The 113,591-nt window shown below is 65.3% G+C and carries 106 protein-coding genes and 2 pseudogenes (1 of these 108 only partly in view); 61 read left to right on the forward strand and 47 right to left on the reverse strand.

Features of this window, described 5'->3' with window-relative positions:
* Positions 1-121: 121 nt before the first annotated feature.
* Positions 122-1,168 carry a uroporphyrinogen decarboxylase gene (hemE, locus tag IC762_RS08220; RefSeq protein ID WP_195788314.1) on the reverse strand — a complete coding sequence of 349 codons (1,047 nt, stop codon included), beginning with the start codon at positions 1,166-1,168 and terminating at the stop codon, positions 122-124.
* 122 nt (positions 1,169-1,290) lie between these two features.
* Here hemE and IC762_RS08225 point away from each other — a divergent pair, with 122 nt between their 5' ends.
* Both IC762_RS08225 and IC762_RS35570 read left to right on the forward strand, forming a co-directional pair.
* Positions 1,291-1,509, forward strand: coding sequence for a hypothetical protein (locus IC762_RS08225; protein ID WP_195788315.1), 219 nt, complete (start codon positions 1,291-1,293; stop codon positions 1,507-1,509).
* Positions 1,510-1,513: 4 nt separating this feature from the next.
* On the forward strand, positions 1,514-1,648 hold the full coding sequence (locus IC762_RS35570; protein ID WP_283816353.1) for a hypothetical protein: 135 nt from the start codon (positions 1,514-1,516) through the stop codon (positions 1,646-1,648).
* Between the two features lie 26 nt (positions 1,649-1,674).
* Here the strand turns inward: IC762_RS35570 and IC762_RS08230 are convergent, their stop codons facing one another.
* The 3 genes from IC762_RS08230 to IC762_RS08240 form a co-directional block, all read right to left on the reverse strand.
* Complete coding sequence (locus IC762_RS08230) at positions 1,675-1,965, reverse strand: PilZ domain-containing protein (RefSeq protein WP_246801474.1); 291 nt, start codon at positions 1,963-1,965, stop codon at positions 1,675-1,677.
* Between the two features lie 72 nt (positions 1,966-2,037).
* Positions 2,038-3,708, reverse strand: a complete 1,671-nt coding sequence (locus tag IC762_RS08235; RefSeq protein ID WP_195788316.1) for a pilus assembly protein TadG-related protein — start codon at positions 3,706-3,708, stop codon at positions 2,038-2,040.
* A gap of 1 nt (position 3,709) precedes the next feature.
* The gene (locus IC762_RS08240) at positions 3,710-4,123 is read right to left on the reverse strand and encodes a TadE/TadG family type IV pilus assembly protein (RefSeq protein ID WP_195788317.1); all 414 of its coding nucleotides are present in this window, start codon (positions 4,121-4,123) and stop codon (positions 3,710-3,712) included.
* 405 nt (positions 4,124-4,528) lie between these two features.
* Here IC762_RS08240 and IC762_RS35215 point away from each other — a divergent pair.
* Both IC762_RS35215 and IC762_RS35220 read left to right on the forward strand, forming a co-directional pair.
* A pseudogene (locus IC762_RS35215) lies at positions 4,529-4,678 on the forward strand (helix-turn-helix domain-containing protein); the annotation flags it as partial.
* Positions 4,679-4,864: 186 nt separating this feature from the next.
* Complete coding sequence (locus tag IC762_RS35220; RefSeq protein WP_246801623.1) at positions 4,865-5,416, forward strand: LysR substrate-binding domain-containing protein; 552 nt, start codon at positions 4,865-4,867, stop codon at positions 5,414-5,416.
* Positions 5,417-5,479: 63 nt separating this feature from the next.
* On the opposite strand, the gene IC762_RS08250 is transcribed toward IC762_RS35220, so the two are convergent.
* Positions 5,480-5,695 carry a SlyX family protein gene (locus IC762_RS08250; protein ID WP_195788318.1) on the reverse strand — a complete coding sequence of 72 codons (216 nt, stop codon included), beginning with the start codon at positions 5,693-5,695 and terminating at the stop codon, positions 5,480-5,482.
* Complete coding sequence (locus IC762_RS08255) at positions 5,688-6,440, reverse strand: rhodanese-related sulfurtransferase (RefSeq protein WP_195788319.1); 753 nt, start codon at positions 6,438-6,440, stop codon at positions 5,688-5,690. Before IC762_RS08255 ends, IC762_RS08250 begins: the two co-directional genes overlap by 8 nt.
* 169 nt (positions 6,441-6,609) lie before the next feature.
* On the opposite strand from IC762_RS08255, the gene ggt reads away from it, so the two are divergent.
* The 4 genes from ggt (at position 6,610) to IC762_RS08275 (ending at position 11,067) form a co-directional block, all read left to right on the forward strand.
* On the forward strand, positions 6,610-8,196 hold the full coding sequence (ggt, locus tag IC762_RS08260) for a gamma-glutamyltransferase (protein ID WP_195788320.1): 1,587 nt from the start codon (positions 6,610-6,612) through the stop codon (positions 8,194-8,196).
* A 123-nt stretch (positions 8,197-8,319) separates the two neighbouring features.
* Positions 8,320-9,528 (forward strand): NAD(P)/FAD-dependent oxidoreductase, encoded by a 1,209-nt coding sequence (locus IC762_RS08265; protein ID WP_246801476.1) that lies wholly within the window; start codon positions 8,320-8,322, stop codon positions 9,526-9,528.
* A 63-nt stretch (positions 9,529-9,591) separates the two neighbouring features.
* Positions 9,592-10,050, forward strand: coding sequence for an FKBP-type peptidyl-prolyl cis-trans isomerase (locus tag IC762_RS08270; protein WP_195788321.1), 459 nt, complete (start codon positions 9,592-9,594; stop codon positions 10,048-10,050).
* A gap of 27 nt (positions 10,051-10,077) precedes the next feature.
* Complete coding sequence (locus IC762_RS08275; RefSeq protein WP_195788322.1) at positions 10,078-11,067, forward strand: D-2-hydroxyacid dehydrogenase family protein; 990 nt, start codon at positions 10,078-10,080, stop codon at positions 11,065-11,067.
* 67 nt (positions 11,068-11,134) lie between these two features.
* Here the strand turns inward: IC762_RS08275 and IC762_RS08280 are convergent, their stop codons facing one another.
* Positions 11,135-11,350: a CsbD family protein gene (locus tag IC762_RS08280; RefSeq protein ID WP_195788323.1), complete on the reverse strand. Its 216-nt coding sequence runs from the start codon at positions 11,348-11,350 to the stop codon at positions 11,135-11,137.
* 137 nt (positions 11,351-11,487) lie between these two features.
* On the opposite strand from IC762_RS08280, the gene IC762_RS08285 reads away from it, so the two are divergent.
* Together IC762_RS08285 and IC762_RS08290 are read left to right on the forward strand one after the other, a co-directional pair.
* Positions 11,488-12,012 carry a cupin domain-containing protein gene (locus IC762_RS08285; protein WP_195788324.1) on the forward strand — a complete coding sequence of 175 codons (525 nt, stop codon included), beginning with the start codon at positions 11,488-11,490 and terminating at the stop codon, positions 12,010-12,012.
* A gap of 108 nt (positions 12,013-12,120) precedes the next feature.
* Positions 12,121-12,858, forward strand: coding sequence for an enoyl-CoA hydratase/isomerase family protein (locus tag IC762_RS08290; RefSeq protein ID WP_195788325.1), 738 nt, complete (start codon positions 12,121-12,123; stop codon positions 12,856-12,858).
* 135 nt (positions 12,859-12,993) lie between these two features.
* Here IC762_RS08290 and IC762_RS08295 read toward each other — a convergent pair whose 3' ends face one another.
* Entirely contained in the window at positions 12,994-14,520 is a 1,527-nt protein-coding gene (locus IC762_RS08295) for an amidohydrolase family protein (protein WP_195788326.1), read from the reverse strand.
* 229 nt (positions 14,521-14,749) lie between these two features.
* Between IC762_RS08295 and IC762_RS08300 the strand changes: the two genes are divergently transcribed.
* The 3 genes from IC762_RS08300 to IC762_RS08310 all read left to right on the forward strand — a co-directional run bounded on the left by IC762_RS08300 (position 14,750) and on the right by IC762_RS08310 (position 16,815).
* Positions 14,750-15,766 carry an alpha/beta hydrolase gene (locus IC762_RS08300; RefSeq protein WP_195788327.1) on the forward strand — a complete coding sequence of 339 codons (1,017 nt, stop codon included), beginning with the start codon at positions 14,750-14,752 and terminating at the stop codon, positions 15,764-15,766.
* A 107-nt stretch (positions 15,767-15,873) separates the two neighbouring features.
* On the forward strand, positions 15,874-16,299 hold the full coding sequence (locus IC762_RS08305) for a VOC family protein (protein WP_195790048.1): 426 nt from the start codon (positions 15,874-15,876) through the stop codon (positions 16,297-16,299).
* A gap of 30 nt (positions 16,300-16,329) precedes the next feature.
* Positions 16,330-16,815: a VOC family protein gene (locus IC762_RS08310; RefSeq protein WP_195788328.1), complete on the forward strand. Its 486-nt coding sequence runs from the start codon at positions 16,330-16,332 to the stop codon at positions 16,813-16,815.
* Positions 16,816-16,887: 72 nt separating this feature from the next.
* Here IC762_RS08310 and IC762_RS08315 read toward each other — a convergent pair whose 3' ends face one another.
* Positions 16,888-18,117: a hypothetical protein gene (locus IC762_RS08315; RefSeq protein ID WP_433995880.1), complete on the reverse strand. Its 1,230-nt coding sequence runs from the start codon at positions 18,115-18,117 to the stop codon at positions 16,888-16,890.
* A complete protein-coding gene (locus IC762_RS08320) occupies positions 18,105-18,713 on the reverse strand; it encodes a FecR family protein (RefSeq protein ID WP_246801625.1) in 609 nt (202 codons plus the stop codon). The genes IC762_RS08315 and IC762_RS08320 overlap by 13 nt, the downstream gene beginning before the upstream one ends.
* 397 nt (positions 18,714-19,110) lie before the next feature.
* Between IC762_RS08320 and IC762_RS08325 the strand changes: the two genes are divergently transcribed.
* A complete protein-coding gene (locus IC762_RS08325; RefSeq protein ID WP_433995881.1) occupies positions 19,111-20,370 on the forward strand; it encodes a phospholipid carrier-dependent glycosyltransferase in 1,260 nt (419 codons plus the stop codon).
* Between the two features lie 40 nt (positions 20,371-20,410).
* Here the strand turns inward: IC762_RS08325 and IC762_RS08330 are convergent, their stop codons facing one another.
* Positions 20,411-21,046: an OmpA family protein gene (locus IC762_RS08330; protein WP_195788332.1), complete on the reverse strand. Its 636-nt coding sequence runs from the start codon at positions 21,044-21,046 to the stop codon at positions 20,411-20,413.
* A gap of 152 nt (positions 21,047-21,198) precedes the next feature.
* Here IC762_RS08330 and IC762_RS08335 point away from each other — a divergent pair, with 152 nt between their 5' ends.
* The 21 genes from IC762_RS08335 (at position 21,199) to IC762_RS08435 (ending at position 47,074) form a co-directional block, all read left to right on the forward strand.
* Positions 21,199-22,362, forward strand: coding sequence for a winged helix-turn-helix domain-containing protein (locus IC762_RS08335; protein ID WP_195788333.1), 1,164 nt, complete (start codon positions 21,199-21,201; stop codon positions 22,360-22,362).
* A gap of 358 nt (positions 22,363-22,720) precedes the next feature.
* The gene (locus tag IC762_RS08340; RefSeq protein ID WP_195788334.1) at positions 22,721-23,827 is read left to right on the forward strand and encodes an efflux RND transporter periplasmic adaptor subunit; all 1,107 of its coding nucleotides are present in this window, start codon (positions 22,721-22,723) and stop codon (positions 23,825-23,827) included.
* A gap of 36 nt (positions 23,828-23,863) precedes the next feature.
* A complete protein-coding gene (locus IC762_RS08345) occupies positions 23,864-27,004 on the forward strand; it encodes an efflux RND transporter permease subunit (RefSeq protein WP_195788335.1) in 3,141 nt (1,046 codons plus the stop codon).
* Between the two features lie 21 nt (positions 27,005-27,025).
* Positions 27,026-27,634 carry a TetR/AcrR family transcriptional regulator gene (locus tag IC762_RS08350; protein WP_195790049.1) on the forward strand — a complete coding sequence of 203 codons (609 nt, stop codon included), beginning with the start codon at positions 27,026-27,028 and terminating at the stop codon, positions 27,632-27,634.
* Positions 27,635-27,764: 130 nt separating this feature from the next.
* Complete coding sequence (locus IC762_RS08355; RefSeq protein ID WP_195788336.1) at positions 27,765-28,388, forward strand: flavin reductase family protein; 624 nt, start codon at positions 27,765-27,767, stop codon at positions 28,386-28,388.
* A gap of 159 nt (positions 28,389-28,547) precedes the next feature.
* Complete coding sequence (locus IC762_RS08360; RefSeq protein WP_195788337.1) at positions 28,548-29,771, forward strand: SMP-30/gluconolactonase/LRE family protein; 1,224 nt, start codon at positions 28,548-28,550, stop codon at positions 29,769-29,771.
* Between the two features lie 332 nt (positions 29,772-30,103).
* A complete protein-coding gene (locus IC762_RS08365; protein ID WP_195788338.1) occupies positions 30,104-32,371 on the forward strand; it encodes an acyl-CoA dehydrogenase in 2,268 nt (755 codons plus the stop codon).
* Positions 32,371-33,654, forward strand: a complete 1,284-nt coding sequence (locus IC762_RS08370) for an acetyl-CoA C-acetyltransferase (RefSeq protein ID WP_195788339.1) — start codon at positions 32,371-32,373, stop codon at positions 33,652-33,654. Before IC762_RS08365 ends, IC762_RS08370 begins: the two co-directional genes overlap by 1 nt.
* Before the next feature lie 2 nt (positions 33,655-33,656).
* A complete protein-coding gene (locus IC762_RS08375) occupies positions 33,657-35,753 on the forward strand; it encodes a 3-hydroxyacyl-CoA dehydrogenase NAD-binding domain-containing protein (protein WP_195788340.1) in 2,097 nt (698 codons plus the stop codon).
* An 11-nt stretch (positions 35,754-35,764) separates the two neighbouring features.
* Complete coding sequence (locus tag IC762_RS08380; RefSeq protein ID WP_433995900.1) at positions 35,765-36,226, forward strand: acyl-CoA thioesterase; 462 nt, start codon at positions 35,765-35,767, stop codon at positions 36,224-36,226.
* Between the two features lie 119 nt (positions 36,227-36,345).
* Positions 36,346-36,540 carry a hypothetical protein gene (locus IC762_RS08385; protein WP_195788341.1) on the forward strand — a complete coding sequence of 65 codons (195 nt, stop codon included), beginning with the start codon at positions 36,346-36,348 and terminating at the stop codon, positions 36,538-36,540.
* 84 nt (positions 36,541-36,624) lie between these two features.
* A complete protein-coding gene (locus tag IC762_RS08390; protein WP_195788342.1) occupies positions 36,625-37,299 on the forward strand; it encodes an HAD family hydrolase in 675 nt (224 codons plus the stop codon).
* Positions 37,300-37,400: 101 nt separating this feature from the next.
* Entirely contained in the window at positions 37,401-38,231 is an 831-nt protein-coding gene (locus tag IC762_RS08395) for a DeoR/GlpR family DNA-binding transcription regulator (RefSeq protein WP_195788343.1), read from the forward strand.
* 248 nt (positions 38,232-38,479) lie between these two features.
* Positions 38,480-40,081, forward strand: a complete 1,602-nt coding sequence (gene glpD, locus IC762_RS08400) for a glycerol-3-phosphate dehydrogenase (protein ID WP_195788344.1) — start codon at positions 38,480-38,482, stop codon at positions 40,079-40,081.
* Positions 40,078-41,166 carry an ABC transporter ATP-binding protein gene (locus IC762_RS08405; protein WP_195788345.1) on the forward strand — a complete coding sequence of 363 codons (1,089 nt, stop codon included), beginning with the start codon at positions 40,078-40,080 and terminating at the stop codon, positions 41,164-41,166. Before glpD ends, IC762_RS08405 begins: the two co-directional genes overlap by 4 nt.
* 12 nt (positions 41,167-41,178) lie before the next feature.
* Positions 41,179-42,264, forward strand: a complete 1,086-nt coding sequence (locus tag IC762_RS08410) for an ABC transporter ATP-binding protein (protein ID WP_195788346.1) — start codon at positions 41,179-41,181, stop codon at positions 42,262-42,264.
* Positions 42,264-43,169 (forward strand): carbohydrate ABC transporter permease, encoded by a 906-nt coding sequence (locus IC762_RS08415; protein WP_195788347.1) that lies wholly within the window; start codon positions 42,264-42,266, stop codon positions 43,167-43,169. The genes IC762_RS08410 and IC762_RS08415 overlap by 1 nt, the downstream gene beginning before the upstream one ends.
* Positions 43,166-43,975 (forward strand): carbohydrate ABC transporter permease, encoded by an 810-nt coding sequence (locus IC762_RS08420; protein WP_195788348.1) that lies wholly within the window; start codon positions 43,166-43,168, stop codon positions 43,973-43,975. Before IC762_RS08415 ends, IC762_RS08420 begins: the two co-directional genes overlap by 4 nt.
* 11 nt (positions 43,976-43,986) lie before the next feature.
* Positions 43,987-44,316, forward strand: coding sequence for a DUF2160 domain-containing protein (locus IC762_RS08425; protein ID WP_195788349.1), 330 nt, complete (start codon positions 43,987-43,989; stop codon positions 44,314-44,316).
* A 117-nt stretch (positions 44,317-44,433) separates the two neighbouring features.
* Positions 44,434-46,179, forward strand: coding sequence for an ABC transporter substrate-binding protein (locus IC762_RS08430; RefSeq protein ID WP_195790051.1), 1,746 nt, complete (start codon positions 44,434-44,436; stop codon positions 46,177-46,179).
* Between the two features lie 184 nt (positions 46,180-46,363).
* Positions 46,364-47,074 carry a hypothetical protein gene (locus IC762_RS08435; RefSeq protein WP_195788350.1) on the forward strand — a complete coding sequence of 237 codons (711 nt, stop codon included), beginning with the start codon at positions 46,364-46,366 and terminating at the stop codon, positions 47,072-47,074.
* Here IC762_RS08435 and IC762_RS08440 read toward each other — a convergent pair.
* On the reverse strand, positions 47,063-47,875 hold the full coding sequence (locus tag IC762_RS08440; protein WP_195788351.1) for a tetratricopeptide repeat protein: 813 nt from the start codon (positions 47,873-47,875) through the stop codon (positions 47,063-47,065). The two genes, IC762_RS08435 and IC762_RS08440, sit on opposite strands and share 12 nt — an antisense overlap.
* Positions 47,876-48,083: 208 nt before the next feature.
* On the opposite strand from IC762_RS08440, the gene IC762_RS08445 reads away from it, so the two are divergent.
* The 6 genes from IC762_RS08445 to IC762_RS08470 are packed head-to-tail and all read left to right on the forward strand — an operon-like array spanning position 48,084 to position 55,377.
* Positions 48,084-49,562 carry an FAD-binding oxidoreductase gene (locus IC762_RS08445; protein WP_195788352.1) on the forward strand — a complete coding sequence of 493 codons (1,479 nt, stop codon included), beginning with the start codon at positions 48,084-48,086 and terminating at the stop codon, positions 49,560-49,562.
* On the forward strand, positions 49,559-50,638 hold the full coding sequence (locus IC762_RS08450; protein ID WP_246801478.1) for an ABC transporter substrate-binding protein: 1,080 nt from the start codon (positions 49,559-49,561) through the stop codon (positions 50,636-50,638). Before IC762_RS08445 ends, IC762_RS08450 begins: the two co-directional genes overlap by 4 nt.
* A gap of 15 nt (positions 50,639-50,653) precedes the next feature.
* Positions 50,654-51,748: an ABC transporter ATP-binding protein gene (locus IC762_RS08455; protein WP_195788353.1), complete on the forward strand. Its 1,095-nt coding sequence runs from the start codon at positions 50,654-50,656 to the stop codon at positions 51,746-51,748.
* A 1-nt stretch (position 51,749) separates the two neighbouring features.
* Positions 51,750-53,525 carry an ABC transporter permease subunit gene (locus IC762_RS08460; RefSeq protein ID WP_246801479.1) on the forward strand — a complete coding sequence of 592 codons (1,776 nt, stop codon included), beginning with the start codon at positions 51,750-51,752 and terminating at the stop codon, positions 53,523-53,525.
* Between the two features lie 31 nt (positions 53,526-53,556).
* Complete coding sequence (gene dapA, locus IC762_RS08465; protein WP_195788354.1) at positions 53,557-54,462, forward strand: 4-hydroxy-tetrahydrodipicolinate synthase; 906 nt, start codon at positions 53,557-53,559, stop codon at positions 54,460-54,462.
* A gap of 45 nt (positions 54,463-54,507) precedes the next feature.
* Positions 54,508-55,377, forward strand: a complete 870-nt coding sequence (locus IC762_RS08470; RefSeq protein ID WP_210338427.1) for an IclR family transcriptional regulator — start codon at positions 54,508-54,510, stop codon at positions 55,375-55,377.
* 149 nt (positions 55,378-55,526) lie between these two features.
* Here IC762_RS08470 and IC762_RS08475 read toward each other — a convergent pair whose 3' ends face one another.
* The 4 genes from IC762_RS08475 to IC762_RS08490 all read right to left on the reverse strand — a co-directional run bounded on the left by IC762_RS08475 (position 55,527) and on the right by IC762_RS08490 (position 59,865).
* Complete coding sequence (locus IC762_RS08475) at positions 55,527-56,627, reverse strand: alkene reductase (RefSeq protein WP_195788355.1); 1,101 nt, start codon at positions 56,625-56,627, stop codon at positions 55,527-55,529.
* An 87-nt stretch (positions 56,628-56,714) separates the two neighbouring features.
* Positions 56,715-57,575, reverse strand: coding sequence for an SDR family NAD(P)-dependent oxidoreductase (locus tag IC762_RS08480; RefSeq protein ID WP_195788356.1), 861 nt, complete (start codon positions 57,573-57,575; stop codon positions 56,715-56,717).
* A 108-nt stretch (positions 57,576-57,683) separates the two neighbouring features.
* Positions 57,684-58,187 carry a DUF1993 domain-containing protein gene (locus tag IC762_RS08485; RefSeq protein WP_195788357.1) on the reverse strand — a complete coding sequence of 168 codons (504 nt, stop codon included), beginning with the start codon at positions 58,185-58,187 and terminating at the stop codon, positions 57,684-57,686.
* A gap of 364 nt (positions 58,188-58,551) precedes the next feature.
* A complete protein-coding gene (locus IC762_RS08490) occupies positions 58,552-59,865 on the reverse strand; it encodes a lytic murein transglycosylase (protein WP_246801480.1) in 1,314 nt (437 codons plus the stop codon).
* 204 nt (positions 59,866-60,069) lie between these two features.
* Here IC762_RS08490 and IC762_RS08495 point away from each other — a divergent pair, with 204 nt between their 5' ends.
* Entirely contained in the window at positions 60,070-61,719 is a 1,650-nt protein-coding gene (locus IC762_RS08495) for an ATP-binding protein (protein ID WP_195788358.1), read from the forward strand.
* 127 nt (positions 61,720-61,846) lie between these two features.
* Here IC762_RS08495 and IC762_RS08500 read toward each other — a convergent pair whose 3' ends face one another.
* From IC762_RS08500 to IC762_RS08515, 4 genes are all read right to left on the reverse strand, one after another.
* On the reverse strand, positions 61,847-63,520 hold the full coding sequence (locus IC762_RS08500) for a carbamoyltransferase family protein (protein WP_246801481.1): 1,674 nt from the start codon (positions 63,518-63,520) through the stop codon (positions 61,847-61,849).
* 235 nt (positions 63,521-63,755) lie between these two features.
* Positions 63,756-64,706 carry an aldo/keto reductase gene (locus tag IC762_RS08505; RefSeq protein ID WP_195788360.1) on the reverse strand — a complete coding sequence of 317 codons (951 nt, stop codon included), beginning with the start codon at positions 64,704-64,706 and terminating at the stop codon, positions 63,756-63,758.
* A 211-nt stretch (positions 64,707-64,917) separates the two neighbouring features.
* On the reverse strand, positions 64,918-65,121 hold the full coding sequence (locus tag IC762_RS08510) for a hypothetical protein (RefSeq protein ID WP_195788361.1): 204 nt from the start codon (positions 65,119-65,121) through the stop codon (positions 64,918-64,920).
* Positions 65,114-66,094, reverse strand: a complete 981-nt coding sequence (locus IC762_RS08515; protein ID WP_195788362.1) for an SPFH domain-containing protein — start codon at positions 66,092-66,094, stop codon at positions 65,114-65,116. Before IC762_RS08515 ends, IC762_RS08510 begins: the two co-directional genes overlap by 8 nt.
* Positions 66,095-66,281: 187 nt before the next feature.
* Here IC762_RS08515 and IC762_RS08520 point away from each other — a divergent pair, with 187 nt between their 5' ends.
* Complete coding sequence (locus tag IC762_RS08520) at positions 66,282-66,776, forward strand: hypothetical protein (protein WP_246801483.1); 495 nt, start codon at positions 66,282-66,284, stop codon at positions 66,774-66,776.
* Between the two features lie 22 nt (positions 66,777-66,798).
* Here IC762_RS08520 and IC762_RS08525 read toward each other — a convergent pair whose 3' ends face one another.
* Positions 66,799-67,308 (reverse strand): hypothetical protein, encoded by a 510-nt coding sequence (locus IC762_RS08525; RefSeq protein ID WP_195788363.1) that lies wholly within the window; start codon positions 67,306-67,308, stop codon positions 66,799-66,801.
* Positions 67,305-67,901 (reverse strand): hypothetical protein, encoded by a 597-nt coding sequence (locus tag IC762_RS08530; protein ID WP_195788364.1) that lies wholly within the window; start codon positions 67,899-67,901, stop codon positions 67,305-67,307. The genes IC762_RS08525 and IC762_RS08530 overlap by 4 nt, the downstream gene beginning before the upstream one ends.
* Before the next feature lie 1,010 nt (positions 67,902-68,911).
* Here IC762_RS08530 and IC762_RS08535 point away from each other — a divergent pair.
* A complete protein-coding gene (locus tag IC762_RS08535) occupies positions 68,912-69,169 on the forward strand; it encodes an iron oxidase (protein WP_195788365.1) in 258 nt (85 codons plus the stop codon).
* Positions 69,170-69,285: 116 nt separating this feature from the next.
* Here the strand turns inward: IC762_RS08535 and IC762_RS08540 are convergent, their stop codons facing one another.
* A complete protein-coding gene (locus tag IC762_RS08540) occupies positions 69,286-70,728 on the reverse strand; it encodes a helix-turn-helix domain-containing protein (protein WP_195788366.1) in 1,443 nt (480 codons plus the stop codon).
* A 430-nt stretch (positions 70,729-71,158) separates the two neighbouring features.
* Between IC762_RS08540 and IC762_RS08545 the strand changes: the two genes are divergently transcribed.
* From IC762_RS08545 to IC762_RS08560, 4 genes are all read left to right on the forward strand, one after another.
* A complete protein-coding gene (locus tag IC762_RS08545; RefSeq protein ID WP_195788367.1) occupies positions 71,159-72,796 on the forward strand; it encodes an isocitrate lyase in 1,638 nt (545 codons plus the stop codon).
* A gap of 46 nt (positions 72,797-72,842) precedes the next feature.
* Positions 72,843-73,052, forward strand: coding sequence for a DUF4170 domain-containing protein (locus IC762_RS08550; RefSeq protein WP_108522535.1), 210 nt, complete (start codon positions 72,843-72,845; stop codon positions 73,050-73,052).
* A gap of 208 nt (positions 73,053-73,260) precedes the next feature.
* Positions 73,261-73,845, forward strand: a complete 585-nt coding sequence (locus tag IC762_RS08555) for a hypothetical protein (protein WP_195788368.1) — start codon at positions 73,261-73,263, stop codon at positions 73,843-73,845.
* Between the two features lie 23 nt (positions 73,846-73,868).
* On the forward strand, positions 73,869-74,657 hold the full coding sequence (locus tag IC762_RS08560) for a glycine-rich domain-containing protein (RefSeq protein WP_195788369.1): 789 nt from the start codon (positions 73,869-73,871) through the stop codon (positions 74,655-74,657).
* Here IC762_RS08560 and IC762_RS08565 read toward each other — a convergent pair.
* The gene (locus IC762_RS08565) at positions 74,654-75,541 is read right to left on the reverse strand and encodes a metallophosphoesterase family protein (RefSeq protein ID WP_195788370.1); all 888 of its coding nucleotides are present in this window, start codon (positions 75,539-75,541) and stop codon (positions 74,654-74,656) included. The two genes, IC762_RS08560 and IC762_RS08565, sit on opposite strands and share 4 nt — an antisense overlap.
* A gap of 146 nt (positions 75,542-75,687) precedes the next feature.
* Between IC762_RS08565 and IC762_RS08570 the strand changes: the two genes are divergently transcribed.
* The 3 genes from IC762_RS08570 to IC762_RS08580 all read left to right on the forward strand — a co-directional run bounded on the left by IC762_RS08570 (position 75,688) and on the right by IC762_RS08580 (position 77,202).
* Positions 75,688-76,176, forward strand: a complete 489-nt coding sequence (locus IC762_RS08570; RefSeq protein ID WP_246801484.1) for an NUDIX domain-containing protein — start codon at positions 75,688-75,690, stop codon at positions 76,174-76,176.
* A gap of 83 nt (positions 76,177-76,259) precedes the next feature.
* A complete protein-coding gene (locus IC762_RS08575; RefSeq protein ID WP_195788372.1) occupies positions 76,260-76,772 on the forward strand; it encodes a GNAT family N-acetyltransferase in 513 nt (170 codons plus the stop codon).
* A gap of 112 nt (positions 76,773-76,884) precedes the next feature.
* Positions 76,885-77,202: an EthD family reductase gene (locus IC762_RS08580; protein ID WP_195788373.1), complete on the forward strand. Its 318-nt coding sequence runs from the start codon at positions 76,885-76,887 to the stop codon at positions 77,200-77,202.
* Positions 77,203-77,271: 69 nt separating this feature from the next.
* Here the strand turns inward: IC762_RS08580 and IC762_RS08585 are convergent, their stop codons facing one another.
* From IC762_RS08585 to IC762_RS08610, 6 genes are all read right to left on the reverse strand, one after another.
* Positions 77,272-79,539 (reverse strand): TonB-dependent receptor, encoded by a 2,268-nt coding sequence (locus IC762_RS08585; protein WP_246801485.1) that lies wholly within the window; start codon positions 79,537-79,539, stop codon positions 77,272-77,274.
* 147 nt (positions 79,540-79,686) lie between these two features.
* Positions 79,687-80,109, reverse strand: coding sequence for a DUF2946 family protein (locus tag IC762_RS08590; RefSeq protein ID WP_195788374.1), 423 nt, complete (start codon positions 80,107-80,109; stop codon positions 79,687-79,689).
* Positions 80,110-80,290: 181 nt separating this feature from the next.
* Positions 80,291-82,354, reverse strand: coding sequence for a hypothetical protein (locus IC762_RS08595; protein ID WP_195788375.1), 2,064 nt, complete (start codon positions 82,352-82,354; stop codon positions 80,291-80,293).
* Positions 82,355-82,358: 4 nt separating this feature from the next.
* Positions 82,359-85,205 (reverse strand): DUF4159 domain-containing protein, encoded by a 2,847-nt coding sequence (locus tag IC762_RS08600; RefSeq protein ID WP_195790058.1) that lies wholly within the window; start codon positions 85,203-85,205, stop codon positions 82,359-82,361.
* Positions 85,205-86,143, reverse strand: coding sequence for a DUF58 domain-containing protein (locus IC762_RS08605; protein ID WP_195788376.1), 939 nt, complete (start codon positions 86,141-86,143; stop codon positions 85,205-85,207). The genes IC762_RS08600 and IC762_RS08605 overlap by 1 nt, the downstream gene beginning before the upstream one ends.
* Positions 86,143-87,147, reverse strand: coding sequence for an AAA family ATPase (locus IC762_RS08610; RefSeq protein WP_195788377.1), 1,005 nt, complete (start codon positions 87,145-87,147; stop codon positions 86,143-86,145). The genes IC762_RS08605 and IC762_RS08610 overlap by 1 nt, the downstream gene beginning before the upstream one ends.
* A 244-nt stretch (positions 87,148-87,391) precedes the next feature.
* On the opposite strand from IC762_RS08610, the gene IC762_RS08615 reads away from it, so the two are divergent.
* Genes IC762_RS08615 through IC762_RS08630 form a run of 4 tightly spaced genes read left to right on the forward strand, consistent with a single transcriptional unit; the run spans position 87,392 to position 90,229 of the window.
* Positions 87,392-88,048, forward strand: a complete 657-nt coding sequence (locus IC762_RS08615) for a DUF1285 domain-containing protein (protein ID WP_246801486.1) — start codon at positions 87,392-87,394, stop codon at positions 88,046-88,048.
* The gene (locus tag IC762_RS08620) at positions 88,045-88,716 is read left to right on the forward strand and encodes a CoA pyrophosphatase (protein ID WP_195788378.1); all 672 of its coding nucleotides are present in this window, start codon (positions 88,045-88,047) and stop codon (positions 88,714-88,716) included. The genes IC762_RS08615 and IC762_RS08620 overlap by 4 nt, the downstream gene beginning before the upstream one ends.
* Positions 88,713-88,976, forward strand: coding sequence for a DUF6111 family protein (locus tag IC762_RS08625; protein WP_195788379.1), 264 nt, complete (start codon positions 88,713-88,715; stop codon positions 88,974-88,976). The genes IC762_RS08620 and IC762_RS08625 overlap by 4 nt, the downstream gene beginning before the upstream one ends.
* Complete coding sequence (locus IC762_RS08630; protein ID WP_195788380.1) at positions 88,973-90,229, forward strand: CCA tRNA nucleotidyltransferase; 1,257 nt, start codon at positions 88,973-88,975, stop codon at positions 90,227-90,229. The genes IC762_RS08625 and IC762_RS08630 overlap by 4 nt, the downstream gene beginning before the upstream one ends.
* Positions 90,230-90,307: 78 nt before the next feature.
* On the opposite strand, the gene IC762_RS08635 is transcribed toward IC762_RS08630, so the two are convergent.
* The 6 genes from IC762_RS08635 to IC762_RS08660 all read right to left on the reverse strand — a co-directional run bounded on the left by IC762_RS08635 (position 90,308) and on the right by IC762_RS08660 (position 93,843).
* Positions 90,308-90,586 (reverse strand): DUF2158 domain-containing protein, encoded by a 279-nt coding sequence (locus tag IC762_RS08635; RefSeq protein ID WP_195788381.1) that lies wholly within the window; start codon positions 90,584-90,586, stop codon positions 90,308-90,310.
* Between the two features lie 116 nt (positions 90,587-90,702).
* Complete coding sequence (locus tag IC762_RS08640; protein ID WP_195788382.1) at positions 90,703-91,443, reverse strand: HAD family hydrolase; 741 nt, start codon at positions 91,441-91,443, stop codon at positions 90,703-90,705.
* Positions 91,434-92,309 (reverse strand): oxygen-dependent coproporphyrinogen oxidase, encoded by an 876-nt coding sequence (gene hemF / locus IC762_RS08645; RefSeq protein WP_195788383.1) that lies wholly within the window; start codon positions 92,307-92,309, stop codon positions 91,434-91,436. The genes IC762_RS08640 and hemF overlap by 10 nt, the downstream gene beginning before the upstream one ends.
* 23 nt (positions 92,310-92,332) lie before the next feature.
* Positions 92,333-92,698 carry a 6-pyruvoyl trahydropterin synthase family protein gene (locus tag IC762_RS08650; protein WP_195788384.1) on the reverse strand — a complete coding sequence of 122 codons (366 nt, stop codon included), beginning with the start codon at positions 92,696-92,698 and terminating at the stop codon, positions 92,333-92,335.
* 33 nt (positions 92,699-92,731) lie between these two features.
* On the reverse strand, positions 92,732-93,364 hold the full coding sequence (gene queE / locus IC762_RS08655; protein WP_195788385.1) for a 7-carboxy-7-deazaguanine synthase: 633 nt from the start codon (positions 93,362-93,364) through the stop codon (positions 92,732-92,734).
* On the reverse strand, positions 93,361-93,843 hold the full coding sequence (locus IC762_RS08660; RefSeq protein WP_195788386.1) for a tRNA (cytidine(34)-2'-O)-methyltransferase: 483 nt from the start codon (positions 93,841-93,843) through the stop codon (positions 93,361-93,363). Before IC762_RS08660 ends, queE begins: the two co-directional genes overlap by 4 nt.
* Before the next feature lie 276 nt (positions 93,844-94,119).
* On the opposite strand from IC762_RS08660, the gene petA reads away from it, so the two are divergent.
* The 3 genes from petA to IC762_RS08675 all read left to right on the forward strand — a co-directional run bounded on the left by petA (position 94,120) and on the right by IC762_RS08675 (position 97,634).
* Positions 94,120-94,650 (forward strand): ubiquinol-cytochrome c reductase iron-sulfur subunit, encoded by a 531-nt coding sequence (gene petA, locus IC762_RS08665; protein WP_195788387.1) that lies wholly within the window; start codon positions 94,120-94,122, stop codon positions 94,648-94,650.
* A 59-nt stretch (positions 94,651-94,709) separates the two neighbouring features.
* On the forward strand, positions 94,710-96,779 hold the full coding sequence (locus IC762_RS08670) for a cytochrome c1 (protein ID WP_195788388.1): 2,070 nt from the start codon (positions 94,710-94,712) through the stop codon (positions 96,777-96,779).
* A gap of 180 nt (positions 96,780-96,959) precedes the next feature.
* The gene (locus IC762_RS08675) at positions 96,960-97,634 is read left to right on the forward strand and encodes a dienelactone hydrolase family protein (protein ID WP_195788389.1); all 675 of its coding nucleotides are present in this window, start codon (positions 96,960-96,962) and stop codon (positions 97,632-97,634) included.
* A 148-nt stretch (positions 97,635-97,782) separates the two neighbouring features.
* Here the strand turns inward: IC762_RS08675 and IC762_RS08680 are convergent, their stop codons facing one another.
* A complete protein-coding gene (locus tag IC762_RS08680) occupies positions 97,783-98,781 on the reverse strand; it encodes a VOC family protein (RefSeq protein ID WP_195788390.1) in 999 nt (332 codons plus the stop codon).
* Between the two features lie 329 nt (positions 98,782-99,110).
* On the opposite strand from IC762_RS08680, the gene IC762_RS08685 reads away from it, so the two are divergent.
* Entirely contained in the window at positions 99,111-101,276 is a 2,166-nt protein-coding gene (locus IC762_RS08685) for an anthranilate synthase component I (RefSeq protein ID WP_195788391.1), read from the forward strand.
* A 14-nt stretch (positions 101,277-101,290) separates the two neighbouring features.
* Positions 101,291-101,830, forward strand: a complete 540-nt coding sequence (locus IC762_RS08690) for an adenine phosphoribosyltransferase (protein ID WP_195788392.1) — start codon at positions 101,291-101,293, stop codon at positions 101,828-101,830.
* Positions 101,831-101,972: 142 nt separating this feature from the next.
* On the opposite strand, the gene IC762_RS08695 is transcribed toward IC762_RS08690, so the two are convergent.
* From IC762_RS08695 to IC762_RS08740, 10 genes and pseudogenes are all read right to left on the reverse strand, one after another.
* A complete protein-coding gene (locus tag IC762_RS08695) occupies positions 101,973-102,641 on the reverse strand; it encodes a hypothetical protein (RefSeq protein ID WP_195788393.1) in 669 nt (222 codons plus the stop codon).
* An 80-nt stretch (positions 102,642-102,721) separates the two neighbouring features.
* Positions 102,722-103,465, reverse strand: coding sequence for a hypothetical protein (locus tag IC762_RS08700; protein WP_195788394.1), 744 nt, complete (start codon positions 103,463-103,465; stop codon positions 102,722-102,724).
* Between the two features lie 166 nt (positions 103,466-103,631).
* Positions 103,632-104,843 carry a M48 family metallopeptidase gene (locus tag IC762_RS08705; protein ID WP_195788395.1) on the reverse strand — a complete coding sequence of 404 codons (1,212 nt, stop codon included), beginning with the start codon at positions 104,841-104,843 and terminating at the stop codon, positions 103,632-103,634.
* A gap of 25 nt (positions 104,844-104,868) precedes the next feature.
* A complete protein-coding gene (locus tag IC762_RS08710; RefSeq protein WP_195788396.1) occupies positions 104,869-105,429 on the reverse strand; it encodes a LemA family protein in 561 nt (186 codons plus the stop codon).
* 250 nt (positions 105,430-105,679) lie between these two features.
* A complete protein-coding gene (locus IC762_RS08715; RefSeq protein ID WP_195788397.1) occupies positions 105,680-106,645 on the reverse strand; it encodes a small ribosomal subunit Rsm22 family protein in 966 nt (321 codons plus the stop codon).
* 263 nt (positions 106,646-106,908) lie between these two features.
* Entirely contained in the window at positions 106,909-110,373 is a 3,465-nt protein-coding gene (smc, locus tag IC762_RS08720) for a chromosome segregation protein SMC (protein ID WP_195788398.1), read from the reverse strand.
* A gap of 462 nt (positions 110,374-110,835) precedes the next feature.
* Positions 110,836-111,492: a DsbA family protein gene (locus IC762_RS08725; RefSeq protein ID WP_195788399.1), complete on the reverse strand. Its 657-nt coding sequence runs from the start codon at positions 111,490-111,492 to the stop codon at positions 110,836-110,838.
* 120 nt (positions 111,493-111,612) lie between these two features.
* The gene (locus tag IC762_RS08730; RefSeq protein ID WP_195788400.1) at positions 111,613-112,092 is read right to left on the reverse strand and encodes a DUF721 domain-containing protein; all 480 of its coding nucleotides are present in this window, start codon (positions 112,090-112,092) and stop codon (positions 111,613-111,615) included.
* Positions 112,093-112,125: 33 nt separating this feature from the next.
* Positions 112,126-112,449, reverse strand: coding sequence for a HigA family addiction module antitoxin (locus tag IC762_RS08735; RefSeq protein ID WP_195788401.1), 324 nt, complete (start codon positions 112,447-112,449; stop codon positions 112,126-112,128).
* A pseudogene (locus IC762_RS08740) lies at positions 112,421-112,705 on the reverse strand (type II toxin-antitoxin system RelE/ParE family toxin). The gene IC762_RS08735 and the pseudogene IC762_RS08740 overlap by 29 nt, the downstream one beginning before the upstream one ends.
* A gap of 73 nt (positions 112,706-112,778) precedes the next feature.
* Between IC762_RS08740 and mutY the strand changes: the two are divergent.
* Positions 112,779-113,591 carry the 5' portion of an A/G-specific adenine glycosylase gene (mutY, locus tag IC762_RS08745; protein ID WP_433995882.1) on the forward strand. Its footprint extends 279 nt past the window's final position, so 813 of the gene's 1,092 nt are visible here — the first part of the coding sequence; the start codon lies at positions 112,779-112,781; the stop codon falls past the right edge of the window.

Below are 113,591 nucleotides of genomic sequence, written 5' to 3' on the forward strand. Positions count from 1 at the left end.
GTTCCACCGGCGCGCAACAATGACCATCGGTGGTTATGGGTCCCGGCCTTCGCCGGGACGACAATGGAGTATATGGCGCCGTTCGCTCTTCAGGGTGACGGTGATGGAGTGGGGCTCAGCCTCACCCCCTATACGCCCGTACCCGCCTCACCATCTGCTCGACATGGGCGATCGGCGTTTCCGGCAGGATGCCGTGGCCGAGATTGAAGATCATCCGGCCCTTGCCGAAATTCTCCAGCACGTCGTCGATCGCGCGGTCGAGCGCGGCGCCGCCGGTGATCAGGACCAGCGGATCGAGATTGCCCTGCACGGCGACGCGGCCCTGCACGCGCTCGCGGATCATCGCGGGCTCGGTGGTCCAGTCGATCGAGACCGCATCGACGCCGGTCTGCTCGACATAGGCCGGCAGCATGCCGCCGGCGCCGCGCGGAAAGCCGATGATCCTGGCATCCGGGAACTGCTTGCGTACGCCGGCCACGATGCGCTTTACCGGCTCGATCGACCAGCGTGCGAATTCGCGCGGCGGCAGCACGCCGGCCCAGGTGTCGAAGATCTGCAGGCAGTCGGCGCCGGCCTTGAGCTGGCCGACCAGATATTCGATCGAGTTCTCGACCAGCACGTCGATGATTTTGGCGAACGCCTCCGGATCGCGGTAGGCGAGCATCCGCGTCGGCGCCTGGTCCGGCGTGCTCTGTCCGGCCACCATGTAGGTCGCGACCGTCCACGGCGCGCCGCAGAAGCCGATCAGCGCGATCTCCGGCGCCAACTCGCGGCGGACCCGGCGCAGCGCCTCATAGACCGGCTCGAGCTTGGCGAAATCGGCTCGCGTCGCCAGCGTCGCGATCTGCTCGGGCGTTGCCAGCGGATCGAGCCGCGGCCCTTCGCCGGCCTCGAAGCGCACCGAGCGGCCGAGCGCGTAGGGGATCACCAGGATGTCGGAGAAGATGACCGCAGCATCGAAGTTGAACCTGCGTATCGGCTGCAGCGTGATCTCGGCGGCAAATTCGGGTGTGAAGCAGAGATCGAGGAAGCCGCCGGCCTTGGCACGCAGTGCGCGATATTCCGGTAGATAGCGGCCCGCCTGCCGCATCACCCAGAGCGGCGGCACCGCCTGGCGGCGGCCGGACAATACCTCGATCAGCGGTTTGGTTGCGGTCGGCTGGGGCAAGCGAGAAGTTCCTGATCACGGTCGAAATTCGCCCCCCTGATACACGGTGCGGCGCAATGGGCCAAGGCAGATCTGGAACCTCGGCATGAGCAGGGGCGTTGGTTCGGGGAATGGAGGACGACATGGCTGAGAAGTTCGATCCCGCCGCGCATGACAAGCATGCGGAACACCCGCGCGACGCGCAGGCCGCGGACCGCGAGGCACACGCCAAGTTACAGGCCGGTCTGGAAGATAGTTTTCCGGCCTCGGATCCCGTCAGCGTGACGCAACCGCCGCCGTCGAGGCACGATGGCGAGCGTGAAGAGTCGCTGTGGGGTAAGCTGAAGTCGATGTTCGGCTAACGACATGCAGAACGAATTCAATCACGCCGCGAACGAACCGCCGCGCAGCGGTGCTTCGAAAGCGACATCGCCCATGATCTGGGGTGCCATCATCGCAGCGGGCGTTGCAACGGTACTGTGGCTTGCCCTGCACGCCTGACGCGCGTGGCAGGGCATTGAACGCGATTAGACCGGTCCGCGCTCGGGCCGATGCATGCGGTCGAACTCGAAGCTCACACCCAGCCGGCGCTCCAGCCGCCAGACCACCACACAGCGCCGCCGGATCGGCTCGCTCTCGATCTCGAGGTCGAACGCGAAGGGGATCGCCACGTCGCTTTCCACGGCGAGCCCTGCGCCGCCGGTCGAGATATTGAGCACGACGCATCCGATGCTGGTGTCGCGGAAGAAGATCGTTCCGCGCTTCATCAGGATGGTCCGCTGACTGTCCGTCTTGTACTTCTTGGTCGTCGTATTCACGGTTTTTTCCCCACCCCTAGCCCTCGTTCCCCCGCACCGTCGTCGCGCTTCAACCCGTCGCCGGATGGTCCCCTAGTTCACCAGCACCGCGCCGTCGCAGCGGATTCCCAGCGCCCAGACGTCGACCTGGCCGATGCCGATGCCGAGCGTCGACAGCAGCGTGGCCAACACCTGGTCGACCGGGCTCGTCACGCCGTTCAGGATGCCGGTGACCAGCCCGCCCAATCCCGGTATCGGCAGCCCGAGCGGGCCGAGATTGATCTGGAGCGAGAGATCGCCGAGCAGGCTTCCGGTCAGCGACGAGAGGAAGTTGGTCGTCGTCACCGTCTTCTTCGTCCCCGCCTGAATGTCGCTGTAGCTGAAGGTGACATTGGTCGGCGTGGTGTTGCCCATGCCGACATGGGCAAGCCCGTTGACCGTGATGGCGCCGAGATTGACCAGCGTCGCCGGCGGCGGATTGGGCTTTCGCGTGAAGTTGGTCATGTCGGCGGCGGTCACGCCGCCGATCCACGCATCGACGATGCCCGGCGTCACGCCGATCGTGACCTGGGACGTATTGATGTTCGGATGGCCGCAGGACACCGCGTTGAGCGTCGCGGTGCCCGAGGCGACCTCGACATAGATCGGCAGATTGACAGTGGAAACGCTGCCGCTGCCCAGCACCTGAACCGTGACCAGCAGCCGGGTCTGGGCGGTGTGGATGCTCACGCCCTGGGTGCCGACCGCGATCCAGCTCGATCCGACCGGCCGTTCGCCGACGGTCAAGAGCACGCTCACATTGGCGATGCCGGGCAAGCCGAGATTGACCGTGGTCGCGATCTGATTGCTGCCATTGGCGATCTGCGCCACCGTGTTGACGAGGTCGAACACCGAAATGCTGGCGCCGACCTTCGGCTTCTGCCCCACCGTGAGATTGGCGAAGGGACCGAGGTCGACCAGCGTGCCGGGCGAGATCTTGGTCTGTGAGCCGGTCACGGCCTGCGAGATCGTCGACAGTGCGGTGGTCGCAGCGTTCGCGCCGTTGGTGAGCTGCTGGGTCGTCAGCGCGGCGGCCATGATGTCGCCGACCTTGATGTTGCTGTTCAAGAGGTCGTTGTAGCTGACGCCGGTCAGATTGACCCGGGTGGCGAGCGCCGAGAGGAAATCCAGGGCGTCGATCCTGGCACTGATCAGGTTGTTGTAGTCCATCACCGACAACGACAGCGTCGTGCCGAGCATGCTGCCGAGCAGCGCGTTGAGCACGCCGCCATTCACCGAGAGCAGCCGCGAGCCGATCGCGAACGATGCCATCTCGGTCGACGTGGCGGTGGCCGATGTCTTGATGGTGAAGCTGCTCGCACCGGTCAGATAGCGCGCGAAGTAGAGTGGCGTCTGGGTATTCAGTGTGACGCGTGCCGCATTCGGAATTCCGGTCGCCGGGGTCACGAAGCGCGACTGCGGCGCGATCGCCGTGTTCGCCGTATAGGTACCGGTCTCGACCTTGACCACCGCGCTGGCCGGATAGTTGTTCTGGGTCACCGTCGCGGTGGCGGCGTTGGTCGCGTTGCTCAAATTGGCGGCGGCGACGATCGCGGCGAGGTCGGCGGTGCTTTGCGTCTTGCGCCGGTCGGCGAAGATCGTGCCGAGATCGACCGCAAGTCCGGCGCAGCCGATGACGAGCGTCATCAGCCCGGCGCTGATCATCGCAAAGTTTCCTCGCTGATCGCCGCGGAAGCGCCGCAGCAGCTTGACGATCCCGGTCATCTCAGAACCCTCCGTACTGAATCGCCGCCGAGCGGGCGATGACGGTCGGCGGTGCCGGAACGAAGGGCAGGCTGTAGATGAAGTTGCCGGCCGCGTTGTAATTGACGGTCACGACATAGACATTGGCATTCGATGCCGACGGCGCGGCGTTGACCGAGAGGTTGGCCGGCACCAGCAGCGGATAGGTCGAGGCGTTGGCCGCGACGTAACTGGTCGCCAGGCTGTTGCGCTCGGTGTCGGTCATGCCTGCGATCGACGAGCGTGCCGCCTCCGCGGCGAGCTGTTGAACGCCGTGCACCATCGCAAGATAAGAGCCGTAGACGATGATGCCGAAGATGAAGGCGAGAAACAGCGGCAGCATCAGCGCGAATTCGACGGCGGACGTGCCACTTCGACAGCGGAAAAACCTGATCATTGCACACCTCGCAACGCTAACTGTGGCGCCACGTTGCGATTCTTTGTTTAAGGAAAACTGTGAAAACCCTTCAGCGAATCAGTGGCTGCAATCCGCGCGAATGACTGCGCTACAAATGATCGGGTGCGCAGCACGTTATAGGGCGATCAAAATATCTGATGCCGAATCCGCAGAAACCCGGGGACGCGCTTCGCTTGTGCAGAAATGCGGTCGTCCGACACCGTATCACTACGTAGCAATGCACGTAACGATGCATATGGTGCGACAAATAGTGACGTGATGTCGTGCGTTCGCCGTGAATTGAAGCTAAACCAATATGCAACCAAATGTTAGTATCCCCTGAATCACATACTATGGAGCTTCGTTTTCGTTATTGCGTCCCGTGCTGAGATTGGAGGGCTCGCGATGCACAGACCACGTCAGCATTTGAACATACCGACTGAGATCGTTCGCACTGTCGTTGCCATCGCCGAAACCGGAAGCCTGTCGAAAGCGGGTGAACGTCTCGGCCTCAGTCAGCCGGCGATCAGCTCGCAGGTCAAGCGACTGCAAAGCCTGGTTGGCGGTGCGCTCTTCGTCAGAACTGCGAACGGTACGACCACCACCGAACTCGGCAAGGTCGCCGTGCAGCAGGCCAGGCGTATCCTGGAAGCGAACGATCAACTGCTTCGTCTCGGCGGCAATCATGAAGGACCCCAGCCGTTGCGGCTCGGGTTGAGCACGATGCTCGCGGAGGAGTTCTTGAAGCTGCAACCGATCGAGGCGCTCGCCGATATCCTGGTTCACGCCGACATGTCGCCGACCATCGTCAGAGGATTGATCGACGGCTACATCGACATCGCCTTCGTCTACAGCAACCCCATGCTCGATGTCGAAGACGAGGTGACGATCGCCAACGAGGCCGATGAGCGCTCGGCATGGGTCCGGTCACGCGATTTTGTGCTGCGGCCGGGAGCCCCGATCCCGATCCTCGCCTGGCCCGGCGACGACTGGATGATCCGGACCCTGACCAAGCACAACATCTCGTACAAGATCGTGTTCAGAAGCCCGAACCATCAGCTGCGGCTCGAGGCGGCGCGGGCCGGATACGGCCTGACGGCGTGCCCGGAGCGGGCGATCCCGCCCTTCCTCGTGCCGGCGAAGGACTACTACCTTCCGGAGTTGCCGGTTCACAAGCGTATGCTGTGTGTGCGCCCGGGCCTCGAAGGCAGCCGTGCCACCGCGCTGGTGCAACGGTTGTCGAGCCTGTTCTTCAGCGGCGCGAAACCGATGCGCCAGGCGAGCAGCATGTAGGTGAGCGGCATGTAGGGCGCGGCATGTCGCACGCATCGTGCCGCCGGATTGCGGCGGCACCGGTCAATAATGCGGGGGCCGCTCGTTGACGGCACCCGGCGCCTGGCGCTCGGCGTCCTGAAGCCGGTCGCGCAATTCTGCGACCTGGCGCGTCAGCGCGTCGATCTGCTTCCACTGTGCCGTGATGGTCTGGTTCAGCGTCTCGATGGTCTCGTCCTGGTAAGTCAGCCGGACCTCCAGCGCATCGAGCCGTTCGGCGAGCTCTGCCGCCTCACTCATGGCCGGCGCTTTCGCTTCCGCGCTCGCGCAGGCCGTGGCCGAGCGCAACGCGTTCGTCGAACACGAAGCATTCGCCGCGCCAGCGGCTGTCCTGTTCCGGCATCTGCTCGAGATATTTCAGAATGCCGCCCTTGAGGTGATAGACCTCGGCGAAGCCGCGCGCGAGCAGGTAGGCGCTGGCCTTCTCGCAGCGGATGCCGCCGGTGCAGAAGATCGCGATCCTCGTGTGCTTTCCGGGATCGAGGTGACGCGCGGCGAAATCCTTGAACTCGCCGAAGCTTGCGATCCTGGGATCCACGGCGCCCTCGAAGGTGCCCATCGCGACCTCGAAGGCGTTGCGGGTGTCGAGCAGCAGCGTGCCGGGCGCGGCCATCAGCGCGTTCCAGTCGGCGGCATCGACATAGGTGCCGACCCGCTCAGTCGGATCGACCGTGGCGTCGCCGAGTGTCACGATCTCCTTCTTCAACCGCACCTTCAGCCGTTGGAACGGCACCGCGGCGGCCTCGGAGAATTTCAGCTCGAGATTGTCGAGCCGTCCGCCGAACAATGGCCCATGCTGCAGCTCCGCGACGAAGGCGTCGATGCCGTCGGCAGGACCGGCAACCGTGCCGTTGATGCCCTCATGCGCCAGCAGCACGCTGCCCTTGAGACCGAGCCCGGCAGCGAGCGCGCGCAGCGGCGCGCGCAGTGCGTGGAAATCGGGCAGCGCGGCGAATTGGTAGAGGGCGGCGACCTTGAGAGCCATGGCCGGGGTTTATCAGGCCGTCGGCGCCGGCGAAACCCCGCAAAGCCATGCGTTATCGGGATGATTCCTCTGGCATGCCAGGCATTGCTCAGCCGGGGATGAATATGTCATGTACTCCGCGTCCGCATCTGCCGGCGTCAGAACATCAGGATCTAGCGAGCTCTCCCCTATGAGGAATTTCCATTTCGCCGGCCGTTCCGCGGTCCATGCCCAGAACGCGATGGTGGCGACCTCGCATCCGGAGGCGGCGCTGGCGGCCATCGAGGTGATGCGCGAGGGCGGCACCGCGGCAGATGCGGCGGTGGCGGCCTGCGCGCTGCTCGGGGTTATCGAGCCGCAATCGACCGGCATCGGCGGCGACTGTTTCGCGCTGATCCAGCCGCGCGGCGAGGGCAAGATCACGGCCTATAACGGCAGCGGCCGCGCGCCGATGGCGGCGAATGCGGATTGGTATCTCGAGCGCAAGATCCACTCGGTGCCGCTGACCTCGGCGCATGCGGTCAGCATTCCGGGCTCCGTCGATGCCTGGGACGTGATCCTGCGCGATCACGGCAAGTTCGGCTTCGACCGGCTGCTGCGGCCCGCGATCAAGGCCGCCGAAGACGGCTATGTCGTCGCGCCGCGCATCGCGTTCGACTGGAAGAACGGCTTTGAGAAGCTGAAGAACGGCACCAACACCGAGCGCTATCTGCTGCCGCACGGCAAGCCTGCGGTGGCAGGCGACGTGATCCGCCAGCCCGAGCTCGGCAAGACGTTGCGCGCGATCGCGCAGAAGGGCCGCGACGCCTTCTATAGCGGCGAGATCGCCGCCGACATGGTCGATACACTGCGCAGGATCGGCGGCCTGCACACGCTCGAGGATTTTGCCGCACATGCGACCGAGACGACCTCGCCGATCGGCACGATGTACAAGGGCCACGACGTCTGGCAGTGCCCGCCGAACGGCCCCGGGATCACCATGCTGGTCATGCTCAACATCCTGTCCCGCTTCGATCTGACGCAGTTCAAGCCGCTCAGCATCGAGCGCTTCCATCTCGAGGCGGAAGCGGCGCGCATCGCCTACATGATGCGCGAGCAGTACATCGCCGATCCGCAGCAAGCCACCGTCGACGTCGCCGGCATCCTCTCGAGGGAGTTCGCCGACGAGCACATCAAGAACATCCGGATGGACCGGATGCTCGACCTGCCGAACGTCGCGCCGCCGATGAATCCATCGACGGTCTACATCACCGTCGTCGACAAGGATCGCAACGTCTGCTCGTTCATCAATTCGATCGCGCATTCCTTCGGCTCGGCGATCGTGACCGACAAGACCGGCATCCTGTTGCAGAACCGCGCCGGCGGCTTCCGCATCCAGCCAGGCCATCCCAACTGCATCGCGCCCGGCAAGCGTCCGCTGCACACCATCATGCCGGCGCTGGCCACGAAGAACGGCCGCGCCGTGATGCCGTATGGCGTGATGGGCGGGCAGTACCAGCCGGTCGGCCAGACCCATGTCCTGACCAACATCCTCGACTACGGCTGTGACGTGCAGGAGGCGATCGACATGCCGCGCGGCCTGCATTACGAGGGCGTCTACCAGCTCGAGGATAGCGTGCCGGCCGAGATCGTCGAAGGCCTGAAGAAGATCGGCCACAAGACCACCCGCGTGGTCCCGCCGCTCGGCGGCGGCCAGGCGATCTGGATCGACTGGGACAAGGGCACGCTGACCGGCGGCTCCGATCCCCGCAAGGACGGCTGCGCGCTCGGCTACTGATTGTCGCGACCGATACGCCGATCGGCGGGAACAAGGAATTGTCGTGGGGGTTGGTGCTGAAAGCCCTTCCGCGCGAGGCCGGTCATCCGTACGCTCGATTCAGACGACACCGAACAGGCTGATTTGCGTGGCGGCTCGTCGCCCTGGCGAGCTGTCGCGACGCACCCGTCGACGCGGCCTCTCACCGAAAATCTCGCCTGCGATACGCTCATTGTCGGCGCCGGCATCACCGGCGCGCTACTCGCCGAGCGGCTGACGCGCCAGGGGCTCGACACCGTCATCGTCGACCGCGAGCATCCCGGCCGCGGAAGCACCGCAGCGAGCACCTCGATGCTGTTGTGGGAGATCGATCGTCCGCTGGTCGAGCTGGCAGCGATCTACGGCTTCGAGCGGGCGGCGCGCGCCTATCGCGCGAGCCTGGAGGCCGTGACCGGCTTGATCGCGTTGGTTCGCCAACACGACCTTCCGGGCACGCTCAGGACCAGGCGGTCTCTGTATCTGGCGGCCGGCAGCTCCGCGAATGAATTGCTCGACGAGCACAAATTGCGGCGCCGCGCGGAGCTGCCCGGCGAGTTTCTCGATCACGCGCGGTTGCTCGACGGCTACGGAATGGCGCGCGCCGGCGCGATCATCTCACCAGGCGCCGCGGACGCCGATCCGCTCCAGCTCGCCCACGGCCTGCTGCGGCTCGCTACGAGGCGCGGCGCACGCCAGTTCGATGCCGAGGCCGTAGCCTTCGATCCGGCCAGCGCGGCGGTCACGGTCGGATTGGAGAATGGCTGCGAGATCGCCGCGAAGGCGGTGGTGCTGGCGACCGGCTACGCGATGCCGGATATCGTCCATTCCGAAATCCAGACCGTGTCCTCGAGCTGGGCGATCGCGACCACGCCGCAGCCGCAGAACGTCTGGAAGGACGGCGCGCTGATCTGGGAGCTTGCCAAGGACTATCTCTACGCGCGTACGACGCCTGATGGACGCATCATCATCGGCGGGGAGGACAGTGAGGAGATCGTCGCGCCTGACGCGCGCGACCGCCTGATCCCGCGCAAATCGCGCCGGCTTATACGACGCCTTACCGCACTGTGGCCGTTCGCCGAGACCGAGATCGACTATCGCTGGGCCGGGACCTTCGACACCACGCGTGACGGGCTGCCGCTGATCGGCCCCGTCCCGGGTGCGAAGGGCGTGTACGCGGCCTATGGTTATGGCGGAAACGGTATCACGTTCAGTTATCTCGCCGCGCAGTTGATCGGCAATCTCATCGCGGGCGGCACCTCGCCATTGCTCGACGATTTCGCGCTAGACCGCGATGCCGGCATGGCCGCTCACTGAAAAATGGCTAGGGATTTGTCGCGCGCTGGGCTAGAGACGGCCGTCCTTCACCAGAGGTGCACGATGCGATCGTCCCGACGTAGGCTCATCAAGACCGCATTCGCCGGCCTGGCAGCCGCGATCTCCACGCCCGCTGTTGTCGTTACGGCAGCGGCCCAAGCAGCAGGAAAGCCCATGACCACAGCTTCAGGCCTCCAGATCATCGACAGCAAGGTCGGCGCCGGCGCCTCGCCGAAGCCCGGGCAGATCTGCGTCATGCACTACACCGGCTGGCTCTACGAGAATGGCCAGAAGGGCAAGAAATTCGACTCCTCCGTCGACCGCAACGAGCCGTTCGAGTTTCCGATCGGCGCCGGCCGCGTCATCAAGGGCTGGGACGAGGGCGTCGCCACCATGAAGGTCGGCGGCAAGCGCACGCTGATCATCCCGCCGGAGCTCGGCTATGGCGCGCGCGGCGCCGGCGGCGTGATCCCGCCGAACGCGACGCTGATGTTCGACGTCGAGCTTTTGGGCGTCAAGTAAGAGGCCCGCGACGACAGGGGCGCAGCGATGAAGATCTCGATCCTCGACGATTATTTCGACACGCTGCGCACCCTCGATTGCTTCACAAAGCTCGCCGGTCATGACGTCACGATCTGGAACGACCACGTCCAGGACGTCGACGCGCTGGCCGAGCGGCTGCACGACACCGATGTGCTGGTGCTGATCCGCGAGCGGACCCAGATCCGCACCCCACTGCTGGAGCGGCTGCCGAAGCTGAAGCTGATCAGCCAGCGCAGCGTCTATCCGCATATCGATATCGACACCTGCACCCGGCTCGGCATCATCGTCTCCTCCGGCCAGCATGCGGATACGCCGTCCTATGCCACCGCCGAATTCACCTGGGGCCTGGTCCTGGCGGCGATGCGTCAGATCCCGCAGCAGATGGCGGCGCTGAAGGCCGGCCAGTGGCAGATCGGCGTCGGCCACACTTTGCGCGGCAAGACACTCGGCATCTACGGCTACGGCCGGATCGGTGCCGTGGTCGCCGGCTACGGACGGGCGTTCGGCATGAACGTGCTGGTCTGGGCGCGCGAGGCGGCTTTGGCGAAGGCGCGTGCTGACGGTCACGAGACTGCCTCCGACAAGGCGGACTTCTTCGCCCGCTGCGATGTGCTGTCGCTGCACATGCGGCTGGTCGATGCGACGCGCGGCATCGTCAAGGCGGATGACCTGGCGCGGATGAAGCCGACCGCGCTGATCGTCAACACCAGCCGCGCGCCGCTGATCGAGGCCGGCGCGCTGGTCGATGCGCTACGCGCGGGCAGGCCCGGCATGGCTGCGATCGACGTCTACGAGAAGGAGCCATTGCGCGACACCTCGGACCCGCTGCTCAACATGGACAACGTGGTCTGCACGCCGCACCTCGGCTACGTCTCGCGCGACGAGTACGAAATCCAGTTCACCGACATCTTCGATCAGATCGTGGCCTATGCCGCCGGAACGCCGACCAACGTGGTCAATCCGGACGTGCTGTCGAGAGCGCGCCCGCGCCCCTGACGCAATGCCGGCATGAAAAAGACCGGCCCGTCGGACCGGTCTTTTTCGTAACATCATTCTCAGGCCGTCACAGCTTCTTGTTCGCGGCATTCGCTGCCCGGTTCACCGCGTCCTTGGCGATCTCCTTGGCGTCGCCGACCGCCTTCTGGCCCTTGCCCTTGGCCTCCTGCAGCGCGCCTTCGCCCTGCATTTCCTCGGAACCAGTGGCCTCGCCGATTTTCTGCTTGGCCTTGCCCATCGCCTCGTTGGCGGTGCCCTTGATCTTGTCGGTGGTGCTGCTCATCGGTCTCTCCCTATGCATTGCAACTTCGGCATGACAACGCGCGGCAGCATCGCAATGTTCCGATTTTCCACTCGCCTCCGCAGGCGCTTTTCGCTAGCGTTCCCTGCACGAAAACTTAACTGGCGAAAGCAGGAACGATGAGCGGTTCCCACGAACACGATCACACCCATTCCCACGACCATCATCATCACGACGACGAGCGCTGGAAGCATGACGGCGTCCGCGTCATTCCCGGCAACCAGCTCGACCCGAACGTGCCGTCGACATCAGGCATGGACCGCAAGGCCGCGATCAATTTCGCGCGCGTCGGCGCCCAGAAATTGTGGGCGGGCACCGTCAGCATCAAGCCGGACGCCAAGACCGGCGCGCATCATCACGGCCATCTCGAAAGCATCATCTATGTCGTGAAGGGCAAGGCGCGGATGCGCTGGGGCGAGAAGCTGCAGTTCACCGCCGAAGCCGGCCCCGGCGATTTCATTTTCGTGCCGCCCTATGTGCCGCACCAGGAGATCAATGCCAGCCCCGACGAGGTGTTGGAATGCGTGCTCGTGCGTTCCGACGGCGAGGCGGTCGCGATCAATCTCGACATCGAGCCGGTCGAGAAACCGGAGAATGTGCTGTGGGTCGATCCGGTGCACCGGCATCCCGACGAGAAGAAATAGGACCGTCATTGCGAGCGAAGCGAAGCAATCCATCGCGCCGCAAGCGGAGAAATGGATTGCTTCGTCGCTACGCTCCTCGCAATGACGAGGTAGTTCAGGGAGGCCAGCATGCCGCTCGTCCGTTACGAGAGTGCCGACCACATCGCGACCATCACGATGACGCGCAGCGAGAAGCACAACGCGCTCAACAACGCGTTGTGCACGGAGCTGCGTGACGCCTGGCTGCGCTTTCGGGACAGCGACGATCGTGTCGCGGTGCTGGCTTCGTCGGAGGAAAAGTACTTCTCCGTCGGCGCCGATGTGGGTGATCTCCCCGTCAACATGTGGCACGCCGTGCCGGGTCTTGGCGTCGAGCTGGACAAGCCGGTGATTGCAGCGACCTCCGGCTGGGTCGTGGGCGGCGCCTTCGTGCTGGTCCAGATGGCCGATCTGTGTGTGGCGTCGGAGACGACGCGATTCATCTATCCCGAGGGGAAGATCGGCACCACCGCGGGTGGCGTCTCCTCGGTGATGGCGCGGATGCCGCACAAGATCGCGATGGAGTTTCTGCTGGTCGGCGAGGAAATGTCGGCGGAGCGCGCCTTCCAGATCGGCTTCGTCAACAAGGTCGCGCCGAAAGGCCAGCACGTCGCGATGGCGCAGGAGATGGCCGCGAAAATCGCCGGCAATGCACCGCTGGTGGTCCGCGCGCTGAAGAAACTGGCGCGCGAGGCCATGCCGAAGGGACCTCTGGAAACCGTCGCCGACGTGCGGCGGCTGCTCGATGAAGTCAGGGACAGCGAAGATCTCAAGGAAGGCGTGAAGGCCTTCGCGGAGAAGCGCAAGCCGAGGTTTACGGGGAAATAGCAACGCAGCGGCGCCGCACCCTTGCTTTCGTCATTCCGGGGCTCGCGAAGCGAGAGCCCGGAATCCATCTAACCGCGATACGCGCAGTGGAATGGATTCCGGGCTCGACGCCGGGCATCGCCCCGGAATGACAGCTCAGGCAAACACGCTGTGATCGATCGGCCCGGTCGGCACCACGTAGCCGTAGCGGGTGTTGGACGGTTCGGCGCCGGCCTTCTGATACGTCTCCTTCATCATCGCGAAGCGGTCGCCTTTCAGCTCCAGCATCGCGCGCTTCGGCTGGATGTTGTAGAGCCGCGCATTGTTGTCGCCGAAGATCGCTGATTTCACCGGGCCGTCGGCAGGGCCGAGCGGCGCATAGCCGAACTTCTTCTGCATCACCTCGGGGATCTCGAGCCGCCGTAGCCCCTCGATCTGCCATTGCGGCGCGCCGGTCCACAGCGCATCGGTGCCCCAGCAGACGTGATCGACGCCGAGCCCCTTGATCAGGGTGCCCATCAGCGCGGCGCAGACATTCGGTTCGGCGACCAGCGTGGTCGCGAACAATTGCCCGACGTCGCCATAGACATTGTTGACGCCATACTGCGCCGGGATGTCGGCGAGGTCGCTGGTCCAGGCGATGCGGCCGGTGCGCTCGAATTCGGCGAGCGCGACGCGGGGATCGCCGCCGACATGGCGATAGGCCGAGTGATAGATGATGAAGTTGAGCTGCGGCCAGTCCTTTGCGGCCTGGCCGACATCGGCGACGTCGGCGAAGCCGCGCAGATTCGGATACTGCTTCTCGATTCCGGGCGGGAATAGACCCTTGTGGATGCAGACATTCCTGATGCCCGCCTTCACCATCTTCTCATAGCCCTTGTAGGCGACCTTCTCGTCGTCCATTCGCCAGGGATAGCGGCTGATCTCCTTGTGGGTGTTGTCGCCGATCGTGTAGCCCTTGCAGGACTCCGGCTTCAGCGCCAGCGCGGCATCGAGCTTCTCGAGCCAGCCGGGCTGGCCCGGCGTGAAAATCGCGTGGCAGAACATGCGCCGCGAGCCCGCCTCGTCGTTGATCTTCTTGCGGGCGTCGGCCATCTGCTCGTTGGTCAGGAACCAGTCCTGCTCGATATCGGACGGTGCCGACGAGATCAGCGCGATCTTGGTGTCGGAATCGAGAAACATCTCCTTCTTGTAGTTGTTGAACTTGAGATCCTCGATGGTCTGCTCGTGATCGTTGAGCTCCTTGTTCCAGCCGGCCTTGCCGACCGCCTTGCGCATCTCGACGAAGCCCATGATGCGGGTATCGTCGCGCAGGAAATGCGTATGCATGTCCATGATGAACTGATCCTTGAGCCCGTTGGCGCGCTCTTGCGCCATCGCGGGCGTCGCGGCTTCCGCCGGCGTGGCGTCGAACAGCGCGCCATAGACCTCGTTCATCGCGACGAAGGAGGCCGCCATGCCGGCTGCGCTCTGGAAGAATCTCCTGCGGTCGAGCCCCTGCTTGGCGCCGAGATCGTCGGCCATCGCTAGCAGCCGGGCCTCGACCTCGCGCTGTCGCTCGTTTTGCGGGTCGGGATAGAACTCGTCGCTGGAAACGATCTGGGTCGGGATCGGGGTTTGGTAGGCGCACAGTTCGGAGGGCATCAAGGCGGCAAGTTCTTCTTCGGTCAGATTGCTGCTCATTCGTCGCTCCCGCTTCGCGCCGGATGTTTCCGGTCGCACCGCCATCCAGACTAGGCGCAACGCCTTGTGTCGTCCGCGCCGATCGCCGGAAACCGGCTTCACAAAATCGTGCACCGTATTTGTCATGGTGAGATGCCGGCATCGCGCGAGCCGGCGCCTGCGCTGCTATGTTCGCGCGCACCGGGTCGAACGAAGAAATCCGGCGAGAAATCTTCAAGGGAGCCAAGCCATGGCCGATTTCGTCCATTCGCGCCGCAGTCTGATCAAAGGCATCGGCGTTGCAACCGCGGCCGGCGTGCTCGGCGAAGCACCGGCGCGGGCGGCGACTGCGGTCCCGGCCGAAGGCGAGATCTGGAGCAGCGAATACTGGGCGAAGAAGGGCGACATCCCGTTGTGGATGTTCCGCAAGCGGATCGGCGCGCCTAAATCCGGCGAGCCCGCGCGGCCGGTCGTGTTCTTCGTCCACGGCTCATCGGTGACGTCGCGCGCGTTCGACCTCACCGTGCCGGGCAAAGGGGAATACTCGCTGCTCAACGCTTTCGCGCGCTTCGGCTTCGATTGCTGGACCATGGACCACGAGAATTACGGCAAGTCGGGCCGCACCTCGGGCAATGCCGATATCGCCAGCGGCGTCGAGGATTTGAAGGCTGCCGTCGAGGTGGTCGTCCGCGAGACCGGCGAGAGGCGCTATCACTTCGTCGGCGAATCCTCCGGAGCGCTGCGTGCCGGCGCCTACGCGATGGCGGCGCCCGAGCGGATCGACCGGCTGGTCTTCGCAGCCTTCACCTACAAGGGCGAGGGCTCGCCGACCCTGGCAAAGCGCGCCGAGCAACTTGCCTATTACCGCAGCCACAACATGCGCAAGCGCGACCGCGACATGATCCGCTCGATCGCGACCCGCGACAAGCCCGGCACCTCGGATCCCGCCGTGATGGACGCGCTGGCGGACGTCGAGCTGCAATTCGGCGATCAGATCCCGACCGGCACCTATCTCGACATGACCGCCAATCTGCCGGTGGTGCGTCCGGAGAAGGTGCTGGCGCCGGTGCTGCTGGTCCGCGGCGAATATGACGGCATCGCCGCCGTTCCCGATCTGGAGGAGTTCTTCAACAAGCTGCCGAACGGCGACCGGCAGTTCATCATTCTGCCCGGTACCGCCCATTCGGTGGCGTTGGCGATCAACCGCGAACTGTTCTGGCATGTAGCGCGGGCATTCCTGACCATGCCGGCGCCGGTCGCGACCTGAGCTGGCCTGCTGGAAAAAAAGTTCGAGCCGATGTCGGGACGGCGTCGGGGCGGTCGTCCTTGGACGGCAAGCCCCGCAAAAAGGAGCCCCTCGTGGCCAATCCCAGAATGATCTTCGTCAACCTGCCGGTCAGCGATCTCGCCCGCGCCACCGCCTTCTATGAGGCGGCAATCGGTGCGACCAGGAATCCGCAATTCTCCGACGATACCGCGTCCTGCATGGTCGTTTCCGAGACCATTTACGTCATGCTGATGACGCATGACAAATTCCGCCGCTTCACGCCGAAGCCGATCTCCGATGCGAAGATCTCGAACCAGGTGCTGTTCTGCCTTTCTGCCGACAGCCGTGCCGAGGTTGACAGCATCGTGACCCGTGCAGGTCACGCCGGCGGCACGGTCGATCCCTCGCCGAAGGACGACTATGGCTTCATGTATGGCCGCAGCTTCGAGGATCTCGACGGTCACATGTGGGGCGTGAACTGGATGGATATCGAGGCCGCGGCCAAGGCGCAGTTCGCCGCGGCGAACGGCTGATCGCATCCGGCCAGCACAAGGAGTTTTGTCATGTCAAAAGTGTCCCCCTGTCTGTGGTTCAACGGCGAGGCCGAAGAAGCTGCCAACCTGTATATCTCGCTGCTGCCCGGCTCCCGCATCGAGAAGGTCCAGAAGAACGTGATCGACGGCCCGTCGGGAAAGGCGGGCAGCGTGTTGCTGGTCGAGTTCACGCTCGCCGGTCAGCGCTTCATGGCGCTCAACGGCGGCGTGAAGATGGAGCACACGCACGCGGTGTCGTTCAAGATCGATTGCGCCGATCAGGCCGAGGTCGATCGCCTCTGGGACGCGCTGCTCGCCAGCGGCGGCAAGGCCGAGCATTGCGGCTGGATCCGCGACCGCTTCGGTGTCGCCTGGCAGATCGTGCCGGCGGAGTTGGCCAAGTACATCGGCGGTCCCGACGACGCGGCTGCCGCACGCGCCATGCAGGCGGTGCTGGGTATGATCAAGCTCGATGCAGAAGCCTTGCGTCGGGCCTATGAGGGCAAGGCTGCGTAAGCCAGCTGTTTGCGTCGCATTGTCGGGTGGGCATGGCGCAAGTGCGCCTTTGCCCACCCTTCGAGATCAACGCTAATAATTGATCCGCAGCCCGATGCCGCCATGCACGGTGTTGCCGACCGGCTGCGGGCCGGCGGTGCCGTTGACGAAGAGGTCGGCGATCCAGCCCTTGCTGATGCGGAAGCCGAGCCGGCCGCCATATTCGAACCAGCCCTGGTTGCCGATCGTCGGCACGATGGTGCCGTCGCCGGTGACGGTGGCGACGATGCCGGAATGGTTGGCAAAGGATTGCACCCAGCCGCCATTGACATTGGCTTCGACGCTCGAGCCGAACAGATGCGTCCACTGGCCACCGACCTTGACCAGATTGGTGCGGTCGGTACCGCCGGCGATGGTGGCGTCGAACGGGTTGAACGCAACGGCCGGATCGCTGTAGCCCGCGACCCGCTGCCACAGCTGCCAGACTTCGACCGAGGCCGCGACCTCGTCGCGTGCCGACAGCCGGCTGATCCACCCCGCACGGCCGTAGACGCCGTAGTTCTCGCTCGATGTCTCGCCGGTGACCGACACCGCGCCGAGGCTCGTGGTGTAGCTGCGGGTATAGCGCACCTTCTCGAACGGCGTGAGGATGGCGCCGATGTCGAAGAACGGCCGCGACGAGCCCCAGTCGACGAAATCGTAGCGCAGCGCGAAGGCGCCGATCGGTGCGCTGGTGACGCTGTAGCCGCCCTCGCTGTATTGCGTATAGGCGATGCCGGCGAGCAGCGACAGGTTCGGCGTGATGGTCTTGCGGCCATGGATGCCGGCCGAGAACGAGCCGGCCGAGCCGAACGCGCTGACGCAGTCGTCGCAGTTGATCTGCTCATTGACGCCGAGCAGCACCGTGCCGAGCACCCGGTTGGTGATCATCTGGTTGAAGCGCTGATTGGCGAGCTCGTTGATCGAGTTGCCGCTCGACGGCGCGCCGGTGATCGGTGTTGACGTCGGTGTTGGCGTAGGAGTGGAGGTCGGCGTCGGTGTCACACTCGGTGTTGGCGTTGGCGTCGGCGTTGGTGTGGGCGTCGGTGTTGGCGTGGCGGTTGCGGACGGAGTTGGCGTCGGAGTTGGGGAAAATGTCGGTGTCGGGCTCGGCGAAGGCGACGGACTTGGTGACGACGGGCAAGGTCCTTCGCAGTTGGTTGGAAACGTCGTGGTCTGAGCTGATGCGGACCTCGGGTGCGTCAACGCGAAGGCGGCCACCAACGCGACGATGAGCGCGAAAATCGAATGACGCATCTGGCGGCCCATGCTCACCGCCCGCACAGCATGCCGGTGGGATCGTCTTCGACCGGCGGTGTCACCGGCGTCGCGTCGGCATATTGGGTGACCGAGCAGAGCCCCGCCGCCTGGCTGCAGGTAGCAGCAAAGGTCCATGGCGGGTTGTTGGTCCTCTGGATCGTCGTGCGTCCGCCGCTCGAGGCGATGATCGCGGTGTCGCCGGGCTGGGTGAGATCGAGACATTGCCGGCTCATGGTGCAGACGGTCGAGGCGCCTTCCTGCAGCACCACGACGGTCCTGCCGCGCTGCGACAGGATGTCGAGCACGGTGCCGCGCACGCCGATGGTCGCGAGCGGCGTCGTGATCGTGTAGGCGGCTTTCTCCGAATGACCGGTGACGAAGCGGAACGCGCCCGAGGTCAGCCGCACCGCGACGTCGCGATAATGGTGCTCGTCGTCGAACACCGTGCGATCGAGCTTGATCGAGGCGCTCGGACCGAGCGAGAGGTTGGTGCTGTCGGCCATCACCAGTCGCGTGGCACTGTCCTGGCCGGTGCGCACCGTCTCGTCGCGCAGCAGTGCGTCGCCGACATTGATCGGCGTCGTCGAGGCGGCGATGCGGGCAACATCGTTCTTGACCATCGCCGCTTCGCCGACGCGCGTCTGCGCCTGAACCGGATGAACCGTCAGTGCGACGACAAGGCCAACGACAACGATCGAGAGAAAGCCGTGACGCGAATTCATTTCCAAACCGATCAAGCGTCCCGTCACCGTACTGGATCGTGCCCCGACCAGATATTGTATAATTGCCACAAGCAGCGCTGAGTTGACTGGATGGTTAGTCTCGGTGGATACGAAATGCGTTCAACGCGGTGGACGTCAAAGTGAGTTCCCGTCACACTCATCACACACGCCCCACGCGACGACATCGGCATAGCTCACATTTCGGCTCACACTCGGCTCACACTTGCCTCTGCGGGATCACCCTCGATCCGTGAACACTGCATCCCAGCCAGCCTCTCGTCTGCAGCGTCCCGCCGTGCGCACGGCGATCGTCGCGGCGATCATCTTCGCCGTCGCCCACGCCGTGCTGCTGCTTGGCATCACGACACCCGACAAGCTCTATTTCGACGAGGTGCATTACGTGCCGGCGGCGCGACAGATGCTGCTGCCGGTCATGCCCGAGCCGATGCTCAATCCGATGCATCCGCCGCTTGCCAAGGAGATCATCGCGCTCTCGATCCGGGCGTTCGGCGACACGCCGTTGGGATGGCGCTATCCGGCGGCGCTGTTCGGCGCGCTGACGCTGGTCGGTGTCTATCTCGCCGCGCTGGCGCTGTTCGCTGCGCAGAGCCGCGCGATCGCGGCCGTGTTGCTGGCCTTCTTCAACCAGATGCTGTTCGTGCAGGCGCGGATCGCGATGCTGGATATTTTCGCGCTCGCCTTCAGCCTGTTCGCGATCGCGGCGTTCATCCACGGCTTCAGGCAGCAGCGGCCGCAACTGGCCTTCGCGCTGGCGGGATTTGCTGCGGGCCTGGCGGCTGCGAGCAAATGGAGCGGGCTGTTCGTGCTCGCAACCTCGATCGCGATCGTCGCGGTGATCCGCCTGATGCAGGGCTGGCGTACGCGCTTTGCCGACGCCAACGCAGACGACTGGTACCAGCCGGATCTGTGGCCGGATTTCCGCCTCTCGCATGTCATCGCCTGCTTCGTGCTGATCCCGGCGGTGGCCTATCTTGCGACCTTCCTGCCGCTCTACGGGCTTTCGCTTCCCGATCTGATCGAGGCGCAGCGCCGGATCTTTGCCGACAACACCACGAGTGCGATACCCGGCCACACCTATATGAGCTCGTGGCCGTCCTGGCCGTTCCTGGTGCGGCCGGTCTGGTATCTGTTCGACAAGATCGGTGACGACCGCATCGCGGCGGTCGTGCTTCTCGGCAATCCGCTGATCCTGTGGCCGGCCCTGATCGCGCTCATGGTCGCGCTGCGCGACTGGATCGTCGCGCGCAGCCGCGATGCGTTCCTGGCGCTGGCGTTCTATCTCGGCCCGTATCTGGCCTGGGCGCTGCTGCCGCGCACGCTCGGCTTCATCTATTATTACCTGCCGGCCGCGACCACCGCGAGCTTCATGCTGGTCTACGCATTGACGCGCAAGGGGATGCCGCGCTGGCTGTTGTGGGCCTTCGTAGCGATCGGATGCCTGGGTTTCGTCGCGATGCTGCCGGTCACGGCGGCCGCGATCGGGACGTCGATGGCGACTTTCAGCCGGCTGATGCTGTTCCAGAACTGGATCTGATCCGCCGGCCGGTGGGGCAGGCGGATCGACGCGATCAGCGTTACTGCGACGCGGCGGTCTTGGTTTCCATGTTCACGACCTGGACGCGACGGTTGGTCGGGTCGAACGGTGCATTCGGGTCCTTCGGCCGGGACTTGCCGTAACCGACCGTCACGAGGTTGGTGCCGTTCAGGCCATAGTGCTCGACCAGGTACCTCTTGATGGTGTCGGCGCGGCGCTCCGACAGCTCCTGATTATAGGCATCGCCGCCGACGGCGTCGGTGTGGCCGGCGATCACGAAGGTCTGCTCTTTCATGCTGGCGTCCGACAGGGCCTTGCCGAGCTCCTCCACCGAAGGGGTCGCATCCCTGCTGATCTCGGCCGAGTTGTAATTGAAGTGGATCTCGAGATCGATCTTCGGCTTGTTGGCCGCGATCTCGGCGATCTCCTGGCGTTCGCCGAGCGACAGCGACCGGGTCTTCCGGTTGCGCACCGAGTTGATGAAGCCGGCTTCCTTGGCGGAGACGGCCGGGTCGACCTGCTGTCCGGCCGACAGGCCGCGGGTCGCCGATTTCGGCTTCAGCGCATTCAGGATCTGGGCGGCCGGGACGGTGTCGCTGCCGGCCAATGCGACGCCCGCCGTCATCGACAGCGCAGCGCCGATCGTCAAAAGGGAAAAGGAAAGAGAGCGGGTCATGATCTGGTCCTCAAACGGTGACAGCCAAATGGGCTTGCTGTCGTTTTGATGCTGGGACCGTACGACCGGTTCAAAGCCATGAATGTGATGCATGTCACGTTGAAGTTCCCGAACTCCCGGATTGGCACGAATCTCACTACATTGCCGAACAAATGCCCCGCGCCGCCGAACCCCTTCCGTTGAGCACCGCCGTCGCCCGCCGCATCTGGCTGTGCGCGCAGCGGCTCGACAGCAAAGCGCCGTTCGGCGAGGGTGCCGCGGCCGTGGCGGCGGCGGTCGAACATCTCGGCTATGTGCAGATCGACACCATCAACGTGATCGAACGCTGCCATCACCACATCCTGTTCAGCCGCATCCCGGACTATCGCCGCGCCGACCTCAAGCAGGCGCAGAGCGCCGACAAGAGCGTGTTCGAATACTGGACGCACGCGCTGGCCTACATTCCCTCCAAGGATCTCGGCTTTTTCCTGCCGGCGATGCGGGCGCACAAGCGCGACGGCCACAAATGGCTGTCCTCGGTAACGCCGGCGGATACACGCAAGGTGATGCGGCTGCTGCGCGAAGGACCGCTCACCATTCGCGACATCGAGGACGACGTGCTGACCGAGAAGGAGCACCTCTGGGCAAGCCGCAAGCCCTCGAAGCGGGCGTTGCAGCTCGCCTTCTATGGCGGCGTCGCCACGATCAGCGAGCGCAACGGCATGCTCAAGACCTATGAGCTGATGAGCAGGCATTTCGGCTGGGACAAGCCGCCGAAGCCCGCATCGGCGTCAGCGCAGATCGGCTATCTGCTCGACCGCGCACTGCGCTCGCAGGGCATCGTCAGCCTGGACTCGATCTGCCACCTCGATGCGCCCAGCAAGAAGGCGGTGCGCAGCCTGATCGAGGCGCGGGTGCGCCGCAGGGAGCTGGTCGCGGTCACGCTCGATGGCGCCGGCAAGCAGGAGCATTGGGCGCGGCCCGAAGTGCTGGAGCAGGGCGGTGATGCCGATCCTGCCTTGGTCCACATTCTCTCGCCGTTCGATCCGCTGATCATCCAGCGCAAGCGCACCGAACTGATCTTCGGCTACGGCCACCGCTTCGAGGCCTACGTGCCGAAGGAGAAGCGCGTGTTCGGCTATTTCGCGCTGCCGGTGCTGGTCGGCGACGACATCGTCGCCGCCATCGACCTCAAGACCGACCGGCAGAACAAGAAGCTCCTGATGCAAAAATGGAGCTGGGTCGGCAACGGCAAGAAGCAGGCCGCGCGCAAGGAATTGAAGCGCCGCATCGAGGACGAGCTCGACCGGTTCGAGCGGTTTCAGCTCGCGGATTGAGGGCTTCGTCATAAGCGCTGGTCGCGGGTCTGCTGGTGTTCCTCGGCGGTCATGAGACCAAGACCGAGTTTGCCGGGGCGAAGTAGCAGCATTGCCTGCGTAGGATGGGTAGAGCGCAGCGAAACCCATCAATTCGTGCCGCGGGCGAGGTGATGGGTTTCGCTGCGCTCTACCCATCCTACGGGTCGTCGTAGCCTGGACTTCGCTGCGCTTCATCCGGGCGACACTTCCTTCCAAGGCTTCCCGATCTTGGGCCGATCCCGCCCAACTCACGAATTGGTTATCACTGACGAATATTGACATTTATCAGTGATAAATCGATACTCTTCATCAGTCGTCAGCCCGATGGAGAGATCCGATGTTCGTCCGTTCCATTTTTTCGAGCTATTACAGGCTCTTGACGGGGGCGTCGTTGGCTTTCGCGGTGTTCGCGCTGACCGGCTGTAATGAGAAGGCGGCGGAAAACGCCGATCCGGGACGGCCAGTCCTGGTGGCGACCGTCCATTACGAAGCCGAAACCCCCGAGCGCAGCTTCGTCGGCACGATCAAGCCCCGGATCGAAGCCGATATGGGCTTTCGGGTGGCCGGCAAGGTGGCCAAGCGGCTGGTCGAGGTCGGACAGACAGTCGACGTCGATCAGCCCTTGGCCACCCTCGACGAGGTCGATTTGAAGCTGCAGGCCGAGCAGGCGCAGGCCGAATTCAGCGCCGCGACCGGGGTGCTGGCGCAGGCCGCCGCCGCCGAGCAGCGCGCCAAGGACCTGAAGGCCAAGGGCTGGGCCACCGATGCCGCGCTGGATTCCGCCAAGGCCGCCGGCGACGAAGCCCGTGCCCGGCTCAACCGCGCCGAGCGCTCGGTCGAACTGACCAACAATTCCCTCTCTTACGCAACGCTGGTGGCCGACACCCGGGGTGTCGTCACCGCGACCATGATCGAGCCGGGCCAGGTGGTTGCCGCGGGCCAGGCATCGATCCGTGTCGCCCGACTTGGCGAGAAGGAAGCTGTCGTCGCGATCCCAGAGACGCTTCTTGCTCGTGCCAGGTCGGGCGTCGCCACGGTGACGCTGTGGTCGGATGCCAAGAAGACCTATGCCGCCAAGCTGCGCGAGGTCGCGCCGCAGGCCGATCCCGCGACCCGCACCTATCTCGCGAAATTCTCGCTGCCCGAGGCCGACGATGCCGTCTCGCTCGGCATGACGGCAACCCTCACCTTGGCTGACAAGGCGACCGAGCGGGTGGCCAAGCTGCCGCTGTCGGCGCTGTACAGCCAGGGCGGCGATCCCTCGCTCTACATCGTCGACGACAAGGGCGACATCGCGCTCAAGCCGGTCAAGGTGCAGGCCTATGAGAGCAACTGCGTCGTGATCGCCGGCGGCGTCGCCGAGGGCGCCAAGGTGGTCGCGCTCGGCGTGCAGAAACTCGATCCGAGCCAGAAGGTTCGGGTCGTGTCGTCGCTGTCGTTCTAGCTGTAGCGGAAACGGTTCTGGGACCTGGAGAGTTCGATGAAGCGCTTCAACCTTTCGGCCTGGGCGGTCAGCCATCCGACGCTGGTCTTGTTCCTGATGATCGTGCTCGGCGTCGCCGGCTACTTCTCCTACGAGAAGCTCGGCCGTGCCGAGGATCCGTTCTTCACGGTCAAGGTGGTGAACGTCTCGGTGATGTGGCCGGGCGCGACCTCGCAGGAAATGCAGATGCAGGTCGCCGATCCGATCGAGAAGAAGCTGCAGGAGCTGCCGTTCTTCGACAAGGTGCAGACCTATTCCAAGCCGGGCTTCACGGCGATGCAGGTCTCCTTCAAGGATTCGACCTCGCCGAAGGACGTGCCCTATCTCTTCTATCTGCTGCGCAAGAAGCTGGTCGACGTCCAGGGCGAGCTGCCCTCCGGCATCCTCGGCCCCGTCGTCAACGACGAATTCTCCGACGTCGATTCGATCCTCTACATGATGACCGGCGACGGCGCCGATTATGCGCAATTGAAGAAAGTCGCGGAAGGCTTCCGCCAGCGCCTGCTCAAGGTGCCCGGCGTGACCAAGATCGACCTCTACGGCATCCAGGACGAGCGCATCTTCGTCGAGTTCTCGCATGCCAAGCTTGCAACCCTCGGCATCACGCCGCAGGCGCTGTTCGATTCGCTCGCCAAGCAGAACAACGTGACGCCGGCAGGCACCGTGGAAACCTCCTCGCAGCGCGTGCCGCTGCGCGTCACCGGCGCGCTCGACGGCGTCAAGGCGGTCGCCGAGACGCCGGTCGAGAGCAATGGCCGCGTGTTCCGGCTCGGCGACATCGCCACCGTCACCCACGGTTATGTCGATCCGCCAACCTTCAAGGTGCGGCAGGAAGGCAAGCCCGCGCTCGGCATCGGCGTCGTCACCGCCAAGGGCGCCAACATCCTCGAGCTCGGCAAGGACGTCGCACAGGCGACCGCCGAGTTCATGAAGGCGGTGCCGCAGGGCATCAATGTCGACCAGATCGCCGATCAGCCCAAGGTGGTCGAACACGCCGTCGGCGAGTTCGTGCACTCCTTCGTCGAGGCGCTGGCGATCGTGCTGTTCGTTTCCTTTGTCGCGCTCGGCTGGCGCACCGGCATCGTGGTGGCGCTGTCGGTGCCGCTGGTGCTCGGCATCGTCTTCATCGTGATGAACGCGATGTCGCTCGACCTGCACAGAATTACGCTGGGTGCGCTGATCATCGCGCTCGGCCTCCTGGTCGACGACGCCATCATCGCGGTCGAGATGATGGTGGTGAAGATGGAGCAGGGCTGGGATCGCATGAAGGCGGCGTCCTTTGCCTGGGAATCCACCGCGTTTCCGATGCTGACCGGCACGCTGGTCACCGCGGCCGGCTTTCTGCCGATCGGCTTTGCCAATTCGGCGGTGGGCGAATATGCCGGCGGTATCTTCTGGATCGTGGCGATCGCGCTGGTCGCCTCCTGGTTCGTCGCGGTGATCTTCACGCCCTATATCGGCGTCAAGCTGTTGCCCAACATCAAGGTGCACCAGAACCACGATCCGCACGCAATCTACGAGACGCGGATGTATCGCGGCTTGCGCAGCATCGTGCAGTGGTGCGTCGATCACCGCATCAAGGTGGTGGTGGCGACCGTCGGCGTCTTCTTCGCCTCGATCGTCGCGTTCGGCCACGTCCAGCAGCAGTTCTTCCCGCTGTCGGAGCGGCCCGAATTGTTCCTGCAGCTCCGCCTGCCCGAGGGCACGGCCTTCAACGTCACCGAGAAGGCGGTCAAGAAGGCCGAGGCGCTGCTCAAGGACGACCAGGACATCGAGACCTACACCGCCTATGTTGGCCAGGGCTCGCCGCGCTTCTGGCTCGGCCTCAATCCGCAGCTGCCGAACGAGGCCTTTGCCGAGATCGTCATCCTGTCCAAGAACGTCGAGGCGCGCGAGCGCATCAAGGCCAAGATCGAGCAGGCCGCGGCCGATGGCGCGCTCAACGAGGCGCGGGTCCGGGTCGACCGTTTCAACTTCGGTCCGCCGGTCGGCTTCCCGGTTCAGTTCCGCGTGATCGGGCCCGACGCCAGCAAGGTGCGCGACATCGCCTATCAGGTCCGCGAGGTCATGCGCCAGAACCCGAACGTCAAGGACGTCCAGCTCGACTGGAACGAGCAATCGCCCTATCTGAAGCTGGTCGTCGACCAGGACCGCGCCCGCGCGCTCGGCCTCACCCCGCAGGACGTCTCGCAGGCGCTGGCGATGCTGATCTCGGGCGCGTCGGTCACCACGATCCGCGACGGCATCGAGAAGGTCGGCGTGGTCGCCCGCGCCGTGCCGGCCGAGCGGCTCGATCTTGGCCGCGTCGGCGATCTCACCATCACCTCGCGCAACGGCGTTGCCGTGCCGCTGCAGCAGATCGCCAAGATCGAATATGCCCATGAGGAGCCGATCCTGTGGCGGCGCAACCGCGACATGGCGATCACCGTGCGCTCCGACGTCATCGACGGCGTGCAGGCGCCCGACGTCACCAACCAGATCGCGCCGAAGCTGAAGGACATCCAGGCGCATCTTGAGCCCGCTTACCGCATTGAGCCGGGCGGGGCGTTCGAGGAATCCGCCAAGGGCAATGCCTCGATCTTCATCCTCTTCCCGGTGATGGTGATGGTGATGTTGACGCTGCTGATGATCCAGCTGCAGAGCTTCTCGCGCCTGTTGCTGGTGTTCCTGACCGCGCCGCTCGGCATCGTCGGCGCCTCGCTGGGGCTCAACGTTGCCAACCAACCATTCGGTTTCGTGGCCCTCCTCGGATTGATCGCGCTGGCCGGCATGATCATGCGCAACACCGTGATCCTGGTCGATCAGATCGAGAGCGACGTGGCGAGCGGCCTGACCCGGCGGGAAGCCATCGTGGAGGCCGCGGTCCGCCGCGCCCGCCCGGTGGTGCTGACCGCGCTTGCGGCGATCCTCGCCATGATCCCGCTGTCGCGCTCGGCGTTCTGGGGACCGATGGCGATCACCATCATGGGCGGTTTGTTTGTTGCGACTTTCCTCACCTTGCTGTATCTGCCGGGCCTTTACGCCCTCTGGTTCCGCAAGTCCCTCGATGAGTGCGGTCCCGGCGTGCAAACTGATACTGCGCCGCAGCATGCCGGAGATGCGCAACGCGCAATTCCGCTTGCTGAAGCGGCTGAATAATTGAAGATTGAGCAGGCCAACATGACGCTGATCTCGGAACATAGCGAAACCGACACCCGTGAGCGGATTCTCACGGTGGCGGAGCGTCTGTTCCGGCAGATCGGCTACCTCAAGACCACGGTTGCCGACATCGCCAAGGAGCTCAGGATGAGCCCCGCCAACGTGTACCGCTTCTTCGACTCGAAGAAGTCGATCCACGAGGGCGTGGCGCGCCGGTTGATGGGCGAGGTCGAGGTCGAGGCACAGCGCATCGCGCTGCGGTCGGGGTCGGCCGCGGTGCGGTTGCGCGACTTGATGATTTCAGTCAATCGCATGAACACCGAGCGCTATGTCGGCGACAGCAAGCTGCACGAGATGGTCGAAATCGCGATGCAGGAAGACTGGGACGTCTGCGTTATCCATATGGAGACGATCACCGGCGCCATCGGCCAGGTGATCGCGCAGGGCGTCGCATCCGGCGAGTTCGAGGTCAAGGACCTGATGACCGCATCGCTGTGTGCCTGCACGGCGATGATGCGCTTCTTCCACCCGCAGATGATCGCCCAGTGCGCGACCAAGCCGGGCCCGACCATCGACGAGATGATCGATTTCGTCATCGCGGGGCTGGCTCCGCGGGTCCGGGCGAACTGAGACCGGCATACTGACGCACTCGTCAATTGACTTCCTCGTCATTCCGGGGCGATGCGTTAGCATCGAACCCGGAATGACGAGATTCCGGGTCTGGTCCTTCGGACCATCCCGGAATGACGAGGAGCATGGCGTGACCGCGAAAGACCTGCATTTCTACGAGCCGAAGAACGGCCACGGGCTGAAGCACGATCCGTTCAACGCCATCATCGCGCCGCGCCCGATCGGCTGGATCTCCTCGCGCGATACCAGCGGCAACGTCAACCTCGCGCCCTACAGCTTCTTCAACGCGTTCTGCTACGTGCCGCCGATCATCGGTTTCTCCTCCACCAATTGGAAGGACAGCGTCGCCAACATCCAGGAGACCGGCGAGTTCGTCTGGAATCTGGCGACGATGGATCTGGCAAAGCACATGAACGCGACCGCCGCGCATGTCGCGCGGGACGTCGACGAGTTCAAGCTGGCCGGCCTGACGCAAGCCGCGGGCAAGCTCGTCAACGTGCCGCGGGTCGCCGAAAGCCCGGTGTCGTTCGAATGCAAGGTGAGCCAGATCATCCAGCTGCAGGGCGCCGACGGCAAGAAGGCGCAGGCCTGGCTGACGCTCGGCGAGGTCGTCGCCGTCCATATCGACAAGGCCTTCATCAAGGACGGCGTCTACCAGACCGCGCTCACCCACCCGATCGTCCGCGCCGGCCGGATGGGCGACTATTTCGAGATCAAGCCGGAAAACCTGTTCGAGATGGTTCGGCCGGATTGAGGCTCCACTCCAACGTCTTCCTCGCCCCGCGCCGTTGTCCGCGCGAGATGGACGGCAATCACGTTGCCACGAAACGGTCACTCGCAACCTGGCCGCGAGCAGACTAACCTCCCTCGGCCAGGCCGGATCAACGGCCGGCCAACTCAGTGGGAGGATGCGATGACACGCCAACAGCGGCGCGATTCGAACGTTTCACGACGAACGCTCGTCCAGGGACTTGCGGTTGCTGCGGCAGCCACCGCCACAGGCGCCGGCAGCGCGCTGGCCCAGAATGCGCCGGCGCCGGTGAGCCCGCCGACGACGATCACCAGCCCGCCGCGCGACTTCAGTCCGCGCGGCGCGCCGACCACCTATTTCTGGGATCCCGACGTCATCGCGGTCGATCCGTCCTTCAACGATCTCGCCCAGCCGAACACCTCGATCACGCGTCTCTACACCGGCACGTTGTGGGCGGAAGGACCGGCGTGGAGCGCGCAGGGCCGCTATCTGGTCTGGAGCGACATTCCGAACAACCGGCAGATGCGCTGGTCGGAGGATGACGGCCACGTCAGCGTGTTCCGGATGCCCTCGAACTACTCGAATGGCAATTCGTTCGACTTCCAGGGCCGTCAGCTGTCCTGCGAGCATCTCACTCGCCGCGTGACGCGCTATGAGAACGACGGCACCGCGACCGTGCTCGCCGACAGCTACAACGGCAAGAAGCTGAACTCGCCGAACGATGTCGCAGCCCATCCCGACGGCAGCTACTGGTTCACCGATCCGCCCTATGGCGGCCAGCTGTATGAGGGCGAGCCCGACGCGGGCGGCGGCCCGGGCAATCCGGCCGGCAAGCTCAATCCGCGGATCGGCCAGCCGGCAGGTTTCGTGCCGGCCAAGCGCGAACTGCCGACCAACTGCTATCGGATCGATCCGTCCGGCCGCGTCGACCTCGTGGTGAGCGAAGACCAGGTGCCGGATCCGAACGGCATCTGCTTCTCGCCCGACTACAAGAAGCTCTACGTGGTCTCGACCGGCAAGGGCCCGGGCGACAGCGGTCCGGGCGGCAAGGGCGACGTGTGGGTGTTCGATGTCGGTGCCGACAACAAGGTGTCGAACGGCAAGCGGTTCAGCGACTTCATGATCGACGGCGTGAAGTGCGGACCGGATGGCATCCGCTGCGACGTCAACGGCAACGTCTGGTGCTCGAGCAATGCCGGCCGCGCGGTCGGTTACAATGGCGCGACGTGCTGGTCACCGGAAGGCAAGCTGCTCGGCCGCATGCGCCTGCCGGAGGTCTGCGGCAACATCACCTTCGGCGGCCCCAAGCGCAACCGCCTGTTCATGGCCTCAAGCCAGTCGCTCTACGCGGTCTATCTGGCGACGCAGGGCGCCGGGCCGGCCTGACCTTCTTTCACCTCTCCCCAGCGGGGAGAGGTCGATTTGCGCAGCAAATCGGGTGAGGGGGTGCTGCTCTTACGAGAGACCGTAACCCCTCACTCGGCGCTTCGCGCCGACCTCTCCCAAAGGAGAGGTGAACTTCCGCTGCCGCCCTAGCGCCATTCCCCGCTACCCGATTGTCGCACCTCATGTTTCGGAACTGAACGCGCGGCGTGCCGTTAACAAACGGCGCGTCCACCGCGTCAATTTCGCTTTATTTGCAAGGCGAAGTGTTCACCGGTGACCGGCACTTTCCGATAAGATCAGCCCGCATTCGCCGCCGATTCATGAGGACCACCATGAGCTTCCGCCGCGACTATCTGACGAAACCCATTTTCTCCTGGGCGCGTGGCGTGCTGCCGACGATGTCGGACACCGAGCGCGAGGCGCTGGAGGCCGGCGACGTCTGGTGGGATGCCGATCTCTTCACCGGCAATCCGGACTGGGCGAAATTCCTGGCCTACGCACCGGCCAAGCTGACCGACGAGGAGCACGCCTTCCTGCACGGTCCGGTCGACGAGCTCTGTACGATGCTCGACGAGTGGAAGATCAATTGGGAATGGCGCGATTTGCCGCCCGAAGTCTGGGACTTCGTCAAGCGCCACAAATTCTTCGGCATGATCATCCCGAAGCAATTCGGCGGCCTCGGCTTCTCGCCCTATGCGCATTCCGAAGTGGTGCGCAAGATCTCCTCGCGTTCGCTGACCGCGGCCGTCACCGTGATGGTGCCGAACTCGCTCGGGCCGGGCGAGCTGTTGATGCGCTTCGGCACCAAGGAGCAGCAGGAGCGATGGCTGCCGCGGCTCGCCGACGGCCGCGATATCCCGTGCTTCGGCCTGACCAGCCCGGAGGCCGGCTCGGATGCCGCCTCGATGATCGACACCGGCATCATCTGCAAGGGCACGTTCGAGGGCCGCGAGGTGATTGGCCTGAAGCTGAACTGGCACAAGCGCTACATCACGCTCGGCCCCGTCGCGACGCTGCTCGGGCTTGCGTTCAAGGCTTACGATCCCGATCATCTCGTCGGCAATCAAGACGAGCTCGGTATCACGGTGGCGCTGATCCCGACGCACTTGCCCGGCGTCTCGATCGGCCATCGCCATCTGCCGGCGATGCAGGTGTTCCAGAACGGCCCGAACTGGGGCAAGGACGTCTTCATCCCGCTCGACTACATCATCGGCGGCCAAGAGCGCCTCGGAAAGGGTTGGAAGATGCTGATGACGGCGCTCGCCGCGGGCCGCGGCATCTCGCTGCCGTCGCTCTCGGCGGCCGGTGCCGCCTATGCGGCGCGCACCACCGGCGCCTATGCCCGGATCCGCGAGCAGTTCGGCATCTCGATTTCCAAGTTCGAGGGCATCGAGGAGCCGCTGGCCCGCATCACGGGCACTGCCTATCTGCTCGACGCCGCGCGGCGGCTGACCTGCGCCGCGCTGAACGAGGGGCATCATCCCGCCGTCATCTCCGGGATCATGAAGCTGCACGCCACCGAGCGGATGCGGATCGCGATCGATGACGCCATGGACATCCATGGCGGCAAGGCCGTAATCGACGGGCCGCAGAATTATCTCGGCGGTCTGTATCGTTCGGTGCCGGTCGGCATCACGGTCGAGGGCGCCAACATCCTGACCCGCAACCTGATCGTGTTCGGGCAGGGCGCGATCCGTGCGCATCCGTATCTGCTTCAGGAGATGAACGCGCTCGGCGAGACCGATCGCGACAAGGGCCTCACCGCCTTCGACACCGCGTTCTGGAAGCATGTCGGCCACAGCTTTGCGACCATGTTCCGCGCCTGGGGCCGCAGCTGGAGCTTCGGCCTGTTCGCGCCGGCGCCGGATGCCGGCGATGCGACGCAATTCTATCGCCAGCTCTCGCGCTATTCGTCGGCATTTGCGCTGTGCGCCGACATGGCGCTGCTCACGCTCGGCGGCGCGCTGAAGCGCAAGGAGATGTTGTCCGCCCGCTTCGGCGACATCCTGTCCGAATTGTATCTGCTCTCTGCCGCGCTGAAGCGCTGGCAGGACGAGGGCCGGCAGGAGCAGGATCTGCCTGCGCTCGAATGGTGCATGGCGACTGGCTTCAGGACCATCCAGAACCGGTTTGCGGAAATCCTGGCCAATCTGCCCAACCGCTTTGTCGCGATCATCCTGAAATTCCTGATCCAGCCGTTTGGGGCGCGCGTGGTCGGCCCGTCCGACCGCGTCGTGCATCAATGCGCGCAGCTCGTTCTGTCGCCTTCGGCGGCGCGCGACCGCCTGACATCAGATCTCGCCTTTGTCGAGGACGACGGCGGTATCGCGCGGCTGGAGAAGGCCTTCCGCCTCGTCACCGAGGCCGAGGACGCCGCCAAGCAGATGCGCGCGGCGCGCATTCACGACTGGAAAGAGGCAGTCAAGAAGGGCGTCATCACCGAGAGCGACGGGGAAAAGCTCGCCGCCGCGCATGAAGCCGTCACAAAAGTCATCGAGGTCGATGATTTTGCGCCGGAGGCGCTGTCCCCGATTTACAAGAAATCCGCCGACGTGCATCAGTTCTTCCAGGAGCTTGGTGAGCAGAGGGCGGCGGGCTGATGACGCGACCAGTCTTTATCGTCGACGGCAGCCGGACGCCGTTCCTGAAGGCGCGCTCCGGTCCCGGCCCGTTCACGCCGGTCGATCTTGCTGTGCAATGCGGCCGGCCGCTGCTGGCGCGCCAGCCGTTCGCGCCCACCGCCTTCGACCAGGTGATCCTCGGCTGCGTCAACGTGATCGCCGACGAGATGAACCCGGCGCGGGTCGCGGCCCTTCGGCTCGGCATGGGCGAGCAGATGGTCGCGTTCACGGTGCAGATCAATTGCGGCTCCGGCATGCAGTCGATCGATACCGGCTACCGCTACATCCGCGAGGGAAACTCGGAGCTGATCCTTGCCGGCGGCGCCGAGGCCTTGAGCCACGCGCCGTTGGTCTGGCCCAATTCCGGCGTGCGCTGGTTTGCCGGCCTTGCCGGCGCCAAGGGCATCGGTGCCAAGATCGCTGCGGCGCTTAAGATCAAGCCGAGCTATCTCAAGCCGATCATCGGGCTCGAGCGTGGGCTGACCGATCCGATCACCGAGCTCAACATGGGGCAGACCGCCGAAAAGGTCGGCCATCTCTTCGGCATCACCCGCGCGCAATCCGATGCCTACGCCGCCGAAAGCCACCAGCGCCTCGCGCGTGCCCAGAAGGAAGGTTACCTCAAAGGCGAGGTCGAGACCTCATTCGTGCGTGACGGAAAATTCTACGACCATGATGACGGCGTCCGCCCGGACTCGTCACCGGAGACCTTGGCAAAATTGAAGCCGGTGTTCGAACGCCCGTGGGGCCAGGTCACCGCCGGCAATTCCTCGCAGATCACCGACGGCGCCTCCTGGGTGATCCTCGCGTCCGAAAATGCCGTGGCGAAACACGGGCTGACGCCGAAGGCCGTCATCCTCGACAGCCAATGGTCGGCGCTCGATCCCTCGATCATGGGACTCGGCCCGGTGCTGTCGGCGAGTGCGCTTTTGAAGCGCAACGGCATGACCTTGCAGGACGTCGAGACCTGGGAATTGAACGAGGCCTTCGCCACCCAGGTGCTCGGTTGCCTCGCCGCCTGGAACGATGAAAAATTCTGTCGCGAGATTCTCGGGCTCGACGGCGCGGCCGGTGAAATCGACCGCGCAAAGCTCAACGTCGATGGTGGCGCGATCAGCCTCGGCCATCCGGTAGGCTGCAGCGGCAACCGCATCGTGCTGCATCTGGTCAATGCGATGAAGCGGCTCGGCACCAGGCGCGGCGTCGCCACCGAATGCATCGGTGGCGGCCAGGGCGGCGCGATGTTGATTGAGACGGTGTGATCATGGATTCACGGATCATGGACGTTCTCGCCGACCGCGTGCTGGAGCTCGGGCCCAGGCCGGTTGCGGAAAACCCCTACAAGAATTTCAAGCTGACGCGTGACGACGACGGCATCGCCTGGCTGCTGTTCGATCGCGCCGGTGCCAGCGCCAACACGCTGTCCGCCGACCTGCTCGAAGAGCTCGATACGATCGTCGCCGCGCTGGAAAGCCAGCGGCCGGCAGGCCTCGTGATCCGCTCGGCCAAGACAAGCGGCTTCATCGCCGGCGCCGACGTCAACGAATTCCGCGGCGCCAGCGATCCCAGCACGGTCGAGACCGCGATCGGCCGCGCCCATGCGGTGATCGACCGGCTCGAGGCGCTGCGGGTGCCGTCGCTCGCGGTGATCCACGGCTTCTGTCTCGGCGGCGGGCTCGAGGTCGCGCTGGCCTGCCAGATGCGGATCGCGATCGACGATGCGCGGTTCGGCTTCCCCGAGGTGATGCTCGGCCTGCATCCCGGTCTCGGCGGCACGGTGCGTTTCACCGAGCTGGTCAACCCGATGCAGGCGATGACCCTGATGCTGACCGGCAAGACCATCGACGCGCGCCGCGCCAAATCGCTCGGCCTGGTCGACGCCGTCACCCAGGAGCGCCACGTCCGCAATGCGGTGAAGGACGCGGTGTTCGGCCGCCTCAAGCGCGCCCGCCCGGGTCCGCTCAACAAGCTGCTCAATTTCACGCCGGTCCGCGGCTTCCTCGCATCCCGCATGCGCAGCGAAGCCGGGAAGGCCGCGCCGCACGCGCATTATCCCGCGCCTTACGCGCTGATCGATCTCTGGGAGAAGCATGCCGGGGACCGCGCGGCGATGCTGAACGCGGAGAAGGCCTCGTTCGCCAGGCTGATGGTCACGCCGACCGCGCAAAACCTGATCCGCGTCTTCTTCCTGCGCGAGCAGATGAAGAAGGTGGCGGGAAGCGGCAACAAGGTACGGCACGTCCATGTCATCGGCGCCGGCGCGATGGGCGGCGATATCGCGGCCTGGTGCGCCAACCAGGACATGCGCGTCACCCTGGCCGACATGAAGGCCGAGCCGATCGCCGGCGCGATGAAGCGTGCGTCGGACCTGTTCGGCAAGATCATGCGCAAGAAGATCGACCAGCGCGATGCGCTCGATCGGCTGGTGCCTGACATGGAGGGTGAGGGCGTCCGCAACGCCGATCTGATCATCGAGGCGGTGCCGGAGAAGCTCGAGCTGAAGCAGAAGGTCTATGCCGGCCTCGAGCCGAAGATGAAGCCGGGCGCGATCCTCGCCACCAACACGTCGAGCATTCCGCTGCAGGATCTGCGCACCACGCTGCAACGGCCGGAGCGGCTGCTCGGCCTGCACTTCTTCAACCCGGTGTCGAGGCTGCAACTGGTCGAGGTCGTCAACCATGACGGCACCGACGCCGGCATGCTGAAGGAGGCGCTCGCCTTCGTCGGCGCCATCGACCGTTTGCCGCTACCGGTGAAGAGCTCGCCGGGCTTCCTCGTCAATCGCGCGCTGACGCCCTACATGCTGGAGGCGATGGTGATGCTGGACGAGAAGACCGACCAGCGCCTGATCGACGCCGCCGCCGTCGAGTTCGGCATGCCGATGGGCCCGATCGAGCTCGCCGACCAGGTCGGCCTCGATATCTGCCTCGATGTCGGCGACATGCTGCGCTCGAAGTTCGGCGACATGCTGCCGCCGACACCTGCTTGGCTGCGCGAAAAGGTCGCCAAAGGCGAGCTCGGCCGCAAGACCGGCAAGGGCTTTTACACCTGGAAGGACGGCAAGGCGGAGAAATCGCCGCTGCCGGAGACCGGCCCCAAGGTGAACGACCAGATGATCGACCGCCTGGTGCTGCCGATCTCGAATGTCTGCGTCGCCGCCTTGCGCGAGGGCATCGTCGACGATCCCGATATGGTCGACGGCGCGATGATCTTCGGCACCGGCTACGCCCCGTTCCGTGGCGGCCCGCTCAATTATGCGCGCAGCCGCGGCGTCGACAATGTGGTGTCGACCTTGCGCGCGCTGATGCATAAATTCGGCGGACGATTTGCACCGGATACCGGCTGGGAGACTTTTAAGTGACCGATCCGCAAGTGACCGATCAGCAAGCGACCGACACACAAGCGACCGGCGCGCATGCCCACGCGCCGCTCTCCACCGATACCGAACCGAAGGGCGATCTCTGCATCCGCACCCTGGCGATGCCGGCTGACACCAACGCCAATGGCGACATCTTCGGCGGCTGGCTGCTCAGCCAGATGGATGTCGGCGGCGGCGTGTTCGCTTCCAAGCTCGCGAAGTCGCGCACCGTCACGGTTGCGATCGAGGCGATGAACTTCCGCAAGGCCGTCTATGTCGGCGATCTCGTCTCGGTCCACGCCAACCTGGTGCGCATGGGCCGCACCTCGATGACGGTGCATCTCGAAGCCTGGGTGCTGCGTCGTCGCGCCCAGCAGGCGATCCTGGTCACCGACGGTAATTTCACCTATGTCTCGATCGACGACCACGGCCAGCCGCAGCCGATCCAGCGCGACGGTGTGACGATCGCGACATGACGTATTTCTCGTCATCACCGGGACAAGCCCGGTGATGACGGCGTTCTTTGCCGCATGCGATCCGAGGAACAAACAGCCTGCGATCCTGTTGTCGGCCCGGAATTAAACCGAGGCCGACAATGTCTGACAGTTACGTGATCGAAGTGAGTTCGCAGACCGCGGGTATCGTGGTCCGCGATATCAGAGGTTATCAATTCTTTGCTGCGTCGCACCGTTTTGCCCGCCTTGAAGGACAGATTTTTCGCAACGCCCGTGAGGCCGAACGCGCCGCACGCCGGCTGCTCACCGGTGACACCCTGCAGATGGCGTCGTAGCCTGCGGAAGGAGGTGGTCCGCCATTTGCGGACGCCCCGATAGGTCTGTATTGATGCATCCGGGTTCAGGGAAACATTGCTCGGATGCTGCAAGGACAAGGCAAGGCGTTGCTGTTCGACATTGACGGCACGCTGGCTGACACGGATCCCATTCATCTCGCCGCGTTCAACCGGGTGCTCGGTCCTCACGGACATGCGTTCGACCACGCCCGCTTTGGCAGGGAATTGCAAGGCTTCTCCAACGCCTCGATCGGCGAGCGCTTTCTGGCCCACGAGCCGCTGGCGCGCCGCGCCCTCATCCTCGGTGAGAAAGAGCGGTTCTTCCGCGAATTGGTCAGCGGCCAGATCAAGCCGGTGCCGGGATTGCTGGCGCTGCTGGACCGAGCCGACCGGGCCGGTGTGCCGATGGTCGCGGTGACCAACGCGCCGCGCCCGAATGCCGAGCTGCTGCTCTCGGGCCTTGGCATTGCTCATCGCTTCAAGGCGGTCGTGATCGGCGACGAGCTCGCGCATGGCAAGCCGCATCCATTGCCCTATCTGGAGGGATTGCGCGTTGCCGGTGCCTCCGCGGCCAACGCGGTGGCATTCGAGGATTCGCGTTCCGGCGTTCAGTCCGCCACCGCCGCGGGCATCGCGACGGTCGGAATGCGGACCGGCCTAAGCCACGACGATCTCGTCGCAGCTGGCGCCATCGCCAGCGCCCGGGCGTTCGACGATCCCGAACTGATCGGGCTGGTCGCATCGATCATGGCGTGGTGAGCGCGCGAGGTTGCTGCGGCGCGGTGCCGTGCCGCGAAGCACGTTGACCTCATTCCCGAACGGTCGCACCATGGGGGAATCGCCGCTTCCAGGGGGCCGCTGTGGCCGGACTGTCCAATCGCCAGACTGAAATCCTCAACATTGCACGCGCGTTCGGCCGGGTCATGGTGGAAGACCTTGCCAAGCGCTTCGAGGTCTCGGCGCAAACCATCCGCAAGGACCTCAACGATCTCTGCGACCAGCGCTCGCTGACCCGCATCCATGGCGGCGCGATCATCGCCTCCGGCGTCGAGAACCTCGCCTATGAGGCGCGCCGCTTCGTCGCCGCCGACGAGAAGAAGGCGATCGGCGCCGCGGCTGCCGCGCGAATCCCGAACGGCTGCTCGCTGTTCATCAACATCGGTACCACGACCGAGGAAGTCGCGAGCGCGCTGACCTCGCATGAGGATCTGCTGGTCATCACCAACAACCTCAACGTCGCGATGCTGCTCTACCGCCATCCGCGCATCGAGGTGGTGGTCGCCGGCGGCACGGTGCGGCGCGCCGACGGTGCCGTGGTCGGTTCGACCGCGACGCAGCTGATCGGCCAGTTCAAGGTCGACTACGCCATCATCGGCGCATCCGCGATCGATGAGGAGGGCGCCTTGCTCGACTTCGATTATCGCGAGGTGCAGGTCGCGCAGGCGATCATCGCCAATGCGCGCAACGTCATGCTGGTGTCGGACGCCACCAAACTCCGCCGCAGCGCGCCGGTGCGGATCGCCCATATGAGCCAGATCCAGACCTTCATCACCGATTCGCCGCTGCCGGCCGGCCTCGCCAACATCTGCCACTCGCGCGGCATCGAAGTCGTCGTGGCGATGGACAAGCCGCAAGGCGACATCGACGACACCGGCCCCGAGCCCGCGCCGGTCACGCTGCGCAGCGCGTAGCGCCGGTACGTTTCCACGTCGTCGGTTGTCGTCGCCCGGCTTGACCGGGCGATCCGGTATTCCAGAAACGCTTGTGCTTGAGCCGAGGAGCCGCGGCGTACTGGATGCCCCGCTTGAAGCGGGGCATGACAGCTCAGTGAAATGAAGCTGCGCGTTCGACGCTCTAACCGTCCCCCTCCAAGCAAACTCCCAAAAATCCCTCCGAAGTTCCCCATTTTCGGTTTGCTTTCGTTTTTGCTTGTGATCTAATGCAATCCGAAAGTAAAAACCGCCGAAGCGAAGGCGGTTGCCGGGGGAAGCGTTCTTTGGATCGAATTTACGACCTCGCCATCATCGGAGGCGGCGTTAATGGCTGCGGCATCGCGCGTGATGCGGCGGGCCGGGGCAACTCTGTTTTCCTGTGCGAAATGAATGATTTGGCGAGCGGGACGTCGTCCTGGTCGACCAAGCTCGTGCACGGCGGTCTGCGCTATCTCGAATATTACGAGTTCCGTCTGGTGCGCGAGGCGCTGATCGAGCGCGAGATCCTCTGGCAGATCGCGCCCCACATCATCCGCCCCTTGCGATTCGTGTTGCCGCACCACGCCGGCCTGCGTCCGGCCTGGCTGCTGCGGCTCGGCCTCTTCCTCTACGACCATATCGGCGGCCGCCATCTGCTGCCGGCGACGCGTTCGGTCGATCTCACCACCGACGTGGTCGGCAAGCCCCTGATCGCGGGCCGCTACAGCAAGGGCTTTGAATATTCCGACTGCTTCGTCGACGACGCGCGGCTGGTCGCGCTGACCGCGCGCGATGCAGCCGATCGCGGCGCCGAAATCCGGACCCGCACCCGCGCGGTCGAGCTCAGACAGGTCGACGGCATCTGGCACGTCACGGTCGAGGACCGCGCCAGCGGCGCGCGCGAGACGATCAAGTCCCGCGCGCTGGTCAATGCCGGCGGTCCCTGGGTCGAGCAGGTGCTGGCGTCGGGCTCCGGCGTCAATTCGCGCGCCAAGGTGCGGCTGGTGCAGGGCTCGCACATCGTGGTCAAGAAGCTCTACGACCACGACCGCGCCTACATCTTCCAGAACGCCGACGGCCGCATCATCTTCGTCATTCCCTACCAGGACGACTTCACCCTGATCGGCACCACCGATCGCGACTATGACGGCGACCCGGCCAAGGTGAAGGCGACGCAGGAAGAGATCAACTATCTCTGCACCTCCGCGAGCGAGTACCTTGCCAAGCCGATCAAGCCCGAGGACGTGGTTTGGGATTATTCCGGCGTGCGTCCGCTCTATGACGACGGCGCGAGCGACGCCAAGGCCGCCACCCGCGACTATGTGTTCGAGCTCGATACGCCCGGCGGCGCGCCGCTGCTGTCGATCTATGGCGGCAAGATCACGACCTATCGCCGCCTTTCCGAGGAGGCGCTGGAGCGGCTGTCGCCTTATCTTCGCAGCGCCAAGGCAAAAGAGGGCTGGACCGGCAAGGCGCCGCTGCCCGGCGGCGACATGGATGTATCCGCAGTGCCGGCGCTGACCGCCGAGTTGATGCGCAGCTATCCTTTCCTCGCGGAGCCGCACGCCAGCCGTCTCGCGCATGCCTACGGCACGCGCGCTGCCAAATTGCTGGGCAATGCAGCATCCGCTGCCGATCTCGGCCGTTCCTTCGGCGCCACCTTGACGGAGAGCGAAGTCAGGTACCTGATGGCCAACGAATGGGCTGAGAGCGCGGAAGACGTCGTCTGGCGCCGATCCAAGCTCGGCCTGCGGATGACGGCGAGTGAAATCGCCGCGCTCGACGAGTGGATGGCCGCCAACCGCGTCTCAGGTGAACGTCCCCTTCGCGAAGCCGGAGGACGGACATGAGCGTCGCGCTGCAGAACGTCACCCGCACCGTGGATGGTATTCCAACCATTCGCGACGTGTCGCTGACCCTTGAACGCGGCACGCTCAGCGTGCTGCTAGGGCCGACGCTGTCGGGCAAGACCTCGATCATGCGGCTGCTCGCCGGTCTCGATAAGCCGGCATCAGGTCGCGTGCTGGTCGACGGCAAGGACGTCACCGGCTTCGACGTGCGCCAGCGCTCGGTCGCGATGGTCTATCAGCAGTTCATCAACTACCCCTCGCTGACGGTCTACGAGAACATCGCCTCGCCCTTGCGGGTGCAGGGCAAGCCGCGTGCCGAGATCGAGCAGCGCGTTGCGGAAGCCGCCCGCCTGTTGCGGCTCGAACCCTTCCTGAAGCGCACGCCGCTGCAGCTTTCCGGCGGCCAGCAGCAGCGCACCGCGATCGCGCGCGCGCTGGTCAAGGGCGCCGACCTCGTGCTGCTCGACGAGCCGCTCGCCAATCTCGACTACAAGCTGCGCGAGGAGCTGCGCGCCGAATTGCCGCGCATCTTCGAAGCGTCGGGTGCGATCTTCGTCTATGCCACGACCGAGCCGTCGGAGGCGCTGCTGCTCGGCGGCAAAACGGTCTGCATGTGGGAAGGCCAGGCCTTGCAGATGGGCGAGACGCCGAAGGTCTATCGCCATCCGGACACGCTGCGCGTCGCGCAGGTGTTCTCCGATCCGCCGCTCAACATCATCGGCATCGAGAAGAAGGGCGGGCAGGTGACCTATGCCGGCGGCGAGCAGGCGCAGGCCAGCGGCCTCTACGCCAATGTCCCCGACGGCAGCTACCGCGTCGGCTTCCGCGCCCACCAGCTCGAGGTCGGTAGCACCACGGCCGGCCGCCACAAATTCTCCGCTACCGTGACGGTGACCGAGATCACCGGCTCGGAGAGTTTCGTGCATCTCCACGTCCACGAGTCCAACTGGGTCGCGGTGCTGCACGGCGTGCACGAATACGAGCCCGGGCAGGTGCTCGACGCCGCGCTCGATCCCGACAACATTTTCGTGTTCGACGCGGCCGATCGCCTCGTCGCCTCACCCGCAACAGCGTTTTCAAACTGAGGGAGATGCTTCATGGCCCGCATTGACCTCGTCGACCTCGCACAGTCCTACAGCGGCAACGACGCGCCGCTGGAATCCTTCGCGCTGAAGCCGGTCACCATGACCTGGCGGCAGGGCGGCGCCTACGCGCTACTCGGCCCCTCCGGCTGCGGCAAGACCACGCTGCTCAATCTGATCTCCGGCATCGTGACGCCGTCGCGCGGCAAGATCCTGTTCGACGGCCAGGACATCACGCCGCTGTCGACGCAGAAGCGCAATATCGCGCAGGTGTTCCAGTTCCCGGTCATCTACGACACCATGACGGTGGGCGAGAACCTGGCCTTCCCGCTCAAGAACCGCGGCGTCGCGAAGGCCGAAGTCGATGCGCGGGTCAAGCAGATCGCCGATCTGCTCGATCTCACGCCCTATCTCAACCGCAAGGCGACGCGGCTCACCGCGGATGCCAAGCAGAAGATCTCGCTCGGCCGCGGCCTGGTGCGCAACGATGTCGCCGCCGTGCTGTTCGACGAGCCGCTGACGGTGATCGATCCCGAGTTGAAATGGCAGCTGCGTTCGAAATTGAAGGCGCTGCATCGCGAGCTCGATCTCACGATGATCTACGTCACCCATGACCAGACCGAGGCGCTGACCTTCGCCGATACCGTCGTCGTGATGCATGACGGCCGCGTGGTGCAGAGCGGCACGCCGGCGGAGCTGTTCGACAAGCCGGCGCACACCTTCGTCGGCTATTTCATCGGTTCGCCCGGCATGAACATCCTGCCCGCCGCGGTCTCCGGCCGCGAGGCGCGGATCGACGGCCATGTCATCGGCCTGCGCCGCAACTACGGCGTCCTGCCGGCCGGCAAGAAGATCGAGATCGGCGTGCGGCCGGAATTCGTCGATGTCGCGGCGCCGGCATCGGACCTGCTGTCGGCCGCGATCGAGCGGATCGACGATCTCGGCCGCATCCAGTTCGCACGCGTCCGCGTCGGCGACGTCAAGTTCGCCGCCCGCGTGCCGCCGGGCTTCTCGGTCTCCGGTGACACCGCGGGGCTCGTTTTCGATCCGGCGCATGTCCACGTCTACGCCGACAGCCAATTGGTCGAGGGGGTCGCCTGATGGAAAAGACCGTCAACCAGAAAGCCTGGTTCCTGGTGCTGCCGGTGTTCCTGGTGGTGGCGTTCTCCGCGATCCTGCCGCTGATGACCGTCGTGAACTATTCGATGCAGGACACCTTCGGCAACAACCAGTTCTTCTGGAACGGCGTCGGCTGGTTCAAGGAATTGCTCGATCCGTCGACCGATCTCGGCGGCCGCTTCCTGGCCTCGCTCGGCCGCAACCTGTTCTTCTCGGCCGTGATCCTCGCAATCGAGGTGCCGCTTGGCATCGTCATCGCATTGTCGATGCCGCGCGAGGGCTGGAGCGTCGCGGCCTGCCTCGTGATCCTGGCGCTGCCGCTTCTGATTCCGTGGAACGTGGTCGGCACCATCTGGCAGATCTTCGGCCGGCCCGACATCGGCCTGCTCGGCTATGTCCTGAACAGCATCGGCATCAACTACAATTACGTGTCCAACGAGGTCGACGCCTGGGTCACCGTCATCGTGATGGACGTCTGGCACTGGACCAGCCTGGTTGCACTGCTCTGCTACGCCGGCCTGAAGTCGATCCCGGACGCCTACTACCAGGCGGCGCAGATCGACGGTGCGTCGCGCTGGGCGGTGTTCAAGGCGATCCAGTTGCCGAAGATGCACCGCGTGCTGCTGATCGCCGTGCTGCTGCGCTTCATGGACAGCTTCATGATCTACACCGAGCCGTTCGTCGTCACCGGCGGCGGCCCCGGCAACTCGACCACCTTTATCTCGATCGAGCTGGTCAAGATCGCGCTCGGCCAGTTCGACCTCGGCAAGGCGGCGGCGCTGTCGCTGGTCTACAACCTCATCATCCTGATCGTGTGCTGGGTGTTCTACACCGTGATGACCAATGCCGGTGCCGAGCGCCCGGCCAAGGAAGGAGCGGCCGCATGACGCACTCGATCCCCGGCCGCCGCCTCATCATGGCGCTGTTTTTGATCTTCCTGCTGTTGCCGATCTACTGGCTCGTCAACATGAGCTTCAAGACCAATACCGAGATCGTCACGTCGATGACGCTGTGGCCGCATACGCCGACCTTGCAGCACTACAAGCGCATCTTCACCGACGAGAGCTGGTATTCGGGCTACATCAATTCGCTCGAATACGTCGTCATCAACACCGTGATCTCGATCGCGGTCGCGCTGCCGGCGGCCTATGCGTTCTCGCGCTACCGCTTCCTCGGCGACAAGCATCTGTTCTTCTGGCTGCTGTCGAACCGCATGGCGCCGGCTGCGGTCTATGCACTGCCGTTCTTCAATCTCTACTCGGCGATCGGCCTGTTCGATACGCCGTGGGCTGTCGCGCTGGCGCACTGCATCTTCAACGTGCCGCTGGCGGTGTGGATCCTCGAGGGCTTCGTCTCCGGCGTGCCGCGCGAGATCGACGAGACCGCGTTCCTCGACGGCTATTCGTTTCCGCGCTTCTTCGTCAAGATCCTGGTGCCCTTGATCGCGAGCGGCATCGGCGTCGCCGCGTTCTTCTGCTTCATGTTCTCCTGGGTCGAGCTGCTGCTGGCGCGGACGCTGACTTCGGTCGCGGCCAAGCCGATCTCGGCGGTGATGACGCGCACGGTGTCGGCCGCCGGCATGGACTGGGGCCTGCTCTCGGCCGCCGGCGTGCTCACCATCATTCCGGGCGCGCTCGTGATCTGGTTCGTCCGCAACTACATCGCGCGCGGTTTTGCGCTCGGCCGGGTCTAGAGGAGGTTTCCATGGACAGCATTGCATGGATGGCCTGGACACCGCCGACCGCGATCTTCTTCGTGCTGCTCGCCTGCACGCTCGGCGTGATGACCTGGCTCGGCGCCGCCTATCCCGAGGCCGAGCGCGTCGGCGTGTTGCGCATTCCGACCACGCGCGGGGATCGTTTGTTCATTTCGCTGGTGCTTGCCGCCGTCATCCATCTGGTGTGGATCGGCGTCGTCGGCACCGACCCGATCATTTCGCTGCCGATCGGGGAGAACACCTACGACATTACGAGCCTGTGGCTCGCAACACTGATTTCGCTTGCTTCAGCCGTGGTGATCTTTCGCACCGTCTGAGCAGGTCGAAGAAGAGCAGATCCGGGGTCTACCCGGGCCTGGGGTACTTAGTTTGTCGCTGCAACCGGAGGAATCACCATGCGACACTTGAGAAAGACCAAGGATAGTCTTCTGACGATGACCAGCGCGCTCGCGCTCGTCGCGGCGTCGGTTGCTATCGCCGCGCCGGCGCGCGCGGACGAGGCCGCCGCCAAGAAGTGGATCGACGGCGGCGAATTCCAGCCGTCGACCCTCTCCAAGGACGACCAGATGAAGGAAATGGAGTGGTTTATCAAGGCCGCTGCACCCTTCAAGGGCATGGAGATCAACATCGTCTCCGAAACCCTGACGACGCATGAATATGAATCCCGCACGCTCGCCAAGGCGTTCGAGGAGATCACCGGCATCAAGGTGAAGCACGACGTCATCCAGGAAGGCGACGTCGTCGAGAAGATCCAGACCCAGATGCAGTCCGGCAAGAACGTCTATGACGGCTGGATCAACGACTCCGACTTCATCGGCACCCACTTCCGCTACGGCCAGGCGGTCGACCTGACGGAGTGGATGAAGGGCGAAGGCAAGGACGTCACCGACCCGATGCTCGACGTCGACGACTTCATCGGCAAGTCGTTCACGACCGCGCCGAACGGCCACCTCTACCAGCTGCCCGACCAGCAGTTCGCCAACCTCTATTGGTTCCGCTACGACTGGTTCACCAACCCCGACTATAAGGCCAAGTTCAAGGCCAAGTACGGCTACGAGCTCGGCGTGCCCGTGAACTGGTCGGCCTATGAGGACATCGCTGATTTCTTCACCAACGACATCAAGGAAATCAACGGCGTCAAGGTCTACGGCCATATGGATTATGGCAAGAAGGATCCCTCGCTCGGCTGGCGTTTCACCGACGCCTGGCTGTCGATGGCCGGCAACGGCGACAAGGGCATCCCGAACGGCCTGCCGGTCGACGAATGGGGCATCCGCATGGAAGGCTGCCGTCCGGTCGGCTCGTCGGTCGAGCGCGGCGGCGACGTCAACGGCCCGGCGGCGGTCTACTCGATCGTCAAGTACCTCGACTGGATGAAGAAGTATGCTCCGCCGCAGGCGCAGGGCATGACCTTCTCCGAATCGGGCCCGGTGCCCTCGCAGGGCAACATCGCCCAGCAGATCTTCTGGTACACCGCCTTCACCGCCGACATGGTGAAGCCCGGCTTGCCGGTGATGAACGCGGACGGTACGCCGAAGTGGCGTATGGCCCCGTCGCCGCACGGCTCGTACTGGAAGGACGGCATGAAACTCGGCTACCAGGATGTGGGCTCGCTCACGCTCCTGAAGTCGACCCCGGTCGACCGCCGCAAGGCGGCCTGGCTCTATCAGCAGTTCATCGTCTCCAAGACGGTCAGCTTGAAGAAGAGCCATGTCGGTCTCACCTTCATCCGTGAATCCGACATCTGGGACAAGTCGTTCACCGAGCGTGCGCCGAAGCTCGGCGGCCTGATCGAGTTCTACCGTTCGCCCGCGCGCGTGCAGTGGACCCCGACCGGCAACAACGTGCCCGACTATCCGAAGCTCGCGCAGCTCTGGTGGCAGAACATCGGCGACGCGTCGTCCGGTGCGAAGACGCCGCAGCAGGCGATGGATGCGCTCGCAGCCGCGCAGGACTCGGTGATGGAGCGTCTCGAGAAGTCGGGCGTGCAGGGTGCCTGCGGTCCGAAGCTCAACCCGAAGAAGACCGCCGAGTACTGGTACGACAAGTCGGCGAAGGACGGCAACATCGCGCCGCAGCGCAAGCTCGCCAACGAGAAGCCGAAGGGCGAAACCATCGACTACGACACCCTGATCAAGTCGTGGCCGGCCTCGCCCCCGAAGCGCGCAGAGGCGAAGTAAGGCTCTGTTGCCTACGCCTTCCAAGAAGTGAGAAAGGCCGGGAGCAATCCCGGCCTTTTTCGTCATTGCGAGCGCAGCGAAGCAATCCAAATCTCCATTTGCGGCTTTGTGGATTGCTTCGCTCCGCTCGCAATGACGGCTATCATCGATGCAATGTCGGCCGTCTCCGGCCGGGGAGTTCGCCATGCGCATGACGTTCCGTTGCGACCCAAAGCTTGCCGATCATCTGCTGCGGCCCACTCCGGCGCGCAGCGCGCTGCCCGACTGGTTGCGCGCGATGCCGGCAAAGGCGCATTCCGAGATCCACGGCCGCGACATCCGCACCGTCAAGCAATGCCCGCCCTTCGTCGATGCGATGGCCCATGGCGTGATGATCCCGCTGCCCTGCGATATCAGGGTGGAGCGCGGCGCGTTCGCCTGGGACTGGGAGATTCCGGAACCTGCGACAGAGGGCCATCCGCGCGCGCCGCTCAGCTTCCACCCGGCGGCGCAATTCGAAGGCGCGCCGTTCGCCAACGGGCAGGCCGCGCTCAAGTTCAACAGTTTCTGGACCATCGAGCTCGAGCCAGGCTGGTCGCTGTTTGCGACCCATCCGGTCAATCGCGACGATCTGCCGTTCCGGCTGATCTCGGGACTGGTCGATGCCGACCGGTTTCATGATGGCGGCATCAATTTCCCCGCGGTCTGGACCGAGCCGGAGTTTTCCGGCGTGCTGCCGAAGGGCACGCCGGTCGCGCAATGCTTTGCGGTGCCGCGCGAGGCCCCCGAATTGGTGTTCGAGGCCTTCGACGCCGCGCACCAGCAATCCTATGCGAAGGTCGTCGGCGAGGTGCTCGCCGCGCCGAACGTCTACCGCAAGCACTTTCGCGCCAGGCGCGGCCGGCTAACCAGCTAGCTTCTTGCGCAGCGCGGCCTCGTCGAGCCAGAGCCGGCCGTGCGAGGCCGAGGTCAGCGCCATCGCGATCGATCCGAACAGCTGCGGGCGCAGGGCATAGGCTGTCGCGAATGCGCCCATCGCGGCGTCGGCATCGCCGGCCTCCTGCAACGCGATGCCGAGATTGAGCGCGGCCTCGGCATGATCGGGCTTGAGCGAAAGCGCCTTGCGATAGGCGTGTGCGGCGCCGACATGGTCGCGCAGATCCTGCCGCGCCGCGCCGAGATCGAACCAGACCGAGGCCGGCGCATCGCCGGCGGTGGCGCGCGCCAGCAGGGCCACGGCGCCGGCGAGATCGCCGTCCTCGAAGGCCAGCCGGCCGAGCCGCGCGGCGGCTTCCTGATGCTGGGGGATGACCTTGAGGATGGCCTCCCAGGCCTCGCGCGCCTCCGCCGTCTGGCCGGCCAGATCGAGCGTGCGCGCCTTCTCGATGAACGCATCGCGCTGCGGCTTCAGCGCCAGCGCGCGGTCGAGATGCATCAGCGCCGCGCCGAAATCCTGCGCGCTGCGCGCGATGCGCCCGGCAAGCAGCCGCGCCGCGGCATTGTCGGGACGTCGTGCCAGGCTGGCCTCGATATGAGCCCGGGCCGGCGCGGTCTCGCCTTTGGCAAACAGCACGGCAGCCAACAGATGGCTCAGCATCGGCTCGCCGGGTTGTCGCTTCAATCCCCGCTGGCAGAGCTCGATCGCGTCGTCGTGCTGGCCGGCGTTGAACGCCGCGGTCGCGCGGCGAACGATCTCCTCGGCATTGTCCTTGCTCATTCCGTCCGCGACCGTCTCAGGCTGGCTTGATGCGCCACACGCTATGCGGCGTTCGCCGCGATGGCCAGCTTTCACGGCGCGATCAGCCCCGGCTTGACTCGGCCGGGCGGTAAATTCATTATCAGCATAATGCAATTGAAGTAATCGTATTCCGATTATTTGGCGACGACGCTGACGGAGCCGATCGGCTCCTATGAGAGGCGGATGGATGGCACTGATCGAGGCGTTCAAGCGGTTGCTGGGCGACGCGGCGGTTCTGACCCGCGACGCGGATCTCGCCGGGCTCACCGAAGACTGGCGCGGCCGCTTTAACGCGCCTGCGCTCTGCGCCGTGTTGCCGGCAAACACCGAGCAGGTCGCCGCGATCGTCCGCCTCTGCGCCGAGTCCGGCGTGCCGATGCTGCCGCAGGGCGGCAACACCAGCCTGTGCGGCGGCGCTACGCCGGCCGACGAGGGCAAGCGGCCCGTGATCGTCGCGCTCCGACGGATGCGCCGGATCCGCTCGATCGATCCGATCAACAACACGATGGAAGTGGATGCCGGCTGCGTGCTGGCCGAGATCCACGAGGCCGCCGCCGCAGCCGGCCGGCTCTATCCGGTCAGCCTCGGCGCCGAGGGCTCCTGCCAGATCGGCGGCACGATCGGCACCAATGCCGGCGGCACCGGTGTGCTGCGCTATGGCAACACCCGCGACAACGTGCTCGGCCTCGAGGTCGTGCTGCCCGACGGCTCGATCTGGGACGGCCTCTCAGCGCTGCGCAAGAACAACACCGGCTACGATCTCAAGCATCTCTTCATCGGCTCGGAAGGCACGCTCGGCATCGTCACGGGCGCGGTGCTGAAGCTGCATCCGCTGCCGACTGCAGAAGCGGTGGCGTGGCTCGCAGTCGACGGTCCGCAGAAAGCGCTCGACGTGCTCGGCCTGTTCCAGGCCTCTTGCAGTTCGCGGCTCTCCGCGTTCGAGCTGATGAACGACAATCAGATCCGCCTGGTGCTGGAGCAGGTGCCCGGCCGCCGTTGTCCCGTGGCGCGGATCGATGGTTGGCATGTGCTGGTCGAACTGTCGGATACCGGGGATGCCGCAGCGCTTGCCGCAACGCTGCAGACGGTGCTGGAGCGCGCGCTCGACGCCGGATTGATCAGCGATGCCATCGTCGCGTCGAGCGAAGCCCAGCGCAAGGCGATGTGGCTGGTCCGTCACAGCGTGTCGGAAGCCAACAAGAAGGCCGGCGTCGGCCTGACCTCGGATACCGCAGTGCCGGTGTCGGCGGTGCCCGCCTTCATCGAGCAGGCGGCAGCGGCGGTGCGCGCGCTCGTTCCAGACCTGCCGATGGTGGTGGTCGGCCATATGGGCGACGGCAACATCCACTTCATTCCGTTCTTCACATTCGAGGCGTGGAGCGCGATCGAGGATCGCGATGTCCTCGCCGAGCGGATCCGCCGCGCCATCGATGATGCGGCCGCCGCGTTGCGCGGCACCTTCAGCGCCGAGCACGGCATCGGGCGCACATTGACCGGCGAGATGGCGCGCTACAAGCCGCCGGTCGAGCTCGCCTTGATGCGCGCGGTCAAGCAGGCGTTCGATCCGCGTGGCCTGTTCAATCCCGGCCGCGTGCTGCCGCCGGCCGCTTCCTATCTGCTTCGCCATCCCATGCAACCATCAGACAAAGGGAGACCTGAAACGTGAGCACATCTCCGAGCAAAGGCATTTCGCGTCGCAGTCTGCTGCTGGCCACCGGCGCCACCGCGCTGGCGATGCCTGCAATCTGGTCTCCGTCTCGCGCTGCGGGAAAACGCATCGTGGTGCGCGACGACGGCGGCATCTACACCAAGGCGTATGGTGCGGTGTACTACCGTCCCTTCACCCAGGCGACCGGCATCGAGGTCGTTGGCGTGCAGGCGACCGCCGAGCCTGTCGCGCAGATCAAGACCATGGTCGAGACCAAAAATTACACCTGGGACATGGCCAAGATCAGCTGGCCCGCGATCCTGCTGCTGACCAGCGGCGCCACGCCCCATCTTGAAAAGCACGGCCTGGAGTCGGAGCCGGTCATCAAGACCATCCCGCCGCAATACATGTCGCCCTATGGCGTCGGCACCAACGTCTACTCCACCGTGCTGGCCTATCGCACCGATGCGTTCAAGGGCCGCAAGGCGCCGCAATCCTGGGCCGATTTCTGGAACGTCACCGAGTTTCCCGGCCGTCGCTCCGTGCGCAAGCATCCGTTCGATACCGTCGAGGAAGCGCTGATGGGGGCGGGCGTGCCGACCGCGCAGGTCTATCCATGCGACCTCGACAAGGCGTTTGCATCGCTCGACAAGATTAAATCGGCCGTCGCGGTGTGGTGGACCACAGGTGCGCAGGTCGAGCAGATGCTGACCTCCGGCGAGATCGACATGATCCCGACCTGGGTGTCCCGCGCACAGGCCGCGCAGGCGGCGGGCGCCCCGGTCGAGATCATCTGGAACCAGGGCGTCTGGGGAGCCGACAACTGGTCGATCCTGGCGGGCACGCCGAATGCCGACGCATGCCGCGAGTTCATCAAGTTCGCATCCGACCCGAAGCGCATGGCCGCGTTGACCGAATACTTCCCGGCCGGCCTGACCCAGCCGGAGGCGTTCAGCTACGTCAAGCCCGACATCGCCAAGAATTGTCCGACCTATCCGGACAACATCAAGGCCGGGCTGAAGATCGATCCGAAGTTCTGGCTCGACAACCAGGCTGCGGTGATCGAGCGCTTCAACAGCTGGATTTTGGCCTAAGCACTCGGAGCGGACATGGCCTCATCGAGCCTGCGCGTCTCTGGTCTCTGCAAGCGCTATGGCGACTTCGTCGCGCTGGCGCCGACCAGTCTCGACGTCGCCAAGGGTGAATTCCTCACGCTGCTCGGCCCATCGGGCTCGGGCAAGACGACGCTGCTCAGCCTCATCGCGGGGCTCGCGCAACCGGACGAGGGTCGTATCCTGGTCGATGACGCCGACGTGACGCGCAGCCCCGCCTATGCGCGCGACATCGGCGTCGTGTTCCAGAACTACGCGCTGTTTCCCCACATGACGGTCGAGGACAACATCGCGTTTCCCTTGAAGATGCGGAAAGTCGCCGACGCCGAGGCGCAGAAGCTGACCGCCGCGGCGTTGGAGACGGTGCGGCTGCCGCATGTCGCAAAGCGCTACCCGCGCGAACTCTCCGGCGGCCAGCAGCAGCGCATCGCGCTGGCGCGCTGCATCGTCTATCGCCCGGCGATCATCCTGATGGACGAGCCGCTCGGCGCGCTCGACAAGAAGCTGCGCGACCAGATGCAGCTCGAGATCAAGCGCATCCATCGCGAGCTCGGCACCACCATCATCTACGTGACCCACGACCAGGAGGAGGCGATGACGATGTCGGATCGCATCTGCCTGATGAATGCCGGCGCGATCGACCAGCTCGGTACACCCGAGGATCTCTACTTCCGGCCGCGCTCGGTGTTCGTCGCGGATTTCCTCGGCGAGTCTAATCTGTTCAGTGCCACCGTGCGCGACGTCGACGCTGACGGCCTCGACATCGTGCTGGCCGACCGGCAGGCACGCGCCGTCGGCAATGGCAGCGCGTTTGTTGCGGGCGAGCCGATCAAGGTGATGGTGCGGCCGCAGAACCTGGTGGTCGCGGATGCCGCCGCGGCAAGCGGCAAGCTGACCGGCCGCCTCACCGACGTCATGATCAGCGGCAGTCTGACCCGGCTTTATATCGAACCCGAGACCGCGGGCATGGCGCAGCTCGTCGCCGCCTATCCGACCCGGAGCAGCGCCGCGCCCTATGCGATCGGGCAGTTGCTGTCGCTGGGTTGGAACGCCGCCGATGCGGTTGCGATCCGCGACGGACAGGGAGTCTGAGGTGAAAGCGGGGCTGAGACTGCGCACGCTGCAAGCGGCTCCGCTCTGGAGCTGGGCTGCAATGGGCGCGCCGCTCGTGCTGCTGCTGGTGTGCTTCCTGGTCTACCCGGTCGGCCAGCTCCTGCTGCTCAGCATCCACAACGATGCCGGCTTCACGCTGGCACAGTATCGCCAATTGTTCGCCTCGTCGGTCTATGTCGATGTCCTCCTCATCACCCTGAAGATCTCGCTGGCGACGACGCTCCTCTGCGTCATCGCGGGTTATCCGATCGCCTACCTGATCTCGATGGTGAGCAAGGAGCGCAAGGCGACATTGCTGTTCTGGGTGCTGCTGTCGTTCTGGACCAGCTTTCTGGTCCGCGCCTTCGCCTGGGTCGTGCTGCTGGGGCGCAACGGCGTCATCAACAAGCTCTTGCTCTCGCTCGGCATCGTTTCGGCACCGGTCGACCTGCTCTACAGCCTCAGTAGTGTCCTGATCGGCATGGTCAACGCGCTGCTGCCGCTCGCCGTCCTGACCATGCTCTCGGTGATGGAGAACATCGATCGCAATCTGCCGCGCGCCGCAGCGACGCTCGGCGCCGGTCCCGGCATGGCGTTCTGGAAGATCTATTTTCCGCTGTCGCTGCCCGGCGTCGCCGCGGCCGGCATCATGGTGTTCGTCACCGCGATCGGCTTCTTCATCGTGCCGGCGCTGCTCGGCGGCCGCCGCGAGACCATGATCACGCAGCTGATCATCGACCAGGTGCAGCAGACCATGAACTGGGGCTTTGCCGGCGCGATCTCGGTGCTGCTGCTGGCCGTCGTGCTGATCGTCTTCCTGGTCTACGACCGGCTGCTCGGCCTCTCGACCATGACCGGCGCGGCCACGACGGCGCGCGCCCGGCCGTCGCACGGCGCGGGCTTTTTCGCTGAGATGGGCGACGTCATCCTGACGCTGCTCGGAGCGATCTCCGACCGTATCATCGGCATACTGCCGTCGTGGCGGCGCGACCGCGGCCCCGATACGCCCGGCTTCGGGTTGCAGGGCTTCGTCTGGATCATGCTGATCGTGATCAGCGCACCGACCTTGCTGATGATCCCGCTGTCGTTCGGCTCCGGCGGTCTCAACTGGCCGCCGCAGGGATTCACCTTGCACTGGTACCAGGACGTGCTGCAATCGCCGGTGTGGACGCAGGCGGTGATACGTTCGCTGCTGGTCGGGCTCGGCACCGGCGCGCTCGCGATGCTGATCGGCACGCCGGCCGCGTTCCTATTGGTGCGCAGCAATCTCCCGGCCAAGGGCGCCTGGCTCGCCTTCATCCTGTCGCCGATCGTGGTGCCGCGCATGATCATCGCGGTCGGGCTGTTCTATGTGTTCGCGCGCATCGGCCTGGTCGGCAGCGCCTTCGGCCTGATCCTCGGGCATACCGTCGTCGCGGTGCCCTATGTGGTGATGACCATGATGGCGGTGCTGCGCAATTACGACACGCGGCTCGACCACGCCGCGCAGAGCCTCGGCGCCGGCCCGTTCGCGACGCTGCGCTACGTCACCTTTCCGATCCTTGGCGCGGGCATGATGTCGTCGTTCCTGTTCGCCTTCGCGACCTCGTTCGACGAGCTCACCATCGCGCTGTTCGCCACCGGCGGCCTGAATGCGACCTTGCCCAAGCAGTTCTGGGACGAGGTGACGATGCAGGTCTCGCCTGTGATCGCCGCCGTCTCGACCTGCCTGTTCATCTTCATGGGCATTTTGATCTTCGTCGCCGAACGCCTGCGCCGCCGCGTCGCCGCAAGTTAGCCATCCGTCCCGTCAATCAGAGGTTCCGTCAATGCTCAGCTCCACTCACCTCCGCGGCCTGTTCCCCGCGATCCCGACCCCGGTCACGGCCGACGACACCATCGACGCTGGCGCGGTCTCTGCGCTGTTCGCCTGGCTCAACAAGCAGGGCATCGACGGCGTGGTGCCGCTCGGCGGCACCGGTGAATATGGCGCGCTGTCGCGCCGCGAGCGGATCCGGATGGCGAAGCTGTCGGTCGAGGCCATGGCGGGCAAGGGTCCGGTGATCGCGGGCGTGCTCGACACTGGCTTCCACGATGCGCTTCAGGCCGGCCGCGAATTCGCCGCCGAGGGCGTGGACGGTCTGTTGGTTCTTACGCCATACTACACCAACCCGACTCAGGCGGGCATCCGCGACTATTTCCTGCGCTATGCCGATGCCTCGCCGGTGCCGCTGCTGATCTACGAGATTCCTTATCGCACCCGGATCGCGATCGAGCCGAAAATCCTGCATGAGCTGTCGCGGCATCCCAACATCATCGGCATGAAGGCCTGCAATCTCGACATGTATCATTTCCTGCAGGTCGTCGCCGGCGTCGACGAGAGCTTTACGGTGCTGAGCGGCGAGGACAGCCTGTTTCCGCTTCACCTCGCCGCCGGCGCCAAGGGCGGCATCGTCGTCACCGCGTGCCTGTTGCCGCGGGCCTGGCGGCAGATCTACGAGGCGGCCACCGCCGGTCGCACCGCCGAGGCGCTCGCGCTGCATCGTCGCCTGATCCCGTTCATGAACATGGCGTTCGCCGAGACCAATCCGGGGCCGATGAAGGCGGTGATGGATCTCGTCGGCGTCAATGCGCCGCGCACGCTGGCGCCGCTGGTGCAGCCGGCAGCGCCGCTGGTCGCGGCGTTCCGGGCCGAGCTCGGCCGCCAGCTCGCCGCGACGGAAGGCGTGGGCTGACCATGCGGGCGGGCCGCACCGCTTCGTCGATGGAAGGATGACAGCATGACTGACGACAGTCGGAGCATGGCGCGGCCTGCGAAGCGCGGCAAGGCGAGGGCCGGCAACGGGAAGGGCGCCGCCAAGCAGGCGGCGCCGGCGCGTTCGTCGCTGTTCGTCGGCTCCACGGAGAAGGCATTCCAGGTGCTGCATGCGTTCGACGGCCCGCGGCGGCACATGACGCTGGCCGACATCGCGCGCGCCGCCGCGCTCGACCGCAGCGCCACGCAGCGGCTGGTCTACACGCTGGAGACGCTCGGCTACATCAGGCGGATCGAAGGCACCCGCAATTACGGGCTGACCTCGAAGGTACTGCAGTTCTCGCACAGCTATCTCAAGGCCAACGAGCTAATCGACAGGGCCTCGCCCTATCTGCTCGAGATCAGCCGCAATCTCGGCGAGACCTGCAACATGCACGAGCTCGACGGCCCCGAGATCGTCTTCGTGGCGCGCTTTCCGGGCCAGCATCTGATCAACATCGACATCGTGATCGGCAGTCGGCTGCCGACCTACTTCACGGCATCGGGCACCGCGATCCTGTCGGCGCTATCCGAGGAAGAGCGCGTCGATCTGCTCAAGCGCACGCCGCTCGCGCCGCTGACGCCCTACACGGTGACCGATCCGGACAGGCTCTTGGAGCGCGTGCGGATCGCGGCCAAGCGCGGCTATGCCGTGATCATGAACGAGACCGTGATGGGCGACATCTCCGTCGCCGCCCCCATCATCGACGAGCACGGCCGCGCGGTTGCTGCGATCAACATCTCGGTGCCGACCACGCGCTGGACCATGGAGCGCGCCGAAGCCGAGCTGGTGCAGCACGTCCATGTCGCCGCGACCTCGATCTCGAAATCGAAGTTCAACCGCTACGCAGCGTGACCTCTTACCTCGCCCCGCTTGCGGGGAGAGGTCGGCGCATAGCGCCGAGTGAGGGGGACTCTCCGCGCGCTCACCTCTGTCGAATTTGCGGAGGCAGCCCCTCACCCCAACCTCTCCCCGCGAAGAGCGGGGAGAGGGGGCTGACAGCCTTACTCCGCCGCCTCTTTCGCCTTCAGCGTCGGATAATCCGTGTAGCCCTTGGCACCGCCACCATAGAACGTGTTCTTGTCCCATTCGTTGAGCGGGGCGCCGGCCTTCAGCCGCTCGACCAGGTCGGGGTTGGAGATGAACGGCTTGCCGAACGCGATCATGTCGGCGGCGCCCGCCTCCAGCACCTTGTTGGCCAGTGCGAAGTCGTAGCCGTTGTTGGCGATGTAGGCCTGCTTGAAGCGCTTGCGCAGCGACGTGTAATCGAACGGCGCGATGTCACGCGGGCCGCCGGTCGCGCCCTCGATGACGTGGATATAGGTCAGCTTCAGTGCGTTGAGGTGGTCGACGATAAAGTCGAACAACGGCTGCGGATTGCTATCGGACGCGTCATTGGCCGGCGTCACCGGCGAGATGCGGATGCCGGTGCGCTCGGCGCCGGCCTCGGTGGCCACGGCCCTGGAGACCTCGAGCATCAGCTTGGCGCGGTTCTCGATCGAGCCGCCATAGGAATCGGTGCGCTTGTTGATGCCGTCGCGGGCGAACTGGTCGAGCAGATAGCCGTTGGCGCCGTGGATCTCGACGCCGTCGAAGCCGGCCGCCAGCGCATTCGCAGTGCCGCGTTTGAAGTCGTCGAGGATGCCCGGAATTTCGGACAGCTCCAGCGCGCGCGGCTCGGACACGTCGGCGAAGGTGCCGTTGACGAAGGTCTTGGTCTTGGCCTTGAGCGCGCTCGGCGCGACCGGCGCGCCGCCGTTCGGCTGCAGCGTGACATGCGAGATGCGGCCGACATGCCAGAGCTGGATGAAGATGTGGCCGCCGCGCTCATGCACGCGGTCGGTGACCTTGCGCCAGGCCTCGACCTGCTCCCTGGAATAGATGCCGGGCGTATCCTGGTAACCCTGGCCCTGCTGCGAGACCTGGCTCGCTTCGGTGATCAGGAGGCCGGCGGAGGCACGCTGGCCGTAATAATCCACCGCAAGCGGGCTCGGCACCATGCCAGGCGGCACCGCGCGGTTGCGCGTCAGGGGCGCCATCGCAAAGCGGTTCGGCAATGTCAGGTGGCCAAGCTTGAAGGGCTCGAAGAGTTTGGATTGGCTCATGGGGAAACGTTCCAGGATATGAAGGATGGGGGAGACTTGTGCATTGCCGCGAGAAGCGCAATGGCGGTGCCATTCGCGGCATGCAGACTAGCTGCGCACGATCCCGCCCATGTGGCCGGCATCGAGGAACAGCGTGTGCGCGTTGACGTAGGAGGATTCGTTCGAAATCAGGAACAACGCAGTATAGGCGACCTCCCAGCCGGTGCCCTGGCGGCCGAAAGGCACTGTCACGGCCCGGTCCGAGCGGCGGCGGCTGGCGTCGCGGCCCATCGGCGTGTCGATGAAGCCGGGCGCGATCACGTTGCAGCGAATGCCTTTGGGTTCACCGGCCCGTGCGATTGCCCGGCCCAGCGCGATCTGCGCCGCCTTGGAGGATTCATAGGCCGGGTTGTGACCGCCGGCGCGTTGGCTCGCCATCGAGGAGATCAGGATGATCGCGCCGCCCGGCGCCATCACCTCCAGCGCCTTCTGCGCGAACAGCATGTGGCTGCGTACGTTGACGGCATAGTCCCTGTCCCAGGCCTCGGCTGTCATCTTGGGCAACGACAGGCCGGAGGAGATTCCGACGCTCAGCGCCACCCCGTCGAGCCCGCCGAGCTGTTGCACGCAGCGCTCCACCGCCGGCGCGATCTGACTGACATCGGCGGCATCGACCACGTCGGTGAAGGCCTTGCCGCCTTCCTTCGTGATCTGCGCGACGGTGTCGTCGGCCGCGTCCTTGTTGATGTCGAGACATGCGACGGAGGCGCCTTCGCGCGCGAACAGCACGCTCATCGCGCGGCCGTTCCCAACAGGCGGATGCTCGTCGACGACGTTGCGCTGTCCGGCGCCGACCACGATGATGCGGCGGCCATTGAGCCGGCCGCGGCTCTGCGCCAGCCCCAGCGATTCCGCATGCAGCGATGCGGACGGATCGACGGATTTCGGCGCATGGGTGGTGGTCGACATGGCGTGCTCCCTGACGTCTTGTTGTTGTCAGGGAGCAGTAGCACGAGACCGCGTGTGAGGCGAAAATGCCGTGGCGCGGGAATATGCTCGCCTGGCGCGCTTTGCGCGTCAGGCAGCGCCGAGGAAATCGCGCTTGCCGATCTCGACACCGTTGTGGCGCAGGATGCCGTGCGCGGTCACGGCATGGAAATAGAAGTTCGGGAACGAGAAGCCGCTGACGAATTGCTGGCCGCTCAGGGTCATGGTTTTGCCGGCGCCGATCGGGAAGGTGACCTCCTTGGCGTCGCCGCCTTCGAACTGCGCCGGCGTGAACGATTTCACATAGTCGATCGTCTTGGCCAGCCGCTGCTTTAACTCGGCAAAGCTCGTCTCGGTATCCGGCGTCGACGGCACCTCGCTATGCGTCAGCCGCGCGCAGCCGCGGGCGGCGTGATCGCAAACCAGCTGCACCTGCTTGGTCAGCGGCAGCATGTCGGGATAGAGCCGCGATCCCAGCAGCACCGCCGGCTCGATCTTCTTGGCCTCGCAATGCGCCTCGGCCTTGGTGAGGATGCCGGTGAGGCTGTTGAGGATCTGGAGGTAGGCGGGGACGACGGCGTCATGAAAGGACATGGGATGCTCTCGCGATGTGAAAATCGGATGTGCCTGATAGCGATGCTGCAGATGGGGCGGCGGATAGGCGAATACAACTGCATGGACCGGCAATAGTTGGTCAAATATTCTCGCGCTAGCCATTAGTCCCGTCATCCTGAGAGATGTGAGGCTATCTCCTCATCCCTTCTGTCATCGCCCGGCCTGTGCGCAATCGCGCACATGGACCGGGCGACCCAGTACGCCGCGGCTTCTCTGTTCAAGCACTGCCGTCTCTGGAATACTGGATCACCCGCATGCGCGGGTGATGACACCGAACAAGCGAAAGTGTCACAAACTCTCAGGGTGACGGATCAATTTGGTGCGCGTGGCGGATTGAAAGAATCTACCGCATCCCGGGCATCGCCGCTTCCGCCGGCTGTGCACGTGGCCCGCGCATCCGCGCCAAAAGCTCTGCGGTGGGCCAGGAGTCCGCCGGCAGGCCGTACTTCATCTGCATCGCCTTCACCGCGCTGCGGCTGGCTTGTCCCAGCACGCCGTCGACCTTGCCGACGTCGTAGCCGGCGCGTGCCAATAAGCCTTGCAGCTCCTTGATCTCGGCAAACGGCAGTTGCGCCACCGCGCCGTGCGGCCGCTGCATCGGCGCAGCCCCCGCGATGCGGCTGGCGAGATAGCCGGCGGTGGTCGAATAGATCAGCGAGTTATTCCACTCGGTGTAGGCGGCGAAATTCGCGTAGGCCAGGAACGCCGGACCCATCCGGCCCATCGGCAGCAGCAACGAGGTCGGCATCTCGTCGTTCGGCAACGGCTTGCCATCGGTATAGGTGACGCCGAGCGAGGCCCATTTCGAGCGCGGCAGCTTGACCGTGAGGTCGGCCTGGTCCCACGGGAAGTTCGCTTGCTGCGGCACGCGCACCTCCTGCAGCCACGGCTCGCCGCGCCGCCACTTCAACCCGGTGGCAATGTAGTTCGCGGTCGAGCCGATCACGTCGGGGCCGCTGCGCAGCAGGTTGCGATGGCCGTCGCCGTCGTAATCGACCGCATAGTTGAAATAGTGCGTCGGCAAAAATTGCGTCTGGCCGAGCTCGCCAGCCCAGGAGCCGATCATCTCGTCGGGCGACAGATCGCCGCGCTCGATCACCTTCAGCGCTGCGATGGTCTCGCCCTGGAACATCTCCGAGCGGCGGCAATCGTAAGCCAGCGACACCAGAGATTTCAGCGTCGGCAGATTGCCCATCTGGGCGCCGAAATCGCTTTCCAGTCCCCAGAACGCGGCGATCACGGCCGGCGGCACGCCGTATTCCTTCTCGGCGCGCGCGAACGCTGCGGCGTAGGTCTTGATGTGCTGCTGGCCCTGCTGCATCCGGTAGTTCGCGGCCATGCGGCCGGCGAACTCGGTGAAGATCTGCCCGAACACGCGCTGGCCGCGGTCGCGGTTGACGATGCCCTGGTCGTAGGTGAGGTAGGGCCCCGCTTCCGCCAGCGTGGCTTGCGAGACGCCGGCTGTGACCGCCTTGGATTTCAGCTCGGCGAGGAAGCGATCAAAGCTCTGCCCGTTGTGGCAGGACGCCGCTCGCGGTGCGACGGCGGCCGGCCGCGGTCTGGCGGGCAGTGGTTTTACGGGGGGAGGGTCGCCGAACAGCTGTTGTGCCGATGCCATCGGCGAGAGCGCCAGTGCCGCTGCGACAGCAGCGATCATGATCGGGGCGCGGAGGGCAGAGGCTCGCATCGATGTCACCGGCGTTGCTGGGGCGGAAAAGCGCAGCTTTGCATACACCAGGGCGGCCCCGGGCAACAACGGGGTGGACCATTTGAGCGTCGGCGGGGAAAGTGCCGGCCGTTATGATCGGCGGATGATTCGCGGGCAGGGGTGTCCGCGGATCGGCCACGCCCGGAGGGACCCATGTGGAGTTTTCTCGAGCGTCTCCTTGATTATTCGACGCTCTCGCCGCACGGCATTTGTTTGTTATGGGAGCCGGAGCTGATCTGGCTCCACGTCATTTCCGACGCCATCATTGCCGTTTCCTATTTCTCGATTCCGTTCGCGCTCGCCATCCTGGTGTCGAAGCGGCGCGATTTCCAGTTCGGATGGATGGCCTGGCCGTTCGCCACCTTCATCCTGGCCTGCGGGCTCACCCATGTGTTCTCGATCTACACGCTGTGGGTACCGATCTACGGCATCGAAGGCCTGCTCAAGGCGCTGACCGCGATCGCCTCGATCTTCACCGCGGTGCTGCTGTGGCCGCTGATCCCGCGAATCCTGGCGATCCCGACCGAGCAGCAGCTGCGCGAGGCGCATGTCGCGCTGGCCGAGGAGGGCCGGCAGCGCCAGCGCTCGGAATTCCTGCTGCAGCGCTTTCGCGAGGCCGAGGCCTATGAGAGCAAGATCCGCCAAGCGCAGAAGATGGAGGCGGTCGGCCAGCTCACCGGCGGCATCGCGCACGACTTCAACAACATCCTCACCGTGATCACCGGCACCATCGACATCCTCGCCGATGCGGTCACCCACAACCGGCAGCTCACCGAGATCACCGGCCTGATCCGCGACGCCGCCGACCGCGGCGCCTCGCTGACCCGGCATTTGCTCGCCTTCGCGCGCAAGCAGCCGCTGCAGCCGACCGATGTCGACGTCAACGCGCTGATGGTCGACACCATCGAACTGTTGCAGCCGACCATCGGCGACCATGTCGACATCGAGTTTCATCCCGCGCTGACTTTGCCGCGTGCGCTGGTCGATTCCAACCAGCTCGCCACCGCGGTGATCAATCTGGCGCTGAACGCGCGCGACGCGATGCCGAAGGGCGGCCGGCTCAGGATCGAGACCCGCATCGCCGAGCTGAAGCCCGCCGATGTGCAGGGCCATGACGGCCTCGTCGCCGGCGACTATGTGGCGATCGCGCTGATCGACAACGGCCAGGGCATCGCGGAGGCGGACCTGACGAAGGTATTCGAGCCGTTCTTCACCACCAAGGAGGTCGGCAAGGGTACCGGGCTCGGCCTGAGCATGGTCTATGGCTTCGTCAAGCAATCCAACGGTCATATCACGCTCGACAGCGAGATCGACCGCGGCACCCGCGTCACGCTGTATTTGCCGCGCGGCGCGGTCAACGCGCAGCCGGTGGTGCTGCCTCGGCGGCAACCGGAACTGCGCGGCGCGAGGGAGATCGTGCTGATCGTCGAGGACGACAGGCTGGTGCGCGCCTATGTGCTGACCCAGATCGAAAGCCTGGGCTACACCACGCTGTCGGCAAGCAACGGGCCGGAGGCGCTGGCGCTGCTCGACAGCGGCGTGCCGGTCGATCTCCTGTTCACCGACGTCATCATGCCGGGCGCGATGAACGGCCGCGAGCTCGCCACCGAAGCGCGCAGGCGGCGGCCGGCCTTACGCGTGCTGTTCACCTCGGGTTACACCGAGAACGCGATCGACCATGACGGCCGGCTCGACGAGGGCGTCCTGTTCCTGGCCAAGCCCTACAGCCGCGCCGATCTCGCCAGCATGCTGCGCGTCGCCTTGCGCGAGGACGAAGCGGCCGCGCGCGAGCCGGCGGCGTAGGAAAGTCGTAGGGTGAGCAAAGTGGCGCGTCAGCGCGTAGGGTGGGCAAAGCGAAGCGTGCCCACCATCGCGGGCACGGCGTGGATGGTGGGCACGTCGCTTCGCTCCTTTGCCCACCCTCCCGATCTCATGAAGCCGTCAGCACCACGTCGTCCATCACCAGCGCGTCGATGCCGGACTTGCGGAACGTGACGATGGCATCGTTCGGCGTGCAGACGATCGGCTCGCTGTCGTTGAAGGAGGTGTTGACGACGATGGGCACGCCGGTCTTGGCATGGAACGCGGAGATCAGCGCGTGAAAGCGCGGATTTGACTTGCGGCTCACGATCTGGACCCGGGCGCTGCCGTCCTTGTGCAGCACGGCGGGAATCAGGTCGCGCTTGTCGGGCTTCACGGGACAGGCAAACAGCATGAACTCATGGCTCGCCGACCGTGCGCCGATCTCGAACCATTCATCGGCGTGCTCGGCCAGCACGCTCGGCGCGAAGGGACGGAAATCCTCGCGGTGCTTGACCTTCTGGTTGAGGATGTCGCGCATGTCGGGCCGCCTGGGGTCGGCGAGCAGCGAGCGGTTGCCGAGCGCGCGCGGCCCGAACTCCATGCGGCCCTGAAACCAGGCCACGATCTTGCCGTCGGCGATCATCCTGGCGGCATCGCGCGCCGGCTGCTTGCTTTGCCGCGACTTCAGGCCGGCCGCTTTCACCGCCGCCAGGATATCGCGTCGCTTGAACGCAGGCCCGAGATACGGCGTGGAAGTGCCGCGCTCGGGTGGACGCTTAGCCTTGGCGCAATGCACCGCCAGCGCCGCGCCGATCGCGGTGCCCGCGTCATGCGGCGCGGACGGAATGAAGAGGTTGGCGAACTCGTTTGAACGCTTGACCACGTCGTTGGTCACGCAGTTGAGCGCGACGCCGCCGGCCAGGCACAGATTGTCCGACGGCACCCGGCGCTTGACGCGGCGCACCGCAGCGGTGACCGCGGCGTCGGTCGCCGCCTGCAGTGCTGCCGCCATATCGGCATGCCGCGGCAGGATCTCGCCATCCTCAAAGCGCCCCTCGCCGAAGATCGCTTCCATCCTGGCATAGCGCTCCGGGCTGTTGCCGAGAAATTCGCGCGCCACGCCGTAGTTCACCTCATCGGCGCGCATGATCGAGAGAAACTGCTCGCGGTAAACCTCGGGATCGCCGTAGGCGGCGAGTCCCATCACCTTCGAGGCGTCGTAGTGCGAGAAGCCGAGATAGCCGCTGAACACCTCCCACAGGAAGCCGATCGAGTGCGGATACTCGAACACCTCGACGGTCTGGATCTTCGTGCCGGCAGCCTTCGCGATCGAGGAGGCCGCGGTCTCGCCGATGCCGTCGATGGTGAGGATCGCCGCCTGATCGAAGCCCGACGGGAAATAGGCGGACGCGGCGTGCGCTATGTGATGCGGCACGAAATGCAGCCGCTGTCCGAGCGCGCGTCCGAGCAACTCGTCGATCGCGCCGGGCACTTGTCCCAGCCGCAGCCGAAAGGTTTCTTCCGATCGCGGATCCCACCACTCGGCGCGATAGCGCTTCCGGCGCAGCTTGGGATCGAACGAGTAGGCGACGTGATCGATATCCTTAGCGGTGAGCCCGGCGTGGTTCAGGCAATAGCGGATCGCGCGTTCGGGGAGCTGATGCGGATTGTCGAATTCGGCGGGCTTGCCGTGCTTGATGCGGTTGAACCGCTCCTCTTCCACGGCCGCGACGAGCTTGCCGTCGACCAGGAGCGCCGCGGCGGACTCGTGATACACTGAATTGATTCCAAGGATGTTCACCTGCCGCTCCAGTACACTTGGCTGTCGCGGAATATTATCCAATGTGTCCGGACGTGTCAGGTGCCATCGCGGTCGCATAGTGTCGTCCCGGCGAAGGCCGGGACCCATAACCACAGGGTTGTGTTGTTGAAGCGCGCTGTGGCCCCAGCGTCGCGCAACAATGACTTTCGGTGGTTATGGGTCCCGGCCTTCGCCGGGACGACACCGAATGTTTGACGCCGAGCGCCGCGTTGTCCTACGCACTCGCCGCAGTCAGGCGGTCGGCCTGGTCCTTGGTCAGCTCCAGCCTTGTCGCAGCGACCAGCGTCGCGACATGCTCGGGCTTGGTCGCGCTGGCAATCGGTGATGCGATCGCCGGCCGCGTCATCAGCCAGGCGAGCGCGATCGCGGCCGGCTCGGCACGGGTTTCGGCGGCGACCTCGTCGAGACAGGCCAGGATGCGCAGGCCGCGCGGGTTCAGGTACCTTGGAATGCTGCGCGCGCCGCGCGGGCTCTTGCCGAAATCGGCCTCCGAGCGATATTTGCCGGTGAGGAATCCCGCGGCAAGCGAGAAGAACGTGATCACGCCGACGTCGTTGTCCACGCAGACGCGCTCCAGCGCGCCTTCGTAGCTGGTGCGCTCGGAGAGGCTGTATTCCGGCTGCATGGTCTCGTAGCGCGGCAGTCCGTTCGCCTTGGCAATGTCGAGCGCGCTCTGCAACCGCTCGGCGGAGAAGTTCGAGGCGCCGATCGCCCGCACCTTGCCGGCTTTGATCAGTTTGTCGTAGGTCGCCAACGTCTCTTCCTGCGGCGTGGTCTCGTCGTCCTTGTGCGACTGGTAGAGGTCGATCGTGTCGGTCTGCAGCCGCTTGAGCGAGTCCTCGACCGCGCGGGCGATGTAATCCGGCTTCAGCCCGACATTGCCGTTGCCCATGTCCATGCCGACCTTGGTGGCGAGGATGACGCTGTTACGGTTGCCGCGCGCCTTCATCCATTTGCCGATGATCGTCTCCGACTCGCCGCCGTGATGGCCCGGCACCCAGCGCGAATAGACGTCGGCCGTATCGAGAAACGTCAGGCCGTGGTCGAGCACGGTGTCGAGCAGGCGAAACGACGCCGCTTCGTCCACCGTCCAGCCGAACACATTGCAGCCGAAGCACAGGGGAGGAACGGTGAGGCCGGAACGGCCGAGCGGACGATGCTTCATGAGTTTCTTTCGCGTGTTCTTGATGGCAGGCGGCGGGACACTGATGCAGATCGGTGCTGTTTGCAAGGCCGACGGGTCCGACATTGCCGTTCGCCACGCGTGGCGGACTCGTAGGATGGGTGGAGCGAAGCGATACCCATCATCTCCCAAACGCACGCAATTGATGGGTATCGCTGCACTCCACCCATCCTACGCTTGCCGCTCGCGTGCCTTAATTCTCCGCCTCGTCGCCGTCCTCCGCCTTCGGCCACGCGCCGCGACGGAGCAGCGCCTCGTGGAGCAGCTTTTCGATCTGGCCCTGCCGCGAGCGGAATTCCGCCGCGGCGAGGCGATCGAGCACCTCGAGCAGCGGGCTGCCGAGCCTGAGCAGGATCGGCTCCTTGTCCGGCCCTTTGGGGCGGCCGCGCTTAGGCATACAGCGTTCCGGTGTTGACGACGGGCGTCGCGTCCTTGTCGGACACCAGCACGACCAGGAGGTTCGACACCATCGCGGCCTTGCGCTCGGGATCGAGATCGATGTCGGTTTCCTCGCGCAGCTTGTCGAGCGCTTCCTTGACGATGTCGACCGCGCCCGACACCACGAGCTTGCGCGCCGCAATCACCGCGCTGGCCTGCTGACGGCGCAGCATCACCGGCGCGATCTCCGGCGCGTAGGCGAGGTGATTGATCCAGGCCTCGTCGATGGTGACGCCGGCGACCGCGAGGCGGTCGCGCAGCTCGGCAATCAGCTCGTTGGTGACCTGGTCGCCGCTTTCGCGCAGCGACAGCGTGCGCGCGGCGATCTGCTCCGACGTCCCGGTCGTCTCGCCGATGGGATGGATGACGGCTTCGTCGAAATCATAGGGGTGGCGGCCGGCGATGTAGCGCAGCGCGGATTCGGTCTGCGCGCCGACGAAGTCGGCATAGTCGTTGATCTGGAAGATCGCCTTGGCGCAGTCCTCGACCCGCCAGACCACGACGGCGCCGATCTCGATCGGGTTGCCGATCAAGTCGTTGACCTTGAGCTTGCCGCACTCATGGTAACGGACGCGCTGCGAGATCTTCTGGGCGCGAAACAGCGGAACGGTCGCGCGCAATCCCGGCGCCGAATCCGTGCCGGCATAGGCCCCGAACAGCGTGAGCACCGCACTCTCGTTCGGCTGCAGCGAATAGATCGAGCTGCCGAACAGCAAGGCAATCAGGAAAAGAGTGAGCGCGCCGAGCAGCACAAGCCACTCGACCTGGCCGTTCCGCGGGAAGGCGCCACAGGCAGTATAGATGGCAAGGACGAGACAGACGAACCCGATCAAAAGCGCGATATAGCCGCTGCCGACGACGATCGCCGGACGGTCTTCCACCCTGGTGTTGACCCTGATCGTGGACGAACCGGTGGGGGCTTGGATGGTCATGGGAGCAATCCCTGATACTCAGCATAATTGCTGATATTTTTTGATATCAGAAAATAGCATGATGTGGAAGAGAGCGCAGGACACGTTCCAGCGAGAACGAATTCCGTCGCTGAAACAGTGAGATATCGACGCGACGCAGCACGGAAACCGGCCGGATCAGCTGCGCAAGCGTCACATGGCTGCAACGATGCGCGCCTACGGCTTCCTGCGCATGTCCCGTGTCGTGTTCCTAGCCTGCCGATCAGCCTTGCGTGGTGTCATGCTCGTCTTGCGCTCGACGCTTGCCGTCTCGTTTGGTCTTTTCGTGCTGTCAGCCGCGCCGGTCCGCGCTGAGGAGTTTCGCGCCGCCGATCAGGCACCGCCATCATGGGGGCGGTTCGCCAGGCTGGTGAAAGATCGTTTCGAGGAAAGGGTCGCCGCAGACGACGCGGTGGCCAACCGTTTCCGCGCCTGGGTCGCCGGGCAGTCCGGCAAGGAGAACGGCCCGCCGCCATCGCTGGTGGTCCGCGCCTGGCTCAATCCGGACGGCACGGTCGAGAAGGTCGGGTTCGCGGCTCTGGCTGACGCGCACGCGACCGAGGATCTGCGCACCATCCTGACGCGCGGCAATATCGGCGAGGCGCCGCCGCCGGACATGCTGCAGCCGCTGAACCTGCGCTTCTCGCTCAATCCCGGGAAATGACGCTGCCAGAGTGCCGCCGCCGTCAGCTCGCACACGGCCTGGCGCTGACCCGGACGCCCTCGACCTGCCGGGACAGCGCATCGCGCGCATCCGCCTTCAGCTCGCCGAGCGTGAAATAGCCGCGGCCGTAGGTCTCGCTCATCAGGCGTTCGATGCGATTGTCGTCGGTGGTGGTCCATGCCTTGATCGCGTAGCGCCGGGCCTCCTCGCCATAGGTTCGTCCGTAGCTCCAGGCGAGCGCGCTGCGCTGCTGGTAGTAATAGTCGATAGTGCGGATCAGCCGCTCATGGCCCTCGGCGGTGCAATGGCTCGACCAGGGCTGGTCGAGCGCCTCCAGCGCCGCCTTGCGGGTCAGCTCGCGATGCGGCGCCTGGTATTGCTCGTTGACCATCCAGGAATCCTGGCCCTGCTGGGTCGCGGAGTTGACGATCGGCTTGGCCGGGCCAGGCGTGGCCGCTGGCGACCAGAAGAAGGTCGCCGTGACGATATTGGCAAGCACGAGGCCGCAGACGATGAACAGGATCGCCCTCATTGCCGGCTCGCCTGCTTGCGCGCGATCAGGCAGGCCTCGGTTGGCTCGGTCGGCGGCGCGCCGGTCCAGCTGAACACGTGGCGGCGGACGCTGTTCGGGAAATCCTCCCGCGAGATGCCGCCGATCGCGATTGCCTCGCGCAGCGCGCTCTTCACATTGGCGTCGGCCGGCGTCGTGAAGGCGGCAACGGTGGCATCGAACCGCGCGTCGACATTACCCGGACAGCCGTCGACGCCGGGCGTGCAGAACGCCATGTCCGCCCACGCCTGGGTGTAGTTCGACAGCGCCTCGATGAAGTTCTGCCGTGTCGTCGATCCGCAGGGCGACAGCTTGTAGGCGGTTGCCGCCTGCAGCAATTCGCGGCGCAGCCGGTCGCGCTGCGGATTGCCGTCGCCCTGATTGGTCTTGGAGTTGACCCAGTCCTTGCGCTCACCTTCCTTGACCGCCTGCTCGAAGGTCGGCAGCCGCGGATCCGGCTTCAGCGATACGATCCCGTACGTCATGACCGGGAAGCCCCGCCTGGCCCAGCTGCCGCCGATGAAGATCAGGGCGAACAGTCCGAGAGCGAGCAGGCCGAACCGAAGATTGCTCATGCCGCGATTCCTGAAGTATTGCGGATGTTGCTAACACGCGTGGTGTTAAGCGAACGCTGCCAATCGATCCCCGGCGGCCTGGCATCGATTTGTCGTAACCGACTGGTTACGGCGCGAAGATAATTCCGAGGCATTGCGGGTGGGTGCGCGGCCGCCCCTTTGCGTTCGTCTCACCTTGTCATTCCGGGGCATGCGAAGCATGAGCCCGGAATCCATCCTTCCAGCACTTCTGTGGCCGGATGGATTCCGGGCTCGCGCCAAAAGGCGCGCCCCGGAATGACGAGAGTGATGTGCGTGTGACTGCCCGACGGGCAACTCAGTAAAACCTGTCAATCCTAGCGAACAAAAATACTTCGTTTTATCAGAATGGCAATCTGGTGTATGAATAGCCCGTCTCACCCGATCGAGGGGCGCTTCGCGGTCGTCATCAGCGCGGCGTGAGATGCGGTGGACGCGGAGTGTGCGAAGACGTAGCGCGCGCAAGGCGGACGGTGAAGTCGTGCAGGCCTGACGCCCTAGTGGCAGGTGTTGATTCCTTTGAGAAGCTAGCGCTTCTCAGGGATGACGGTGACACAAAAGCCCAGTCTCGCCGGGGCGAGCACGTATAAGCCGTAACCCATCGCGCAGGGAAAGCCGGGTTGTTTCCGGTTACACCTGTGGTCCTACCCCCGTGCTTTCTTTGTTGCACGGGGCCCATGGGTGCAATCGGCACCCGGCTTTCCCTGCGCCCTCTGATCGGAGAGCGGCGAAACGAACAGCAAGACTCGGACAAATCATGTCGCGAGAACGCGGAGCTACATCCCCACCCCTGCTGTCATCGCCCGATTTAATCGGGCGACCCAGTACGCCGCGGCCTCTCTGCTCAAGCACCAGCGTCTCTGGAATACTGGATCACCCGCATGCGCGGGTGACGACACCACGTGGTGTGGTGAACGGTGCGCAATTTTCAGTGTCGTCCTGGCCAAGTGCGCAATTGCGCGCCAGGCCGGGACGACGATTGGGTGAATGACATGGCCAAACAACAATTGTGCAACTCGCGGCGTGCATTCATCGGGGCCGTGATGACGGGAATTCCGGCCACGGTGCTTCTTCGAACCGCCTCCGCCTCCGACAAGATGACAAAGCCGCAGGCCGAGTACCAGGACACGCCGAACGGCATCTATTCCTGCGGCCTGTGCACGCTGTTCGTGGCACCGGACGGCTGCAAGGTGGTCGAGGGCGTGATCAGCAAGGACGGCTGGTGCAAGGCGTTCGCGGCGGTGGATTGAACGGCGGCATTTGCGGATGCCGTAGGGTGGGCAAAGGCGCTCTTGCGCCGTGCCCACCATCAAGTGTCGTGCTCGTGAAGGTGGGCACGCTGTCGCTTTGCCCACCCTACGATCTCTCACAATTCCCGCGCGTTCGAGAACGCGAACGACGACACCCGCCGCGTGGTTTCGTCCAGGATCAGGCTGCGCGTGATCGGCGGCTCGGCGCGCTGGCTGCAATTCTCACGCTCGCAGAGCCGGCAGTTGACGCCGATCGGGGTGCCCTCGGCCTTCTCGAGATCCATCCCGGTGGCATAGACCAGCTTCGACGCGTGGCGGATCTCGCAACCCAATCCGATCGCAAAGCGCGGCTGCGGCTGCGGGTAGGGCGCGACGGGGCGGCGTACCATCTGCGCGATCGAGAAATATTTGTTGCCGTCAGGCAGCTCGATCACCTGGCTGAGCAGGCGGTCGGGCATGTCGAAGGTCGAGTGCACGTTCCAGAGCGGGCAGGTGCCGCCGAATTTCGAGAACGGAAACGTGCCCGAGGAAAACCGTTTCGAGACGTTGCCGGCATTGTCGACCCGCAGCATGAAGAACGGTACGCCGCGCGCGTTCGGCCGCTGCAAGGTGGTGAGGCGGTGGCAGACCTGCTCGAAGCCGGCGTTGAAGCGCTGCGCCAGCACGTGGACGTCGTAGCTCAAAGCTTCGGCGGCGGAGTGAAACGCCTGATAGGGCATCATCGCGGCTGCGGCGAAATAATTCGCCAGCGTGATGCGGTAGAGCCTCCGCGCAGTGTCGTCGAGCGGGCCGGCGCGGCCGACGATGGCATCGATCCCGGGCCCGCATTCGGCAAAGCCGATCTGCAGCGCGAGCTGAAAGCTGCGGCTCGGATTGTCGACCAGCTCGGAGATCAGGAGCTGCCGGCGATGGCGATCGAAGCGGCGCAAGGTCTCGCGCATCACGTCGACCGGCATCACGCGGGTCACGATCGAATGCTTTTCCCGCAGGCGGCTGGCGAGCGCGGCGAACAGGCCCTCGGCCGGCACGTTGAGCTCGTCGCGCAGGGTTTCCGCCGCGGTCTCGAGCTCGGGAAAATAATTGCGATTGGCCTCGATCAGGTCGCGCACCCGCTCGATCGGGTTGGCCTCGAACTGCGAGCCTTCGCGGTCGGCCATCTGCGCCGCCACCAGCGTCTCGCCGCGGCGCGCCTCGGTGTAGGCGGCGTAGAGCCGTTGCAGCGCGTGGGTGACGCCGGGACACAGCTCGGCGAGATCGCGCAGCTCCTGCTTCGGCAAATCGATCTGGCGGAACAGGGGATCGGAGAAGATCTCGTTGAGCTCGGCGAAGAAGCGGTCCTCGTCGGCGGTGGCGAGATCGCGCAGGTCGAGGTCGTAGGCCTCGGCCAGCCGCAGCAGGATCTGCGCCGTCACCGGGCGCTGGTTGCGCTCGATCAGGTTGATGTAGGACGGCGAGATGCCGAGCCCCTCGGCGATCTGGGTCTGCGACAATCCGAGCTGCTGGCGGATCCGCCGGAAGCGCGGCCCGACGAAGAGCTTCTTTCCGGACTCAGAGGGCATCGGGAACTCCTTCAGTCGCCGCTTCGCCTCTCCCCGCATGCGGGGAGACGCCGCGGCGCTCGCCAGAGCGCGGCGGGCGAGGGAACCCTCCACGAGTCCCGCTGCCGAGAGAGCCCCTCACCCCAACACTCTCAGAGCGAGCTTTGCTCGTCTCGACCCCGTAAGAACGGGGCGAGGGAGCAGAGAGATCGCATCCGGAGCTCGTAACCATGACAGCTTTCCTGACCTATATCGTGACAAAATTTACAAATCGACATTTATTACAAGTATGTATGTTACATGACATCACCATTCAAAAACAAGCCATCTATACGAACTTTGTTTTCTCGCGTTTATCTCCTGACACGCATTTCGCAATGCACTGTCAAGAATGTCGAGAAGACTGGCGACCAGAGCGCTGAGTTTTGTCGCCAGCGAAAGGATCAGGACCATGAACTACCAGCCACGCGGACTCAGTGACCAGGCGATCCAGGGACCGGCCTCCTATCTGAGCGAGGTTGCAGCTGCCCAGGCGCTGCTCGACACCCAGCCGACCTGGAACGGCGTCACCGCCGAGGCCGTGGCGCGGATGCGCCTGCAGAACCGTTTCAAGACCGGCCTCGACGTCGCCCGCTACACCGCGGCGCTGATGCGCGCCGACATGGCGGCCTATGACGCCGACCCGACCAAGTACACCCAGTCGCTCGGCTGCTGGCATGGCTTCATCGCCCAGCAGAAGCTGATCTCGGTCAAGAAGCATTTCGGCAAGACCGATCGCCGCTATCTCTATCTCTCGGGCTGGATGATCGCCGCACTGCGCTCCGAGTTCGGGCCGCTGCCGGATCAGTCGATGCACGAGAAGACCTCGGTGCCGGCGCTGATCGAAGAGCTCTACACCTTCCTGCGTCAGGCCGATTCGCGCGAGCTCAACGACACCTTCCGCGCGCTCGACGCGGCCCGCAAGGCCGGCGACAAGGCGAAGGAAGCCGCGTTGATCGAGAAGATCGACAACTTCCAGACCCACGTCGTGCCCGTGATCGCCGACATCGACGCCGGCTTCGGCAATGCCGAGGCGACCTATCTGCTCGCCAAGAAGATGATCGAGGCGGGTGCCTGCGCGCTGCAGATCGAGAACCAGGTCTCCGACGAGAAGCAGTGCGGCCACCAGGACGGCAAGGTCACCGTGCCGCATGAGGTGTTCATCGCCAAGATCCGCGCCTGCCGCCACGCCTTCCTCGAGCTTGGCGTCGAAGACGGCATCGTCGTGACCCGCACCGACTCGCTCGGCGCCGGTCTCACGCAGCAGATCGCCGTCAGCCACAAGCCGGGCGATATCGGCGACCAGTACAACAGCTTCCTCGATTGCGAGGAAGTGACGGCGGCGAACGCCCGCAACGGCGACGTCATCCTCAGCCAGAACGGCAAGATGATGCGGCCGAAGCGGCTGGCCAGCAACCTCTACCAGTTCCGTCCGGGCACCGGTGCGGACCGCTGCGTGCTCGACTGCATCACCTCGCTGCAGAACGGCGCGGACCTGCTGTGGATCGAGACCGAGAAGCCGCATATCGAGCAGATCGCCTCGATGGTCGACCGCATCCGCAAGGTCATCCCGAATGCCAAGCTCGCCTACAACAACTCGCCCTCGTTCAACTGGACGCTCAACTTCCGTTGGCAGGTCTACGACGCGATGAAGGAAGCCGGCAAGGATGTCAGCAAGTACAATCGCGCCGAACTGATGAAGCAGGAATACGACGAGACGCCGCTGGCGATCGAAGCCGACGAGCGCATCCGCACCTTCCAGGCCGATTCAGCCAAGCGTGCCGGCATCTTCCACCATCTGATCACGCTGCCGACCTATCACACGGCAGCGCTGTCGACCGATAATCTCGCAAAGGAGTATTTCGGCGACCAGGGCATGCTGGGCTACGTCAAGAACGTGCAGCGCGCGGAGATCCGTCAGGGCATCGCCTGCGCAAAGCATCAGAACATGGCCGGCTCCGATATCGGTGACGAGCATAAGGAATACTTCGCCGGCGAGGCCGCGCTGAAGGCGGGCGGCGCCCACAACACGATGAACCAGTTCGGCTAACAGGCGGCTGAGTAAGGTCAGCGCATATTTCGAGAGGAGACTGACAATGACCAAAGGCAGCAATTTCTGGGTGATCGGCGGCGAGTTCGGCTCGATGAACTTCCACAAGCTGGTGGAAGGCTCCGCCCAGGTGCAGGGTCCGTTCAAGACCCGCAAGGAAGCCGAGGATGCCTGGCGCGTGGTCTCGGAAGAGAACCGCCACAAGGCCGGCGTCCGCTTCTCGATCGTCGAGGAACCCTCGCGGGTCTCGGCCTGACGGCTGCCTTTATCAACTAAGAAACGTCCAAGGACGGCGGCCCCATCCGGTTCATCCGGGTGGGGCCGACCGATTTCGGGGCAGGGGGTTTCAGCTTTGGCTGGGGATAAGTGGCGGCGTAACCCCTTGGGAACCAAGGCCCTTTGCGGAGATCATGGTTGCTGATAGGTTAAAGGCATCGAAATCCGTCACTACGAGGCCGCGACGCATGTCCGATCCGCACAACACCGGCAGCGAGGCGCGCGAGATGCGCCCGACGCTGCGTGAGGCGCTGCGGCGGGCGCGGATCGAGGCGGCCGACCGCACCGGCGTGGTGGTCGAGCTACGCGATGCCGAGGTGGCGCGGCTCGAGATCCTCAACGAGGCGCTCGATCCCTTGTTCGCGCAGGTGCCGGACAAGGTCGACCTGTTCGACCGCGGCATCAGCCAGGGCGAAACGCCGCGGCTGTGGATCGACGTCGTCGCGCACATCCTGATGGGCCGCGACAAGCGGATTTACCGCTTCGTGCAGGACACGCGGCACGGCCGCATCGTGCTCGCCGAATCGCACGACGTGCCCGTGATCGTCGATGCCGTCACCGACTATGTCGCGCGCCGCATGATCGAGCGCGAGCATGCGATGGTGGCAACCCCGATGCCGGCGGCCGAGCCGACGGAGGCGCCGCCGCCCGTACCGGTCCCGGTGGTCGCGCGGAAGCGCCGCGGCGGCTTCGGCATATTCCTGTTCGGCTTCATCATGGGCGCGCTGGCGCTGTTCGCCTTCGCCATGTATGCGAGCCTGAGGAATCTCTAGCCGCGGACGGGGGCGGGGACATCGTGGTCATAACACCCACCTCGGCGATGATGGGCGTGGTGACGGCGGTCGCGGTGATCGGCAGCGCGGTGCTGTTCGGCAAGTGGCAGACGCTGCGGCGCGCCGAGTTCATCCGCACCTTCATTTGGCCGCCGGGGCTATTGGCGCGGCTCGAGCAGCGCCATCCAGGCTTCGCGCGAAAAGACAGCGCCCTGGTCTCGCGTGGCTTGAGGCAGTTCTTCCTCGCCTATCTGATGAGCGGCAAGCGCTACGTCTCGATGCCCTCGCAAGTCGCCGACGATCTCTGGCACGAATTCATTCTCTACACCCGCGAGTACGACGCGTTCTGCCGCCGCGCCTTCGGCAGCTTCCTGCATCACATGCCCGCGGTGGTGCTGGTGAAAGAGCGCCGGCAGAGCAATGAGGGGCTGCGGCGGGTGTGGTGGTATTGCTGCAAATACGAGAACATCGACCCCGTCAGGCCGACCCGGTTGCCGCTGCTGTTCGCGCTCGATGACAAGCTGAACATCCCGAACGGCTTCGTCTATCACCCCGATTGCGAGGCGCTGCGCCGCATCGGCATCGGGGGCTCGAGCCCGTATTGCGGCGGCGACTTCGCCGACTCGTCCATCGACGGCTCGTCGGCGGGATTCGGTGACGCCGGCAGCAGCGATAGCGGTGACGGCGGACATGGCGGTCACGGTGGCGATGGCGGCCACGGCGGTGGCGACAGCGGTGGGGGCGGCGACGGCGGTGGTGATGGTGGCGGAGGTTGCGGCGGCGGTGGGTGTGGCGGCGGTGGCGGCGATTAGGACAGCCGTTGCTGCTTCAGCTCGGCAATGCCGTCATGATCGCCAAAGCCGCGCACGGTCTGCTCCAAGCGCCAGGCATTGCCGTCGCGCTCGATTGCGAACAGATTGTAGGCCGCCGCCGGATAGTGCTTGCGCGCCAGCGCCGACGCCGACGGCACGCCGATCGCGGGGATCTTGCGGTCGGGACCGTCGAACCACATCGTCGAATGGATGTGGTCGTGACCGTGCAGCACCAGCTCGACGCCATGCCGCTTGAGCAGCGCCAGCAACTGGTGCGAATCGGTCAGCCGCTTGGCGCGCCCGTCGGAGTGCAGCGGGTGATGCACCAGCAGCACGCGGAAGGCATCCTCCCGCGAGAGCTGCGCGAGGATCGTCTCCAGCGCGGCGAGCTGCGCGTGTCCAAGCCAGCCGGTCGCCATCAGCGGGGGCGTCGGCACCGCCGAGGAGACGCCGATCAGCGCCAGCGGCCCGCGGCGGCGCAGGAACGGAAAGCTCGCCGCAGCGCTCGCGGCATCGCCGCGCAGATAGTCGCCGAACTGGCCCACGAAGCGATGCCGCGTCGCGCGGACATAGGCGTCGTGATTGCCGGGCACCACGGTGACATCGGCGGGGCGGCCTACGCCCTCCAGCCACTCGCGGGCCGGCTTGAACTCGGCCTCCAGCGCCAGATTGACGAGGTCGCCGGTGACGGCGATGTGATCCGGCCGCTGTGCCTGCATGTCCGATACCAGCGCATCGAGCACGTCGCGGCGGTGATATTTGTGGCGGTTGCGGGTCCAGTTCAAATAGCCGAGGGCGCGCTTGCCGGCGAGATCGCGCAGCCGCGCCGCCGGCAGCGGCGGCAGATGCGGGTCGGACAGATGCGCAAGGTGGAACGCCGCCATCATTCGGTCCCGTTCCGGTTGCCTGTGAAAGATGGCCTGCAAATGCCCATGTCGTGCTATCCGGAAAGCTCGCCCTGTATTGGCAAGCGATGCGCATCCGCGCAAGATTCAAAGCGAGGATCAAACGCGATGATGTCGAGGGTTCAGTGACGGTCCTGGAGGACTTGCGCCAGCGCTTCGAGCCGCAGATCAGGAAAGTCTTCCACCTCTACTGGCGGCTGGTGCGCAGCATGACGCTCGGCGCCCGTGCGGTGGTGCTGGATGCCGACAATAAGGTGTTCCTGGTCAAGCACAGCTACGTCCCCGGCTGGTACCTGCCGGGCGGTGGCGTCGAGGTCGGCGAGACGTTCCTGGACGCGTTGCGGCGCGAGCTGGTCGAGGAGGGGCGGATCGAGATGACCGGCGAGCCCATCCTGCACGGCATCTTCCACAACAGCCATGTCTCATCGCGGGATCACGTCGCCGTGTACGTGGTCCGGAATTTCCGGCAGGACCGGCTGCCGGAGCCGAACCGCGAGATCGTGGCCACCGGCTTCTTCGATCCGGCCGCGTTACCCGCCGACACCACGCCCGGCACGCGGCTGCGGATAGCGGAGGTACTCGACGGCAAGCCGTTGATCGCGACATGGCGGTAAGGACTTGGCGGTAAAGGATTTGGTGGTAAAGGACTTGGCGACGATGGACCGCGCGGCCGCCAGATGCTATCTCGCGCCCCACGATGACCGAGCCCTCCCTGACCATCCTGCCGGAAACCCCGAAAGACGCCCAGGCGATCGAGCGCCTGCACGAGCGCACCTTCGGTCCCGGCCGTTTCGCGCTCAGCGCCTACCGGCTGCGCGAGCATGTCGATCATCTGCTCGACGTTTCCTTCACGGCGCGGATCGGCACGCTGCTGGTCGGTTCGGTGCGCCAGCTGCCGGTCACGATCAGCGATACGCCGGCCCTGATGCTCGGGCCGCTCACCGTCGAACCGCCGTTCCGTAGCCGCGGCGTCGGCCGTGCGCTGCTCGAGCGCGCGATCACCGATGCCCGCGCCAAGGGACACCGGCTGATCGTGCTGGTCGGCGACGCGCCGTATTATTCGCGCGTCGGCTTCAAGCCGATCCCGAAGGGACGGGCGACGATGCCGGGCCCGGTCGACTATGATCGTCTGCTTGTCATGGAACTGGTCGACGGCGCGTTCGAAGGCGTCTCCGGGGCGATCCAGCCGGATTGGAGCAAGGCGATCTGACATCCGCGCGAGCCCTCGCCCGGAACGGTTGCGCACCCGGAAAAACTGAAGCACAGTTGCGATGAAGCGCCGGGATATCACCGGCGCATGTCATATCAAAAGGGAGCGCGCCATGATCAAGGTCAGTGTGATGTATCCAAACAATCCCGGGGCGCGCTTCGATCACGATTATTACCGCGACAAGCACATGCCACTGGTGCAGGCGCGGCTCGGCGACGCCTGCAAATACTACACCGTCGACAAGGGTATCGCCGGTGGTGCGCCTGGCGCACCCGCGACCTATGTCGGGATGTGCCACATCTTCTGCGACTCGGTCGAAGCCTTCGCGGCCGGCATGGGGAAACACGCCCAGGAGATCATGGGCGATATCCCGAACTACACGGACCTGCAGCCGGTGATCCAGATCAGCGAAGTCGTCGTCGGCCACTGACGGTACGCGGACTCACGGATATTGCGAACGGCGCATGGTGTGTGAGAGCACCATGCGCCGTCGTTTGCGTCAGAGCTTCTGCGAGATGCCGAAATAGAAACCGCGGCGCGGCCCGTATTGCGGCGCGAACACGCCGATGCCGGAGCCGTCCCTGATCTCGTAGATCGTGTCGAACACATTGACGACGTCGAACCGGATCGTGGTGGGCTTGTTCGGCGCGACGATGTTGAAGTCGTGCGACACGCCGAGATTGACCTGGGTGTAGCCGGGCAGATGATCGGTGTTGGCGAAGCCTGAGCGCAGGCCGCTGCCGTAGATCATCGAGGCAGAATAGCGCGTGCCATCCCACAGATAGGACGCGCCTGCCGACGCGGTCCAGGTCTGGGCGTGATCGGTGTAGACGTAGTGGCTCGCGATATAGGCGAGCTCATCCGGATCGAACAGATACTGGTTGGAGACGACATTGGTCGCGATCTGCTTCGCCCAGGCGACGTTGCCATAGGCGTTGAAATTGCCGTTGGTGTACTTCGCCTTCAGCTCGACGCCGACGTTCTCGCCGCTCTCGTAGTTGAAGCCGGTCAGCACATAGGCCGCGCCGAACTGGCCGTCGTCGAGCAGGTCGCGCGCGGTCTTGTAGTAGCCGTCGATACCGACCTCGAGGCCGGGGATCGCATGGATCTTCTGGTCGATGCCGACGTCGTAGACGTTGGAGCGCTCCGGCAGCACCGGGCTGTTGGCGTTGACGCCGGGCTGCAGCGTGCTGCCCTGCACCAGCGCGAGGTTGACGGGCGCCGCGATCACCTGCTCCGGCGGCGTGAAGTTGCGCGAATAGCCGGCATGGAATGTGGTCCCGTCGTATGGTTTCCAGGTCAGGCTGGCGCGCGGGCTGAGCTGGTTGGCGTCGACATATTGATACATCTGGTCGAAGCGCAGGCCGACATTGAGGGTCAGCTGGTTGTTGATGCGCCATTCGTCCTGCAGATAGGTGCCGATCAGCCAGCCGGTCTTGGCGTTCGAATCGAAGATCGAGGTCGGGTTGTCGATCGTACCGGCGGTGGGATCGGTCGGGTCGACCAGCGGCAAGACGGTCGAGAAATTGTTGACCAGCGTTCGCTCCGAGCTCACCGAGAAGCCGAACCGCAGGGTATGCGCATAGCCGACGCGCCAGGCGGTGTCTTCCTGGATGCCGTTGACCAGGCTCTGGCGGTAGACGTCGGAGGCGACGCCGTTGAACACGAGATCGCCGATCGTGTCAGGGTAGAAGTGCAGCTGGCTGTAGCGGTTGAAGTAGGACAGCTGCATGTCGAAGTCTTCGAACGACTTCTGATAGGCCACGACGTTGAACTGGTTGAACTCCGTCTGGTGCTCGTTCAGGTTCGTGGAATCGAAATCCGAGACGCCGAAAGCCGTGAAGGCCGGCGTCTGCCCGGGATTGTTCGGGATCTGGTAGGTGCCGTTGGAGACGCCGCCGATATAGGTCAGGCGGCTGGTCGGATCGATCACGGTCGACAGATAGAGGAAGCCCTTTTCCTGCGACGTGTTGTCGTGGATCGCGGTGTTGGACGGTGTCGGGTTCTCGATGCCGAGGCTGCTGCCGAAATAGCGGCCGGAGATGAAGTACTGGGTCTGCCCGACGGTGCCGCCATATTCGAAGCTCGGCGTGATGGTGCCGTGGCTGCCGCCATAGACGCTGACCTTGCCGGTGTTTTCGAACGCGTCGGTCTTGGTCTGGATGTCGATGACCCCGGCGGTGTGGAGGCCATATTGCGCGGGCAGTGCGCCGGTGAGCAGAGCGAGGCTGCCGACGATCCCGGTGTCGAGGATCTGGCCGAAGGCGCCGACGCCGTCCGGCAGCATGATGCCGTTGATGCGGTACTGCACATTGGCATGTTCATTGCGGACATGCAGGTCGCCGCTGGCCGCGGAATCCTGCGTCACGCCGGGGAACTGGAGCAGCACCTTGTCGAGCGGCGCGTCGGCGCCTTGCGGCATCGCCTCGATCGCCTGGTGATTGATCTGATGCGCGGTGGCGGCGGCCGGCGCGACGATGCTCTGGCGCGCGGCGTCGAACTTGTCGTTGGTGCTGGTCAGGACCTGCGCCGCGGTCGGCGGCGGGGCCTCGGGCGGAGGTGCCTGGCGATGCGCGGTGACGACACGCTTTTTCGGCGGCCGCGGCTTCTGCGTGTGCTTGGGTTCGACCACCTCGATCTTCGGCAGCGTGGTGGTGCCTGCGGCCTCCGGCGGCGGACTGCTCTGCGCGCTTGCGGTATGGCCCAGTCCGAGCAGCATCGAGGCCGACGCGGACAGCAGCAGGGAAACTCTCAACGGAGACTTCATGATGGGGATCCTGAAGGCCGCCAGCGGATATGTGTCGGTTGAGCTGGCGCAGCCTTGCCGTCATTCGCGACGGACCGATTGAACGATTCTCCAAGCATCACGCCGCGCGATGCGGACGGATTCCGGAGGCACAGACAGCAATCGATGTCAGGACAGGGGAGGACCGCGGGAATGGAACGCGCGGGGCGCCGCCTTCAGGTGCAGGAATTCGGCGTCGGTGGTGCGGCGGAGAAACTCCACCACCTCGGGCAGCAGCAGCACCGGCGGGGTCGCGACCAGCACGCTGCCGGCCATCGACATGACCGCGCAGATATCGCAATGGTCAGCCGGTTGCTGGTCGTTGTCACGCTGGGCGGGCGGCTGCGTCTGGACCACCTGAACGGCGAGGTCCGGCGTCGCCGAGGTCCCGATATAGGTGAAGTCGACCTCGGACAGTCCGGTCTGGACCGCAGGTGCGGCGTGCACCATCGCCAGCGGATGGAAATGGCCGAACGACAGCATGAACTGCACGGCGAGCGCGAACAGCGCCAGCCGCGAGCCAGTCCTGATGTGTTTGCGGAACCAGTTCATCCCGATCAATGCCCACCCATCGGGACGGCTTCGTCACCCCCGCCGTTCCCGATGTTATATTATAACATCGGACGGCTATCGCGATGTCAACCGTAGTTCGGACGAAGTTCGACCGATCGGCGAAGTGTGTGTGATTGACGCAACGTGCGCAGCCCGGTCGCGCAAATGCGCGACCCAGGGATCAGCGTCCCTCGCGCAGCCAGGTCGCCGCGAATGCGCCGAGCAGGAGCAGCAGGCCGATCACGCCGGCGAACATCGGCAGTACGCCGACGCCCTTGACCACGCTCGCATCGCGCATCCGGACCCCAAGCCAGCCGTCGCCGCGGAAGATCGAGGACGAATGCACGGGCACGATGCGGGGCATGTCGAGGCTCGCGCCGTCGACGATCCGCCGTGCGTCGCCGCCGGTGGCCTGCGCCAGCGGCTTCAGCAAGTCGGTCGTCGAGGTGACCTCGGAGAATTCCTTCGGATTGGTCGGGCCGACGTTGATCAGGGCCTTCAGCGTGCCGTCGGTGGCTTGCCAGAGGCCGAGCTCGTCGGCGGGCAGCGTCGCGCGCCACTCGCCGGGATCGCCGGCGGTCAATGTCAGTTCGTGGGTCGCGCCGCTCGGCGAGGTCACGGTGACCGGCGAGACGGTGTCGGCCATGGTCTGGCGCACCACCTGGAGGTCCTTGCCCTGCACCTGCATGCGCAGCGCCTCTTCGTCCAGATCAGGCTGCTTCATCAGCCAGTGCGACATCCGCCGCAGCAGGTCGAGATGCGGGCCGCCGCCCTCATAGCCGCGCGCCCACAGCCAGATATGGTCGGACAGCAGCAGCGCGACACGGCCTTCGCCGAAGCGAGACAGCAGCAGCAGCGGCTTGCCGTCGGCGCCGGTCATGACCGGCGGGGTGATCGCGTTGCGGGTGTCGACGGTGCGGAAGAACCGGCTCCAATGCGGCGGCTCGGCGTTCGAGCCTTCCAGCCCGCGCGTCACCGGATGGCGTTTGCCGGCATCGCTCAAATGCGCATAGAACGGCTTCTCGGTGACGCCGACGGGCTCCGCCGGCAGCACCGAGTCGAGCGGCGTGCGCCAGATGCTGGTGGTCGAGGCATAGTCCGGTCCGGCCGAGACCAGCACCGCGCCGCCTGAGCGGACATAGCGCGCGATGTTGTCGAAATAGGCGATCGGCAGCACGCCCTGGCGGGCGTAGCGGTCGAAGATGATCAGCTGGAATTCGTTGATCTTCTGCTGGAACAGCTCACGGGTCGGAAACGCGATCAGCGACAGCTCGTTGATCGGCGTGCCGTCCTGCTTCTCCGGCGGACGCAGAATGGTGAAGTGCACCAGATCGACGCTGGGATCGGACTTCAGCAGATTGCGCCAGGTTCGCTCGCCGGAATGCGGCTCGCCGGATACCAGCAGCACGCGCAGCTTGTCGCGCACGCCGTCAATCGCGACCACGGCGCGGTTGTTGACCGGCGTCAGCTCGTTCTCGAGCGGCGAGGCTTCGATTTCGACGATGTTCTGCCCGGCATGCTTGATGTCGATGTCGACGCTCGAGGTCTGGCCGCTGGTCATCGCGCGCTCGCTGACCACTTCGCCGTCACGGCGCACGGTGACCTTGGCGCGTTCGCCGGTGACGCCCTGGTCGTCGAGCCGGAAGGTGATGGTCTGGGTCTGGCCGACGATGCCGAAGCGCGGCGCGGCGGTGATGGCGATGCGGCGGTCGCGCTCGTCCTTGCGGCCGGTGATCAGTGCGTGCACCGGCGCCTGGAAGCCGAGCGCCTGGGTGTTGGCGGGAATGTCATGCACGCGGCCGTCGGTGATCATGAAGGCGCCGGCGACGCGCTCGACCGGAACATCCGACAGCGCCGAGGCGAGCGCGCCGAACAGTTTGGTGCCGTCGGTCTCGCCGTCGGCCTGGCCGGCCTCGACGACACGGACTTCGAGGCCCTTGATCTGCTTCAGGCTGTTGACCAGCGCTTCCCGGGCCTTCTCGGTCTCCTGGGTGCGGGTGCCGAAATTCTGGCTCGGGCTCTTGTCGACCACGACGGCGGCGACCGAGGACAACGGCTCGCGGTCCTCGCGCGTGAAGGAGGGATTGGCCAGCGCGAGCAGGATCAGCGCCAGCGCGCCGACACGCACCGCCGCGCCGCGCGCGCGCGACAGCAGCAACAAGAGCGCAATGACCACGATCGCGCCGAGCGCGAGCCACAGCACGAGCGAGGGAACCAGCGGCGTGAACGCGATACCGTAGTTCATGTCATCATTGTCCCAGCCGCTCGATCAGGGCAGGCGCGTGCACCTGGTCGGCCTTGTAGTTGCCGGTCAGCGTGTACATCACGATGTTGACCCCGGCGCGGAAGGCGAACTCGCGCTGCCGCGGCTCGCCCGGTGTCAGCGGCAGCATCGCCTGGCCGTCGGGGCGAATTGCCCAGGCGCCGGCGAGATCGTTCGAGGTGATGATGATCGGCGAGACGCCGTCGCCGCCGCGTGCCGGGCGCTTGTCGGCTTCCTCGTCCTCCTCGCGCGGCAGCGCCTCGACCCAGGTCTGGCCGGAGTTGAAGCGGCCGGGGAAGTCGCGCAGCAGATAGAACGTCTTGGTCAGCACGTGCTCGCGCGGCACCGGTTCGAGCTCGGGGACGTCGAGGGTGGACAGCAACTCGCGCAGCGTCTGCATCGCCGGCGTCTGCGATGGGCCGTCGTCGCCCGGCGGCGCCTCGACGGCGTCGCGGGTGTCGAACACCACGGTACCGCCCTGCTTCATGTAGGCGTCGATCTTGTTGATGGCGTCCTGCGGCGGTTTCGGCGCGCCCGGAACGATCGGCCAGTAGATCAGCGGGAAGAAGGCCAACTCGTCATGCGCGGGATCGATGCCGACGGGATCGCCGGCCTCGAGCGCGGTGCGCTGCGCCAGGAACAGCGTCAGTCCGGACATCCCTGCCTTGACGATGGAATCGACGTCGGCATTGCCGGTCACGACATAAGCAAGCCGGGTCTGCGATGTCGCCTTGATGGCGAAGTCGTCGGCGCTGCTATTGGCTCCGCTATTGCCGCTGTTGTTGTTGCTGCCCTGGGCATGCGTCGGCGCGGGCGCGAATGCCAACGCCGCGAGCACGACGGCGAACGCCAGCACCGCGGCTGCGGCCCGCCGCCGCAGCAGCGCGGCAAGGCCGCCGCCGAGCATCGCCACCACGATCGCGTCGACCAGGAACAGCGCCAGCGCCGTCGACAGCATGATGCCGCGCAGGTCACGCGGCTCGGTGTTGGTGTAGGTCGCATGCCGCGCGCGCAGGCCCGAGATGTCGAGCGTCGCGATGCGGTCGGAGGCGGCGAGCGTGTTGACCGCGATCGGGCTCTCGGCCGTGCCGTAGAGACCGGGCGGATGCTCCGCGGTGCCGCGGTCGCGATAATCCGCCGGCATCGGCTTGGCGGTCGAGGGTGGCGGCCCGAACGCGCCGAATCCGTCGAGCGTGCGCAACGGCGCCACAGTCTCGGCGTTGGGATCGCTGGCGACACCGGGGCCGGGCTTCGAGGTGTAGCCGGACATGTCGACCAGCCGCCGCAGCATCTCGACGAAGGTGCCGGACATCGGCAAGTCCGACCAGCGCATGTCGGCGCCGACATGGAACAGGCTGATCACGCCCTTGCCCTGATGCTCGCCGGTGACCAGCGGCGTGCCGTCTTCCAGCGACGCCCAGCTCTTGGTCGCGAGCACGGCGTCGGGCTCGGCCAGCACCTGACGATTGACGGTGATGTCCTTCGGCACGGCGAGGCCGGCGAACGGACCGTCGGCCGCGAACGAGGCCATGTGCTGCGGCTTTTCCCAGGTCAGGCTGCCGCCGAGCGTGCGGCCGCCCTTGCGCAATTTGACCGGCACGAGGTCGTCATCGGCCTGCGCCAAACGAGGGCCGGCGAAGCGCACCAGCACGCCACCCTGATCGATCCAGGCGTTGAGGCGGTCGCGGATCTCCGGCGACAGCGTGCCGACGTCGGCCATCACGATCATCGGCAGGCGCTGGTCGAGGAACTGGGCGATCGCCTGCTGCGGCGCGCCGCGGTCCCCCAACCTGACATCGGCGAATGGCGACAGCGCGCGGGAGAGATAGAAGGTCGAGGCCAGCAGCGGCTGCGCGGTGTCGGCGCTCGAGCCCGAGACCACGCCGATGGCGCGGCGGCGCCAGCGCCGGTCGAGCAATTGCACGGCGCCGGCCGAATGCTCGCTTGCGATCTCGAGCCGGGAGATGTCGTTGCGCAGCTCGACCGGAAGATCGAACGCAGCTTCAGTCTCGCGCGCGTCGGGGCCGAATGCGTAGCGCGCCTCGCCGATCGGAGAGCCCTTGGCGTCGAGCGCGCGCACCGTGCCGGCCGCGATCCCGCCCTCGGTGCGCAGCACCTTGACCGTCATCTTGGCGGCAGCGTTCTCGGCCGCGACGAGCGCGTGCGCCGGCGGCGCGCCGCCCGCATAGATCGTCAGGTTGCGGCCCTCGATCACCTTGCCGAGTCCTTCGGTGAATTCGCTGCCGCGGCCGGTGTCGATGCCATCGGACAGCCAGACCACGTCGCAGTCGCCGGTCGATTTCAGGAAACGTCCGAGCGGTGCCAGGGTTTCGACGCGGTCGATCGAGTAGGGTTTTGGCGCGAGCTGGCGCAGCGCGACCCGTGCGGCGCCGGCCGGCATCAGCGTGATGTCGCGCGCGGGCTCCGACAGCGGCACCAGCGCGACGCCGCGGCGGTCGCTGTCGGCATCGGTGATCAATTCGTCGGCGGCCCTGATCCGCGCGTCCCAGCTCGACGCGGCGCTCCAGCCGTCATCGAGCAGGATCACCAGCGGCTGCTTGCTGGCGGCAACGCCGGTCTGCGGATTCCAGATCGGGCCGGCGGCGGCGAGAATGACGAGCGCAGCAGCGGCGAGCCTGAGCAGGGTCAGCCACCACGGTGTGCGCTGTGGCGTCTCCTCCTTCGGCGCGATGTCGAACAAGAGCCGAGTCGGCGGGAATTCGACGCGCCGCGGCCGCGGCGGCATGACGCGGAGCAACCACCACAGCACCGGCAGGCTGACCAGCCCCAGCAGCAGCAACGGTTCGGCAAACGAGAGGGGAAGGCCCGCGATCATGCGCTGCGTCCCGCCTTGACGGCCGAGCGGCCGCCCTTGTTCACCATCATGCCGGCATGCAGGAACAGCAGCAGCTCGGCGGCGGAGCGGCTGGTGGTGTGGGTCGAGAACAGCCAGTCGAGCCGGCCGGTCTCGGCGCGGATCTGGTCGCGATGCAGCGCGACGCGGGCGACATAGTCGGCGGCCCAGCTCTCGGCGCGGCCTGCGGTGATGACGCTGCCGGCCTCCGGCTCGACGAACTCGACGCGACCGGAATAGGGGAAGGTTTCTTCCGCGGGATCGACGATCTGCACCAGCGTGCCATGCGCGCCCGACGAAGCGAGCCCGGCCAGCATGGTCTTGATCTCGGGCAACGGCGACCAGAAGTCGGACAGCACGACGATCTCGGCGAGCGACGACGGCACGAAGGAGGGCGGCAGGCTGGCGCGCGTCGCCTCGTCATGCAGCATCGCCTGCGCCATCTTGTCGATCACGGCGCGGCTGCCGGTCGGATGCATCAGGCCGGGAATGCCGACGCGTTCGCCGCCGGCGACCAGCAGTTCGGCGAGCGCGAAAGCCGTAATCAGGCCGCGCTCGAGCTTGCTGTCGCGAGCATCGCGGGAAGCAAAGGCCATCGAGGGCGAGCGGTCGGGCCAGATCCAGACGGTGTGCGCGGCCTCCCATTCCTGCTCGCGGACATAGAGGTGGTCGTCGCGCCCGGAGCGGCGCCAGTCGACGCGCTGCGCGGGCTCGCCGGAAACGAAGCGGCGATACTGCCAAAAGCTCTCGCCGGCGCCGGCGCGGCGGCGGCCATGCAGGCCGTGGATGACGTTGGCGGCGATACGGCGGGCCTCAAGCACCAGGCGCGGCAGCGACGCGGCGAGCGTTCGGCTCTCGCCATCGGCACGTCGGACCGCAAGGATCTCCTCTTTCAGGTGCCTGTCTTCGGCGGCCATCAACCGATCCGCGTCTTCAACTGCTTGATCACGTCGGGAATGGTGCGGCCCTCGGCGCGCGCCGCGAAGGTCAGCGCCATGCGGTGCTTGAGGATGGGTTCGGCGAGATCGAGCACGTCGTCGATCGAGGGCGCGAGCCGGCCGTCGAGCAGTGCGCGGGCGCGCACCGCGAGCATCAGCGACTGGCTGGCGCGGGGACCCGGTCCCCAGGCGATCAGCTTGCCGGCTTCGCCGCCGTCCGGGCCGGGACGCGCGGCCCGGACCAGCGACAGGATCGCCTCGACCACGGAATCGCCGACCGGCAGGCGGCGCACCAGCCGCTGCGCCGCGAGCAGCGTCTCGGCATTCATCGACGGCTTGGCCGAGGTTTCCTCGGCACCGGTGGTCTCGAACAGGATGCGCCGCTCGGCGTCGCGATCGGGATAGTCGACGTCGATTTCCATCAGGAAGCGGTCGAGCTGCGCTTCGGGCAACGGATAGGTGCCTTCCTGCTCCAGCGGGTTCTGCGTCGCCAGCACGTGGAATGGCTTTGGCAAATCATGCCGCGCGCCGGCAATGGTGATGTGCTGCTCCTGCATGGCTTGCAGCAGCGCCGATTGCGTGCGCGGGCTGGCGCGGTTGATCTCGTCGGCCATCAAGAGCTGCGCGAACACCGGACCGGAGAGGAAGCGGAACGAACGCTTGCCGGCCGAGCTCTCGTCGAGCACCTCGGCGCCGAGAATGTCCGACGGCATCAGGTCGGGCGTGAACTGGATGCGCTTGGCGTCGAGCCCGAGCGTGACGCCGAGGGTTTCGACCAGCTTTGTCTTCGCAAGGCCGGGGACGCCGATCAGCAGTGCATGACCGCCAGACAGGATCGTGACCAACGTGTTCTCGATCACCTGGTCCTGGCCGAAGATGACCGTCGACACCGCCTCCTTGGCGGCCCGGATCTGGCCGGCGACCTGCTCGGCCGAACGGACGATCACATCCTCCAGTTTCTCGACGCTGTCTGCACCGGCCATTCGGTCCGCTCCTTCGCGTTGACGGCGCGGATTCTGGCGCGTCGTCATGTCATGGCCCTCATGCTAAACCTGTGCGAAGGCCGTGTATTCGTTGAATTAAACTATCCCCACCTTATCGGCATTTCAGGGTATGAACGGCATCACGATGTGGCGAGAACGACGTCCCGACCACATCTCGAGATACGTGCACCAAACGTGCCAGATTGCGGGCAGGAAACGTCAAAGCGAAACTTGAAGGCAAACAATGGCGAAGCAAGGGCAAACCGAATCCGCCAGTGAAACCACGGGCCTTGGAAACACGGGCCTCGGAAACAAGGGTCTGGAAGGCCTCACCGCTGCCGCCAACCAGGCTGCGACATCGGGTTCGACCGGACGAAAAGGCCTGCCTCCGGTGCATCTGTGGAATCCGCCGTTCTGCGGCGACCTCGACATGCGAATCGCCTCCGACGGCACCTGGTTCTACATGGGAACGCCGATCGGCCGGGCAGCACTGGTGCGGCTGTTCTCCACCATCCTGAAGCGCGAGGACGGCAAGCACTTTCTCGTGACGCCGGTGGAGAAGGTCGGCATCCGCGTCGATGACGCGCCGTTCCTGGCGGTGGAAATGCAGACGCAGCACGATGCGCGCGGCCGGCTGCTCAGGTTCCGCACCAATGTCGACGACTGGGTCGATTGCGAGCAGGATCACGGCCTCAGATTCGAGAAAGCCGCCGACGGCGGGCTGACGCCCTATCTGCATGTCCGCGCCGACCTCTGGGCCAAGGTCACCCGTGCGCTCTATTACGACCTGGTTGACATGGGCGAGGAGCGGATGGTCGATGGTCAGGAAATGTTCGGAATCGAATCCGGCGGCGCGTTCTTCGCGATGGCGGATGCGCAGCAGGTGAGGGACGCACGTTGAACGAACCGTTGCTGAATGTGAGGCCGGCGACGATCAGCTCGACGGAGTTCTTTGCGCGGGCCCGCGCGCGGCTCGATTTCGAGGTGCCGCCGGGCCTGTTTGATCCGCATATTATTCCGCGCACCGGGGATTCCGGCAACGACCGCATGCTCGAGATCGTCGCCAAGGAGCAGCCGGTGCGGCCGGCCGCGGTGCTGATCCCGGTGGTCGATCGTCCCGAGCCGACGGTGCTGCTGACGCAGCGCTCGCCGCATCTGTCGAGCCATGCCGGCCAGATCTCGTTTCCCGGCGGCAAGATCGACGCCACCGACGCCTCGCCGCTCGATGCCGCGCTGCGCGAGGCCTGCGAAGAGGTCGGGCTGAAGCGGGAGTTCATCGAGCCGGTCGGCTATCTCGATCTCTACGGCACCGCGTTCGGCTTCCGCATCCTGCCGACGGTCGCCAAGGTGAAGCCGGGCTTCACCTTGAAAATCAACGAGGCCGAGGTCGTCGACGCCTTCGAGGTGCCGCTGGCATTCCTGATGAATCCGGAGAATCACCAGATCCACACCAAGGAATTCCGCGGCATGGACCGCTCCTATTACGCGATGCCGTTCGCCGAGCGCTACATCTGGGGCGCCACCGCGGGCATCCTGCGCGTGCTGTATGAGCGGATCTATCTGTCATGATCCGCACGGTATTGACCGAGATCGGAGTCTTCCTGATCCCATTCGCGGTCTATGCCGTCTTCCTGATCGCGACGCGGTCGGGCGTGACCTTGCCGGCGTCGTGGCCGCTCGACATGCTGACCAAGCTGACGCTCGCTGCGCTGGTGCTGGTCGTCGCAAGCTTCATCCTGCTCGCCGAATACACCGGTGCGCCGCCGAACTCGACCTACGTACCTGCCCATATCGAGAACGGCAGGCTGGTGCCGGGAGTTGAGCGATGAGCGAGGTGCGCCTGCTGTCCGACGCGCCGTGGCTCGCTGTGGGGCCGGCTTCGCGCGTGCTCGCGCTGCTCAATGCCGATGGCGAGGAGGCGCGGGTGATCGGCGGCGCGGTGCGCAACGCGTTGATGCGGATTCCGCTCGGCGACATCGACATCGCCACCACGGCGCTGCCCGACGAGGTGGTCCGTCGCGCCAAGCGGGCCAACGTCAAGAGCGTGCCGACCGGGATCGAGCACGGCACCGTGACCCTGGTGGTCGAGGGCCTGCCGTTCGAGGTGACGACCTTGCGCGAGGACACCGAGACCTATGGCCGCAAGGCGAAGGTCACGTTCGGCCGCGACTGGGTGCGCGACGCCGAAAGGCGCGATTTCACCATCAACGGCCTGTCGGTCGACGCCGAGGGCGTCGTGCATGATCACGTCGGCGGCCTCGCCGATATCGAGGCGCGGCGGGTACGCTTCATCGGCGATCCCGCGCAGCGGATCGCCGAGGACTACCTGCGCATCCTGCGCTTCTTCCGTTTCCACGCGGCCTATGGCGAGGGGGCGGCCGATCGCGACGGCTATCTCGCCTGCATCGGCGGGCGTGACGGGCTGGCCGAACTCTCGGCCGAGCGCATTCGCATGGAGATGCTCAAGCTCGTGGTCGCCGATGGCGCCGCGGCTGCGGCGGTTGCGATGGCCGATGGCGGGCTGCTGCTGCCGCTGTTCGGCGGCGTCGCCTATACCGGGCCGTTCGCGGCGATGATCGAGATCGAGCGCTTGATGGAGCTGGCGCCGAGCCCGATGCGCAGGCTCGCGGCACTGACGGTCGCCGTGACCGAGGACGCGCGGCGCATCGCGGGCCGGCTGCGGCTGTCGAACGCCGAGGCCAAGGCGCTGGACTCGATGGGGCACCGCTGGTGGCGCCTGCCCGGCATGGACGAGGCGCATGCCAAGCGCCGGCTCTACCGGCTCGACGAGGCGCCCTATCGCGACCGCCTGCTGCTGGCCTGGGCGCGCACCGGGGCGAGCGGTGACGTCGAGCACTGGCGCGCGCTCGCCACGCTGCCGCAGCGCTGGCGTGCGCCGCATTTTCCGTTGCGGGCGTCGGATTTCATCGCGCGCGGCATCGCCGAAGGACCGGCGCTCGGCCATGTGCTGACCCTGGCCGAGGATGCCTGGCTTGCGGCGGATTTTCCGCTGGAGCCGAAAATCCTGTCTGACATCGCCGACCAGACCGTCGCGCGTTTCACCCGCGATCATCGGCTCTGAGTTTGCTCACCGGTCGGCAATCGGCCGCAACGATGCTGCCCCGCGCGCACGCGTCAGGCAGCATCGCGCCGAGGGATATTACGCGGCCTTGCGCTTCTTCTTGCGGTCGCCGTCGTCGTCTTCGTCCTCGTCGTCCTCTTCTTCCTCGTCGTCATCCTCGTCTTCGTCGTCGTCCTCTTCGTCGTCTTCCGGATCGAGCTCGGTCGATTCCAGTGCGACGAGCGGCAACGTTTCGCGAAACAGATCGCCGTCGACACCCATCCACAGGCACTCGACGTTCTCTTCGTTGACTTCCACCACCGTCAGCGGATGACCGCCGGATTTCAGAATGACGACGTCGCCAGGTTTCAGTTCCATGATCTTCCTCCGCGCTTGATGACGCGGGACGGGAAGCTAGCGGCCTGTGATGACAGCCCGATCACGGCCGACGCTCTGCGCGGCGGATTAAGGTGGAAAACAATCCGCCGGCGGCGCTATTTGCGCGGGGCCGGAACCAGTTCGGTCAGCGAACGGATGATGCGGTCGGGCTTGATCGTCGATCCCTCCGGCAGGCCGACGCCATGCACGTCCATCCAGATCGCATAGATGCCAAGCCGCTGCGGCGCCACGACTTCCCATTCCAGATTGTCGCCGATCATCCAGGTGTCTTCGGCGGTGACGCCGAGCGCGTCCATGGCGTGCAGATAGGCGCGCTCCTCCGGCTTGCCGAAGCCGTGCTCGCCCTCGATCTGGATATGGTCGAAGCGATGGCTGAGCGCGAAGCGCTCGACCTTGGCGCGCTGCATGTCGGCGTTGCCATTGGTGACCAGCGCGAGCTTGACGCCGAGCGCCTTGAACGCGTCGATCGCCTCATGCGCGCCGGGGAAGACGAACATCTCCTCCTCGCGAAACGTCGTAAAGCGATCGGCGATGCGGTCAGCGAGATCGGCCGGCAGCGCGCGGTGGCCGGCCGCCGCAAGCGCGGCAAATCCGCCCCTGACGGTGAGGCGGCGTGCTTCGGCGAGCCTGATCCGCCAGATCGGCTCCGCGGTCGACCAGAATTCTCGCGCTGACGCCAGCAGCGCGGTCGCGACCTGATCCGGGGGCAGGGGCGCCAGTTCAGCGGCGAACTCGGTGGCGATCGCGTTCCAGGCGATCTCGGGGCGGCCATAGGCCGACAGGATGGTGTCATCCATGTCGATCAGCATCGCGCGCGGCAGGTCGGTCACGGCCATTTCACCTCCGGCGGCAGCGACGACAGGATCGAATCCACATTGCCGCCGGTCTTCAGGCCGAAGATGGTGCCGCGATCATAGAGCAGGTTGAACTCGACATAGCGGCCGCGGCGGATCAGCTGCTCGTCGCGATCCTCGCTCGTCCACGATGTCGCGAAATTGCGCCGAACGAGTTCGGGATAGATCTTCAGGAAGCTGCGCCCGACGTCCTGGGTGAAGGCGAGATCGGCGTCCCAGTCGCCGCTGTCGTGCCAGTCGTAGAAGATGCCGCCGACGCCGCGCGCTTCCTTGCGATGCGGCAGATAGAAATACTCGTCGCACCATTTCTTGTACTTGTCGTAATCGGCGACGCCGTTCGGCCCGCTGCACGCGCTCTGCATCGCCGCATGGAAGGCGACCGTGTCGGGGTCCTCCTGGGTCCGCCGGCGGTTCAGCACCGGCGTCAGATCGGCGCCGCCGCCGAACCAGGCTTTTGTCGTCACGACGAAGCGGGTGTTCATGTGCACGGCCGGCACGTTCGGATTGCGCAGATGCGCGATCAGCGAGATGCCCGACGCCCAGAACCTGGGATCGTCGGCGGCGCCGGGGATCTGCGCGCGGAATTCGGGGGCGAATTCGCCGTGCACGGTCGAGCAGTGTACGCCGACCTTCTCGAACAGCCGGCCCTTCATGATCGACATCACGCCGCCGCCGCCCGGCTTGCCGGTGTGGTCGGTGCGGTCCCAGGGCGTGCGCGCGAAGCGGCCGGCGTCGCCGGGATAGAGCGAAGCGGGAGCGTCGTCCTCGAGCCGTTCGAGCGCCGCGCAGATCTCGTTGCGCAAGGTCTCGAACCAGCCTTTGGCACGGGCCTTGCGATCCTCTGTCATGGCGGGGTCTGTTGGCAGCATGGCTAGCCCTGCGGTCCGTAATAGGTGCAGCTCTCGTTGCAGCTGTCGCGATGGACGGTGATGCGGGTGAGCTTACCCGCATGCTCCAGCCGCTCCCAGATGAAGCGCGAGAGGTTCTCCAACGTTGGCAGCCCAAGCGCCTCGATCTTGTTGAGGAATTTGTGGTCGAGCATCTTCTGCACCTCGGCCATGGCGCGCTCGAGCAGGCCGAGATCGACCACCATGCCCGTCTTCGGATCAGGCGTGCCCCGCACCGTGACTTCGGCGCGGAAGGAGTGGCCGTGGATCTCCTCGCTGTCGGCCCCAAAGGTCGTTCCGGTCAGCGCATGCGCAGCCTCGAACCGAAACGCTTTCGTCAATTCCCACATCTCTTCGCTAATCCAGTTCTCTCAAAGTAACGTTCATCTGATCCCGAGCGACTTGTGCGTCTGCACGCTGAGCCGCCATTGCGGATGCTTCAGGCAGTAATCGATCGCCCGCTGCGTATTCTCGATCACGTCCGGGCCGTCCATCGGCTGCAGCGAGAAGCGCTCGAACGAAAGCCCGGCGAAATCCTCCGGCGCATTCTCCAGCTGCGGATAGACCAGCTTGAGCTCGTGTCCCTTGCGCACCACGAGCCCGGCTGCGGCCTTCGGGCTGACGCAGATCCAGTCGAGCCCGTCGGGCGGCGCGATGGTGCCGTTGGTCTCGATCGCAATCGCAAAGCCGCGCGCGTGCAGGGCCTCGACCAGGGCGGCGTCGACCTGCAGCAGCGGCTCGCCGCCGGTCAAGACCACATAGCGGTCGGCATCGCCGCCGGTCCATTGCGCAGCGACGGTGTCGGCGAGCTCGGCCGCCTCCGCATAGCGGCCGCCGAGCGTGCCATCCATGCCGACGAAATCTGTGTCGCAGAACCGGCAGACCGCGCCGGCGCGGTCCTGCTCGCGGCCGGTCCAGAGGTTGCAGCCGGCGAAGCGGCAGAACACGGAGGCGCGGCCCGCATGGGCGCCTTCGCCCTGCAGGGTGAGAAAAATCTCCTTGACCGCGTAGCTCACAAAAGCCCCTCAGGTTGCCGTGACGGTGACCGGTGTGCCGTCTGGCGCAGTGCTTCGCCAACCGCCATGGCAGCTGTGACGGCCACATTGAGCGAACGCAAAGACGGTTTGATCGGAATCAGCAGCCGCGCATCGGCGGCAGCCACGACCGCGTCGGTGACACCAGCGGTCTCCCGCCCGAACAGCAGGATGTCGGAGGCGTTATAGCTGAAATCAAGGTAGGATGTCGCCGCCTTGGTCGTGAACAGGACCAGCCGGCAGCCGCTCTCGGCCCGCCATTCCTCGAATTTCGACCATGAGACGTGACGCTTCAAGGCGACCTGGTCGAGATAGTCCATCCCCGCGCGGCGGAAATTGCGGTCCGAGGAGTCGAAGCCCGCCGGTTCGATGATATGGGCCGCGACGTCCAGGCAGGCGCAGAGGCGCAGAATCGTCCCGGTATTTTGGGGGATGTCGGGCTGGAACAGCGCGATCTGCATCGTCGTCGAGGCCTGTGAAAGTGGGATGAAATTGTCTCAATAAAACATCGCCAGCAGCGGATTTCGTGCATTGCACGCTTGCGAGCCGATAGCGGGCTTGCGCTCGTCCGGCAAGGGTGCCAATAGAACGATTCTGGACTGCTGTTCCGCCGTTTGGGGTGTGGAATGGCGGGTTTCTGCCGCCGCGGGGGTCGCGGGCGCCGGCAGCCTTTCCTGGGCGCTTCCTGCGTCTTCGGGGCGGTTCCACCGGCTGCGGATATGAAAGGGCTTGGAAACGTGACGACAGCGTCTTCGGCGGACCATCCGACACGCCGTGATTTCCTTTTTGTTGCAACCGGTGCTGCTGCCGTGGTCGGCGCAGCCGCCACTGTCTGGCCGCTGGTTGCGCAGATGAACCCGGATGCCGCGACGATCGCGGCCGGCGCACCGATCCAGGTCGATCTGACGCCGATCGCCGAGGGCCAAGACATCAAGGTGTTCTGGCGCGGTAAGCCGATCTACATCAGCCACCGCACCAAGAAGCAGATCCAGGAGGCCCAGAGCGTGGCGCTCTCGAGCCTGCCCGACCCGCAGCCCGACTCGGCGCGCGTCAAGGACGGCCACGACCAGTGGCTGGTCGTGATCGGCATCTGCACTCATCTCGGCTGCATCCCGATCGCCCATGAGGGCAATTACGACGGCTTCTTCTGCCCCTGCCATGGCTCGCAGTACGACTCCTCCGGTCGTATCCGCCAGGGGCCCGCGCCCGCCAACCTGGTGGTGCCGCCCTATGCCTTCCTTTCCGACACCAAAATCCAGATCGGCTAAGTCCGGGATCTCCGGGCTTTGGAACCCATCGCGTCGTTTTTCTTCTCAGGATCGCATCAATGAGCGGACCATCCGATTTCCAACCGAGCAACCCCGCCTTGAAGTGGATCGAGCGGCGCCTACCGATCTTCGGCCTGATCCACTCCTCCTTCGTGGCCTATCCGACGCCGCGCAACCTGAACTACTGGTGGACCTTCGGCGCCATCCTTTCGATGATGCTGGGGCTGCAGATCCTGACCGGCGTGATCCTGGCGATGCACTACACGCCGAACGCCGACCTCGCCTTCAAGTCGGTTGAGCTGCTGGTCCGCGACGTCAATTACGGCTGGCTGCTGCGCAACATGCATGCCTGCGGCGCGTCGATGTTCTTCTTCGCGGTCTACGTCCACATGTTCCGCGGTCTCTATTACGGGTCGTACAAGGAGCCGCGCGAGGTGCTGTGGATCCTCGGCGTCATCATCTACCTCCTGATGATGGCGACCGGCTTCATGGGCTACGTGCTGCCGTGGGGCCAGATGAGCTTCTGGGGCGCCACCGTCATCACCAATCTGTTCTCGGCCGTGCCCTATTTCGGCGAGAGCATCGTGACGCTGCTGTGGGGCGGCTACTCGGTCGGCAACCCGACCCTGAACCGCTTCTTCTCGCTGCACTACCTGCTACCGTTCGTGATCGCTGGCGTGGTCGTGCTGCACGTCTGGGCGCTGCACGTCGCGGGCCAGAACAATCCGGCCGGCGTCGAGGCCAAGACCGACAAGGACACGGTGCCGTTCACGCCCTATGCGACGATCAAGGACATGTTCGGCGTCGCCTGCTTCCTGATCTTCTTCTCCTGGTTCATCTTCTACATGCCGAACTATCTCGGCGACGCCGACAACTACATCCCGGCGAACCCCGGCGTGACGCCGGCGCACATCGTGCCCGAATGGTACTATCTGCCGTTCTACGCTATCCTGCGCTCGATCCCGAACAAGCTCGCCGGCGTGGTGGCGATGTTCTCGGCGATCATCGTCCTGTGCTTCCTGCCCTGGCTCGACAGCGCGCGGACCCGTTCGTCGAAGTACCGTCCGCTGGCCAAGCAGTTCTTCTGGCTGTTCGTGGCGGTCTGTATCCTGCTCGGCTATCTCGGCTCGCAGCCGCCGGAAGGCATCTATGTGATCGCCGGCCGCATCCTGACGGTCTGCTATTTCGCCTACTTCCTGATCGTGCTGCCGCTGCTCTCCCGGATCGAGACGCCGCGTCCGGTGCCGAACTCGATCGCCGACGACGTGCTGGCGAAGCGCAAGGGCAAGATCGCGACCGCGGCCTCCATCGCGCTCGCGCTGGTGGTGGCCGGCGGCGTGCTGGCCGGCAGCGCCCAGAACGCCCGCGCCGAGGAAAACGACGCTCCGCCGCAGCAGAAATGGTCGTTCGCCGGCCCTTTCGGCAAGTTTGATCGCGGCTCGCTGCAGCGTGGCCTGAAGGTTTACAAAGAGGTCTGCTCGGCCTGCCACAGCCTGAACTATGTCGCGTTCCGCAACCTGGCCGATCCCGGCGGACCCGGCTATTCGGTGGCGCAGGCGGCGGCGTTCGCGTCCGACTACAAGATCAAGGACGGCCCGAACGACCAGGGCGAGATGTTCGACCGTCCGGGCCGCACCGCGGATTACTTCCCGGCGCCGTTCCCGAACGAGCAGGCTGCGGCCGCCGCCAATGGCGGCAAGGCGCCGCCGGACCTCTCGCTGATGGCCAAGGCACGGTCCTACGAGCGCGGCTTCCCGCGCTTCCTGATCGACTTCTTCACCCAGTATCAGGAGCAGGGACCGGACTACGTCTCGGCGATCCTGCAGGGCTTCGAGGACAAGCCGCCGGCGGGTGTCACCGTCCCTGAAGGCACCTACTACAACAAGTACTTCCCGGGCCACGCCATCAAGATGCCGAAGCCGCTGTCCGACGGCCAGGTGACCTTCGACGACGGCTCGCCGGCGACGGTGGCGCAGTACGCCCACGACGTCACCACGTTCCTGATGTGGGCGGCCGAGCCGCACATGGAGGAGCGCAAGCGGATCGGCGTGCAGGTGTTCGTGTTCCTGATCATCTTCGCCTTGCTGATGTACTTCACCAAGCGGAAGGTCTGGGCTGACGCGCACTGACGCGGGAAGCCGGTTCTTACGAGATTGAAAAAGCCCCCTCCGGGGGGCTTTTTTGCTTTCGCGAGTGCACTCGCAATCGATGGATGACGACTGCGCGAGGATGCCGCGCGGTGATTGCGTCCGTCATCGAGTGCGGACAGAATGCCGGCCAATCAGCCGGCAAACCTTGCGGAGGAACTCATGGGTACCATCATCAGCTTCAAGCGCCCCGACGGCAAGGACGCCTCAGGCTATCTCGCCAACGCCGCGCGCGGCAACGCGCCGGGCGTGGTCGTGATCCAGGAATGGTGGGGCCTGCAGGACCAGATCAAGGGCATGTGCGACCGCTTCGCGCTCGCCGGTTTCGATGCGCTGGCGCCCGATCTCTACAAGGGCACGGTGGTGCCGTATCACGACACCGACGCCGCCGGTAAAGAGATGAACTCGCTCGACTTCATGGACGCCACCACGCAGACGGTGCGCGGTGCCGCGCAGTATCTCGCCAAGAACGGCACCAAGGTCGGCCTGACCGGTTTCTGCCTCGGCGGCGCAGTGACGATCATCGGCGCCACCAAGATCCCGGAACTGACGGCCGGTGTGGTGTTCTACGGCATCCCGCCGGAGCAGGCTGCCAAGCCGGCGGACGTCAGGATTCCCCTGCAGGGGCATTTCGCCAACAAGGACGACTGGTGCACGCCGGCGCTGGTCGATGGTTTTGAGAAAGCGATGAAGGCCGCCGGCAAATCGCTGGAACTGTTCCGCTATGATGCCGAGCACGGTTTTGGCAACGAGCAGCGCCTCTCGGTGCACGACCGGCACTGCGCGGAACTGGCCTGGGGCCGCGCGACGGAGTTTTTCCGGAAGCATCTGGGGTAAGCGCATGATCCGCAAATGCGATGTCGTCCCTGCGAAAGCAGGGACCCATACGCCGCGGCCGTCGTAACGGGCACTTGGGTAGTCATCTCGCGAGACAACTGCGCCCTGTGGTTATGGGTCCCTGCTCTCGCAGGGACGACGGCGAGATTTAACTGTCCGCCTTCACTCCATCCCACCACGGGCACGTCCCCGACATCAGCTTGAAATTCCCTTCCATCACCTGCACCGGCGCGCGCTTGCCCTCAGTGGCGGCGCGCATGCGCATGTCGCGGGCGACGGCGCGGTCTTCCGGCGACAGCCAGACGCGCTCATGGCCCCACAGGCTCGGGCCGTCATGCATCTCGAACGGCGTCCAGTTCACTGGGTCGATCTCGCGGCCGCCCCAGCCGCACTCCACCATGAAGGACGACGGCGACTTGGCGTAGAACGATGTCATCAGATCGTTGGTGTGGCGGCCGAGCGAGACGTTGACGCGCTCCTCCTTCATCGCGACGTCGTAGGCTTGGCCGACGTCGTCGAGCGAGAACAATTCCACCATCAGATGATGCATGCCGTTCGTGCCGGTCTCGATCAGCGCCAGCGAATGGTGGCGCGCATTGACGTGGAAGAAATAGGCGCGGAACGGCTTTTCGATGTAGTCGCTGAGACCGAAGCCGAGCACGTCGACATAGAACGCCATCACGGGCGCGAGGTGCTCGACCGTCAGCACGGCGTGGCCGAGCCCCTGCGGTCCGGTGCGGAAGCCGGAGATCGAACGCCCCGGCTTGAACGGCGTGTCGTCGATTTCGGCGCCATGAAACGCCTCGAGGCGGTTGCCGGCGGGGTCGTGGAAGGAGATCAGGCCGTGCACCCGGCGCGCGTCAGCCAAAGCCTGCGCTTCGGCTATGACGGCCACGCCGGCGCGCTCCAGCCGCGCCGCCAGCGCGTCGAGAGCTGCGGCATCCGCCACCTCCCAGCCGAAGAACCTCGTGCCCTCGGCCAGCGCGCGGTCGATCACGATGCGTTGCTTGCGGTCGTCCATCCGGAAGGCGAGCAGCGAGTTGCCGCGCTCGACCGCCTGCAAGCCCACCAGGCCGGTGCCGAACTGCCGCCAGTCGTCGAGCGCGTCCGAGCCGAACCCGGCATATCCGAGACCCAAAATCGCCATTGTGCGTCTCCCGGTGTCTGTTTTTTGGGCGGCCGATCGGCCGCCGTGCCGGCGAAATCCTACGCGGATTCCCGGGCATTCAAACCGGAAAAAAGGCCGTGCCGGTCCGGGGCAGGGCGGCTTGCCATCCCTTGACACGGCCTTCGCCGGATGGTGAGTAAGCCCCATGAGCACCGTTGCCAGTCCATCCCGTCGTTGGTGGCCCACCTTCCCATAGGTGGCCGGTGCGTTTTCATTTCCCAAAAACGTCGAAGGTCGCCATCGCAGTGCGACGGTACCTTCCCTTGTCCTGTGTGGCGCTCTCCTCCCAAGTCTCGTAAGAGGATCACATGAACAGGACAGTCTTTTCCCTGCCGGCCAAAAGCGAGTATCTGACCAATGGCGGCCTCGCGGTCGCGCGCGTGGTCGAGCAGTTCACCGGCGGCGCCAACCGCCTCGACGATCTGATCGCGCTGCTCGACCGCCGCCGCGGCGTGGTGCTGTCGTCGGGCACGACGGTGCCTGGCCGCTACGAGAGTTTTGACCTCGGCTTTGCCGATCCGCCGCTGGTGCTGGAGACCTCGGGTACCGATTTTTCGCTGTCGGCGTTGAACCCGCGCGGCGAGGTCTTGGTCGCCTTCCTCGGCGACGTGCTGCGCGAGCCCTGTGTCGTGATCACCGAGCGGAGCGCAACAAAACTCGCCGGCCACATCGTCCGCGGTGCGGCGCCAGTCGAGGAGGACCAGCGCACCCGCCGCGCCAGCGTGATGTCGCTGGTGCGCGATATGGTGGCGGCGTTTACCTCCAACGCCGATCCGCTGCTCGGCCTGTTCGGCGCTTTCGCCTATGACCTCGTATTCCAGATCGAGGACCTCGTGCAGAAGCGCGCCCGCGAGGCCGACCAGCGCGACATCGTGCTCTATGTGCCGGATCGTCTGCTCGCCTACGACCGCGCCACCGGCCGTGGCGTGCTGCTGAATTACGAGTTCTCGTGGAAGGGCAAGTCCACCACGGGCCTCGCGCATGAGACCGCGCCGAGCCTCTACGCCAAGACCGGGCGGCAGGGTTTTGCCGATCACGGGCCCGGTGAATACCAGGCAACGGTCGAGACCGCGCGCGCGGCGTTTGCCCGCGGCGACCTGTTCGAGGCGGTGCCTGGACAATTGTTCGCCGAGCCCTGCGAGCGTTCGCCGGCAGAGGTGTTCCAGCGGCTCTGCCGCATCAACCCGTCGCCCTATGGCGCGCTGATGAATCTCGGCGAGGGTGAATTTTTGGTCGCGGCATCGCCGGAGATGTTCGTGCGCTCCGACGGTCGCCGGGTCGAGACCTGCCCGATCTCCGGCACCATCGCGCGTGGTTTGGACTCGATCGGCGATGCCGAGCAGATCCGCAAGCTGCTGAACTCTGAGAAGGACGAGTTCGAGCTCAACATGTGCACCGACGTCGACCGCAACGACAAGGCGCGGATCTGCGTGCCCGGCACCATCAAGGTGCTGGCGCGGCGGCAGATCGAAACCTATTCAAAACTGTTCCACACCGTCGACCATGTCGAGGGCATGCTGCGGCCGGGGTTCGATGCGCTCGACGCGTTCCTGACCCATGCCTGGGCCGTGACGGTCACCGGCGCGCCGAAATTGTGGGCGATGCAGTTCGTCGAGGACCACGAGCGCTCGCCGCGGCGCTGGTATGCCGGCGCGATCGGCGCGGTCAATTTCGACGGCAGCATCAACACCGGCCTCACCATCCGCACCATCCGGATGAAGGACGGCCTGGCCGAGGTGCGGGTCGGCGCGACCTGTTTGTTTGATTCCGATCCGGCGGCCGAAGACCGCGAATGCCAGGTCAAGGCCGCCGCGCTGTTCCAGGCGCTGCGCGGCGATCCGCCGAAGCCGCTGTCGGATTTCGCGCCCGATGCCACCGGCTCCGGCAAGAACGTGCTGCTGATCGATCACGACGACAGCTTTGTGCATATGCTGGCGGATTACTTCCGGCAGGTCGGTGCCAACGTCACGGTCGTCAGGCACATCCATGCCCAGGACATGCTGAAGCGGACGGGTTGGGACCTGCTGGTGCTGTCGCCCGGGCCGGGCAGGCCTGAGGATTTCGGCATCGCCAAGACCATCGGCACGGCGCTTGCACAGAAGCTGCCGATCTTCGGCGTGTGTCTCGGGGTGCAGGCGATTGGTGAATATTTCGGCGGTCAGCTCGGCCAGCTCAGCCAGCCGGCCCATGGCCGGCCGGCGCGGGTCCAGATCCGGGGTGGGCGGTTGATGCGGAATCTGCCCAATGAGATCGTGATCGGCCGTTATCATTCGCTTTACGTCGAACGCGATAGCGTGCCCGACGTGCTTGATGTGACCGCGACCACCGAGGACGGCGTCGCGATGGTGATCGAGCACAAGACGCTGCCGGTCGCCGGCGTCCAGTTCCACCCGGAGTCGCTGATGTCACTCGGCAACGAGGTGGGCCTGCGGATCGTGGAGAATGCATTCCGGCTCAAGCCGCCTGCCAATTGAGGATTGCGAGACCAATGACGTTTGACCAGGACATCAAGTCGACCGTTCGCACCATCCCGGACTATCCGAAGCCGGGCATCCTGTTTCGTGACATCACGACGTTGCTGGCGGATGCCCGTGCGTTCCGCCGCGCGGTCGACGAACTGGTGCATCCCTGGGCCGGGTCGAAGGTCGACAAGGTCGCAGGCATCGAGGCGCGCGGCTTCATCCTCGGCGGCGCGGTGGCGCATCAGCTCTCGGCCGGCTTCGTGCCGATCCGCAAGAAGGGCAAGCTGCCGCACACCACGGTGCGGATCGCCTACTCGCTGGAATACGGCCTCGACGAGATGGAGATGCATGCCGACGCCGTGCAACCCGGCGAGCGCGTGATCCTGGTCGACGATCTGATCGCGACCGGCGGCACCGCGGAGGGCGCGGTGAAACTCTTGCGCCAGATCGGCGCCAACGTGGTCGCCGCCTGCTTCATCATCGACCTGCCCGATCTCGGCGGCGCCGACAAGCTGCGCGCGATGGACGTGCCCGTGCGCACGCTGATGGCATTCGAGGGGCATTAGCGCGCCGCGATCTGTCCCCCGTCGTCCCGGCGCAGGCCGGGACCCATAACCACGAATGTCGGTTGTGGAGATAAGGTGTGGCCCCAGCCTTCGCCAAACCCATAACGGTGGTTATGGGTCCCGGCTTTCGCCGGGACGACGATCAGGACTTCTGCAGCGTCATGCTCAGTTCGAGATCGCGGAACATGGTGTAATTGCGCCGGATCCACTGATGCAGCTCGGTCGATGAATCCTTTTCCTGGCGCAGATAGCCGGTGAAGGAAAAGTTCAGCCGGTCGATATAGGTCTTCAGGAACACCGGCAGCGCGCCGAGCCGCAGCAGGCGGCTGCGCGACATCGCCGGCGGCAGCTCGCCGCGCACCACGAACTCGTTGTCGAGCACGACGAGCGCGTTCGGCGGGATCAGGCCGGCCAGCGTCTGATAGCTGCGCACCGAGGCGCGGTCGGTGTCAGCCACGAAAACGATGACCGGCGCGACGCGGCGGCGCATCGCCTCCTTCATCAGCCCGATCTGGTCGCACATCTTGAAGAATTCGTCGAAGGCGTGGTAGCCGAGATCGATCACCTTGGCGGTGCCGTCATCGACGATGACACGGTCCATCAGCTGCATCTTGCCGTAGGTGTCGATCACGTCAGCGGTTTCCGTGATCCGCGGCAGATAGTCGAGCAGCGACGGCTCCTTCAAATTGATGTCGAAGGAGACCACGTTGCCGTTCTTCAAGAGCAGGAATTCGCTCAGCAGCCGCGCGGTCAGCGTCTTGCCGACCTGCGGGCGGGGCGAGCAGATGATGTAAACGGGCGTCGGTGACATCGCCCGCTATATCAATCCAAATTTTCCCCTAATCCAGCCCCAACGCGGGCCCGGGCGCGATTTTTCGCTGCCCAGCGCGACTATTTTTCGCCCTTGGCCGACTTGGCGCCGACCAGGTCGGTCAGCTTGATCCGGTCGTACTCGCTCCAGACATTGGCCAGCCAGTGCCGGACATAGCCGCGCAGCACGAAGGAGTAGCTGGCGGCGTCGTCGTTGATCAGCTTGTTGGCGACGAATTTCAGGAACGGAACCGAGGACACTTCGACCTGCTCATAAGCCATTTCGTTGAGCTTCGGGATCGTCAGGTCGGTCGCATCCTTGATCTTGTTGAAATACGAGTTGTAGGTCGCCTGGTCCCACTGGAAGAACTGGGTGTCGTTGATGAAGTTCTTGACCAGGAAATACTTCGCGCCGGTCATGAAACTGGAGGTCTCGGCGATCTCGTCCAGCGAGGCGATCGAGGGGCCGAGGATGTGAAACACCGCGAAGGTGATCTGGCCGGAGCGCGCCGCATCGAGGAAGCCGATGTCGCGCAGCGAGGCCAGCGCGGGCGACAACAGGCCGGCGCGAACGTCGATCACGGTCACCGACGAGCCGGAATTCAGCGTGTCGAAGATCTTCATCTGGTCCGAGGTCGTCGTCATGTCGACGATCTCGGTGATATCGGGATGGAAGCGCTTCAGCGTGCCGCGCGGCGATTCGGTGTCGAATGCCCGGGTCTGCACGTTGTTGGCGCTGAAATAGTCCAGGAGTGTCCGCGAGACGGTGGTCTTGCCGACCCCGCCCTTGTCTGCGCCCACCACGATCACGACCGGCTTTGCCATGGAAGTCCTTATAAAAGCGCGCTCCCGATCGCGACGGCGATCGGCAAGTCCCCACACCTGCTTTGGGCGCGAACATGGCAGAATCGAGGGATAATTCAATTCCTTAAGGTGCCCATGACCAGCTTGGTAGGGATTTCCTTAATGGAATGAGAGAGCTGCGCGGAAATTAGACGTGCCGGCCCCATGGCCCTTGCAGCGGACCGAGCGGTCCCTGCGTCGGGCTCGTGCCCGGCAGCGGCGGCGGTTGGTTTGCAGGCGGCGTGTCGCCCCACGGGCCATGCGCAACCGGCGGAGGCTGGTCGCCAGCGGCGGGCGGCAGTGCAGACGGCTCGTCCGTGGTCGCATCGGGCAGCGCCAGCGGCCCGGGATCGCGTCCGCCGGCATATTTCACCAGCGCATCGACCCGCGACTTGATCGACGGATGGGTCGCGAACAGGTCCGCAAAGCCCTCGCGCGGATTGTCGACGCAGAGTTCCATCACTGCCGAGGTTGCGCCCTCCAGCTCGCCGCGGTTCTCGATCTTGCGCAGCGCCGAGATCATCGCATCGGGGTTCTTGGTCAGCTCGACCGAGCCGGCATCGGCCAAGAATTCGCGCGAGCGCGACAGCGCCAGCTTGACCACCTGCGACAGCAACCAGGCCACCATGATCAGCACGACCGCGATGATGACGACGATGAAGGCGCCGCCGCCGGAGCTCTTGCTGTCGCGGTCCGATGATGACGACGAAGACGAGGAGGATGAAGACGAGGACGACCAGCCGCCTGAGTTCCACGACAGATTTGTGAACAGGCGGAAGAACAGCTCGCCGAAGAAGCCGACCACGCCGGCGATGATCACGGCGATCACCATCAGCTGCACGTCGCCGTTCTTGATATGGGTGAGCTCGTGGCCGAGCACGGCCTCGATCTCCTGGTCATCAAGCGCGTTCAGGAGCCCGGTGGTGACGGTGACCGAATATTGCCTTGGGTTGAGGCCGGTCGCGAACGCGTTCAGCGCCGGGCTGTCCATCACCTTCAGCTTCGGCATCGGGATGCCGCGCGAGATGCAGAGGTTCTCCAGCAGATTGTACAGCCGCGGCTCCTGCTGCCGCGTCACGCTCTCGCCGCCGGTGACGGCGTCGATCATGTTCTGGTGGAAGAAATAGGCGATCACGATCCAGGCTGCCGCTGCGATCGTCGCCCAGGGGAAGGCGGAGACCAGGTCGCGCGAGGCGTGGCGCAGATAATAGTCGACCGTGCGGCCGCTATCGATCATCACCTCCGCGACCAGCGCGCCGGCATAGACCAGCACGTAGATCAGCAGGAACAGCCCGCCGAGCAGCAGCATCGAACGAAACTTGTTCGATGCGATATGCGTATAGAGACCGTAGGCGGCCATGGGGCTCTCGCCGGCGCGTCGCGCCTCAGAACTTCACGCTCGGCGCGGCCTCGACTTCCGCGCGGCTGGCGCCGAGGTCGAAGAAGTCCTTGCGGGTGAAGCCGAACATGCCAGCGAACAACGCGGCCGGCATCTGCTGGATGCCGGTGTTGTACTCCTGCACCGCGTTGTTGAAGAAGCGGCGGCTGGCGGCGATCTTGTTCTCGAGGTCGGAGAGCTCCGAGGCCAGCTGCTGGAAATTGGCGTTCGCCTTGAGGTCCGGATAGGCCTCCGACAGCGCAATCAGCCGGCCGAGCGCGCCGGACAGCTGGTTCTCCGCCGCCGACACCTGCGCGGGCCCCTGCGCCGACATCGCCGAATTGCGCGCCTTGATCACATCGTCCAGCGTGCCGCGCTCGTGCGCGGCGTAGCCCTTTACGGTCTCGACCAGGTTCGGGATCAGATCATGACGCTGCTTGAGCTGTACGTCGATGTCGGCAAAGGCCTGGCTGACTCGCTGGCCAAGCGCGACGAGCCGGTTGTAGGCGCTGAACGCGAACAGCACGAGAAGGACGATGACGCCGATAACGATCCAGCTGGTCGACATGACGGGGCGGCTCCTGATGGGACGAAACGACGGCACCGTAGCCCAAAACCGGCCACACGGCAGCCCGCCGCGGAGAGGTGGGCGCTGTGTTGGTCGGAGATGATGTCGAATTAGTTCAACGTCGTCGTCCCGGCGAAGGCCGGGACCCGTAACCACCTATTTCAGTTACGAAGCAAAGCCGACGCCGCTTGTGTCCTTTCCGCGGGTCGCGGCGTATGGGTCCCGGCCTTCGCCGGGACGACACCGTAATCTAGATCGCATCGCCCCAGCGCCAGCGGCGGGCGAGGGCGTAGTCGGCCTTGGCGCGACGCGGCACTTTTGTGACGGCAACGCCCTCCGGCGTGCAGAGCTTGGCCGCAATCTCGACCTTGCCGTCGTCGGGCTGCGCGAGCACGCGGGATGGTCGCGCCGCTTGCGGCGCGCGGCTCAGTGCGACATAGGCGAAGCGCTCGTCCTCGAACGGCAGTTCGGCGCCCTTGACCTGCTTGTGCGCACGCGAGCGCTGCAGGCGCTGCGAGAAATGACACCAGTCGGGCGCGAGCAGCGGGCAGGCGCCATCGTGAGGGCAGGGGGCCGCGACATGAGCGCCGGCTGCGATCAGTCGTGCGCGGAGTGAGATGATGCGCGCATAGCCCGCAGGCGTGCCGGGCTCGACGACCAGCAGCGTGTCCGTGGTTCTGGACCAGAGGGACTCGGCCAGTGCCATACGTTCGGCATCGCCGAGTTCGCCGATCATGTAGCTCGCGATGACGAGATCGGCGGGCCCGGCCTTGTCGAGCAAGGCGCGGGCCTGGCCGAGGTCGTAAGTGGTGTCGCCCAGCCGCGTGCTGTCGCGAAACAGCGCCGTTGCCAGCGTTCGCAGCGCGCTGTTGGCATCGAGCAGGGTGAAGCGCTGCAGCGAAGAGAAGGCCTGCGCTGCGGCCCAGGTTGCGGTTCCCGGGCCGGCGCCGACGTCGAGCAGGCTTGATGGCGCGAAGTCCGGCCGGATCTTCGTCAGCGCATTCAGGCTCGCGACAACGGCCGCATATGTGGCGGGCATCCGCGCCAGCGCGTAGGCCAGTGCGTCGGTTTCGGTCCTGATCGTGCCGGAGCCGCCGCCTTCGCGATAGGTTTGCGAGATCACCGCAGCGCGGCTTGCGGCGTCACTGCGGGACAAGCCATCAATCTTGGCGTTGAGGGCGGCGCGCAGTTCTGCGGGAAGGTCGGGTGAGGTCATGGCTCGCCGTCATCCTGAGAGCATGTGAGTGAACGACTCACAGGCGGCACCAAGCATTCAGCGTCGTCCTGGCGAAAGCCAGGACCCATTACCCCGGCTGCTTGTTGTTGCACGACGCCGGGGCCACGATCCCGCTTACAACCGAATTCGGTGGTTATGGGTCCTGGCTTTCGCCAGGACGACGACGTGGTGAGACCGCTCGCTTACTCTGTCCGCGTCATCCTGAGCTACGAGCCTTTGCGCGGGGATCACGCCTGAGTGCATCAAGCCACGTTCTGGTCGAGAATGTCCACCGCGCCCTGCAGGTCGACCGAGACCAGCTGCGACACGCCGCGCTCGGCCATGGTGACGCCGAACAGCCGGTTCATCCGCGCCATCGTGATCGGATTGTGCGTGATGATGATGAAGCGCGTTTCGGTCGAACCGGTCATCTCGTGCAGGAGGTCGCAGAAGCGTTCGACGTTGTGGTCGTCGAGCGGCGCGTCGACCTCGTCCAGCACGCAGATCGGCGACGGATTGGTGAGGAACACCGCGAAGATCAGCGCCAGCGCGGTCAGCGCCTGCTCGCCGCCCGACAGCAGCGACAGCGTCTGCGGCTTCTTGCCCGGCGGCTTGGCGATGATCTCGAGGCCGGCCTCGAGCGGATCCTCGCTCTCGATCAGATGCAGCGCCGCTTCGCCGCCGCCGAACAGGTCGGTGAACAGCCGCTTGAAGTGCTCGTTGACGGTCTCGAACGAGGTCAGCAGACGCTCGCGCGCTTCCTTGTTGAGGCTCTGGATGCCCTGGCGCAGCCGCTTGATCGCCTCGACGAGGTCGTCGCGCTCGGTGGTCAGCGCGGTGTGCTGGGTCTCGACTTCCTTCAGCTCTTCCTCGGCGCGCAGATTGACGGCGCCGAGCCGCTCGCGGTCGCGGCGCAGCTTCTCCAGCTCCTCCTCGACCTGCGCGACCGGCGGCAGCTCCGCGCCGGGCTCGATCTCGGCCATCGCGGCGACCGCGTTCGGTTCGACCTCGAGCATGTCGTGCACCTCGCGCTCGATGTCGGCGAGGCGGCGGCGGGTGCCTTCCATGCGCTCTTCGGCGCGCGCGGTGGCTTCGCGCGAAGAGGACAGCGCTTCGAGCGAGGTTTTGGCGAGGCGATCGGTCTCCGCCATCGCGGCTTCGGCGGTCGCGAGTGCGTCGGCCGCGATGCGGCGATCGCCCTCGGCGTGCTCGATCTCCGTGATCAGCGCGCTGCGCTTCTCGGCGAACACTTCCGGCGCGTTGGCGAGCTCCTCGCGCTCGATCGAAACCTCGGCGATGCGCGCCTCGATGGTCCCGACCTGCGAGGCGGCGCTGGTCTTGCGGGTCTGCCACTCGCTGCGCTCGGCGAGGATCGCCTGCACGCGGCGGTCGGCGAGCTCGGCCTCGCGGGCGAGCGCCTGCGCCTCGGCGCGGACCTGGGCTGCGGCGCGGCGCTGGTTGTCGATCTCGGCGCGGACGGCGGCGAGCTGGGTTTCGGTCTCGACGCTCGGCGGCAGCTCTGCAAGCGCGGCTTCGGCGCTCTCATGCGCGGCCTCGGCCTCGGCGCGGTCGGCGGCGACGCGGCTGTGCGCCTCGGTCAATGCCGATTTGCGTGCGGCATGACGGTTGATCTCGCGCTCGGTCGCGGCATGGCGCTCACGCGCGGCTTCGGCCTCGCGGCGGGTGGCGCGCACGGCTTCGCGGGAGGCGGCTTCGGCCGCCGATGCAGAGCGCAGCTCGGCCTCCGCCGTCTCCAGCGCCTGGCGCTTGGCGGCGGCATCGACGCGGGCCTGTTCGAGGTCATTCTCGATGTCGACGAGGCGGGCGCGTTCGGCGAGCCGGCGGGCGGCGCCGGTCGGCGCATGCGCGTCGGCGACGAAGCCGTCCCAGCGCCAGACGTCGCCCTCGAGCGAGACCAGCCGCTGGCCGGTCTTGAGTTGCGACACCAATGCGGCACCGCGCTCTTTTGTCACCACGCCGATCTGCGCCAGGCGGCGCGCCAACTCGGGCGGCGCCTGCACGCGGTCGGCCAGCCGCTCGACACCATCGGGCAGCGACGGATCGTCGGCCGCCACGCCGGCATTGGTCCAGCGCATCGGCGCCGACGGATCGACCGGCGCGTCGAGATCGTCGCCGAGCACCGCGCCGATCGCCTTCTCATAACCCTTGGCGACCGTGATGCCGTCGATGATCGGCGGCCACAGATTCTTGGTCTCGCTGTTGACCAGCTTCGAGATGGTGCGGGCTTCGGTCTCCAGCCGCTGCACGCGCTTTTCGGCCTCGGCAAGCGGATTGCGCGAGGACTCCAGCGTCTGCCGCGCGGCAGCGTGATGCGATTCGCTCGCCTGCACGGCGGCTTCGGATTCGGCCAGCGTCTGCTGCGCCATCTCCATGGCGGCGGCGAGCGCATCGATGTCGCCGAGGCCGCCGGTCTCCTGCGCGAGCTTCTCTTCCTCGGCCTGGACGCTGGCGATCTCCTGATCGAGCCGCGCCAGCCGGTCGCGATGGGTGCGCACGCCCGTTTCGAGCTGGTTGCGCCTGGCGGTGAGGTCGGCGAGCTGCGTGGTCAGGCTGGTGAACTGGCTTTCGGTCGCGGCCAGAATGCCTTCGGCCTCGGCGACGCGCTCGTCGACGCCGGAGCGCTTCTCGACCCGCGTCTTGATCTCTTCCTTCAGCTCGGCGTCTTCGGTGTCGAGCCGCAGCAAGGCGACGTCGGCGTCCGAGGTCTGCTGCTGCTCGCGGGCGATGTCCTGGGCGAACTGGGTGAGGCGGCGATCGAGCTCGCCGACGCGCTCCTTGGCGCGTTGCTCCTCGCGGTCGAGCAGCTCGCGCGCATTGGTCAGGCGCTGCAGGCCGGCGGCGGCGCGCGCCTCGGCGTCACGCAGCGCCGGCAATTCGGAGGCGCGAATCGCCTGGATGCGTGCGGATTCGGCCTGTTCGCGGGTGCGCTCGGCCATCTCGCGCACGGCCAGATCGTGGGTATGCGCGGCGTCGTTGACGTCGGCATTGGCCTCGATCCAGCGCAGGTGGAACAGCATCGCCTCGGACTTGCGCACCTTGGCCGCGACCTCGCGGTAGCGGATAGCCTGGCGCGCCTGCTTCTTCAGGCCCTCCATCTGGCCGGTGAGCTGGCCGATCACGTCCTCGACGCGGGTCAGGTTGGTCTCGGCTGCCCTGAGCCGCAGCTCCGCCTCATGGCGGCGGGCATGCAGGCCGGCGACGCCGGCGGCATCTTCCAGCACGCGGCGGCGCTGCTCGGGTTTGGCCTGGATGATCTCGCCGATCTTGCCCTGGTGGACGAGGGCCGGCGAGCGCGCGCCGGTGGCGGCATCGGCGAACAGGATCTGCACGTCGCGGGCGCGGACATCGCGGCCGTTGATGCGATAGACCGAGCCGGCCTCGCGCTCGATGCGGCGGGAGATTTCGAGGAACTGGCTGTCATTCATCGCAGCCGGCGCCGTGCGATCGGCATTGTCGATCGTCATCACCACTTCGGCGTGGTTGCGCGCCGGGCGGTTGCCGGAACCGGCGAAGATCACCGCATCCATGTCGGCCGCGCGCAGCGATTTGTGCGAGGTCTCGCCCATCGCCCAGCGCAGCGCTTCGACCAGGTTGGACTTGCCGCAGCCGTTCGGTCCGACGACACCGGTCAGGCCCGGTTCGATCATGAAGTCGGTGGGTTCAACGAACGACTTGAAACCGTGGAGGCGGAGGCGCGTGAGCTTCATGTACACAAATCTCGCTTGGCCGGGCGCGAATCTCCCTGCCGTGACAATACCATGATTGGCAATGTCGGTGTGGGTGTGAATAGCTGCGAGCAGCTTTCATGGAGCGCGACAATGGCGAGGCCGGCCCGCGAGGGCAACTGCTTGACGCAGCTTTTCCCAAGGGATTTGCAGAGGATTTGCAGCCTTGCGCGCTGTCGAAAGCGCGCGTGACGCGAATCAGGTTTTCAACAACCAAATAATGCGACGGCCGCGTACCGCAGTCGCAATTGATCCACAACTATCGTGCCTATCCGACGCTGGCGCACAAATATCTTCGTCGTCCTGGCGAAAGCCAGGACCCATAACCACCGCGTTTGGTGATGTGCGGGAACGTGGCCCTAGCTTCGCGCAGCAATGATCAATTGGGGTAATGGGTCCGGGCTTTCGCCAGGACGACATCGAATTTGGTGCGTCTGTCGCAGATCAGCTCTTCAGGAGCGGATCGATGTGCTTGCTGAATTCCTCGATCGAGGTCTCGCCCTTCAGCATCTCGCCATTGATGAAGAAGGTCGGCGTCGAGTTCACCTTCAGCACGTCGTTGGCGTATTTCTGGTCGGCGGCGATCTTGTCGAGCAGCTTCTGGTCCTTCAGGCAGTCTTCGACCTGCTGCTGGCTGAGGCCGGCCTGCTTGCCGATCCGCGTCAGCGTCTCGGTGGTGTTCTTCATCACCCAGTCGTTCTGCTGGCGGAACAACAGGTCGATCACGGCATAGAATTTCGGCGCGTCGTCCTTGGCGATGCAGCGCGCCAGCATCGAGCCGGCGGCGGCCTTGATGTCGAGCGGGAACTCGCGGAACACGTAGCGGACCTTGCCGGTGTCGATATAGGTCGACTTGATCTTCGGGAACACGGTCTCGTTGAAATTGGCGCAATGCGGGCAGGTCATCGAGGCGTATTCGGTGATGGTCACCTTGGCGTCCTGCGGGCCGAGCGCCATGTCGGGCAGCGACTGCGGCTTGGCCACGTCGGCGGCGCTCTGCGCGAATGCCTCCGTGATCAGGCGCAGCGGCGAGAGGCCGGCCAGAGCAGCAAGCCCGGTCAGCGAGAGAGCGGTGGTGAAAGCGCGGCGCGTGATGATCAAGGTCAGCTCCCGGATTGGCGCATTCACGCCGGAATGAGGGGTCCCGAAAAGAAGCCTTCGCTAGCTTGAAACGACCATTGTGGCAATGCCGGGTTCCCGCTGCGGAGCCGGCGAAAAACGTCAATTTCGCTTGATCGTGGCGCCGAGCCGGGCCAGCGCCGCGCGCAGCGCATCATCCTCGACCGCTCCAAGGTTTTCGGCCTCCCGGGCCACCGCGCCTGCGTCCGGCGCGCGCGGCCGCAGCGGCCGGCCGCGGCGCGACAGCGGCGCCTGCCGGATGGTCAGCCGGCCGACCGCATGCCAGCCGAAAAACCGGTTCACCCGTTCCAGGATGACGTCCGAGGAATGCTGGATCTCCAGCGCCATCGGCCCCTCGACCCGCAACACCAGCGTCGCCGGCTCCTGCGGCTGCCCCTCCACCGGCCGCGGCCATTGCATCTTCAACGGCTCGCAATAGGCCGCGATCCGCTCGCCCGCGATCTCGCTCCAGCGCGTCACCAGCTCACGCGCCGCAAAGCCCTGCTTGGCATAAGCGTCGGTGAAGACGTTGCTGAGCAGGATGGAAAGGGGCTTTGCGCTGACCGGGCCGGGTTTGGACATCAGAGGTGCTTATAGCACGGATAGCGGCTGTGTTCAGGCCGCGGCGCGGGGCCGGATCGCTTTCAGGTCGCGGTCGATCTCGCGCCGCCGGTGCATCAGGTCAAAGTCCATCTGCAGTCCGAGAAAGAAGCCCTCCGAAACGCCAAAATAGCGTGCGAGCCGGAGATCGGTATCGGCGGTGATGTCGCGCTTGCCCAGCACGATCTCGTTGATGCGGCGTGGAGCGACATGAATGGCCCGCGCCAGGCCGTTCTGGCTGAGGCCCATTGGCTTCAGGAACTCTTCAAGCAGGATCTCTCCGGGATGCGGGTTGTGGAGTAACCCGCCTTTAGTCATGGTAGTCGACGATTTCGACATGTGTCGGTCCTCCCTCATCCCAAACGAAACAAATGCGCCACTGATCATTGATCCGGATCGAATGCTATCCCGCCCGGTCTGCCTTCAATGCCTCAAGCCGGTTTCCCGGAGGTGCGCGCAGGTCGCTCAGCACCCGCGCCTGATTCAGAAGACGCAGTTTCCTGAGCGCAACGTTCTGGATATCTGGCGGCAGTCTCTTGCTACGTCGCCCCGACCAGATCAATTCTGTCTCAGGATCGGCGAAGCTCTGGATCATGCTTGACTATAACGTGTTGCGTTATAGTGCGCAATCGATCGGCATCTGAAGGTTCTGAGCCCTGAGGAGTACCGTGTCTCTCTCGCGTGTGACCAAGCAACAGACCTCCCAACGCGCCCCCGACCGTCCCGCCCAACTGCTGGCCTGGTACGACCGGCACCGCCGGCGGCTGCCGTGGCGCGCGGCGGCGGGGGAACTGGCCGATCCGTACCGGGTGTGGCTGTCGGAGATCATGCTGCAGCAGACCACGGTGCGGGCAGTCGGGCCTTACTTCGAGAAATTCGTGACGCGCTGGCCGGACGTGTCGGCGCTCGGCCGCGCCGCGCTCGATGACGTCCTGCGGATGTGGGCCGGGCTCGGCTACTATTCGCGGGCGCGCAATCTGCATGCCTGCGCGGTGGCTGTGCTCAACGACCATGGTGGCGTCTTTCCCGACACTGAGGACGGCCTGCGTGCGTTGCCCGGCATCGGGCCCTACACGGCGGCGGCGATCGCCGCGATCGCGTTCGACCGCCGCACCATGCCGGTCGACGGCAATATCGAGCGCGTCGTCTCGCGGCTCTACGCGATCGAGGAGCCGCTGCCGAAAGCAAAGCCGCTGATCCAGCAGATGGCCGCGACGTTGCTCGGGACCTCTCGCGCCGGCGACAGCGCGCAGGCGCTGATGGATCTCGGCGCCACGATCTGCACGCCGAAGAAGCCGGCCTGCGCGCTGTGTCCGCTGAACGATGACTGCGCGGCGCGCACCCGTGGCGACCAGGAGACCTTCCCGCGCAAGGCGCCGAAGAAGAGCGGCACCTTGCGCCGCGGCGCGGCTTTCGTGGTGACGCGCGGCAGCGAATTGCTGGTGCGATCACGCGCCGAAAAGGGGCTGCTCGGCGGCATG

It is taken from the genome of Bradyrhizobium genosp. L, assembly GCF_015624485.1.
Taxonomy (GTDB): Bacteria; Pseudomonadota; Alphaproteobacteria; order Rhizobiales; family Xanthobacteraceae; genus Bradyrhizobium.

What these genes read in the sequence shown, in the direction of transcription:
- IC762_RS08340 (WP_195788334.1), top strand. Translation starts at nt 22,721, where the DNA reads ATGTTCGTCCGTTCCATTTTTTCGAGCTATTACAGGCTCTTGACGGGG.
- IC762_RS08455 (WP_195788353.1), top strand. Translation starts at nt 50,654, where the DNA reads ATGGCCTCATCGAGCCTGCGCGTCTCTGGTCTCTGCAAGCGCTATGGC.
- smc (WP_195788398.1), bottom strand. Translation starts at nt 110,373, where the DNA reads ATGAAGCTCACGCGCCTCCGCCTCCACGGTTTCAAGTCGTTCGTTGAA.
- IC762_RS08575 (WP_195788372.1), top strand. Translation starts at nt 76,260, where the DNA reads ATGACCGAGCCCTCCCTGACCATCCTGCCGGAAACCCCGAAAGACGCC.
- IC762_RS08535 (WP_195788365.1), top strand. Translation starts at nt 68,912, where the DNA reads ATGGCCAAACAACAATTGTGCAACTCGCGGCGTGCATTCATCGGGGCC.
- IC762_RS08330 (WP_195788332.1), bottom strand. Translation starts at nt 21,046, where the DNA reads ATGACCCGCTCTCTTTCCTTTTCCCTTTTGACGATCGGCGCTGCGCTG.
- IC762_RS08730 (WP_195788400.1), bottom strand. Translation starts at nt 112,092, where the DNA reads ATGTCCAAACCCGGCCCGGTCAGCGCAAAGCCCCTTTCCATCCTGCTC.
- IC762_RS08635 (WP_195788381.1), bottom strand. Translation starts at nt 90,586, where the DNA reads ATGGAACTGAAACCTGGCGACGTCGTCATTCTGAAATCCGGCGGTCAT.
- IC762_RS08435 (WP_195788350.1), top strand. Translation starts at nt 46,364, where the DNA reads ATGCGCATGACGTTCCGTTGCGACCCAAAGCTTGCCGATCATCTGCTG.
- IC762_RS08585 (WP_246801485.1), bottom strand. Translation starts at nt 79,539, where the DNA reads ATGAAGTCTCCGTTGAGAGTTTCCCTGCTGCTGTCCGCGTCGGCCTCG.
- IC762_RS08520 (WP_246801483.1), top strand. Translation starts at nt 66,282, where the DNA reads ATGCGCGCCTACGGCTTCCTGCGCATGTCCCGTGTCGTGTTCCTAGCC.
- IC762_RS08670 (WP_195788388.1), top strand. Translation starts at nt 94,710, where the DNA reads ATGAGCGGACCATCCGATTTCCAACCGAGCAACCCCGCCTTGAAGTGG.
- IC762_RS08360 (WP_195788337.1), top strand. Translation starts at nt 28,548, where the DNA reads ATGACACGCCAACAGCGGCGCGATTCGAACGTTTCACGACGAACGCTC.
- IC762_RS08700 (WP_195788394.1), bottom strand. Translation starts at nt 103,465, where the DNA reads ATGGCAAAGCCGGTCGTGATCGTGGTGGGCGCAGACAAGGGCGGGGTC.
- IC762_RS08605 (WP_195788376.1), bottom strand. Translation starts at nt 86,143, where the DNA reads ATGGCCGCCGAAGACAGGCACCTGAAAGAGGAGATCCTTGCGGTCCGA.
- IC762_RS08530 (WP_195788364.1), bottom strand. Translation starts at nt 67,901, where the DNA reads ATGAGCAATCTTCGGTTCGGCCTGCTCGCTCTCGGACTGTTCGCCCTG.
- IC762_RS35570 (WP_283816353.1), top strand. Translation starts at nt 1,514, where the DNA reads ATGCAGAACGAATTCAATCACGCCGCGAACGAACCGCCGCGCAGCGGT.
- IC762_RS08385 (WP_195788341.1), top strand. Translation starts at nt 36,346, where the DNA reads ATGTCTGACAGTTACGTGATCGAAGTGAGTTCGCAGACCGCGGGTATC.
- IC762_RS08615 (WP_246801486.1), top strand. Translation starts at nt 87,392, where the DNA reads ATGGCGAAGCAAGGGCAAACCGAATCCGCCAGTGAAACCACGGGCCTT.
- IC762_RS08285 (WP_195788324.1), top strand. Translation starts at nt 11,488, where the DNA reads ATGAGCGGTTCCCACGAACACGATCACACCCATTCCCACGACCATCAT.
- IC762_RS08565 (WP_195788370.1), bottom strand. Translation starts at nt 75,541, where the DNA reads ATGGCGGCGTTCCACCTTGCGCATCTGTCCGACCCGCATCTGCCGCCG.
- IC762_RS08365 (WP_195788338.1), top strand. Translation starts at nt 30,104, where the DNA reads ATGAGCTTCCGCCGCGACTATCTGACGAAACCCATTTTCTCCTGGGCG.
- IC762_RS08625 (WP_195788379.1), top strand. Translation starts at nt 88,713, where the DNA reads ATGATCCGCACGGTATTGACCGAGATCGGAGTCTTCCTGATCCCATTC.
- IC762_RS08630 (WP_195788380.1), top strand. Translation starts at nt 88,973, where the DNA reads ATGAGCGAGGTGCGCCTGCTGTCCGACGCGCCGTGGCTCGCTGTGGGG.
- IC762_RS08660 (WP_195788386.1), bottom strand. Translation starts at nt 93,843, where the DNA reads ATGCAGATCGCGCTGTTCCAGCCCGACATCCCCCAAAATACCGGGACG.
- IC762_RS08280 (WP_195788323.1), bottom strand. Translation starts at nt 11,350, where the DNA reads ATGAGCAGCACCACCGACAAGATCAAGGGCACCGCCAACGAGGCGATG.
- IC762_RS08650 (WP_195788384.1), bottom strand. Translation starts at nt 92,698, where the DNA reads ATGTGGGAATTGACGAAAGCGTTTCGGTTCGAGGCTGCGCATGCGCTG.
- IC762_RS08540 (WP_195788366.1), bottom strand. Translation starts at nt 70,728, where the DNA reads ATGCCCTCTGAGTCCGGAAAGAAGCTCTTCGTCGGGCCGCGCTTCCGG.
- IC762_RS08405 (WP_195788345.1), top strand. Translation starts at nt 40,078, where the DNA reads ATGAGCGTCGCGCTGCAGAACGTCACCCGCACCGTGGATGGTATTCCA.
- IC762_RS08430 (WP_195790051.1), top strand. Translation starts at nt 44,434, where the DNA reads ATGACCAGCGCGCTCGCGCTCGTCGCGGCGTCGGTTGCTATCGCCGCG.
- IC762_RS08300 (WP_195788327.1), top strand. Translation starts at nt 14,750, where the DNA reads ATGGCCGATTTCGTCCATTCGCGCCGCAGTCTGATCAAAGGCATCGGC.
- IC762_RS08550 (WP_108522535.1), top strand. Translation starts at nt 72,843, where the DNA reads ATGACCAAAGGCAGCAATTTCTGGGTGATCGGCGGCGAGTTCGGCTCG.
- IC762_RS08695 (WP_195788393.1), bottom strand. Translation starts at nt 102,641, where the DNA reads ATGTCACCGACGCCCGTTTACATCATCTGCTCGCCCCGCCCGCAGGTC.
- IC762_RS08705 (WP_195788395.1), bottom strand. Translation starts at nt 104,843, where the DNA reads ATGGCCGCCTACGGTCTCTATACGCATATCGCATCGAACAAGTTTCGT.
- IC762_RS08715 (WP_195788397.1), bottom strand. Translation starts at nt 106,645, where the DNA reads ATGACCTCACCCGACCTTCCCGCAGAACTGCGCGCCGCCCTCAACGCC.
- IC762_RS08320 (WP_246801625.1), bottom strand. Translation starts at nt 18,713, where the DNA reads ATGGTCAAGAACGATGTTGCCCGCATCGCCGCCTCGACGACGCCGATC.
- IC762_RS08685 (WP_195788391.1), top strand. Translation starts at nt 99,111, where the DNA reads ATGAACAGGACAGTCTTTTCCCTGCCGGCCAAAAGCGAGTATCTGACC.
- IC762_RS08375 (WP_195788340.1), top strand. Translation starts at nt 33,657, where the DNA reads ATGGATTCACGGATCATGGACGTTCTCGCCGACCGCGTGCTGGAGCTC.
- IC762_RS08680 (WP_195788390.1), bottom strand. Translation starts at nt 98,781, where the DNA reads ATGGCGATTTTGGGTCTCGGATATGCCGGGTTCGGCTCGGACGCGCTC.
- IC762_RS08690 (WP_195788392.1), top strand. Translation starts at nt 101,291, where the DNA reads ATGACGTTTGACCAGGACATCAAGTCGACCGTTCGCACCATCCCGGAC.
- IC762_RS08735 (WP_195788401.1), bottom strand. Translation starts at nt 112,449, where the DNA reads ATGTCGAAATCGTCGACTACCATGACTAAAGGCGGGTTACTCCACAAC.
- dapA (WP_195788354.1), top strand. Translation starts at nt 53,557, where the DNA reads ATGCTCAGCTCCACTCACCTCCGCGGCCTGTTCCCCGCGATCCCGACC.
- IC762_RS08415 (WP_195788347.1), top strand. Translation starts at nt 42,264, where the DNA reads ATGGAAAAGACCGTCAACCAGAAAGCCTGGTTCCTGGTGCTGCCGGTG.
- IC762_RS08470 (WP_210338427.1), top strand. Translation starts at nt 54,508, where the DNA reads ATGACTGACGACAGTCGGAGCATGGCGCGGCCTGCGAAGCGCGGCAAG.
- IC762_RS08595 (WP_195788375.1), bottom strand. Translation starts at nt 82,354, where the DNA reads ATGAACTACGGTATCGCGTTCACGCCGCTGGTTCCCTCGCTCGTGCTG.
- IC762_RS08580 (WP_195788373.1), top strand. Translation starts at nt 76,885, where the DNA reads ATGATCAAGGTCAGTGTGATGTATCCAAACAATCCCGGGGCGCGCTTC.
- IC762_RS08440 (WP_195788351.1), bottom strand. Translation starts at nt 47,875, where the DNA reads ATGAGCAAGGACAATGCCGAGGAGATCGTTCGCCGCGCGACCGCGGCG.
- IC762_RS08475 (WP_195788355.1), bottom strand. Translation starts at nt 56,627, where the DNA reads ATGAGCCAATCCAAACTCTTCGAGCCCTTCAAGCTTGGCCACCTGACA.
- IC762_RS08390 (WP_195788342.1), top strand. Translation starts at nt 36,625, where the DNA reads ATGCTGCAAGGACAAGGCAAGGCGTTGCTGTTCGACATTGACGGCACG.
- IC762_RS08505 (WP_195788360.1), bottom strand. Translation starts at nt 64,706, where the DNA reads ATGAAGCATCGTCCGCTCGGCCGTTCCGGCCTCACCGTTCCTCCCCTG.
- IC762_RS08350 (WP_195790049.1), top strand. Translation starts at nt 27,026, where the DNA reads ATGACGCTGATCTCGGAACATAGCGAAACCGACACCCGTGAGCGGATT.
- IC762_RS08370 (WP_195788339.1), top strand. Translation starts at nt 32,371, where the DNA reads ATGACGCGACCAGTCTTTATCGTCGACGGCAGCCGGACGCCGTTCCTG.
- IC762_RS08485 (WP_195788357.1), bottom strand. Translation starts at nt 58,187, where the DNA reads ATGTCCTTTCATGACGCCGTCGTCCCCGCCTACCTCCAGATCCTCAAC.
- IC762_RS08305 (WP_195790048.1), top strand. Translation starts at nt 15,874, where the DNA reads ATGATCTTCGTCAACCTGCCGGTCAGCGATCTCGCCCGCGCCACCGCC.
- IC762_RS08710 (WP_195788396.1), bottom strand. Translation starts at nt 105,429, where the DNA reads ATGTCGACCAGCTGGATCGTTATCGGCGTCATCGTCCTTCTCGTGCTG.
- IC762_RS08480 (WP_195788356.1), bottom strand. Translation starts at nt 57,575, where the DNA reads ATGTCGACCACCACCCATGCGCCGAAATCCGTCGATCCGTCCGCATCG.
- IC762_RS08515 (WP_195788362.1), bottom strand. Translation starts at nt 66,094, where the DNA reads ATGACCATCCAAGCCCCCACCGGTTCGTCCACGATCAGGGTCAACACC.
- IC762_RS08335 (WP_195788333.1), top strand. Translation starts at nt 21,199, where the DNA reads ATGCCCCGCGCCGCCGAACCCCTTCCGTTGAGCACCGCCGTCGCCCGC.
- IC762_RS08250 (WP_195788318.1), bottom strand. Translation starts at nt 5,695, where the DNA reads ATGAGTGAGGCGGCAGAGCTCGCCGAACGGCTCGATGCGCTGGAGGTC.
- glpD (WP_195788344.1), top strand. Translation starts at nt 38,480, where the DNA reads ATGCAATCCGAAAGTAAAAACCGCCGAAGCGAAGGCGGTTGCCGGGGG.
- IC762_RS08310 (WP_195788328.1), top strand. Translation starts at nt 16,330, where the DNA reads ATGTCAAAAGTGTCCCCCTGTCTGTGGTTCAACGGCGAGGCCGAAGAA.
- IC762_RS08510 (WP_195788361.1), bottom strand. Translation starts at nt 65,121, where the DNA reads ATGCCTAAGCGCGGCCGCCCCAAAGGGCCGGACAAGGAGCCGATCCTG.
- hemF (WP_195788383.1), bottom strand. Translation starts at nt 92,309, where the DNA reads ATGACAGAGGATCGCAAGGCCCGTGCCAAAGGCTGGTTCGAGACCTTG.
- IC762_RS08235 (WP_195788316.1), bottom strand. Translation starts at nt 3,708, where the DNA reads ATGACCGGGATCGTCAAGCTGCTGCGGCGCTTCCGCGGCGATCAGCGA.
- IC762_RS08295 (WP_195788326.1), bottom strand. Translation starts at nt 14,520, where the DNA reads ATGAGCAGCAATCTGACCGAAGAAGAACTTGCCGCCTTGATGCCCTCC.
- IC762_RS08495 (WP_195788358.1), top strand. Translation starts at nt 60,070, where the DNA reads ATGTGGAGTTTTCTCGAGCGTCTCCTTGATTATTCGACGCTCTCGCCG.
- IC762_RS08590 (WP_195788374.1), bottom strand. Translation starts at nt 80,109, where the DNA reads ATGAACTGGTTCCGCAAACACATCAGGACTGGCTCGCGGCTGGCGCTG.
- IC762_RS08270 (WP_195788321.1), top strand. Translation starts at nt 9,592, where the DNA reads ATGCGATCGTCCCGACGTAGGCTCATCAAGACCGCATTCGCCGGCCTG.
- ggt (WP_195788320.1), top strand. Translation starts at nt 6,610, where the DNA reads ATGAGGAATTTCCATTTCGCCGGCCGTTCCGCGGTCCATGCCCAGAAC.
- IC762_RS08445 (WP_195788352.1), top strand. Translation starts at nt 48,084, where the DNA reads ATGGCACTGATCGAGGCGTTCAAGCGGTTGCTGGGCGACGCGGCGGTT.
- IC762_RS08410 (WP_195788346.1), top strand. Translation starts at nt 41,179, where the DNA reads ATGGCCCGCATTGACCTCGTCGACCTCGCACAGTCCTACAGCGGCAAC.
- IC762_RS08225 (WP_195788315.1), top strand. Translation starts at nt 1,291, where the DNA reads ATGGCTGAGAAGTTCGATCCCGCCGCGCATGACAAGCATGCGGAACAC.
- IC762_RS08545 (WP_195788367.1), top strand. Translation starts at nt 71,159, where the DNA reads ATGAACTACCAGCCACGCGGACTCAGTGACCAGGCGATCCAGGGACCG.
- IC762_RS08345 (WP_195788335.1), top strand. Translation starts at nt 23,864, where the DNA reads ATGAAGCGCTTCAACCTTTCGGCCTGGGCGGTCAGCCATCCGACGCTG.
- IC762_RS08240 (WP_195788317.1), bottom strand. Translation starts at nt 4,123, where the DNA reads ATGATCAGGTTTTTCCGCTGTCGAAGTGGCACGTCCGCCGTCGAATTC.
- IC762_RS08425 (WP_195788349.1), top strand. Translation starts at nt 43,987, where the DNA reads ATGGACAGCATTGCATGGATGGCCTGGACACCGCCGACCGCGATCTTC.
- IC762_RS08490 (WP_246801480.1), bottom strand. Translation starts at nt 59,865, where the DNA reads ATGATCGCTGCTGTCGCAGCGGCACTGGCGCTCTCGCCGATGGCATCG.
- IC762_RS08555 (WP_195788368.1), top strand. Translation starts at nt 73,261, where the DNA reads ATGTCCGATCCGCACAACACCGGCAGCGAGGCGCGCGAGATGCGCCCG.
- IC762_RS08610 (WP_195788377.1), bottom strand. Translation starts at nt 87,147, where the DNA reads ATGGCCGGTGCAGACAGCGTCGAGAAACTGGAGGATGTGATCGTCCGT.
- IC762_RS08275 (WP_195788322.1), top strand. Translation starts at nt 10,078, where the DNA reads ATGAAGATCTCGATCCTCGACGATTATTTCGACACGCTGCGCACCCTC.
- IC762_RS08675 (WP_195788389.1), top strand. Translation starts at nt 96,960, where the DNA reads ATGGGTACCATCATCAGCTTCAAGCGCCCCGACGGCAAGGACGCCTCA.
- IC762_RS08640 (WP_195788382.1), bottom strand. Translation starts at nt 91,443, where the DNA reads ATGGCCGTGACCGACCTGCCGCGCGCGATGCTGATCGACATGGATGAC.
- IC762_RS08255 (WP_195788319.1), bottom strand. Translation starts at nt 6,440, where the DNA reads ATGGCTCTCAAGGTCGCCGCCCTCTACCAATTCGCCGCGCTGCCCGAT.
- IC762_RS08420 (WP_195788348.1), top strand. Translation starts at nt 43,166, where the DNA reads ATGACGCACTCGATCCCCGGCCGCCGCCTCATCATGGCGCTGTTTTTG.
- IC762_RS08290 (WP_195788325.1), top strand. Translation starts at nt 12,121, where the DNA reads ATGCCGCTCGTCCGTTACGAGAGTGCCGACCACATCGCGACCATCACG.
- IC762_RS08525 (WP_195788363.1), bottom strand. Translation starts at nt 67,308, where the DNA reads ATGAGGGCGATCCTGTTCATCGTCTGCGGCCTCGTGCTTGCCAATATC.